This window comes from Ruminococcus sp. NATIVEDY160 (assembly GCF_045819885.1).
In the GTDB taxonomy this organism is placed as follows: domain Bacteria; phylum Bacillota; class Clostridia; order Oscillospirales; family Acutalibacteraceae; genus Ruminococcoides.
Genome location: NZ_CP162391.1, coordinates 1,206,427 through 1,321,769 on the forward strand (window position 1 = coordinate 1,206,427; position 115,343 = coordinate 1,321,769).

Annotated in this window: 103 protein-coding genes, 1 pseudogene and 1 riboswitch (2 of these 105 only partly in view); of the genes and pseudogenes, 58 read left to right on the plus strand and 46 right to left on the minus strand. The window is 44.6% G+C overall.

What is annotated here, in order from left to right; genetic code table 11:
* The 27 genes and pseudogenes from AB1I49_RS05935 to AB1I49_RS06065 form a co-directional block, all read left to right on the plus strand.
* Positions 1–775, plus strand: the 3' portion of a protein-coding gene (locus tag AB1I49_RS05935) for a P-loop NTPase family protein (RefSeq protein WP_407721610.1). The gene continues 287 nt to the left of window position 1, outside the view; the window shows 775 of its 1,062 coding nt (coding positions 288–1,062); the start codon falls outside the window, past its left edge; its stop codon occupies positions 773–775.
* 15 nt (positions 776–790) lie between these two features.
* Positions 791–2,029 (plus strand): TadA family conjugal transfer-associated ATPase, encoded by a 1,239-nt coding sequence (locus AB1I49_RS05940; RefSeq protein WP_407721611.1) that lies wholly within the window; start codon positions 791–793, stop codon positions 2,027–2,029.
* Between the two features lie 10 nt (positions 2,030–2,039).
* Positions 2,040–2,885, plus strand: a complete 846-nt coding sequence (locus AB1I49_RS05945; protein ID WP_407721612.1) for a type II secretion system F family protein — start codon at positions 2,040–2,042, stop codon at positions 2,883–2,885.
* A gap of 15 nt (positions 2,886–2,900) precedes the next feature.
* A complete protein-coding gene (locus AB1I49_RS05950; RefSeq protein ID WP_407721613.1) occupies positions 2,901–3,764 on the plus strand; it encodes a type II secretion system F family protein in 864 nt (287 codons plus the stop codon).
* A gap of 40 nt (positions 3,765–3,804) precedes the next feature.
* On the plus strand, positions 3,805–4,029 hold the full coding sequence (locus AB1I49_RS05955) for a hypothetical protein (RefSeq protein ID WP_407721614.1): 225 nt from the start codon (positions 3,805–3,807) through the stop codon (positions 4,027–4,029).
* Between the two features lie 138 nt (positions 4,030–4,167).
* Entirely contained in the window at positions 4,168–4,851 is a 684-nt protein-coding gene (locus AB1I49_RS05960; RefSeq protein WP_407721641.1) for a prepilin peptidase, read from the plus strand.
* A 10-nt stretch (positions 4,852–4,861) separates the two neighbouring features.
* Complete coding sequence (locus AB1I49_RS05965) at positions 4,862–6,178, plus strand: WG repeat-containing protein (RefSeq protein WP_407721615.1); 1,317 nt, start codon at positions 4,862–4,864, stop codon at positions 6,176–6,178.
* A 23-nt stretch (positions 6,179–6,201) separates the two neighbouring features.
* A complete protein-coding gene (locus tag AB1I49_RS05970) occupies positions 6,202–6,678 on the plus strand; it encodes a hypothetical protein (protein ID WP_407721616.1) in 477 nt (158 codons plus the stop codon).
* Entirely contained in the window at positions 6,675–7,349 is a 675-nt protein-coding gene (locus AB1I49_RS05975; RefSeq protein ID WP_407721617.1) for a hypothetical protein, read from the plus strand. Before AB1I49_RS05970 ends, AB1I49_RS05975 begins: the two co-directional genes overlap by 4 nt.
* Positions 7,350–7,371: 22 nt before the next feature.
* On the plus strand, positions 7,372–10,134 hold the full coding sequence (locus tag AB1I49_RS05980) for a hypothetical protein (protein WP_407720432.1): 2,763 nt from the start codon (positions 7,372–7,374) through the stop codon (positions 10,132–10,134).
* Between the two features lie 10 nt (positions 10,135–10,144).
* Positions 10,145–10,759, plus strand: coding sequence for a hypothetical protein (locus tag AB1I49_RS05985; RefSeq protein WP_407720433.1), 615 nt, complete (start codon positions 10,145–10,147; stop codon positions 10,757–10,759).
* Between the two features lie 15 nt (positions 10,760–10,774).
* On the plus strand, positions 10,775–12,376 hold the full coding sequence (locus AB1I49_RS05990) for a DUF6382 domain-containing protein (protein WP_407720434.1): 1,602 nt from the start codon (positions 10,775–10,777) through the stop codon (positions 12,374–12,376).
* Between the two features lie 16 nt (positions 12,377–12,392).
* Positions 12,393–13,163: a PP2C family protein-serine/threonine phosphatase gene (locus AB1I49_RS05995; protein WP_407720435.1), complete on the plus strand. Its 771-nt coding sequence runs from the start codon at positions 12,393–12,395 to the stop codon at positions 13,161–13,163.
* An 11-nt stretch (positions 13,164–13,174) separates the two neighbouring features.
* Positions 13,175–14,932, plus strand: coding sequence for a serine/threonine-protein kinase (locus AB1I49_RS06000; RefSeq protein ID WP_407720436.1), 1,758 nt, complete (start codon positions 13,175–13,177; stop codon positions 14,930–14,932).
* A gap of 4 nt (positions 14,933–14,936) precedes the next feature.
* The gene (locus AB1I49_RS06005) at positions 14,937–15,494 is read left to right on the plus strand and encodes a hypothetical protein (protein WP_407720437.1); all 558 of its coding nucleotides are present in this window, start codon (positions 14,937–14,939) and stop codon (positions 15,492–15,494) included.
* 12 nt (positions 15,495–15,506) lie between these two features.
* Positions 15,507–15,953, plus strand: a complete 447-nt coding sequence (locus AB1I49_RS06010) for a hypothetical protein (protein ID WP_407720438.1) — start codon at positions 15,507–15,509, stop codon at positions 15,951–15,953.
* Positions 15,946–24,807, plus strand: coding sequence for an Ig-like domain-containing protein (locus tag AB1I49_RS06015; RefSeq protein WP_407720439.1), 8,862 nt, complete (start codon positions 15,946–15,948; stop codon positions 24,805–24,807). Before AB1I49_RS06010 ends, AB1I49_RS06015 begins: the two co-directional genes overlap by 8 nt.
* A gap of 56 nt (positions 24,808–24,863) precedes the next feature.
* Positions 24,864–25,376, plus strand: a pseudogene (locus AB1I49_RS06020) (O-acetyl-ADP-ribose deacetylase).
* A gap of 335 nt (positions 25,377–25,711) precedes the next feature.
* Complete coding sequence (locus tag AB1I49_RS06025; RefSeq protein WP_407720440.1) at positions 25,712–27,211, plus strand: serine/threonine protein kinase; 1,500 nt, start codon at positions 25,712–25,714, stop codon at positions 27,209–27,211.
* 93 nt (positions 27,212–27,304) lie between these two features.
* Positions 27,305–27,757 carry a DUF1273 domain-containing protein gene (locus AB1I49_RS06030; RefSeq protein ID WP_407720441.1) on the plus strand — a complete coding sequence of 151 codons (453 nt, stop codon included), beginning with the start codon at positions 27,305–27,307 and terminating at the stop codon, positions 27,755–27,757.
* Positions 27,758–27,791: 34 nt separating this feature from the next.
* Positions 27,792–28,517, plus strand: coding sequence for an SGNH/GDSL hydrolase family protein (locus tag AB1I49_RS06035; RefSeq protein WP_407720442.1), 726 nt, complete (start codon positions 27,792–27,794; stop codon positions 28,515–28,517).
* Between the two features lie 48 nt (positions 28,518–28,565).
* On the plus strand, positions 28,566–29,885 hold the full coding sequence (locus AB1I49_RS06040; protein WP_407720443.1) for a TIGR02452 family protein: 1,320 nt from the start codon (positions 28,566–28,568) through the stop codon (positions 29,883–29,885).
* A 25-nt stretch (positions 29,886–29,910) separates the two neighbouring features.
* Positions 29,911–30,354 carry a GTP pyrophosphokinase gene (locus tag AB1I49_RS06045; protein ID WP_407720444.1) on the plus strand — a complete coding sequence of 148 codons (444 nt, stop codon included), beginning with the start codon at positions 29,911–29,913 and terminating at the stop codon, positions 30,352–30,354.
* A gap of 99 nt (positions 30,355–30,453) precedes the next feature.
* The gene (locus AB1I49_RS06050) at positions 30,454–30,915 is read left to right on the plus strand and encodes a hypothetical protein (protein WP_407720445.1); all 462 of its coding nucleotides are present in this window, start codon (positions 30,454–30,456) and stop codon (positions 30,913–30,915) included.
* A 75-nt stretch (positions 30,916–30,990) separates the two neighbouring features.
* Positions 30,991–32,577, plus strand: coding sequence for a TolB-like translocation protein (locus AB1I49_RS06055; protein ID WP_407720446.1), 1,587 nt, complete (start codon positions 30,991–30,993; stop codon positions 32,575–32,577).
* A 28-nt stretch (positions 32,578–32,605) separates the two neighbouring features.
* On the plus strand, positions 32,606–33,343 hold the full coding sequence (locus tag AB1I49_RS06060) for a hypothetical protein (RefSeq protein WP_407720447.1): 738 nt from the start codon (positions 32,606–32,608) through the stop codon (positions 33,341–33,343).
* A 23-nt stretch (positions 33,344–33,366) separates the two neighbouring features.
* Positions 33,367–34,089, plus strand: a complete 723-nt coding sequence (locus AB1I49_RS06065; RefSeq protein ID WP_407720448.1) for a hypothetical protein — start codon at positions 33,367–33,369, stop codon at positions 34,087–34,089.
* 135 nt (positions 34,090–34,224) lie between these two features.
* On the opposite strand, the gene AB1I49_RS06070 is transcribed toward AB1I49_RS06065, so the two are convergent.
* Both AB1I49_RS06070 and AB1I49_RS06075 read right to left on the minus strand, forming a co-directional pair.
* Positions 34,225–34,710 (minus strand): YolD-like family protein, encoded by a 486-nt coding sequence (locus tag AB1I49_RS06070; RefSeq protein ID WP_407720449.1) that lies wholly within the window; start codon positions 34,708–34,710, stop codon positions 34,225–34,227.
* Positions 34,707–35,027, minus strand: coding sequence for a hypothetical protein (locus tag AB1I49_RS06075; RefSeq protein WP_407720450.1), 321 nt, complete (start codon positions 35,025–35,027; stop codon positions 34,707–34,709). Before AB1I49_RS06075 ends, AB1I49_RS06070 begins: the two co-directional genes overlap by 4 nt.
* A 238-nt stretch (positions 35,028–35,265) precedes the next feature.
* On the opposite strand from AB1I49_RS06075, the gene AB1I49_RS06080 reads away from it, so the two are divergent.
* The 5 genes from AB1I49_RS06080 (at position 35,266) to AB1I49_RS06100 (ending at position 42,042) form a co-directional block, all read left to right on the plus strand.
* On the plus strand, positions 35,266–36,891 hold the full coding sequence (locus tag AB1I49_RS06080) for a recombinase family protein (RefSeq protein ID WP_407720451.1): 1,626 nt from the start codon (positions 35,266–35,268) through the stop codon (positions 36,889–36,891).
* 643 nt (positions 36,892–37,534) lie between these two features.
* Positions 37,535–38,248, plus strand: coding sequence for a hypothetical protein (locus AB1I49_RS06085; protein ID WP_186833097.1), 714 nt, complete (start codon positions 37,535–37,537; stop codon positions 38,246–38,248).
* 147 nt (positions 38,249–38,395) lie between these two features.
* Positions 38,396–39,568 (plus strand): glycerate kinase family protein, encoded by a 1,173-nt coding sequence (locus tag AB1I49_RS06090; RefSeq protein WP_407720452.1) that lies wholly within the window; start codon positions 38,396–38,398, stop codon positions 39,566–39,568.
* A 106-nt stretch (positions 39,569–39,674) separates the two neighbouring features.
* On the plus strand, positions 39,675–41,339 hold the full coding sequence (locus tag AB1I49_RS06095; protein WP_407721642.1) for a glycerophosphodiester phosphodiesterase family protein: 1,665 nt from the start codon (positions 39,675–39,677) through the stop codon (positions 41,337–41,339).
* A gap of 22 nt (positions 41,340–41,361) precedes the next feature.
* The gene (locus AB1I49_RS06100) at positions 41,362–42,042 is read left to right on the plus strand and encodes an AlkZ-related protein (protein WP_316611241.1); all 681 of its coding nucleotides are present in this window, start codon (positions 41,362–41,364) and stop codon (positions 42,040–42,042) included.
* A gap of 58 nt (positions 42,043–42,100) precedes the next feature.
* On the opposite strand, the gene AB1I49_RS06105 is transcribed toward AB1I49_RS06100, so the two are convergent.
* Positions 42,101–42,247 (minus strand): hypothetical protein, encoded by a 147-nt coding sequence (locus AB1I49_RS06105; RefSeq protein ID WP_186833094.1) that lies wholly within the window; start codon positions 42,245–42,247, stop codon positions 42,101–42,103.
* Between the two features lie 217 nt (positions 42,248–42,464).
* Positions 42,465–42,683 carry a hypothetical protein gene (locus tag AB1I49_RS06110; protein ID WP_186833093.1) on the minus strand — a complete coding sequence of 73 codons (219 nt, stop codon included), beginning with the start codon at positions 42,681–42,683 and terminating at the stop codon, positions 42,465–42,467.
* Positions 42,684–43,099: 416 nt separating this feature from the next.
* Between AB1I49_RS06110 and AB1I49_RS06115 the strand changes: the two genes are divergently transcribed.
* Complete coding sequence (locus tag AB1I49_RS06115) at positions 43,100–44,164, plus strand: ubiquitin-like domain-containing protein (protein WP_407720453.1); 1,065 nt, start codon at positions 43,100–43,102, stop codon at positions 44,162–44,164.
* 42 nt (positions 44,165–44,206) lie between these two features.
* Here AB1I49_RS06115 and AB1I49_RS06120 read toward each other — a convergent pair whose 3' ends face one another.
* The 3 genes from AB1I49_RS06120 to AB1I49_RS06130 all read right to left on the minus strand — a co-directional run bounded on the left by AB1I49_RS06120 (position 44,207) and on the right by AB1I49_RS06130 (position 49,987).
* Entirely contained in the window at positions 44,207–45,925 is a 1,719-nt protein-coding gene (locus tag AB1I49_RS06120; protein WP_407720454.1) for a phospho-sugar mutase, read from the minus strand.
* Positions 45,926–46,046: 121 nt separating this feature from the next.
* Positions 46,047–49,025 carry an acyltransferase gene (locus AB1I49_RS06125; protein WP_407720455.1) on the minus strand — a complete coding sequence of 993 codons (2,979 nt, stop codon included), beginning with the start codon at positions 49,023–49,025 and terminating at the stop codon, positions 46,047–46,049.
* 17 nt (positions 49,026–49,042) lie between these two features.
* Positions 49,043–49,987, minus strand: a complete 945-nt coding sequence (locus tag AB1I49_RS06130) for a glycosyltransferase family 2 protein (protein ID WP_316611247.1) — start codon at positions 49,985–49,987, stop codon at positions 49,043–49,045.
* Positions 49,988–50,172: 185 nt separating this feature from the next.
* Here AB1I49_RS06130 and pfkA point away from each other — a divergent pair, with 185 nt between their 5' ends.
* The 4 genes from pfkA to AB1I49_RS06150 all read left to right on the plus strand — a co-directional run bounded on the left by pfkA (position 50,173) and on the right by AB1I49_RS06150 (position 53,850).
* Positions 50,173–51,144 carry a 6-phosphofructokinase gene (gene pfkA, locus AB1I49_RS06135; RefSeq protein WP_186833088.1) on the plus strand — a complete coding sequence of 324 codons (972 nt, stop codon included), beginning with the start codon at positions 50,173–50,175 and terminating at the stop codon, positions 51,142–51,144.
* A 71-nt stretch (positions 51,145–51,215) separates the two neighbouring features.
* Positions 51,216–52,667 (plus strand): MORN repeat-containing protein, encoded by a 1,452-nt coding sequence (locus AB1I49_RS06140; protein WP_407720456.1) that lies wholly within the window; start codon positions 51,216–51,218, stop codon positions 52,665–52,667.
* Positions 52,668–52,670: 3 nt separating this feature from the next.
* Positions 52,671–53,462 (plus strand): mechanosensitive ion channel family protein, encoded by a 792-nt coding sequence (locus AB1I49_RS06145; protein ID WP_407720457.1) that lies wholly within the window; start codon positions 52,671–52,673, stop codon positions 53,460–53,462.
* A gap of 79 nt (positions 53,463–53,541) precedes the next feature.
* A complete protein-coding gene (locus tag AB1I49_RS06150) occupies positions 53,542–53,850 on the plus strand; it encodes a hypothetical protein (protein ID WP_186833085.1) in 309 nt (102 codons plus the stop codon).
* A gap of 32 nt (positions 53,851–53,882) precedes the next feature.
* Here AB1I49_RS06150 and sigE read toward each other — a convergent pair whose 3' ends face one another.
* A complete protein-coding gene (gene sigE, locus AB1I49_RS06155) occupies positions 53,883–54,578 on the minus strand; it encodes an RNA polymerase sporulation sigma factor SigE (protein ID WP_186833084.1) in 696 nt (231 codons plus the stop codon).
* Complete coding sequence (locus AB1I49_RS06160; protein ID WP_407720458.1) at positions 54,578–55,384, minus strand: sigma-E processing peptidase SpoIIGA; 807 nt, start codon at positions 55,382–55,384, stop codon at positions 54,578–54,580. The genes sigE and AB1I49_RS06160 overlap by 1 nt, the downstream gene beginning before the upstream one ends.
* A gap of 72 nt (positions 55,385–55,456) precedes the next feature.
* Between AB1I49_RS06160 and AB1I49_RS06165 the strand changes: the two genes are divergently transcribed.
* Positions 55,457–55,543, plus strand: a complete 87-nt coding sequence (locus tag AB1I49_RS06165) for a DUF3789 domain-containing protein (RefSeq protein WP_186833167.1) — start codon at positions 55,457–55,459, stop codon at positions 55,541–55,543.
* A gap of 79 nt (positions 55,544–55,622) precedes the next feature.
* Here AB1I49_RS06165 and AB1I49_RS06170 read toward each other — a convergent pair whose 3' ends face one another.
* Both AB1I49_RS06170 and AB1I49_RS06175 read right to left on the minus strand, forming a co-directional pair.
* Positions 55,623–56,054: a hypothetical protein gene (locus AB1I49_RS06170; RefSeq protein ID WP_407720459.1), complete on the minus strand. Its 432-nt coding sequence runs from the start codon at positions 56,052–56,054 to the stop codon at positions 55,623–55,625.
* A 132-nt stretch (positions 56,055–56,186) separates the two neighbouring features.
* Positions 56,187–56,576 carry a DUF5640 domain-containing protein gene (locus AB1I49_RS06175; RefSeq protein ID WP_407720460.1) on the minus strand — a complete coding sequence of 130 codons (390 nt, stop codon included), beginning with the start codon at positions 56,574–56,576 and terminating at the stop codon, positions 56,187–56,189.
* Positions 56,577–56,921: 345 nt separating this feature from the next.
* Here AB1I49_RS06175 and AB1I49_RS06180 point away from each other — a divergent pair, with 345 nt between their 5' ends.
* The 4 genes from AB1I49_RS06180 to AB1I49_RS06195 all read left to right on the plus strand — a co-directional run bounded on the left by AB1I49_RS06180 (position 56,922) and on the right by AB1I49_RS06195 (position 61,056).
* On the plus strand, positions 56,922–57,563 hold the full coding sequence (locus AB1I49_RS06180) for a C39 family peptidase (RefSeq protein WP_316609780.1): 642 nt from the start codon (positions 56,922–56,924) through the stop codon (positions 57,561–57,563).
* 258 nt (positions 57,564–57,821) lie between these two features.
* The gene (mgtE, locus tag AB1I49_RS06185; RefSeq protein WP_407720461.1) at positions 57,822–59,249 is read left to right on the plus strand and encodes a magnesium transporter; all 1,428 of its coding nucleotides are present in this window, start codon (positions 57,822–57,824) and stop codon (positions 59,247–59,249) included.
* Positions 59,250–59,290: 41 nt separating this feature from the next.
* Entirely contained in the window at positions 59,291–60,025 is a 735-nt protein-coding gene (nadE, locus tag AB1I49_RS06190; RefSeq protein WP_407720462.1) for an NAD(+) synthase, read from the plus strand.
* A 137-nt stretch (positions 60,026–60,162) separates the two neighbouring features.
* A complete protein-coding gene (locus tag AB1I49_RS06195) occupies positions 60,163–61,056 on the plus strand; it encodes a dockerin type I repeat-containing protein (RefSeq protein ID WP_316611253.1) in 894 nt (297 codons plus the stop codon).
* 37 nt (positions 61,057–61,093) lie between these two features.
* Here AB1I49_RS06195 and hemW read toward each other — a convergent pair whose 3' ends face one another.
* Positions 61,094–62,197, minus strand: a complete 1,104-nt coding sequence (hemW, locus tag AB1I49_RS06200) for a radical SAM family heme chaperone HemW (RefSeq protein WP_407720463.1) — start codon at positions 62,195–62,197, stop codon at positions 61,094–61,096.
* 259 nt (positions 62,198–62,456) lie between these two features.
* On the opposite strand from hemW, the gene AB1I49_RS06205 reads away from it, so the two are divergent.
* The 5 genes from AB1I49_RS06205 (at position 62,457) to AB1I49_RS06225 (ending at position 67,927) form a co-directional block, all read left to right on the plus strand.
* Positions 62,457–64,043 carry a peptide chain release factor 3 gene (locus tag AB1I49_RS06205; RefSeq protein ID WP_407720464.1) on the plus strand — a complete coding sequence of 529 codons (1,587 nt, stop codon included), beginning with the start codon at positions 62,457–62,459 and terminating at the stop codon, positions 64,041–64,043.
* Positions 64,043–65,407, plus strand: a complete 1,365-nt coding sequence (locus AB1I49_RS06210) for an aminotransferase class I/II-fold pyridoxal phosphate-dependent enzyme (protein WP_407720465.1) — start codon at positions 64,043–64,045, stop codon at positions 65,405–65,407. Before AB1I49_RS06205 ends, AB1I49_RS06210 begins: the two co-directional genes overlap by 1 nt.
* Positions 65,408–65,632: 225 nt before the next feature.
* The gene (scfA, locus tag AB1I49_RS06215) at positions 65,633–65,782 is read left to right on the plus strand and encodes a six-cysteine ranthipeptide SCIFF (RefSeq protein WP_216524039.1); all 150 of its coding nucleotides are present in this window, start codon (positions 65,633–65,635) and stop codon (positions 65,780–65,782) included.
* A 72-nt stretch (positions 65,783–65,854) separates the two neighbouring features.
* A complete protein-coding gene (gene scfB / locus AB1I49_RS06220; RefSeq protein ID WP_407720466.1) occupies positions 65,855–67,231 on the plus strand; it encodes a thioether cross-link-forming SCIFF peptide maturase in 1,377 nt (458 codons plus the stop codon).
* 12 nt (positions 67,232–67,243) lie between these two features.
* The gene (locus AB1I49_RS06225; protein ID WP_407720467.1) at positions 67,244–67,927 is read left to right on the plus strand and encodes a zinc ribbon domain-containing protein; all 684 of its coding nucleotides are present in this window, start codon (positions 67,244–67,246) and stop codon (positions 67,925–67,927) included.
* A gap of 53 nt (positions 67,928–67,980) precedes the next feature.
* Here AB1I49_RS06225 and AB1I49_RS06230 read toward each other — a convergent pair whose 3' ends face one another.
* From AB1I49_RS06230 to AB1I49_RS06250, 5 genes are all read right to left on the minus strand, one after another.
* On the minus strand, positions 67,981–68,823 hold the full coding sequence (locus AB1I49_RS06230; RefSeq protein ID WP_405318216.1) for a nucleoside recognition domain-containing protein: 843 nt from the start codon (positions 68,821–68,823) through the stop codon (positions 67,981–67,983).
* Entirely contained in the window at positions 68,801–69,727 is a 927-nt protein-coding gene (locus AB1I49_RS06235; RefSeq protein WP_405318215.1) for a recombinase family protein, read from the minus strand. The genes AB1I49_RS06230 and AB1I49_RS06235 overlap by 23 nt, the downstream gene beginning before the upstream one ends.
* A 92-nt stretch (positions 69,728–69,819) precedes the next feature.
* Complete coding sequence (gene eno, locus AB1I49_RS06240; protein ID WP_201426502.1) at positions 69,820–71,118, minus strand: phosphopyruvate hydratase; 1,299 nt, start codon at positions 71,116–71,118, stop codon at positions 69,820–69,822.
* A gap of 138 nt (positions 71,119–71,256) precedes the next feature.
* Positions 71,257–72,297 carry a FeoB small GTPase domain-containing protein gene (locus AB1I49_RS06245; RefSeq protein WP_201426501.1) on the minus strand — a complete coding sequence of 347 codons (1,041 nt, stop codon included), beginning with the start codon at positions 72,295–72,297 and terminating at the stop codon, positions 71,257–71,259.
* Positions 72,287–72,529 carry a FeoA family protein gene (locus AB1I49_RS06250; RefSeq protein WP_201426500.1) on the minus strand — a complete coding sequence of 81 codons (243 nt, stop codon included), beginning with the start codon at positions 72,527–72,529 and terminating at the stop codon, positions 72,287–72,289. The genes AB1I49_RS06245 and AB1I49_RS06250 overlap by 11 nt, the downstream gene beginning before the upstream one ends.
* Positions 72,530–72,642: 113 nt before the next feature.
* Here AB1I49_RS06250 and AB1I49_RS06255 point away from each other — a divergent pair, with 113 nt between their 5' ends.
* From AB1I49_RS06255 to AB1I49_RS06280, 6 genes are all read left to right on the plus strand, one after another.
* Complete coding sequence (locus tag AB1I49_RS06255; RefSeq protein WP_201426499.1) at positions 72,643–73,572, plus strand: DMT family transporter; 930 nt, start codon at positions 72,643–72,645, stop codon at positions 73,570–73,572.
* A gap of 35 nt (positions 73,573–73,607) precedes the next feature.
* Positions 73,608–73,740, plus strand: a riboswitch (cobalamin riboswitch).
* Positions 73,741–73,861: 121 nt separating this feature from the next.
* A complete protein-coding gene (locus AB1I49_RS06260; protein ID WP_407720468.1) occupies positions 73,862–74,824 on the plus strand; it encodes a dockerin type I domain-containing protein in 963 nt (320 codons plus the stop codon).
* Positions 74,821–75,954, plus strand: a complete 1,134-nt coding sequence (locus AB1I49_RS06265; protein ID WP_407720469.1) for a hypothetical protein — start codon at positions 74,821–74,823, stop codon at positions 75,952–75,954. Before AB1I49_RS06260 ends, AB1I49_RS06265 begins: the two co-directional genes overlap by 4 nt.
* 12 nt (positions 75,955–75,966) lie before the next feature.
* Positions 75,967–76,776, plus strand: coding sequence for a DUF4430 domain-containing protein (locus AB1I49_RS06270; protein WP_407720470.1), 810 nt, complete (start codon positions 75,967–75,969; stop codon positions 76,774–76,776).
* Positions 76,776–77,660 (plus strand): energy-coupling factor transporter transmembrane component T, encoded by an 885-nt coding sequence (locus AB1I49_RS06275; RefSeq protein ID WP_407720471.1) that lies wholly within the window; start codon positions 76,776–76,778, stop codon positions 77,658–77,660. Before AB1I49_RS06270 ends, AB1I49_RS06275 begins: the two co-directional genes overlap by 1 nt.
* On the plus strand, positions 77,633–80,200 hold the full coding sequence (locus tag AB1I49_RS06280) for an ATP-binding cassette domain-containing protein (protein ID WP_407720472.1): 2,568 nt from the start codon (positions 77,633–77,635) through the stop codon (positions 80,198–80,200). Before AB1I49_RS06275 ends, AB1I49_RS06280 begins: the two co-directional genes overlap by 28 nt.
* A 43-nt stretch (positions 80,201–80,243) precedes the next feature.
* Here AB1I49_RS06280 and AB1I49_RS06285 read toward each other — a convergent pair whose 3' ends face one another.
* On the minus strand, positions 80,244–81,116 hold the full coding sequence (locus tag AB1I49_RS06285) for a methionyl aminopeptidase (protein WP_316609240.1): 873 nt from the start codon (positions 81,114–81,116) through the stop codon (positions 80,244–80,246).
* Between the two features lie 158 nt (positions 81,117–81,274).
* On the opposite strand from AB1I49_RS06285, the gene AB1I49_RS06290 reads away from it, so the two are divergent.
* The 4 genes from AB1I49_RS06290 to AB1I49_RS06305 are packed head-to-tail and all read left to right on the plus strand — an operon-like array spanning position 81,275 to position 84,791.
* Positions 81,275–81,985: an N-acetylmuramoyl-L-alanine amidase gene (locus tag AB1I49_RS06290; protein ID WP_407720473.1), complete on the plus strand. Its 711-nt coding sequence runs from the start codon at positions 81,275–81,277 to the stop codon at positions 81,983–81,985.
* Between the two features lie 12 nt (positions 81,986–81,997).
* Positions 81,998–83,362 carry a DNA repair protein RadA gene (radA, locus tag AB1I49_RS06295; protein ID WP_407720474.1) on the plus strand — a complete coding sequence of 455 codons (1,365 nt, stop codon included), beginning with the start codon at positions 81,998–82,000 and terminating at the stop codon, positions 83,360–83,362.
* Entirely contained in the window at positions 83,359–84,006 is a 648-nt protein-coding gene (locus tag AB1I49_RS06300) for a DUF6873 family GME fold protein (RefSeq protein ID WP_407720475.1), read from the plus strand. Before radA ends, AB1I49_RS06300 begins: the two co-directional genes overlap by 4 nt.
* Positions 84,003–84,791, plus strand: coding sequence for a class I SAM-dependent methyltransferase (locus tag AB1I49_RS06305; protein WP_407720476.1), 789 nt, complete (start codon positions 84,003–84,005; stop codon positions 84,789–84,791). Before AB1I49_RS06300 ends, AB1I49_RS06305 begins: the two co-directional genes overlap by 4 nt.
* 22 nt (positions 84,792–84,813) lie before the next feature.
* Here the strand turns inward: AB1I49_RS06305 and AB1I49_RS06310 are convergent, their stop codons facing one another.
* The 3 genes from AB1I49_RS06310 to gdhA all read right to left on the minus strand — a co-directional run bounded on the left by AB1I49_RS06310 (position 84,814) and on the right by gdhA (position 88,538).
* Positions 84,814–85,794: a tyrosine recombinase XerC gene (locus AB1I49_RS06310; protein WP_316611607.1), complete on the minus strand. Its 981-nt coding sequence runs from the start codon at positions 85,792–85,794 to the stop codon at positions 84,814–84,816.
* Positions 85,795–85,969: 175 nt separating this feature from the next.
* On the minus strand, positions 85,970–87,040 hold the full coding sequence (locus AB1I49_RS06315; RefSeq protein ID WP_316609248.1) for a hypothetical protein: 1,071 nt from the start codon (positions 87,038–87,040) through the stop codon (positions 85,970–85,972).
* Between the two features lie 166 nt (positions 87,041–87,206).
* Complete coding sequence (gene gdhA, locus AB1I49_RS06320; RefSeq protein ID WP_316609249.1) at positions 87,207–88,538, minus strand: NADP-specific glutamate dehydrogenase; 1,332 nt, start codon at positions 88,536–88,538, stop codon at positions 87,207–87,209.
* Between the two features lie 416 nt (positions 88,539–88,954).
* Here gdhA and AB1I49_RS06325 point away from each other — a divergent pair, with 416 nt between their 5' ends.
* Positions 88,955–89,164 carry a helix-turn-helix domain-containing protein gene (locus tag AB1I49_RS06325; protein ID WP_316609250.1) on the plus strand — a complete coding sequence of 70 codons (210 nt, stop codon included), beginning with the start codon at positions 88,955–88,957 and terminating at the stop codon, positions 89,162–89,164.
* Positions 89,165–89,234: 70 nt separating this feature from the next.
* On the opposite strand, the gene AB1I49_RS06330 is transcribed toward AB1I49_RS06325, so the two are convergent.
* The 25 genes from AB1I49_RS06330 to mutS all read right to left on the minus strand — a co-directional run.
* Complete coding sequence (locus AB1I49_RS06330) at positions 89,235–90,515, minus strand: diaminopimelate decarboxylase (RefSeq protein ID WP_316609251.1); 1,281 nt, start codon at positions 90,513–90,515, stop codon at positions 89,235–89,237.
* 3 nt (positions 90,516–90,518) lie between these two features.
* Positions 90,519–91,118, minus strand: coding sequence for a ribosome biogenesis GTP-binding protein YihA/YsxC (gene yihA, locus AB1I49_RS06335; RefSeq protein ID WP_316609253.1), 600 nt, complete (start codon positions 91,116–91,118; stop codon positions 90,519–90,521).
* 9 nt (positions 91,119–91,127) lie between these two features.
* Positions 91,128–93,536: an endopeptidase La gene (gene lon, locus AB1I49_RS06340; protein ID WP_407720477.1), complete on the minus strand. Its 2,409-nt coding sequence runs from the start codon at positions 93,534–93,536 to the stop codon at positions 91,128–91,130.
* A 114-nt stretch (positions 93,537–93,650) separates the two neighbouring features.
* Complete coding sequence (gene clpX / locus AB1I49_RS06345) at positions 93,651–94,985, minus strand: ATP-dependent Clp protease ATP-binding subunit ClpX (RefSeq protein ID WP_316609257.1); 1,335 nt, start codon at positions 94,983–94,985, stop codon at positions 93,651–93,653.
* Between the two features lie 13 nt (positions 94,986–94,998).
* Positions 94,999–95,580 (minus strand): ATP-dependent Clp endopeptidase proteolytic subunit ClpP, encoded by a 582-nt coding sequence (clpP, locus tag AB1I49_RS06350; protein ID WP_316609258.1) that lies wholly within the window; start codon positions 95,578–95,580, stop codon positions 94,999–95,001.
* 54 nt (positions 95,581–95,634) lie between these two features.
* On the minus strand, positions 95,635–96,915 hold the full coding sequence (gene tig, locus AB1I49_RS06355) for a trigger factor (RefSeq protein WP_316609259.1): 1,281 nt from the start codon (positions 96,913–96,915) through the stop codon (positions 95,635–95,637).
* Positions 96,916–96,977: 62 nt separating this feature from the next.
* Positions 96,978–97,667: a metallophosphoesterase gene (locus AB1I49_RS06360; RefSeq protein WP_407720478.1), complete on the minus strand. Its 690-nt coding sequence runs from the start codon at positions 97,665–97,667 to the stop codon at positions 96,978–96,980.
* On the minus strand, positions 97,667–99,175 hold the full coding sequence (thrC, locus tag AB1I49_RS06365) for a threonine synthase (protein WP_316620284.1): 1,509 nt from the start codon (positions 99,173–99,175) through the stop codon (positions 97,667–97,669). Before thrC ends, AB1I49_RS06360 begins: the two co-directional genes overlap by 1 nt.
* A 53-nt stretch (positions 99,176–99,228) precedes the next feature.
* On the minus strand, positions 99,229–100,155 hold the full coding sequence (locus AB1I49_RS06370; RefSeq protein ID WP_407720479.1) for a dipeptidase: 927 nt from the start codon (positions 100,153–100,155) through the stop codon (positions 99,229–99,231).
* Positions 100,142–100,525: a YraN family protein gene (locus AB1I49_RS06375; RefSeq protein ID WP_216524068.1), complete on the minus strand. Its 384-nt coding sequence runs from the start codon at positions 100,523–100,525 to the stop codon at positions 100,142–100,144. The genes AB1I49_RS06370 and AB1I49_RS06375 overlap by 14 nt, the downstream gene beginning before the upstream one ends.
* The gene (locus AB1I49_RS06380; RefSeq protein WP_216524069.1) at positions 100,522–101,124 is read right to left on the minus strand and encodes a ribonuclease HII; all 603 of its coding nucleotides are present in this window, start codon (positions 101,122–101,124) and stop codon (positions 100,522–100,524) included. The genes AB1I49_RS06375 and AB1I49_RS06380 overlap by 4 nt, the downstream gene beginning before the upstream one ends.
* Positions 101,121–101,999: a ribosome biogenesis GTPase YlqF gene (gene ylqF, locus AB1I49_RS06385; RefSeq protein WP_407720480.1), complete on the minus strand. Its 879-nt coding sequence runs from the start codon at positions 101,997–101,999 to the stop codon at positions 101,121–101,123. Before ylqF ends, AB1I49_RS06380 begins: the two co-directional genes overlap by 4 nt.
* Before the next feature lie 63 nt (positions 102,000–102,062).
* Positions 102,063–102,803 (minus strand): signal peptidase I, encoded by a 741-nt coding sequence (lepB, locus tag AB1I49_RS06390; protein WP_316609267.1) that lies wholly within the window; start codon positions 102,801–102,803, stop codon positions 102,063–102,065.
* Between the two features lie 73 nt (positions 102,804–102,876).
* Positions 102,877–103,224, minus strand: coding sequence for a 50S ribosomal protein L19 (rplS, locus tag AB1I49_RS06395; protein WP_316609269.1), 348 nt, complete (start codon positions 103,222–103,224; stop codon positions 102,877–102,879).
* A 208-nt stretch (positions 103,225–103,432) separates the two neighbouring features.
* Positions 103,433–104,350 (minus strand): RluA family pseudouridine synthase, encoded by a 918-nt coding sequence (locus AB1I49_RS06400; RefSeq protein ID WP_407720481.1) that lies wholly within the window; start codon positions 104,348–104,350, stop codon positions 103,433–103,435.
* The gene (gene lspA, locus AB1I49_RS06405; protein WP_407720482.1) at positions 104,343–104,819 is read right to left on the minus strand and encodes a signal peptidase II; all 477 of its coding nucleotides are present in this window, start codon (positions 104,817–104,819) and stop codon (positions 104,343–104,345) included. Before lspA ends, AB1I49_RS06400 begins: the two co-directional genes overlap by 8 nt.
* A 71-nt stretch (positions 104,820–104,890) precedes the next feature.
* Positions 104,891–107,656, minus strand: a complete 2,766-nt coding sequence (gene ileS, locus AB1I49_RS06410) for an isoleucine--tRNA ligase (protein WP_407720483.1) — start codon at positions 107,654–107,656, stop codon at positions 104,891–104,893.
* A gap of 29 nt (positions 107,657–107,685) precedes the next feature.
* A complete protein-coding gene (locus tag AB1I49_RS06415) occupies positions 107,686–108,495 on the minus strand; it encodes a DivIVA domain-containing protein (protein WP_316611664.1) in 810 nt (269 codons plus the stop codon).
* Between the two features lie 12 nt (positions 108,496–108,507).
* Positions 108,508–109,254 (minus strand): YlmH family RNA-binding protein, encoded by a 747-nt coding sequence (locus tag AB1I49_RS06420; protein WP_316610659.1) that lies wholly within the window; start codon positions 109,252–109,254, stop codon positions 108,508–108,510.
* Positions 109,241–109,705 carry a cell division protein SepF gene (locus AB1I49_RS06425; protein WP_316610658.1) on the minus strand — a complete coding sequence of 155 codons (465 nt, stop codon included), beginning with the start codon at positions 109,703–109,705 and terminating at the stop codon, positions 109,241–109,243. The genes AB1I49_RS06420 and AB1I49_RS06425 overlap by 14 nt, the downstream gene beginning before the upstream one ends.
* Before the next feature lie 16 nt (positions 109,706–109,721).
* Positions 109,722–110,435, minus strand: coding sequence for a YggS family pyridoxal phosphate-dependent enzyme (locus tag AB1I49_RS06430; RefSeq protein ID WP_316610657.1), 714 nt, complete (start codon positions 110,433–110,435; stop codon positions 109,722–109,724).
* Positions 110,413–111,696, minus strand: a complete 1,284-nt coding sequence (locus AB1I49_RS06435; protein ID WP_316610656.1) for a biotin/lipoyl attachment domain-containing protein — start codon at positions 111,694–111,696, stop codon at positions 110,413–110,415. Before AB1I49_RS06435 ends, AB1I49_RS06430 begins: the two co-directional genes overlap by 23 nt.
* Complete coding sequence (miaA, locus tag AB1I49_RS06440) at positions 111,689–112,636, minus strand: tRNA (adenosine(37)-N6)-dimethylallyltransferase MiaA (protein ID WP_407720484.1); 948 nt, start codon at positions 112,634–112,636, stop codon at positions 111,689–111,691. The genes AB1I49_RS06435 and miaA overlap by 8 nt, the downstream gene beginning before the upstream one ends.
* A gap of 4 nt (positions 112,637–112,640) precedes the next feature.
* On the minus strand, positions 112,641–114,620 hold the full coding sequence (gene mutL / locus AB1I49_RS06445) for a DNA mismatch repair endonuclease MutL (RefSeq protein WP_407720485.1): 1,980 nt from the start codon (positions 114,618–114,620) through the stop codon (positions 112,641–112,643).
* Between the two features lie 16 nt (positions 114,621–114,636).
* On the minus strand, positions 114,637–115,343 hold the 3' portion of the coding sequence (gene mutS, locus AB1I49_RS06450) for a DNA mismatch repair protein MutS (RefSeq protein WP_407720486.1). Its footprint extends 1,882 nt past the window's final position; 707 of the gene's 2,589 nt are visible here — the last part of the coding sequence; its start codon lies off the right edge, out of view; the stop codon is at positions 114,637–114,639.

The window sequence follows — 115,343 nt, forward strand, 5'->3', positions numbered from 1 at the left end:
TGATTTAATATATAAACAAATATTAAGTATTTATTCTGAGAATACCGAGAACATAACCGGTCTGAGAATATCCGATGAAAACTGTAAACTGATTGCGTTTTGCTCTCCGTGTGGTGGTTCTGGAGTCACCTCAGTTGCTGCGGCGACAGCAATTCAACATGCTCTGAATGGGAAAAAAACGCTCTATCTTAATCTTGAAAAATATGGTTCAACTGATGCTGTTTTTCAATCCGATGGTCAGTTTGATATGAGTGATATCATTTTTTCTTTGAAAAGTAAGAAGACTAATTTGAGCATAAAACTGGAAAGCTGTGTTAAACAGGACAAGCATGGGGTGTATTTTTATTCTTCAGCTAAACAAGCTTTGGATATGTTAGAATTGCGCGAAGAAGAAATTATTAGATTAATAAACGAATTACAACTCACAGGTTCCTATGACTACATAATTGCAGATTTAGATTTCAACATGAATGATGGATTTATGAGTTTACTAAAGGTCTTTCATTCAATAATTATTATTGGAACCGGGAGCGAATTGTCAAATGCAAAAATATTTAGGCTTTATAATTCGTTGAGCATAAAAGAGAGTATGGATGATTCTCCAATTTTGGATCGAATGATACTACTTTACAATCAGTTTAGTAATAAAACTGACAGAATAATTAGCGGAATTGAAATGAAAAATATTGGAGGTATTCCTCGATTTGAACATGCAACGGATATTCAAGTTGTTGAGCAAATTGCAAAAATGGCTGTATTAAACAATATTGAATAGGTTTGGGGATGAACTATGACTTTTGAAAGAGAACAAGAAATTGTAGCGGAAATCAAAAAATATGTAACTGACAATCTTCCATTAAGTCAAATGAGTGACGAGGATCTTCAGGAACAAGTTGAGCATATAGTAGCTCAAAAACTGGCTAACGTTTACTGTTCGATTGATCAGAGGGTTTCAATTGTTCAGCAGGTTTATAGTTCTATCCGTGGCTTTGGGTTACTGGATACAATTATTTCTGATGATACTATAACTGAAGTTATGATAAACGGTCATGAAAACGTTTTTATTGAGCAGAACGGACGATTGTTTAAACTAGATAAACAATTCGAAAGCCAGAGAAGATTAGAAGATGTTATTCAAAGGATTGTTGGACTTGCTGGGCGTGAAGTCAATCAGGCAAATCCAATTTGTGATACAAGATTGCCGGATGGATCTCGCGTAAATGTAGTACTGCCTCCTATTTCATTATGTGGCCCAATTCTAACTATTCGTAAGTTCTCTAAGACACCCATGACGATTGAAAAGCTGATACAGTATGGATCGATTACTCAAGAGATAGCAGAAAAATTAGAAATATTAGTTAAGGCAAAATACAATATTTTTATAAGCGGTGGAACGGGTTCTGGAAAAACAACTTTTTTAAACGCATTGTCGAACTTTATTCCTAAAGATGAACGCATTATTACAATAGAAGACTCTGCCGAGCTACAGATAAAGAATATTGATAATTTAGTAAGCCTAGAAACAAGGAATGCAAATGCTTCCGGAGCGGGTCAAATAACAATTAGGGATTTGATTAAATCATCGTTGAGGATGAGACCTGAGAGAATAATTGTTGGTGAGTGTCGTGGTGGCGAAGCATTAGATATGCTCCAGGCAATGAATACGGGACATGATGGTTCGTTATCTACGGGTCATGCAAACTCGACGGAGGATATGCTTAGTAGACTGGAAACAATGGTGTTGCAGGGTGCAGCGGGACTACCTTTGGAAGCCATAAGACAGCAAATAGCTTCTGCGGTAGATATTATTATTCACTTGGCTAGGCTCAGAGATAAATCAAGAAAAACAGTAGAGATAACCGAAGTCGTTGGGTATGAAAACGGAACGATAAAACTCAATCCTCTGTATGTATTTGAGGAAGATAGTAATTCAACGATGGAAAAGGTTTCCGGTGGATTAAAAAGAACAAACAATAAAATGATAAATGATTTTAAACTGAGATTATCTGGTGTCTCAACTGAAATCTAAGGGGTTAATTATGTTTGATAAAAAAAATCAAAAGAAAATTAAATATCTTTCATCACCCATCAATACACCAATGTTAAACTATAATTGCTATTTCCCAACATTAATGGAGAAAATGTTATATTTTACAGTTTCTTTTATTGGGGGAGGTGCTGCTAGTTTAATTTTCTTTTCTGGTTTCTTTAAATCTGACGGGCAACCTACTGTGGCAACATATATTTGTGATGTCGTAATTTTTATAGTAGCAGGATTTATTGTATCTAGATTGTTGTACTCAACTTTCTTGGATAAAAGAAAAGAAAAACGCGATAAACAATTACGAAATCAATTTAGGGATCTTTTAGATTCATTATCTGCTTCTTTTTCTTCAGGTGTTAATTCTACCGATGCATTTAAGACGGTTTATGAAGATATGGTTCAACAGCATGGAGTCGACTCATACATAGCCATAGAAACTAGAGAAATCCTAGATGGTGTAAATCAGAATGTTAGCATATCGCAAATGTTGAAAAGCTTTTCTGAACGTAGTGGAAACGAAGACATAGAGAATTTTGCTAACGTATACGATATTGCACTACAAAAAGGATCGGATTTGAAAACTGTAATAAGGCGTACTCATGGCATTATTAGTGATCGAATTGAAGTAAATGATGAAATACAAACAAAACTTGCTTCAAATAAACTGCAACATACCGTAATGACTATTATGCCAATTGGAATTGTGGCAATTCTTCGATTAACAAATGAATCAATGGCAAATAGTTTTGCGACTCCTTTGGGCGTAGTAGTAAATATAATCGCTGTATTAATGTTTATTGGTTCATATATTCTTGGGCAGAAAATTTGTGATATTAAATAAGTTAAGGTGTGTTAAATGGCTCAGTTAGTTATTATGATAATTGCAACGTTTTTTCTGTTGCTTCTAATATTGGGAGCAATAAAGAGCAGAAATTACATAGAAATAGTTGATAGCTTTTCCGATTCGCCGATTAAGGAGTTATATGGAATAGGATTTGCTGTGACTGATATGAGAATTGTGTTTTTTAAGGATGCATTAGTTAATAGTCTTAGAAAAAAAACGACTCTGATCTATGGACAAAAGTATTCTGAGTATTATGCTCGTTCTGCATTTGCTAAAGCGATGACATTTACTGTTGTTTTCTTAGGAATATTGCCTGCATTGGGAGTTGTCATGGGCGATATTTGGTCAGTTTTTATGCTAGTAGTAGCTATAATAGCGACAGGATTTGCATGGAATTTTTGTGTTCTTTCCATCACAGATGAGACAAAAAAGAGACAAGAAATTTGTATGGCTGAATTTCCTGATATGGTAACTAAATTTGCGCTGTTAATTAATTCTGGTATGGTGCTAAGAGATGCATGGGATACAGTTGCAAATAGCAAAGATAATACATTGTATGAACTTATGCGTGAGTCATGTGAATCTATGAGAAATGGTACATCAGATATAGATGCAATTTATGAGTTTGGTTTGAAAACGAATAGCCCTGAGATTAGAAAATTCACAGCATCAATGATTCAAGGTATGTCGAAAGGTAATAATGAGCTTTCAGTTTTTCTTACAGAACAAGCACAAGAACTATTGTCACACAAAAGGCAGATGTTGCTTCAAAAAGGTGAAAAAGCCTCTGGTAAGCTATTGATTCCAATTGGAATCACATTTGTTGGAATAATTCTTATAATTGGTGTAGGTGCTATGCAGGCCATGTCGCTTTAGTGACAGCCGATACATAATAAATGAGAAAGGAGGAGGACATATGCTGTATTTAAACTATTTAGGTTTTCGTGCCAAAAACGCCTTTATTAGATTCATCAAGAAGGAAAATGGTGATACAAACTTTATTTCCATCATTATTATTCTTGCTATTGTTATGGTTGTTGCTGCAATTTTTATCGGTTTCAGAGAGCAGATTGTAAACTGGGTTACTACAACCTTTGGCCAAGCTTTTGGTGAGGTTCAGGATAAAGGTGGCAAGAAGTAAGATGAATTAGCAGATGATTTCTTAGCAAGTTCATTGTTGGTATTCGATTATGAAAAAACCTTATAGTATTATCTGGGTTTCAGTAATCTGTGCTGAGGTTAATCGGCACAGATTACTGAAAAAGGAGAGTAATCTGTGATGTTGATTAAAGTGTTATCTATTGCATTATTTGTACTATTATCATCAGTTACTATATATCTAACCTCGCTATATATTAAGATTAGATTAGCCAAAGAATTGAAAGATGAATCAGAAACAAAAATACTTGTTGGCAAGGAATTATATGCTTTGATGGGTATAAGTGCAGTTGTTAGTCTTGCTGCAGGATTGTTAATTTATGATAATACTACATCACTGTTAAGTTTTTATAAAATTATCTTTATTTATCTAACAACAAGTGTTATCGCAGTTACAGATGTTAAATTGAGAATTATCCCGAATATCATTACACTGATATTGTTGCTTGGTGGGGTGGTATTCCATTTAATAGATATTTTTATTCGTCAAGATAAAACCGGTATTGTTAGTCAAATACTAATTTATAATGTTATAGCATCAGTTATAGTGGTTATTATTTTATGGGTTCTTTCATTAGTGACACGCAACGGTATGGGCTTTGGAGATATCAAGTATTTAGGAGCACTTTGTTTTACCGGGGGCATTACATTATTGTTAGTTTCTCTGTCAGTTTCGTTAATTTGTAGTTTGGTTGTAGGTGTTACGTATGTTGCTAGAAAAAAGAAAAAAATGAAAGACACAATTCCATTTGGCCCATTCATTTTGTTAGGTGTAGTTGCATGTATTTTTACAGGTTTAATGTAAGGAGATTAGGATGAAAAAAATAGTTAGCATAATTGCTATAGTAACGTTATTAGCTGGTTGGTTAATGATTGCATGGAGCTTTCTGGGCACGGTGATTAGTTTCCATAGCAATGTATCCTTAGCAGAGCAAAGTATCAATGATGGGTTATACGAGCAGGGAGTGGAGTATTATAATAAAGCGCTATCTCTACGAGAAGATAAAGAACTATATAAACGAATTAAGGATACCTATTTGGACTTTTATAAGGAACAAAAAAACGATTATTCTTACAATAGATATTTGGAATCATTGGAAAAGTGCTGTAATGTTTTTGCATATGATGGAAACCTATGGGAAGAACTCGTAAGTAGATACTTTGAAGGAAAGAAATATAAAGAGGCTAATGAGGCGATAAAAAAGGCAGAAAAAAATAATGTTATTACAGAAAAGACATTAGAACTGAAAAAAGAAATTAGTCATATGTATCAGGTTTCATTTTTGAATGTTAAGGAGTACACAATAGGAAAAAACAATACATATTCAGTAACGGATGGCAACGTGTATTGGAATATGGATTTTTATGGAGAAACTCTTGGCTTGGAGTATAAATATGTTGGGCCGCTAGATGAAAGTGGGAAAGCTGTATTTATTGATAATGCAGGTAGTAATATCCGCGATTATCACGAGATAACAAGAATTAAACTGAAAACAAATATAGGAAAAAGCGGGTATTTTAATTCTGGAGTTGTACCGGTTGAAACTGACGGGCAGTGGATATATTTGGACGAAAATGGCAACGATGCTGAAATCGGAACGTTTGATTATGCTGCTTCCATGTGTGAAGGTACAGGGGCTGTGAAAAAACAAGATGTTTGGAGTATAGTTAATACATCGGGTGATGATTCAAATCGAGGAAAGTACAGTGTGATTGAATTAGACCAGTATGGCTGTCATACTGATGGTGATTATTATATTGGTGCAACAGATGGAGAATTTTCAGTTTATGATTTTAATGGCAATAAACTTGTCGGTTTAGATAATGTAGCTGATATTGATATAGGAGAGTTTGGTGATTTGTTTGCATATAAAGACAAAAAAACCGGGCTATGGGGCTATATGAACAAATCTGGCGAGTCTGTAATACAACCGAAGTATTCCAATGCAAAGGGCTTTTCGAACGGCTATGCTGCTGTTTGTAATAGCGAAGGTTTGTGGGGAATAATCGAAGAAGATGCGACAGAGGTTACAGATTACGAGTTTTATTATGTTGGATACTTTACTCCTGAATATACTTGTATGGTTTCCAGAACAGAGGGAGCTATGGGAGTTTTTTCATTTGCTTATTAAGTTAACGAAATTGAGGTGTCAAAATGGGTCTGAACGAGAGTTTTGAGACTATTAATTTAGATGAATGGTTTCCAGTCTTGATCACTTATGCAATCGTTTTAGCTATAAGTATTATTATTTGCAGGAAACTTATAAATAATTATAAAAAAATACCAGATAAGTGTGTAGATGCTAGATTAATTAAGACGTCTGATTATTTTGGCGATGGCGAAACGAATGATGGCTTACCTTCTACTGCTTCGTATACAATAGCAAAATATGAATATTATATCAATAACTGTCGGCATACAATAAAAACAAAATGTTTTGATTCTATCCCTAAAAATATTACTTTATATTATAAAAAAGGAAATAGTGATATTAGAGTTGAAAAGACTTTTTCATTACCTGACAAGTATAAAATACTTATGGGAGTATGGCTCATTCTAGGAGTGACTATAATTACAATCATTATATCGTGGGCGTTTGGTTTCGAAGTGATAAGGAAGATGTTTGAATGAAAACAATAAGATTAAGAACAAAAAGTAGAATGAAATACGATGAAACCGGAGAGGTTATGCTAGAATCTCTGATAGTTTACTTGGTGACTTTTACATTGTTATTTATGGTATTAGCACTTATTATGGTTAGCTATCAAAAGTTTACCATAAAAACTGTTGCCGCTGATGTTGCGGTTAAAGTTGCGCAAAACTTACGATATGGCGAAATTGAAATTGAAGATGGGAATTATACCAAAGAAAACATTAAATCAATGAAGGCTTATAGATATTTATTTGGTCAAGATAAAGAATTGATAAAAAGCATTGAGTCTATGGGCGAGAAATATACATACAACCGACTGATTAAGACAACATTTAAAAATGTTGTTACTGATGAAAACACGGATTTTTCCATTAAACTTGTTTCTGACGGGCCTGCACTTCGGCATATTACAGTTACTATAAAAGGTGATTATAAACTTCCATTTGATGATATTTTAGATTTTTTTAATCTAAAAAATATCACAGAATATGAAGCGGTTGAAAGCGCGGAGTGTGTTGACGTATTAGATTATGTGAACTATATCGATTTTTCGAAGAATACTGTTGATACACTTTATGGAGATTTAGGTGGATTAGGAAAACTGGTAGATAAGATCTGGGCACTAATTAACAGGTTTATAAATTATTAAGAGGAGATTGAGAGGGATAATTGTGAAAAGAAGGTTTGTGAAGTGTGCTAAAGGTGCGGTTTCCTTATTTCTTATTGTACTGTTATTGCCATTTACTCAGATAGCGACAATACTGGTAAGTGCACAACGGTATAATTCTTCCATAGGCTTGCTTGATGAAGTTATTGATTCGTCGTCATTGTCAACATTATCTGATTATGAGGGGTATATTCGTGAAAGATTCGGTTTGTTCGGTGTAGCCCAAAAAACTGAGTTGTCAACAAATTTTAATTCATACTTTGATTATAATCGTTCAGGATTATTGGAGAAAGCGTTTAGTGATAAACTAGCAGTTAATGTAACTGGTGACTTACCGTTGAATGACGATGACATTCTTTTGGCACAGATAAAGGAATATAATAAGCTTAATGCTCCTATTAATATGTTAAATGACGGACTTGATTTGAGTGAACTCATAAAAAAATTTGAGAAAAAATTTGATTTAAGTAATATTCTTGATATGGCAAATTCGGGAGTTGATATATGTAACGGAGCACTTGATTTTAATGAATCATATGAGAAACTACTTAAGCTTTCAGAGAAACTTGATAAGTTAAAAAGCACATATCAAGACAAGTATAGCGAATTCAATAAAGCTATTGGTGACATATATGAAAAAAGGGATGAGATTGCCAAACTTGAAAGTAAAGATAATACGCTGAGTGACGAGTTAACTGCATTAAAGCAGAAGCTGGAATCGCTTAATAAAGAAATAGAAGATAATAAAGACAATAATGACAAACTAAAAGAAATCCAAAAAAACATCGAAGAATTAAATAAACAAATCAAAGACAAGGAAAAGGAGATTTCTGATAATAAAAGTGAGAATAGCAAAAAAAACAGTGAAATTAAATCTTTGATTAATACATTTAATACTAAACGTGATGACTATGCTAACTCCCACACGGACTTGATTGTCAAGTTGGGAGAATATAAGAAAGAGATGAAGGCAGCGCTTGACAATATTAATGCTTTGATTAAAAGTACTGGCGATTTTGTAACATCAACTGAAAAAAGTGTAAGTGAATTGAACAAGGTTGATGCAGAAAATGACAACAAAAAAATAAAAAAAGAGTTGGAATCATATGAGAGCAAAGAAGCAGATGAAAGGTATTATGAATTGGTTTTTCAGCAATCGGATAATGATGATACTATTGCTTCCAATACTATAAACAAAGGTATTGCTGATGGATTTAAAAGTGCAAATACTGAAATATCAGAGCTCTGCACAGAGGCAGAACAAGCATTTGATGAAAAAGCAATTCAGGGTACAATTGATACATTAACTGCACAAAAAAGCACAGTTAGTTCACTTACCGCTGAGAGTGTAAAAAACAAAAAAGACGGAAGTGAATACTATACCGAAATTAATGTAGTGTTGAATCGTGAGCAATTAAAAAGACTTTATGATTATTTTGACGGTTTATCAGATAAAATCGGTGCGGATTTGTCTGATATGTGGGAAGGAATAAAGTCTTTCCTAGAATCTATATTCAAGGTGAAACTTGTTTATGATCCTGCATTGTGTTCTAAAATAGATACTAATTATTTTGCCAATCAGTTCGGAATAAAAATTGATAATCCTGCAACAAATCCGGTGGCTTCATTTATTCAGAGCGTAGGAAATTTTGTTACAGGTTTTGTGGATTTAGCAACAGGCCTTGCTTCATTTAACTTTGTGAAAGCGTGGAATGGAATAAAAAAAGTATTTACCAGCTTATATAACTTGATTAAGTCATTGATAGAGATTCCTGTACAAATAGTTTCAAATGTAGTTCAATATATAAAAGACCCATCAAAGATGTTGTTACCCTATTATTTTACAAAAACACTTCCTTGCAGAACAGACTATAAAACGGGCTCAAATATGACAGGGGCGTCATTCTCGAAGATAGAGTATGCAAATTATGGAGATAGTGGTGTCAATGGATTGCCGGTAATAGAAAGTGTTGTTTCTTTGTTTAATTTGGTTACAGGAGAAAAAGAAGCAAATGATAAAATGTTTTGCGGAGCAGAGTTAGAGTATTTATTGGCTGGATCAGAAAGTGAAATTGCTAATCAATCCACAGTTTTTGGTATGTTATATGTGATACGACTGCTATTGGATATTCCGGGCTGGTCAAAAGCGGCTGAATTACAAGCATTGGCATCAGGCCCTCACTATGGCATTATATTTGCTATATATTTGTTGTTAGAGCCTTTCCTTGATTGCGTTCTGTTAGTTAATGGTAGTCCAGTATCAATTTTAAAAGATGTTCCGTATCTTAGCGTTGCGGGAATGACAGAATTTATACCAAAAATTGTTTCGGTTGTTCCTACAGACAGTACAAGTAAAGCTAAAATGAAAGATAAATTTGCTCGGATTTGGAAAGGTACGGGCGAAGCAATGGATGATGCTGAATATTCTTATGATAAAGAAACAGTAGTTTCCGAAAAAGATAATACAGATAAAAAGAATCCTCTTGCTAAATATGGTAAGGATTTATTGAAACTAAATTATAAAGAATATCTTATGTTACTAATGCTGTTGTTTTCTAATCATGACAGTGAACTTAAACTATTTAAGAATATAATTCAAATGGAAACACAAGCATATAACACAAAAAACTTAAAAGGTGATTTTGATTTAAGAAAATCGTACACACAAATTAATTGTACGGTCACTGGTTCTGCGACGCCTTTGTTAGCTACTGCTTTTAGTGAATCAATATTTAAATTCAAAAGGCAGCAGTGTAGAGGATATTAATGGAGGAAATATGAGGACTCGTGAAGAAGGCTCAATTACAGTTGAAGCTACATTATGTGTTACGCTGTTTATGATTTTCGCGCTGTTTTTAACAACTTTGTTTTATACAGTTTACGTTCAAGAGGCGGTATCCCATTCTATTATTCAAACTGCTGATAGTCTTAGTCTCGAAGCTTATTCAATTAAAAAACTAGAGCCTGACGTCAACACTGGAGCAAAAGCAGCAATAACATCATTAGGCGTAAAACTGTTTTCACCCGGACAAGGAGATGAGCATTTTCGGACAGAACAACGTTGGTTTTCTGAAGATAGATTAGAAGAAAAATATGTTGAAGAACCGGAAATGTCAACGAAAAACCCAGATATAAGAAACATTGATTTATCTGAAATTATAAAAGATAGATTTATTGGATATTTAGCTAATGGTGACGAAGAGTACGCGGATCAGTTTCTGAAGAAAATGGGTGTTATAGATGGTTTGAGTGGAGTAAATTTCTCTGAATCAAAAGTCAAAAGTGGAAAACTGTATATCACAGCACGATATCAAGTGAAATATCTAGTTAATATTGGGGACTTAGGAAGACTCAATGTTTGTCAAGAGTATTGCTCAAAAATTTGGTTATAATTTGAGGTGCATAATATGAATAATATTCATATAGAAAATCAAGGTAGTTCAACCTATTTGGTCTATACCATCCAATCAAATGATATATTGGATACAATGAGTTTGGGCATGATTACAAATAATAGTATAAAAGGACTTGCTCCAACTATATTCACTCAGATGAACACAACAAAATATATAAAATATGAAATCACAGCAAAGTTGGCAGCCAGTAAGATGTTTATTGGTGCTGTCAACAAAAAGCGTTTAGTTGGAGTGTTCTCGGGAATAGTTGAGGCGTTATTGTCTGCAGAAGATTATATGATAGATGCAAACAGTATAGTTTTAGATTTAGATTATATCTTCGCTGATGTCAGTACATGTGAAACGATTCTGATTTGTTTGCCGATTGTATGCGAAAATACTGAAAGTGTAGATTTACGTACATTCTTTAAAAGAATAATGTTTAACATCCAATCTGATCAAACGGAGAATTGTGACTATGTGGCTAAAATATTAAACTACTTAAATGGAGTTTCTGCCTTTTCACTGTTAGAGTTTAAAAAAGTCCTTGATGATATTATTAGGAACGACTCTTCAACAAATAGGTATGATTCCACAACTCCAGTTAATCCGAGCGTAAGTCATATAAATAATAGACAATCTGGAGATGTCGCGGGTAGCTCTACTTCTGTGAGAAAGAATGTTCAGCAAACAACAACTGTTCAATCAGTTAACAATCAACCAATTGTTCCACCACAGAATAACCAGCAGATTACTATCTCTTCAATACCACAAGTTAAGAAAAAGAAACAAAACCAAAAGCCGATTGAGGTGCAACAAGCAGTAATAAATACTGATGAGAAGCCTATTTCGATGTTTTATCTTCTCCAGCATTATAATAAAGAGAATGCTGCAAAATATAAAGCGCAGAAAGCGGCTAAGAAAGCTAAGACAAAATCGAATGTTCAGACAAACATCCCAGTTTCAAAAAGTAGCACACAATCCAAACAAGCTACATCCTTTGGATTTGCTGTTCCAAGTCAGCAAAATCAGTCTTTTGCTATTCCAGGTCAACAAAATCAGTCCTTTGCAATCCCCGGTCAAGGAAGCGGTTCTTCTCAAACCGTGACTCCACCTCAAAAATATTCGTCTGCTACCACCCCTGTTAGCCAACAACCAATCAATCAACAGGTACAGCCAGTAAGCCAAGGATATAATCCGAACAGTAGTTACTCAGAGAGTCCTACGGATTTTGGCCCGACTACAGTGCTTGGAGGCAATTCGGATGGAGCAACGGCGGTTTTAAGTGATATTCCTGCTTATGGTGAAGAACACGTGAAACAACCGGTTTTGATTCGAGTTAGAAATAACGAAAGAATCCCGATTGACAAGCCGTATTTCAGAATTGGCAAAGAAAAGAGTTACGTGGATTACTTTATAGGCGATAACTCGTATATCAGTCGTGGACATGCGAGTATTATCACAAGATATGGTCGCTATTTTATAGTTGATAATAATTCACGAAATCATACTTATGTTAATGGACAGATTATTACTAGTAGCACAGAAGTTGAGCTTCAAAGTGGTTATACAATAAAATTGGCAAACGAGGAATTTGAATTTAAGTTGTTTTGAGGTTAATGGATAATATATGAATTTTATTATTGCTGCCGATACCGACATCGGCAATGTTAGACAGACTAATCAAGATAGCGTAGCTGTTCTTGTTGCGGACACCGGAAATGGTCCAATAGCATTTGGAATTATCTGTGATGGAATGGGCGGTTTGGCTAAAGGCGAACTTGCGAGTGCAACATTAATTAATGCGATGGTTGACTGGTTTAAGAATTCATTACCTCAACTGATATCCACAGATATTGATGATAGTGTTATACGAAAGCAGTGGACAGAAACAATTAGGTTATACAACGAAAAAATAAAAGATTATGGTGCGGAGAGAGGATTTAACCTTGGAACAACAATAGCTGCTATCCTTATTACTCAACAGAGATTCTATATAGTGAATGTTGGAGATTCAAGAGTATACGAGATTAGTAGTAATTCTGTTAAGCAATTGACAGAGGATCAAACAGTGGTTGCTCGTGAGTTGAAGTACGGAAGGATCACACCGGAACAGGCTAAAACAGATCCGCGCAAAAGCGTGTTATTGCAGTGTGTAGGTGCTTCACAAACAGTTAATCCGGAATTTTATTTTGGAACACCCATTCAAAACTCTGTATATATGATTTGCAGTGATGGCTTTAGACACGAGATTACTAATGACGAAATTCATAGATTCTTTTGCGCTGAAAATAATATCAGCGCAGAAATGATGAGTTCCAATATCCGACAGCTAATCGAAATAAATAAACAGCGCATGGAGAAGGATAATATTACCGCTGCGCTTATCAGGACATATTAAGGGGTGTTTCTATGCTGGAAATAGGACAGCTCGTTGACAATAAATACAGAATACTGGATATCGTCGGCAAGGGCGGTATGAGTGTAGTTTATCTGGCGCGTAACGAGAGGGCAAATAAATCTTGGGCAATTAAGGAAGTCCGCAAGGTTGGAGAAGAAAACCTTGAGGTGAAAAAGAACAGTTTAATTGCCGAGACGGAGATGCTAAAAAAATTATCGCATCCAAACCTACCCACAATTGTAGATGTTATCGAAACGCGAGATACTTATCTCGTTGTAATGGATTATATCGAAGGTAATGACCTTGCCGAAGTGCTTAAAGAGTATGGTGCTCAATCCCAAGAGAAGGTCGTCGATTGGGGATTGCAATTGTGTGACGTGCTTCAATATTTGCATACACGAGATAAACCGATTATCTATCGTGATTTGAAACCGGCAAATATTATGCTTGAACCGGAAACCAGAGACGGCAAGAATAAAATCATGCTGATTGACTTTGGTACGGCTCGTGAAGTTAAAATTGCAGATGCTAATGATACCATTAGCCTTGGAACAAAAGGTTATGCTGCACCGGAGCAATTTGGCTCCAACGCTAAAACAGATGCCCGAACAGATATATATTGTTTGGGTGCAACGCTTTATCACCTTATAACAAATCATAGTCCGGTTAATGAAGTGATGAAGCCAATTAGAGAAATCAATCCTTCACTATCACAAGGATTAGAAAGTATAATTCAGAAATGCACAGAATATGATCCGGATAAAAGATACCAATCTTGTGCAGAGCTTACATATGCTTTAGAACACTATAGAGAAATCGATGATGCTTATCGGAGAAAGCAGAAAAGAAAACTTACTCTCTTTATTGTGTCAGTTAGTATGATTATTGTTAGCCTTATAGTTTCGCTATTTGGATTCATCAGCGCTCAAAACAGGAAGTCTGAAGATATTGAAACATATCTTTCTGTTGCCAGTAATGAAACCAACACAAGAGAACAGAGACAAAAAGCGTACTATCAAGCTATATCGCTTGATCCAACTGATGAGAGATTTTATAGTGGGGTACTGGATTTGTTTCTTTCTACCGATGAAGCAGGAAATCCCGAACAAAATTCTCTTTCTATTGTAGAAATTACGGATTTGGATTCATTAACAGTTACTAATAATAAAGGTGTTCAGCCTCTATCTGAATTTCAATCCCGTAATAAAGCTGGTTATGAGAAGTTCTGTATGAACACCGGCATTAGTTGCTGGTATTATTATAAAAGCAGCACCAAGGCAGAATCAAAAGCTGCTGAGTGGTTTAAGCGTTATTTGGATTCTGTTGGCGACGTTGATTCCGAAGAAGTAAAATTTATCAATATTTACTATTCAATAGGACAATGCAAGAATGAGCAGAATGCGAGAAAAGCTGAACTTAAAACGAAATACGAGGAGCTTTGGAGTTTGCTTAATAATTTGTATTCGGTATGTGAACAATCAAGTGACGAAGAAGCAGTAGCACTTGGCTGCAAAGAGATAGTAACAGAAATTGATAAAAATTGCGTGTCATTCGCTGATCTTGAGTCTATTTCAGAGTCTACACTTATCGATAAGGTCGATGAGGTTAAGATACTGGTGGATAAAACATATATGAAGGCGGATAGCAGCATTAAGCAATTGATTGAAGGAGAGTTTACTTCCATAGATTCCAATGGTCAGAAAACCGATATCCCCGGTTATTTCTCATCGGTAAAAAGTCGGATAGAACGTAATCTTAGAGGTAGGTGATATTATGTTTTCTTATGATCAGTACAATATAATTTTTTTCATAGGTATAATGCTTGCCGGTTTTTTTCTTATTCTTTCCGTTGTTCTGTTCTTTGTGCTAAAAATACCGGCCGTTATCGGTTATTTGAGTGGTTCCACAGCCAAAAAAGAAATCGCAGAAATTGAGAGTGGAACAAAAAAAAGGACGCGAGTTCAGTCAAATGCTGATTCACCTAAAACAAAGGTTACCGAAAAAATGCCGGATACTGCAAAGATGGGAAAACCAGATGAAGAAACTAATATACGAGGAACAACAACAGCAAGTCTTTCTAAGGAGTTGTCCAATCATCAGTCGTCTAATAAGAAGTTTCAAGAAGAGCAAACAAGTGTTTTGGTCACAGATTCGGAGGCATCAGATATTCGTCAATCAGAGGGAACAATCGTTGCGGATACAGAATATGCTGAGCAAACATCTGTTTTGGATGAAGGGACATCTGTGTTGTATTCTAATATTGGAAAAGATGTGAACTTCAGTGTGCGAACAGAAATAGTGCTGTTTGTCAGCAATGAAGTCATTGCGTAAGGAGCAGTTAGCGTGAAAATTTCATTTAGGTTTTTAGCTATATCAATTATTTTTTTGTCAATAAGCGCCTTATCAATAGCTTTGATTCCTCTATATAGTATGATGGGGGATGAAAAGAGTGTATCCATATCCTACGTTGGTACAGCCTTACTTTGGATAGGAATTATTGGTGGGTATATTACGTTGTTTCTGTTCTACAGACAGTATAAACAGCTTAATGCAAAGGGGAGTATTGGTGCAATCACGTTTTTTAGAAACAGATATGCTTCCGTAGTCGATTTGATTCTGATTCTTGCTGTTGCGCTTGTTGTTGTTCTTTCACTGTTAAAGACAGGTACGGTGGGAATTTTCTCACTGTTGTTTGGAATAGTATTTCTGCTTTTGAATTTACACTGTATATTTAATGGCAGAGTTTATCATACACTATTATCAAAAAAGAGGAGCGGTAGAAATGGATAAGTCTGTAAAAACTTTTGCGTATCGATTCATTTCCATACTTTTGTCAGTTCTAATTGTGATTTCGGCCAGTTTAGTCGGATTGATTTCAACGAATGCTATATCATCAAATGAGATAAAGGCAGGAGATGGTGCGAGACTGTTTACGGTTATCACTTCCAACATTGATAAAGCATTTTGCTATTGGTGGAAGGACGAAACTGAAAATGGGTTTATTGCGGATGCAAACCCGAAAACAAACAATACAGAAATATTCTGGAATTTTTCTATTCCGGATTCAGCAACGCAAGTAACGATTACTACAGAAGATCACTGGAATGAAAATCCAGAAAGTGATAATGCTGATATCAAGTTGACTGATGCATTGACTATTGGAAGCAAGATGTCATCTCATCTTGTAATTAATCTTGCAAAATCAGAAAAGACACTCTCTGATTTTGTGAATACCAGTTTATCAATCAAGAAGCAAGATGAGCCTATAATTGTTAAAAAAGGTAATTCTGTTGATATTGCGAAATTTGAGGATTTCAAAATAGAAGGCTCTTTAGCGGATTATGTTGATAATGTTGCTGGTTATGAGGGCGATACACTTGTAGCCAATGTTTCAGCAAACAATACGATGTCTTACGCAACAGAATCATTGGGAAAACATACTATTGAATTCGCTGTTACTGATGCAATTGGAAATCTGGTAAAGGCAGATAATGATTACACAGTTTATAATAAGACCAATCGGGAAGAGTTATCCTTTGAAGGTAATACTTCCGTGTCAATGGTTTTTGGTGTTGCACAGAAGCCATTGGCTATTAAAGGTTTATCTGAAAATGATTCTGTCAGCTATACTTCTTCCAACCCAAATATAGCAGTCGTAGATAGCGATGGAATGATTGTGCCCGTTGGAGTAGGTAATACAACAATAACTGCGACTGTTGCCGAAACAGACAGCTATTTTGAGGCGTCTGCCGATTATGACGTTGAGGTTAGTGCTGGAAATGGTAACGACTATGTTGCGTTTGCGAAGAATGTGGATTTTGATACTCCGGAGAATATTGTATATGGAGAAACTTTTGAGAATCCCGTTAGCTTTAATTCTGCGGCCAATCCTGATGCAGTTGTAACGTATTCGTCCAGTGATGAAAGCATAGCAACAGTTGATTCAAACGGAACCGTATCAGCTGTTTCCGTTTCAAACACTGCAGCAATTATTACCGCTAAAGTAACTGGTTTATCTAATCTTACAGATGCAGAATTGCAGTATCAGCTTTTTGTAAATAAGGCTGAGTTAACTGTTCCGGACGAAGATATAAAATCCGAAACGGTTGATTTCAAACCTGAGTTAATGGTAGATTGCTCTGATAATTTTAAGCTTCCAATAACGGATTATGCTGCAAAGTATGAAATAACCTCTCAAAAAGCCTTGGACAAAAAAACAATCAAGGATGCTGCAACCATTGATAGCGATGGCGTCCTTAAGGTTAGCAGATCGGGTATCTTTGAAATAAAGGCAACTATTTCATCTGATAATTATAATGATAAAGAATTAGAATTCACCGTAACTGTAAGAAAAGCAGACCGAACTGATTTCAGTTATGAAGAAAACACAAGAAATCTTTTTGTTGGATGTTCATATGATATACCTGTACCTGCAAATCTGCTTGGAACAGAGTTTTCTATAGCTGAAACTGACAAGGATTACGCTAAACTCGAAGGTAATAAAATCGTTGCATTGAAGAAAAAAACAGACGGTGTGGTTGTAACTGCTTCTATTGCAGAGGATGATTGTTACAAGGCAGCGCAAACCAGCATCACGTTTATCCTTGATTATTTTACTCCGGCTGAGAATCCCCCCTATACTATTTCCGGAGAGACTTCGTCTACTTCAATTGAGTCAGCTTATGTTGGTGATGTAACAATTAAGCCCACCGGTGAATATAAGATTGCGTTATATAACGAAGACGCGTCGAATAACACAGAGCTTCAATTCTCAGACACAATTACATTAAGCAACAATATCAGCAATCCACGAATTGTACTCAAATCAAACAGTTCAGTTGAAGGATTAACAGGTGCTGTTTCAGATGTGATTGATACCGGTCTCTTCTTGGATAAAACAAAACCAACCGGTACAATCACTGCAAATGAGCTTGAGAAGAGCTTTAATGCATTATTACAGCTTATCACATTTGGTCTTTATACACCGTCACAAACATTCACGATTGAAGCTGAAGATAATGAATCGAATGCATTTGAATCCGGAAGAGACGGTGACTTCGGTGATGTTCGGATTGAGTATTATATTGATAAGGAAACTGTTGAGGGAGAAAGCAAAACCGCAGCTGATTTAGATGAGCTTGCGTCCGAAAAGTGGATAGAATATGAAGATACATTCACAGTTAAGGATATAAATGCAAGAACTGTTGTGTATGCAAAACTTACCGATCCCTTTGGAAACTATCAATATATATGCACAGAGGATATTGTGTTTGATACCGAACGCCCGCGTGTAACAGTATCATTTGATAACAATTCATTTAGCGAAGAGTACTACTTTAATGCGCCAAGAACAATGACGGTTGTAGTTGAAGATGACAACTTTGTTCCGAGCGATAATATGTTTGCTATTTCCGCAAAAGACTTTCAGGGAAAAGGAATCGAAACACCGAGCGTAAACTGGAACGGAAATACAGCGACGGTGAATTTTACTGTCGATGGCTTTTATGAATTTGATGTAACGGACAACTTAGTCGATCTTGCAGGAAATAAATGTTTGATTACATATGATGATAACACAAGACATGCGAACAAATTTGTTATAGATACTACAGCTCCCAAAGTTCTGGTAACATATAATAACAATAATGCGCAGGATAAATACTTTGACAATTTCAGAGAAGCGACAATTACTGTAGATGAGCCGAATTTTACTGCGAAAGAAAACATGATTGAGATTACAGCAGTAGATGCTGAAGTTCCTTCCGTAAAATGGGAGAAAAACGAAGCGAAAGTGGAGTTTTCCTCTGAGGGCGAGTTTACATTTGCAATCACTGATGGATTTGTTGATAAAGCCGGAAACAAGGCTGAGGTAACCTATAAAGATGGTACTGTTGCTGCTGAAGATTTTGTCATTGATAAAACAAAACCTGTAGTTGAGCTGTCTTTTGACAACAACGATTCTGACAACAGTTATTTTAACAGCGAGAGAATTGCGACTATTACTGTGACTGACAAACATTTCGTTCCGAGCGATGGGATGATTAAAGTAATAGCACAGTCTGCTACGCCTGATGAGGTAGAAGCTCCTGTTGTAAAGTGGAACGAAAACGGTAATATTGCTACTGTTGAATTCAAGGACAACGCTCATTATAAGTTAGAAATCACCAATGCTTTAGTTGATTTGGCGGGCAATGGTTTTGATGAAGTGAGTGTTGATAAAGGAACCGTCTATGCGTATGAGTTTACAGTAGATACGGTTGATCCTATTGCTGTTATCAAATATGATAACAACGATGTTAAAAACGACAAGTATTTCAATACAAACAGAACTGCTACAATTGAAGTTGATGATGTAAACTTTGAGGGAACTCCCGATATGCTTAAGATTACTGCCGAAAACGCAAAGGGAGAGATGCATACCCCGGAGCTTTCATGGGATGGTAATGTCGGAACGATTGAGTTTACAGAAGATGGTGTATATACAATAGAAGTAAACGAGAATAAATTCAAGGACAGCGCAAATAATATTTGTCATCTTGGATATCCTGATGGAACGGAGGCTCCGTTCGAATTCGTTATTGATAAAACAGCTCCTGTTGTGAGTGTAGAGATAACGAATACAGACAATGTCAACGGCGATTTTTACAATCAATCAAGAACGGCAAAAATTTTGGTAGAGGATGACAATTTTGTTGCTCTTGAAAAAATGATTTCTGTTTCTGCTAACGATGTCAACGGAGACGTAACTTCTGCACCAAGACCTGATTGCGGTGGCAAGAGTTTTGAGATAGTATTTGACGGTGACGCTAAGTACACTTTCTCACTTACAGAGGAATTTGTCGATAAGGCAGGAAACAATTTCACCATGGCAGAGGGCTCGGAGGAATTATATGAATTTACTGTTGATCAGTCTGCTCCGGAGTTCCTTGAAGTTGAGTATATTCATTCCAAAGACGGATTGAGCGGAACTTTCCAGAAATTGATTGAATTGTTTACCGGTAATACTGTATTCTTCCCTGATGAAGTGAAAGCAAAGATTACAGCAAAGGATAAGGATTCAGGCATCAATAGGATTGAGTATTCGGCGCCTGCTGTTGGAAATCAGATTGGTATCAAAGGCGTTGAAAAAAACACAACCGATAATTCAGTTGTTACAGAGGGATTTAGTGTTGAGTTTGTAATTCCTGCGGAATATATTGGTAAGGTCGATGCAACGGCGTATAATAATGCGGAATTGGCAACAACCACAGATGAAGGTGAAATTGCAGTAAGCAGCGAAAAACCATCTGTAAAACTAGAACTGATTAATGAGAAAGAAGATTATAGATTTTATAACGGTAAGCGTTACTACAATACAGATGCTAAGCTTCGTGTAACGGTTAGAGATGTTTTCTTTGATGCGCAAGGTCAGGTTAAAGATCAGCTCGCAATAAGAAACAACCTTACAATTACAGAAAAAACCGATAATGGTGAACCTGTTTTACTAACTATACCGAAAACATCTGATTGGAATAGAGTAGACGGAACTAACGAATATTATGCCGATTTTGTCATTTCATCCGAAGGTGAAAAGCGAATTGAAGCTTCATACATCAATAATGTTGGTAAAAAAGCAGAAGATGTATTTTTGGATAGTTTTGTTATTGACCATACTGTTCCAACGGCGATGATTTCTTACAACAACAACAACGTTGTAAATGGTAAGTATTTCTCTTCACCAAGAACTGCAACAATCTCTGTAAGCGATAACTATTTTGAGTTTACTGATTTGTCATTTGACCAGAGCAAAGATAACGTTGAGAAAATGTTTGAAATCTCCGCTGAAGATATCAATGGTAAGATAATAGACAATGCTTTACCAGAAGTAACAATCAGTGAGGACAAGCAGAGCGCAACCCTTTATTTTGAGAAAGATGCAAATTATAAAATATCTGCTGTGGCGGATAAGTTTGTGGATTTTTCAAATCAGCAGGTACAACTTTCCGAGGCTGACGGAACGGAAGCTGCGTTAGAATTTTGTGTAGATAAAACAGATTCTGAATTCCTTGAGGTTGAATATGTACATTCCGATGAAGGATTGACCGGTACATTCAAGAAACTGGTTGAATTATTTACGGGCAATACTGTTTATTTTCCGGACACAGTCACTGCAAAAATCACTGCAAAAGACAAAGTTTCCGGTATCAACAGAATTGATTATTCTGCTCCCGAGAGCGAAAAAGCAACTGAAAAAGATCTTATTGGAAGTATAATGCTAAAAACTGCTGAAAACAAAGATATAAGCGAAAGCTTTAGTGTATCATTTAATATTCCGGCAGAATTTAAAGGAAAGATTGCTGCAACAGCGTATAATAACGCGGAATTAACAACCAACAGTGATGAAGGAAATATTATTGTTAGTAAGAAAAAACCCGTAATTTCACTTCAGATAGTAGACACTAAAAAACCGGTCACTCACAATAGTATTGACTATTACAACGAGGATGTCACTATTAGAGTAAAGGTAGAAGATGTGTTTTTTGACGCCATTGGTGAGCGTGCAAATTCAAGCTCGACCAATTTAATTATCACAGAGGCAACAAACGATTCATATAAGAATTTAGATGTTAATTCCCTTGTGTGGACAAGAATAGGAGAGTCAAACGAGTACTATACAGATATAAAACTTGAGGTTGAAGGTACAAAGAGATTCTATGTTTCTTACAAGAATAATGTTGGCAAATCTGACAAAAAACAATTGGAAAATTTCGTTATCGATAAGACTGCTCCTGAAGTTTCCATTAAATTTGACAATAATAATGTAAGAAATGAAAAGTATTTCAATGCCAAGAGAACAACAACAGTAAAAGTTACTGATAAGTACTTTGTTGGATTGAATAATATGCTCTCCGTTACCGAGAAGAACAAAAACGGAGCAGTTCCGACTGTAAGCTATAAGTATTCTTGGGATGCTGCGAAGCAGAACGCCACAATCACATTTGAAAAGGATGCATTCTACACCTTCAACATTTCAAATGAATTTGTAGATCTTGCGGGCAATCGTCCTAATGTTCATTATGCTGATGGCACGAAAGCTCCAAACGATTTTGTTGTTGATGCTGCGGCACCAGATGAACTTGAAATACTGGTTCAGGGATTGGAAACACACGAAAGAATTGATGACATCAAAGTCAATAGTCAGCACAGTGATATTCCGAAGTATTATAATAAATCGGCCGAAGTAGTCATTTCCGCTAATGATGCACTTTTGAATCCGGAGGATCTAAAGCTCGAATATTCGGTTGTTCTTTCTGATGCTACAATTGATAAAAAAGCATACACAGGTTCGTTCAGTTTCTCACCTGACAGAACGTTCACTGTAACGGCATATGTTGAGGACAAGTCCGGAAATAAGACACAGATTCATTCCAACAAAATTATTTTGGATAAAACTGCACCCGACATTGACGGCATTTCTCCGGAAATAAAGCTTAACGTTAATTCAAATCAACCAAAGATAGACAAAAACAACGAAAAGCTTTATAACGGGAATGTTATAGTTGATTTTGTGATAACAGATCCGATTTTCAACAACAGTTGTTCTGGATTGAATCCTTCCGAACTCAAATATGAGGTGCTTAACAACGGACAGCGTTCACAATCAGGTGTATTGTCAGGCGCAGCTATTCAGTTTGATGGAAGATTACAGAAACTCTCCGGTTCAGTAACAGTTGAAGCAGATAAGAATAACAGTAACTTTGTTGAATTGCTTGTTTATGCAAAGGATAATTCTGAGAATCCTGCTCAAGATTCTGCAAAGATGCGAATTGATATAACCAATCCTACAATTGATGTTTCGTATTCAAATAATTCTCCTGACAGCAGTTACACTGAGTATTTCAATAATTCTCGTACTGCTACGATTCAAATTACAGAGCGCAACTTCAACGAGAACAAAGTAGTTGTTAAAGCTACAAAGGATGGTGCGGTATTTACTCCCGGATTGAGTTGGAGTCATTCCGGAACAGCAAACACAGACTCTTATATCCATACGGCAAGCATCGAGTATGCAGATGACGCGGATTATACTTTTGATATCACGTATACCGATGAAGCTGATAATCCGGCAAGTGCTGTGAATTATGGCAATTCTGTTGCTCCAACTAAATTTACGGTTGACAGAACAAATCCTGAGATTCAGATTTCTTATAATTACAATGAAGCTACAAACGGCAACTATTATAACCAGCACCGCGTTGCAACCATTACAGTAACTGAACATAATTTTGATGCGCAAAGGGTAACGTTCAGTTGTACAGCAAATGATAACGGTGCAACCGTAACTGCTCCTTCGCTCTCTGGATGGAGTGATTCGGGAGATATTCATACAGCCACTGTTTCCTTTGATAACGATGCGTTATTTGTAATGAATATTAGCCTTAATGATATGGCAGGGAATGCAGCAAATACGGTTGAGGAGCAAAGGTTCTATGTGGATACTAAAAAGCCCGATATTAAGCTGGATGGATTGGAGAAGAATTCAGCAAATAAGGGAGAAAAGATTAGCTTCACTCTTTCAACCTCCGATCACAATCTTAATGCCTCAACTTATGATATGAAATTTACAAGAATTGATATCAATGCCGGGGATGGGAAGAATGTGTTTAACTCGGATCATGAAGTGAGAACATCAACGGAGATTACGTATTCAGAAAGCAATCTCGTAAATGATGGTATTTACAGAATTACCTGTACAGCAACAGATATGGCAGGAAACAAAACATCGACATCAGAAATTGTCAATAACAAGGGAGATAAAATGGGTGAAGATGAAATACTCTTCTCTGTAAATCGTTCTGGATCAACATTTAGTATTAAGGACGATGTTCGTGAAATCATTGACAAGGGATATGTTCAGGAAATATCAGACGATATCGTTATTACTGAGATAAACCCGGATAAGGTTGACAAGTATGCAGTATCGCTTAAGGTCGGCAATGACCAGCCGAGAGCACTGAACGAAGGAGATAACTTTACTCGTCTGCTCGATGACAGCAAGCCTGACAAGTGGAAACTCTACACCTATACAATTAAAAAAGATAACTTTATCGATGAGGCAGCCTATAGTTTGGCGATTACGACAACCGATAAGGCAGATAACACTTCGTATAGTGAAACAAAGAATCCAGATTATTCTAAAGAACCGGATGCTAAAATCAACTTTGTTGTCGATAGAACAATTCCGCAGGTTGTTGTAAATAACCTCGAAGAAGGCGGTCATTATAATGTTGAGACACAGACAGTTGATATTGTCGCTAACGATGATAATCTGCTTCAAAATGTAGTAATCGTTCTCAACGGTGAAACTGTTAAGGAATACTCGGAAGAAGAATTAGCTGAAAACGGCGGCAGAATGACTCTTGATATTCCAAGTTCTGAGTCGTTACAAAACCTTAAAATTGAAGCTGTGGATGCTGCGGCAAATTCAACCGAGGATACCGAGGAAACAGAAGTTCACTTTAATAGTTTCCTGGTAACCACCAACTTATTCATCCAGTTTATCAATAATCCGGTGCTTGTCATTTCGTCAATTGCAGGTGTACTGTTGATTGCAGGCGGTATTGTGTTCTTAGTATTAAGAAAGAAAAAGAAGTCTGCAAAATAGCAAGTGTTCATGAAAAAATGCGTGATTTGAAATGAAAAGACATATGGAGGTCATTCATGATAAGGTTCATAAAAGGTGACATTACAAAAGTGAATGACGTTGACGCAATCGTAAACGCCGCCAACAAATCTTTGCTTGGTGGCTGAGGCGTTGACGGAGCTATTCACCGAGCTGCAGGAGTACGCTTAAAAATGGAATGTCTCAAGCTTCATGGCTGCGAAACAGGAGAAGCAAAAATAACCAGAGCATAAAAGTTACCGTGTCAGTATATTATCCATACGGTAGGACCTGTATGGAAAGGTGGAACTCATAATGAAGCAGAGTTGCTCGCGGCTTGTTATACTAATTCATTGAGATTAGCGCAGGTGCATGGGATTCGAATAATTGCTTTTCCATCTATTTCGACAGGTGTTTACGGTTATCCATTAACACAAGCAGCGATGACAGCAATTGAGGCTGTGAAGAATTATTTGTTTCATAATCCCGATAGTTTCGATTTGGTTGAGTGGGTTTTGTTTGATGACAAAACTTATGAAAGCTATTTATCTGCAAACGATAGATTCAAATAAAAACATTTATGGAATTGTGAAATTATAAAAGTAGCCATTCTACATTTGTGGAATGGCTATTTTCGTCTAGTATTATAATGGTGGAGGATTCATTTGTGAGAAATAATCTTGCATAAGAATCGAAAAAGTTATTACCGTATGTGACAATAAACATTGTATTCTCATTTGTTTTGCTCCGTTAGGAGATGCCGATGAAATATGGAATTATAGTTTTGCAAGGAACATTCAAATAAATTGTTTCCTTATAAATACTGTTGTATTATTCAAACACCGTTACTGATAGAAATAAATTCTGTTTTGGGTAAAACATTTACATTTAAATTCTATAAGAGGAAATGAAAGAAAGAGAAATGTGCAGTATAGGTAAAATTATTGACAACAAATATGAACTTAAACAATATATTAACAAGGGTGGAATGTCGGTTGTATATTTGGCAGTGAACATACACTTGGGTAATCGATGGGCAATAAAGGAAATCAAAAAAACAAACGAACAGTATAATCAGTTTTTTATTAACAGCTTGATTGCTGAAGCCGGATTAATGAAAGATTTAGATCACCCTGCCTTTCCCAGAATAGTTGATATTATAGATACTGATGAATATCTTTATCTGGTGATGGACTATATAGAAGGTCAGACCTTAGAACAAGTTCTTAATGAGTATGGACCGCAGGATGAAAAAACGGTTGCACGGTGGGCGATTGAACTGTGTGGAGCACTGTCATATTTACATAATCAGAATCCACCGATTATATACCGAGATATGAAGCCTTCAAATATAATTATAAAACCAAATGGAAGTTTGAAAATAATTGACTTTGGTACAGCTCGTGTATTTAACCCACAAAAAGCTAATGATACAGTTGCACTCGGAACAAGGGGGTTTGCTCCACCGGAACAGTATGCAGGGCGAACAGATGCACGTTCTGATATTTACGCTTTGGGAATGACAATGAAGTATTTGGTAACTGGAAATAATCCATGCCTTGAATACTCTTCAAATACATATGAAACAAAGCAGATTTCGGAATCAATGCAAGCTATTATTGACAAATGTACAGAAATAAATCCCGATAATCGCTATCGAAGCTGTGAAGAACTTGCAAATGATTTAGCTCGTGTGTGCAGTAATAGTAAAGTCAAAAAGACTAATACTCTGATTAAGATAATTATTCCAGTTGTTGCAGTAATTGTTGCTTTGGGAATTACAATTACTGTTATTGCTGTTAATAATGCCAATATTACGAAAAACACTCAAAGTGAAAACATGTCGACATCTGCATCTGCGACAATTGTATCTACTAACCATATTTATACAGTGCCGGACACAGTTGGAATGGGCTATGAAAAAGCATTATTGCTGCTAAAAGAATCAGGATTTACTGTTGAATCAGAAGAAGAATACAACGACAATATAGAATATGGACACGTTATTAGGCAAAGCGTTCAAGCTGGTGAGCAGTTTGAAAAGCCGCAAGTTATTGAGCTTATTGTAAGTAAAGGCAAAGAGAAAATAGATACCGATACATCAGAGGTTTCTTCTAATTCTAAAGTTTCTTCAGAAAGCGCTAATGAAAACGGAGAATATATAGATTATAATTCCGTCAATAGTAGTAAGGGTAATGAGGCTTCTAATGAAGAGGATTCTTTGAATAGTGGTAACTTAGAAAACAGTGATAATTCCAAAAATGATAGTGAATATTCAGATGTTATCTCACCGGAACAGAGTTTTAATGAACACGGAGGACAAGATGGTGGCGAAATTGACGGTGGAGGTGGTAATGCAGGTGGTAGTCATATCGGTGGTGATGGTGCTGACGCTGCTGCTCCGTAATAGTAATCATTTGTTTCTGATTATTACAACAGAGAACTTTATAACTATATAATTATTTAGAATGCAAAATGATTAGTTGTATATTGGTGACATATGTGTATCAAAAAGGCGTGCTGTGGCTTCGGTCATAGAGAAGTGTTTGAAAACATTACAGAGAAAGTAAATAAAGCTGTTTTAGTAGCGGTAGAACAAGGATGTGAAGTCTTCTATACGGGAGCTAAGGGGCGATTTGATGAGATGTTTTCATCCGCGGTTAGAAGACTAAAGAAGGGCTATCCAAACATAAAACTAATTTGCGTTAAACCGTATTTTTCTAAAGATATCAACGAGAATGGAGACTACCTTTATTCATTGTACGATGAAATAATTATCCCAACAGTGTTAGCAGACATTCATTATAAAAAGGTTATTACCCAAAGGAATCAATGGATGATAGATAGAAGTAACATCGTGATTGGATATTCGATTCGTGACGACGGTGGGGCAAATACAGCTATAAAAAATGCAAAGAAACAAGGAAAAACAGTATTATTGATAAAGAAATAAAGATAAATAATTGTTGTATATTTCGAGGTGTGTTATGAAAAGAGGGTTATTTAATTTTTTACCCAAAAAGCAGTTTTCTTTAGAAAACAAAAAAGTTTCTATTCTGGGAGATTCAATCAGCACACTCGTTGGTTGGAATCCAATGGGATATAATGTGTTTTATAAAGATGAAATTTGCTTTGAAGCGGATATATACAATTATTCTGATACATGGTGGGGGCAAGTAATTGATTATTTTCATTGCACTCTATTGGCTAATAATTCATGGTCAGGCAGTAGGGTAACTAAGCTTCCAAGTAGAACCGAGTTGTTTCCTTCAGGATGTAGCTCTGAAAGAATAAACGGACTTACAATTGGAAATGAAACGCCTGATATTGTATTTGTTGCGTTGGGGGACAACGATTGGGCAAATGGAGCAAAGCTATATAAATGCAGCGTACCGGAAGAAAGCTTTACAGATGCATATCAAATTATGCTAAATAAAATAAAAAGCGCTTATCCGAAAGCCAAAATATACTGTTTGAATCTTTTTACAACATTTATTCCCAATAGACCGACTTTTGTATTTCCAAAAATCTATCAAGGAAACAATATTGAAGATTACAATAGGATGATTGCTAAACTTGCCCAAAAGAATAAATGTCAATTAGTTGATATCTATTCAAAAAATATTAGCATTAGTACGATTGATGGGTCTCATCCAGATAAAGAAGGGATGGCTGTATTGGCACAAATTATAATTGGAGAAATAACCAAATAAAGGAATAATTTTATATCAGTCAAGTTAAATAAAGGAAAAAGGATTGTTATGCGAGAAGAATTATACGCTGCTATTACAGTCTTTTCAGATGTTTATTTGAAATGCAAAGTAAATATAGTGAAAGAGAATAGCGTGTTTTTTACTGACTTCAATTTTAAAATTGATATTATAAGCACTCACAATGATTATATACAATTTAAATTCTATGATGAATACATTAATAACGCTTTTTACAATAAGACACAGAAGCTAGTAGCTAGACGGCTTGGAATCCATTTAGATAAATCCCTTTTGCTCGAAAACGTGGTTTTGTTTGATGGAGAAACGACAGCTGTATTTATGGATTGCCTTATAATGATTTGCAAGTATCCGATTGACGTTGAAAGTTTCAAAAAAAGGATTGGGTTAGAACTAGTTGGAGGTCGCATACCCAATTTGGAAGTAATAAAGAATCAATTGAAAATAAATAATCGAGTTAACGAATTTACGGAGATGTTAGATTACTGCAACAGTAACATTAGATTGGCAAAGGTAACTAAGCAGCTGATGAATAATACCATAGTGTATGGGGAAGGTTTTGTGAGCAAAAAAGCACCTAAAAGACAAGGCGTTGTATATTTCGAAGAGAATCTAACACTATTATCAGCTGAAAGGTATTTAAATACAGGCAGAAGAATAGCGGTGTTGAATTTTGCTAATCCTGTTGAGCCAGGTGGCGGTGTTTGGAGAGGCGCCAATGCACAGGAGGAGTATCTTTGCCGCTCTACCAATCTTTACAAATCACTGACTTCAAAAAACGCTGAAAAATACTATGCCGATAACAACAAAATTCGCTCAGGTAACCAGTTCAACAGTATGTTTCTCGGAACAGATGAGATTATTTATTCACCAAGGGTCACAGTTCTAAAAACGGTAGGTGATTATATTGCGCAGTGTTTGATAGGTTATAAAGAGATTTACGCAGATGACAGCTTTGAAATAGACATTTTAACCTGCGCGGCTCCGTTTTTCAGCGGCTCGGGGTATATTCTTCCTAACGGAGATTTAAAGTATCTATTGATGAGAAGAATCAAAAATATTTTTGAAGTAGCCATCGAGAACGGCGTAGACGTTTTGGTGCTGGGCGCATTCGGCTGCGGTGCATTCCATAATCCGCCGGAGGTTGTTGCGAATGCATTTAGAGAGTGTTTATTGGAATCAAGATACATAAAATCGTTTGATGAAATAGTTTTTGCGGTTAAACGTGAATCTATGCCATCAACGAATATTGAGGTGTTTGAGCGACTTTTTTCCAATTTTCCTGCATGTAATGAATACGGGCATGAAAAGCAAATAAAAAAACAGTTGCGAGGTAATTCGCGTAGATAAGCCTGTAAAGGACAGAGGTGTAGATATGATATATACCCCACTAACTAAAAAAGCCCTAATTATATCATTTAATGCTCACAAAAATCAAATTGATAAGAGTGGTATGCCATATGTGTATCATCCATTTCATCTTGCGGAACAGATGAATGATGAGTACTCAACTTGTGTTGCTTTACTTCACGATGTTGTGGAAGATACAGATATAACTCTTGTTGATTTGATGAGTGAAGGGTTTCCTGACGAAGTTATAGATGCGCTATCTTTGATGACACATAACGATGACGTGCCATATTTGGATTATGTTAGAGCGTTAACGAATAATACTCTCGCAAGAAAAGTTAAGCTGGCGGATTTAGCCCATAATAGCGACTTAACTCGTTTAGATAAAGTAGAAGACAAGGATCTTGAAAGGGTAAAGAAATACAAACAAGCTATACTCATGCTTGAGATGGCAGAAAAGAAAGATTAGAAAGCCAGTGCTTTTCAAAACAAATATATATGAGCAATTTATATATGCACCCGTTTAAAGTGTTTCAAATTGTAAATCTCTATTTTCAGTATCTAATTATTGATTGATTTTCTGAACTCTGTAGATGATAGTATGATTAGTGGATATCAGCTGATATTTATTGATGACGATGATATCCCCGAATTAGCGGCTCCCGGTATCTCTCATATGGCACCGAGCTATTTGTGCTGGGTAAATGACGGCAAGCTTTGCAAAGGAAACATGTCGTTCTCCGGCTTTATGTATTTAGAGTGCCAAAATAAATATCTGTACGAGGGCGGTTTCACGGGTAAGGGCGTCGATTATATCAGACGAATCAACGGCGATTCGGAAGAAGTAGTGGCGGAAGGCGAAATCTGCACGATTACCGGTCAGGAATCATACGTTTGGAATGGCGTGAATTATTCAAATATGAGTGAATATGAAGCCGCAAAGAATAATGATTTTAATAAAGCCGAAGCGCAAAAGGTTGACAATCTGATAACATATTCCGAAATTTGCGCGCAAATCAGAGATTATTAAAACATACTGGTTCAAATTAATAATCCCAAAACAACTTACAATGTTTTGTGTCTTTGAATTACGAGGAGGATTAAAGTGTACATTAAATCACTGAAAAAAATATCTGTTATTCTATTTGCAACAGTTGTTTTTTGCTGTATTTTCATATTGTGTTCTTGCGGAAACAAAACTGATTCTTCGATAGAGGTTACAACAAATAATACGATTGAGCCTACCACTGTTAGTGAAGCCACCGATAGTAATGATGCTACAGAAAATAATAACGATGCTGCCTTTAAAGTCGGCAAATACTTGGTAAATATTGATAAGAAGATTATTTGCGCAAAGGATGATGGCCTTTATTATAAAGAAAGTCTGGAATCCGAAGGGAAAAAACTAAGCAACGAAAAAAATGTATACACTATCATGTCCGATGGTGAAACCGTTTTTTATGGCGAAGGATATGACATTGCTGATTCCAATCAGAGAAATACTCCCAAAAAAGTATATAAAACAACGATATCTCAAAACACTTCGGATTTATTATTTGAATCGGATGGTTATATTGAGCTGATTGGTATTCGGAATAATTGTATTTATTATCTTGACCAAAACGAATCAAATCAATCGGCTGTTATGAAATTCAATATTTCCGATAACAGCAAATCAAAACTCACGAAGGACTGGAACGGACAAATCATTTTTTCTTGCGTTCTTGGCAATAAATTATATGCTTATTTGAAGAATAACGATAACAGCAATGGTACGTTTAGGGCATATGATTTATCAACGGAGAAGTTTGAGGATATATACAACGGCATGATGACATATAGTATCTTCCATGATGAGAATCGCGTTGTATTTGATACGTTTTCAATTTCGGAAAACAGCGGAAACAAGAATGATAATCATGTCACATATACTGTCGAAAAAGACGGAACGGTAAAAAAATCGCCTGAAATAACGGAAGACTGCAGCTTTGAATATGCTACGTCAGACGGAAAATATGGCTTGTATTTCAGCACACCGAGCAGTGGAAAATTTGATTTATACACAATAGACTTAGAAAGCGGAGAGGTGTTTACCTCCGAGAACGACGCTGCAAGTTGTATCGGAAAAAATTATTTTGTGACCAGCGATTTGCTGCATCCCGAGAATATCTATTTTATGTATAGCCTTAGACTATATGACATGAACACGAAAACCGCGAAGAAACTCTCTCATGAAGAGTATGAAATTAATATCACAAAGCCAATGTGGATCATAGACGGCTGTGTTGTGGATTGGAATTTGAAGACATATAAAATATATGGAGAACAAGAAGAAACCGTAGCAGAAAACCAGACATCAAAAAATAGTGATGATAATTCTTTTAGTTACACCGAAGGAGTATTTTCATCTGACACAAGTCCCATTGTTTTAACAATTAAAGAGATATCTAATGGCAAGGTGGTTATGCATGGACAACAAGGCAGCCAGAATAAAGCTTATTTCCCGCATGCAGAAGGCAATCTGTATGACGGAAATAAAATGGATTTCGAAACTGTTGATAGTTGGGGCAGCCATTATACAGGACATCTGGAATTACACGAAGACAGCGTTGATTTATCGATGACGCTGACAAAAAAGTCAGTTTATGCAGAAAACACTATTGAATGTGATGTTACTTTATTTAAAGAGTGATATTCATACAGAAAGGTGATAAGTAAAAATGGGAAAACGAATCGGTATCGTTTCGATAATCAGCATTGTACTGTTAATATCCCTTGGTTCTTGCGGAAGTGAAACACAAACACCCGAACCGACTGCGCAAGCAACAGAACTGGTAACTACATCTCAAATGGTAACACAGCAGGTAACTACTGCCGAACCAACTACAGCCGAGCTAACTACCGAACAAATCACAGAGGAACCCTCAACTGTTGCAATAAGCTCAGAATGGAAAGATATGTATATCGATTACATCAGCAGCATTGATATAGGCGCTGGGATGGAAAAATTCGCTTTAATTGATGTGGATGGAAACGGCATACCGGAGTTATTTTATAGTTCAGGGTTCGAAATGGGCGGCGGTTCTATCAGCACCGTTTCTCAAGGTCAGATAAACACAATCAGAACAGGAAGCGGCGGCATCTTTTATTGGAACTCACGTGTTTCTTGTATCGTCGGCAGACAGGGTAGGTATGCGAAGAAAGTCTTTTATATCAGCGGAGGAACCTTACAGTGTGTATTCGATGGTGCCGAACGCGCACAGTCGATGGATTTTGACATGGATAACCCGAATGATTTTACATATTCCTACCGTTTGGATGAAAACAGCAACTACCAAGATGCTTCCTACGATGAATACAACAGTGCATTCTTAAACGCATTCCGTGAAAATGGAAAGGTACTTGTCAATTTTGAATACGACAGAGCCTCTGTTTTTGATGCGATAAACAATTATTAGAATTTGAAAAAGGAGCATGAAATATGAGAGAAAAAAGAATTGTTCCGTTATTCCTGTCAGCCCTGTTGTTATACGGAGTTGCCTTATGCGCATGCAGCGCGCAGAAAAACACGGACTCATCTTCAAAGATCGAAGTTACAACAGCAGTGCAAACTGTTACCGAGCAGAAAACAACAGTGGAAACAACTGCTGAAGAACCATCAACAGAAACAACGACCATCAAAGAACAAGAAACAGCAGCACCGGCAACGGAAACCGTTCAAAACGAGAGCTGGAAGCAAATCTATTCGGATTATGTCAATAGTATTTCAAATTCCGATTATTATGAATACGCATTGGTGTATGTAGATGAGGATGACACCCCCGAGCTGTATATGCACGGAAAACAGAGACCGATGAGCAGTGAATTGTGTTGGATATACAATGACGAGGTGTATTCTCAGAGGTTGATGATTGATGGATTTCTTTATTATGAAAGAGAAAACCTGTTTTTGAGTACCGGCATCCAATCAGGTGTTCAAGGAGATTTTGTTTACAAAATCAATGGCTCTGAAGCAACTCAAGTTTACAAAGGCACTGCGAGCAGATTGATTCAGGGACAGGAAAGATTCATATGGGACGGCGAAGATGTTTCCGAAGATGAGTACAATTCCTTGAGGGCAGAAGTATTTGAGTCTTCGAAGGTAAAAACTATAACGGGTTTTATGTCATTAGATGAATTTATATCAAACCTAGAACAAAAATAAATAGTTATAGTCAGATGTATATCGGTTTGTTTCTTAAACTATAGTTATTAAAAATACAAATAAACTAATACGTCCCCTTCGTTTTGCGAAGGGGACGATTGTGTTTCTGCCATAAACAACTATATTGGTTTATCATCAGTTTTCATATTCATCGAATTCAGGTGGAAATCCGCTGATATCAATAATCCTGTCGATTTGTAAATCAATCGTCGGGATTTTTTTATTTTCTATATCGTCCGAACCATATAGAATCATCTTCTTTGCAAAGGTGTCAATCTTCTTTACAATACCGATCCTTGTCAAGTATCGGCCACCCTCCTTTATCACATCAGGCTCAAAGTATGTAAACGAGAGCGTCGGGTGTCCTCCGTCTTGCAGTAGCAGCTCCACTAAATCCATTTTTCGGTTCAAAACTTCAAGCTCTGCCTCGGACAACTCTATCGGTTTGTAAGTCAATCGCGCTTCCTCGGTTACCATATCATCAAATCCGGTCAGCGCAGCGAAAGGGGCGAACTGCGCGGCTCGATCATATAAGGACATATGCTGACGTTTTGAGGATTGAAAGTGGGGGAGATGGATAATATCAGCATAAACGATTCGTGCATCCTGTTTGTCGTTCATTCCGCTTTATGACCTCCCACTTGACCATTGCGTTCTTTCGTTGTAGCACCTTCCATGAGGTTCATACCCTTGAGAACAACATTTTTTCCAAAGCGCCCTTGCAGATTAAGCATGGCTCTCTGTATATTTCTTTCTTTTTCCTCGCTTTTTTTCTCAGCCTCGCGTTGTTTTTGGACGGTTTCGTAATCAAAAAATAAACTTAGTTGCTCCGGTCCATCCGCCGGTATGTCACGTTCTCGTATCAGATTGCAGGCACAAACATTAACGCGCCGGATGAGAAGTTCAGGGTCAATTATTCGTGTAAAAAGCTCCATCATCGTTTGCATTATTTTTTTTGTGGAGTTCGTGTACTGGAGCTGTTCACAATACGCTATGGTGATATAAAGAATGAACCGTATGAAACCCAACGGCTTATAAGTATCTATAAAAACCAGAAAAAAGCAGATTGTTTCCCAATTGAACTATTCAATCGGACAGTTGATAGCATCACATTCGGATCGGACAATACAGTTATGATTGGGCTAACAAATTGTCAAATAATTAAGGAGGGAAGGCATGCCGCAAGTTGAGCAAAAGGTTGTCAGGGTAATTCAACCAAACCTTGAAAAAGGCACAGATAAACGAAAAAAGTATTCACAAAAGCGCGTTGCGGCTTATTGCCGAGTATCAACACAACAAGAAGAACAGATTAACAGCTACGAGGTTCAGACCAGGTATTATACGGAAAAAATCAATGCGGAACCAAAATGGAAACTTGTCCAGATCTTCGCCGATAGAGGTATATCCGGAACGAGTACAAAACACCGTGGTGAGTTCAACAAAATGATTCGTATGTGTAAGCGAGGTAGAATTGACATGATCATCACAAAATCTATCAGTCGCTTCGCCCGTAACACGGTTGATTGCCTAAAATATGTAAGACTGTTAAAGGACATCGATGTTGATGTGTACTTTGAAGAACAGGGCATTCATAGTATTGAAAAGGGCTCCGAGTTCTATATCACAGTCTATGGCTCAATCGCACAAAGCGAATCTGAAAACATCAGCGCTAACGTCCGATGGGGAAAAGAGCAAAGCGCCAGAGAGGGAAATGTAGCATTCCATTATAAAAACTTTCTCGGCTACCGTAAAGGGGAAGATGGTACGCCGGAAATTGTTCCGGAAGAAGCTGAAACAATCCGTTATATCTATGAACGCTTCCTAGCAGGTGACAGCCATCATACAATCATGAAAAAGCTGCAGGAAAGAGGAATTCGCACTCCGTCAGGTAAAGAGATATGGACATACGGGACGCTCCATTCAATTCTTACGAACGAGAAGTATATGGGAGACGCTATAATAAACAAGACGTTTACAGTTGACTGTATCTCCAAAAAGAAAAAAAGAAACGATGGAGAACGAGCCAAATACTATGTCGAAAACAATCACCCGGCAATTATAGATAGAGCAACTTTCGGTATGGTTCAGGAAGAACTAGCCCGTCGAAGTGGACTTCAAAAAGTTAAGCAAGTTGGCACAAAAACGGAGTTGGGAAAGTATTCATCAAAATACGCTCTCACAGAACTCCTTCTCTGCGGTGAATGCGGAACGCCTTATCGAAGGTGTACATGGACATCAGCCGGAAAAAAACGGATAGTATGGAGATGTATCAGCCGGCTGGACTATGGAAAGAAATATTGTCACAACTCACCGACAATAGGTGAGGAGGAACTTAAGCGTGCAGTTATGAATGCCATACAAACTGTTGCCATGAAAAACTCCAGTCTCCTTCAAACTTTGAAAACGCAAATTGCAATGAGTATAAAATGCGATCACGATGAAGATAAGGAACTTGAAATAAAGGTGAGACTCGAGGAGATAAATAATGAATTCCAAAAGGTAATGTCACTTGTATCTGTTGATGACGATAACAACGATATCATAGAGCAAAAGCTTACTGCGCTAATCATAGAGAAAGAGGCCCTAAATAAAGAACTTGAAGCTTATACGGCACATGATAAATCAAACTCGGAATCAAGAATAAGTGATATTATCAGACTTGCGGATATCCTTGAAAATCAGCCCCTTGCATTTGACGACGGACTGATTCGCCAAATGCTTCAATGTGTTGTGGTTCAAAGCAAGGATTGCATTAAAGTAATCTTCAACGACGGAACAGAGGTTGACCAGCCCGTACAGTAGTTATAAGGAAAACTGCCGATTCGATTCAGCAGTTTTCTTTTTTTGTTATTTAATTTGATTATGTCTTACCGTATCAAAAATGTAATGAGAATAACTGAAACAATTATTGATTACTGTTTTTTCGCAAGTTCAGTTCAGGACAAAGTTTTTTGAAAAATCATCTTTTTTGCTCATCCTTGACAATAAATAGGGCACCCTAAACGGGTGCCTTAATTATTGACTATATAAATCGGCGGGATTCGAAGGCGACCGAGCCCGCCGCAGGCGGGTAAAAATGTCCCGGTGGGACATTTTTAGGGAGAGCGCAGATGAAACTTGTGACGGTGATACACGCCGCAGCAAGCGGGGCAGGTATTAAAGTATAAACCAACCCTACGCCAGCCCAGCCAACGCTCTAATTTTATATTAGGGCGTTTCTTTTCGCATAAAACCGCCAAAAACCGCATGAATGCTGAATAATTGACGCTTCAAAAGTCTGTTTATTATTATCCGTTTTTCTCACTTTCTAAACACTTAAAAACTGTAAAACTACACAGAAAATAACAGTAAAACACCAAGGTGAATTTTCTTTTGCATATCCGGTTTGATTTGTTTCAGAAAGTATGTTATAATACGTAATAATAGAAAGAAGGAAGGTATGATTATGAAAAAGGTATTATCAATTTTAGCTGTTTGTATGGCGGCTTCGATGTCGCTCTCACTCTGCGCCTGCGGTCAGAACGCTTCTTCGGATTCAACGGCTACAACTGCGGCTTCAACTAAAGCAACGGTTGCGACTGCCGCTTCTACAAAAGCTGATTCAAAGCAGTCTGCCGTTTCCGCAAGCTCAACCGTAAATAACAGCGAGCAGAGCGAAACGACTTCTAACGGACAGACTGACGATTCCGAGCAGCAGAAAGCCATCCGGAAGGCGACCGAAAATGCTGCATCTCTTTATGGTGAAGGTGACTGGAGAGTAGCATCAATTCAAGAGACAGTCGACTCAAATGGTTCCCCCTGTTATCGTGTAGGACTTATCAATTATTCTAATTCACAATCTCCGACATATTATTTCTTGAGCAGCAGTACATTTTGTTATCCTGACACTTCAAATGAAGGAAATGGTTCTGAAAATCAGCAAGACGATTCCTCACAGCAGCATGCCATTCAAGGTGTAATATCCTTAGCAAATCAGATGTACGGTGAAGGTGATTGGAGAATCGCTTCCGTTATTGACGCAACTACACCGAGCGGCGAAGCATGCTGGTATATTGGCGCAATAAACTATTCCAAGTCACAATCTCCGACCTATTATTTTTACAGCAGCGATAGTTTTACATATGCCGATGAAGAGGTAAACGGATACTACAACAATTAAAAAAGATCAACTTATTGCTGTCGGATATTTTTATCCGGCAGCTTTTTCATAGTTATTTGTAATTCTGACAAAATTAATTACTTTATTTATACACAAAGCAAAAATATTATGATATAATGTATTTATATTTTAGCAGGAGAATAAATCATGAAAGATAAACGGTTAAAACTCTTATTCGCGTCAGATTCGTTCAAGGGCAGTCTGTCAAGCGCCGAAACCGCCGTTATCCTTGAAAAAGCTGCAAAGGAAGTTTATGGAAGCTGTGATTGCTCAAGCATTTCCGTTGCTGACGGCGGCGAAGGAACCGTTGAAGCGGTTGTATCCGCTGTAAACGGCAGAATAATTTCCGCGCCGGTCCACGACCCGTTGATGAAGCCGATAACCGGGTCGTACGGTGTGATCGACGGTAAAAAGGCGGTAATAGAGATGGCATCTGCATCAGGGTTACCGCTTGTGCCTGTACATCTTCGCAATCCTTTGACTACTACTACATTCGGCACAGGCGAACTGATTCTTCACGCAATCGACAGCGGATACACAGACATTTCCATAGCTATCGGCGGTTCCGCGACAAACGACGGCGGAATGGGCTGTATGCGTGCGCTCGGGGTTCGTTTTCTCGATTCCTTTGGCAACGAGCTCGAAGGCTTCGGCAGAGATCTGGAGAAGGTTTATGACATAGATACAAGCGGCATTGACAAGAGACTGCATGATTGCCGCGTTACCGTTATGTGCGATGTGAGAAATCCTCTCTGCGGTGATAACGGAGCGACGAATACCTTCGCGGAACAAAAAGGCGCTGATGAGCAAACTCGCAGACGGCTTGAATCAGGCATGCAAATTTACCGTGAAATAATAAAGCGGTGTACAGGGGTAGATTGTGACGCTGTCGAAGGAGCGGGAGCTGCGGGCGGTCTGGGAGCGGCGTTAATGGTTTTCTGCAACGGAGAAATGAGATCGGGAATCGATACCGTTCTTGACTTGATCGATTTTGACAGACGTCTTGAAGGCGTTGATCTGGTGGTAACCGGGGAAGGACGCGCCGATTGGCAAAGCGCATACGGAAAGGTTATGAGCGGAGTCGGCATGCGGGCAAAGAAAAACGGGATTCCCGCAGTCGGACTATGCGGTTCTCTTGGTAAAGGCGCTATGGATATTTGTTCTTTTGGCATTGACTCTCTTATGACAACAGTGAATGCTCCGATGACGCTTGATGATGCTCTGGACAACGCAGAAGCGCTGTACTATGAAGCAGCGGTCAGAATGTTCCGACTGATTCAGGTTGGAATGAGGATTGGCAGTACGCAAAACTATAAATGAAAAAGGTGAAACTCCTATGAAAAAACAAAGATTATTGCCTTACCGTCAGTCTGTCCCGTCGATATTATTATTTCAGATTATTTCTTCTCTTGCTCTGCAAATCTGGATGTCGTGCTTTTCGCTCATTTCCAGGCTGTTGATCAGAAGCACGGGACATGTTGCCGTTACGAGCGGAGATTTCTCATTTCTATTTACAACATGGCAGGGAATACTGCTTATTATCTTAGCGATAGTTAACCTGTTCCTGTTTGTAGCGGTTGACCTGAATGCTCTTGTGATTCTTTGCAACAGGCTTTTAACAGGAGAAAAACCGTCCGTATTATACTGTATTAAAGAAGGCTTTTTATCTCTGAAACGGTTTTTGAATCCGCCGGGCATACTGGTGGTTCTGTATGTTTCGCTGCTTTCTCCGATAATCGGATTTGAATTGGTGATTTCGCTGACAAGGGGCTTATATGTTCCAAAATTCATAAGCTCGGTTATCTGGTCAAATCCGCTGTTCTCAATCGGTGCCGTAATTCTGATTGCCGCTTTGTTTTTAGTCGGCGTGTTGTTTATCTTTATTTTACACGGAACCCTGATCGACGGAATGACGCTCAGAAAGTCAGGCAGCAATTCAATTAATCTTATAAGAAAGAACAAGAAAAAATTCTTTCCGGAAATTCTGAGATTTTTCCTTGTATTCCTCGCTGTTTTTGCGGCAGCTTTTGTTATTACGGCATTTATCATTTTTTTATCTTTGTTTTTGCAGATACCCGAAAGCGTTCTAATCCCGATTACCGTGTTTTCGCTGTCATTGATTTCATGCGTCATGCTGATGTTCATACTTATGACAATGCCGCTTTTGACGCTCAAGCTCACCTCGCTTTATCTTGATTTCAAAAGCGAAGGGGAGTGGCGCTATGAGGAAAGAGAAAACAGGAAATCTCCTATAGTTATCGTTACTGCAATAGTTCTTGTTTTGCTTGTTTGCCTGACGACGGTTTCGGTTTCCTGTTTCTATAAAGAACTATTTCCGGGTAAGGTTACAACAGGGTTTATTGCGCACCGTGCGGGCGGTTCTGAAGCTCCCGAAAATACCGCCGCCGGTCTAGATGTCGCTTACAAAATGGGCGCATCAGGCGGAGAAATTGATATTCAGAGAACATCGGACGGCAGTTACATTGTGCTTCACGACAATACATTTTCACGCGTTGCCGGGGTAGACAAGAAGCCGTCTGAGATGACACTGGAGGAGGTAAAGCAGCTTCGGGTCGACGGAGAACCCGTACCTACACTGGAGGATATGCTCGATGCCTCACACGGAAGGCTCACGCTATATGTTGAACTGAAAGGCGAGACCGCAGATAAGCAAATGGCTGACGAGGCGGTTAAGATAATAAAAGACAGAAATATGACGGACGAAACGGTAATCATATCGCTTAAATACGACCTGATAGATTACGTCGAGAGCACTTATCCGGAGATGAATACAGGTTTTCTTGCTTTTGCTTCCTTCGGCGATACTGCCGAGCTCAACTGCGACTATCTCGCACTCGAGGAAGAAACCGCGACCGTGGATACAATCAACAGCATTCATAATAACGGCAAGAAGGTTCTGGTATGGACGGTCAACGACGATGAGGATATCGAGGAGTTTATTCAAAGCGGAGCCGACGAGTTGATTACGGATAATTTGTCGGGTGCAAAGGAAATAATTGAGGAGCTTGACAATCAGACCCCAATGGAAAGGATAGTCTACGGCGTATTGGATATATTTGATTCCTTATAATTTTTTTCGCAGGTGATTTATCTTGAAGGATTTTATCATAAGCAGCAAGACAGATTTGATAAACGCAATCCATGAATTCGGTTTTTTGCCGTTCTTTGCAAATTCAATCGAAGGCTTTTCGATTGAGGAACATATTACACGGGATTGCTGGTACGACAGTGATGATGGCGTCTGGAGTGCTTGGGAGTGGAAGGGCCCGGTGATCCGTGAAACAGGCTGCGCTTACGGCAAATTCTTTGAAAAGAAGGCGTGCTATATCAGTCCCGAATGGTTTCCGGATTTTGCGAACTACCGCCGCGACGGTTACGACTTTGACGCCCGCTACGACGATGGTCTGGCAAATTACCGTGACAAGACTCTATATGAGCTGGTTGATTTCAATGCGCCGATAATCTCAAAGCGTCTCAAACAGCTCGGAAACTACAAAAAGGGCGGAAACAGGGGCTTTGATACCATTATCACGCGGCTGCAGGGTCAGTGTTATGTCATTATCAGCGATTTTGTTTACATGAAGGATAAGTTCGGCAAGCCATACGGATGGGGAGTTGCCGAGTACTCCACCCCTGAGCGTTTTATGGGCGGCAGCTTTACAGAAAGAGTTTATGAAAAACAGCCTCAGGAGTCCTGTGAAAAAATAATGGAGCATTTTTCAAAGCTTTTTCCGAACGAGGATCTGAAAAAGCTGAAAAAGTTTATTAGTTAATTAAGTCCTATTCAAACTACGAAAAAACGCTGCCGGACTGACTGTCCGACAGCGGTTTTTACTGTGCTTTTATCACTTTGTGTTCCGTCTGAGGCTTCTGTTCAACGAACATATCCTTATAGCCTTTTTTCAATCTTTTGCACTGCATACAGTAAACGGCTCTGCCGAGATTTACGCAGTCAGCGCAGGTCTTTTTGTTTTCCATATTCAAAACCTCCGTACAACTGAAAACAATGGTATTGTAACACGGAAAAATAGTTTGTAGAGTCTTTATTAGAAAATTACAAAACCGTTATCCGATAATTATTTTGTAATTTTCTTCTGTGAAATAATAGCAAAAATAGAAAAAGCGTCATAACAGTAGGGGCTGCCTTCCGTTATGGCGCTCTTTTGCACGTGCGGATCCTTATAACCCTGTGATGTTACTTAACAGTTTTTAAGTGGCGGATACCGGTACCGAGACAGTGAGGACACTGGATCTCGATCCTTTTATCACCGATAATCTCGTATCGGATAACACCGGTACCGACGCAAACATCACAGCGGTTCTTTTTACCTTTCTGGATCTTGGACGCCGCGTTCGCGTTTGATAAACCGATTTTTGCAAATGGGTTTATCACAGTGATTTTCTCTTCACTCATTCTAAAAATACCTTCCTTTTGTGAGTTACCTCACATATAGAATTATATCATGACGCGGCTTTTGTGTCAATTTTTATTTTGAAGCAAAAAAATAGGCGACTTGCAAATTAAGTCGAAAAGGCACAAAAAAATTAATAAAAATGAAATAAAACTCGCAATAATGGACAGCAAATAATGCAAAATCACAATGCTTTTTTGCACAAAAGAAAAATAAATAATTCATATTGAGAATAATGATTTAGTGATAACGAAACTTTTTGTGTACGATTAACAAACTTTTCAGAGCGATTGTCCCAAACAGTCGATTTGCTGTGCCTATTGACATAACTGCGGGATATATAATATAATTAAGCCAAAGCTTTATTAGGGGTTATGGATTGATGAGAAATAAACGCATATTTGCCGGAGTCATAATATTGATTGTCGTTTTGATTTCAGCAACCTCGTGTTCTTTTTTCGGCAAAGACGTTACGATAACCGTAAATGACAACGGAAACGCCGTTTCGGTCGACGGCAAGGATAATATGACTGTTGATGAAATACTCAAAAAAGCAGGTATCACACTGAGTACCCGCGACACGGTTGAACCGGAGTTATCAAAGAGATGGTCTGATGCCGGAGCAGGAGAGGTGACGGTAAAGCGTTATGCGAAGGTAACTGTAACTGACGGTACTTATACACAGCAGCCGGAGCTTGTCGGCGGTACGGTTGAGCAGGCGATTACTCAGGCTGGATTTGATATCAAACAATACGAGACCCCTGACAACATGAAGAGTTATTTGACAAACGGAATGACGATTACTCTTGTAAAGCATAAGGAGCCTGAAACTACCGCTGCACCGATTACAGCGGAGCCGACTACCCAAGCACCCGCAACTCAGTCGTCAGTTAACACGATAAAAGGTAATGACACCGACGGATATTATTATGTCGGCTCGAACGGCGAGGTCGATTACAATTACTGTGACGCAGTGACAGTAGACGGAGTGGACTGGAATGTGATTTGCGGTGTTGCGACGAAGGTCGTTTCCGAGTCCGACAAGACGCTTCATCTCGCCTGCAAGGACGTTGCAAGATGGACAAATTCATCAATGTCCAAGGAGGATAAGCTGAAGGTATGCTTCGATTCAATCAAGAGTGATTACCTCGAGGGTGTCCGTCATAATCCGCCGTACCGCGAGGACGACTGGCCGGTGGTTTGCGCGAACGATATTTTTGTTTACGGCAAGGGTGACTGCTACAGCTACGGAGCAGCCTTCGCCTATGTCGGCAGGGCAATCGGTTACACCGAGAGCTACGCTGTAAACAGCGGCGGCCACGGCTGGGCTGAAATAAACGGTCTTATATACGACCCCGAGTGGAGTATGCACAGCAATAAGAGCACGTATTTCGGACTTAGCTATGACGATAAGGTTGATGTGCCGTACGCTTCCGCAATCTCTGACGGAGCCGAATGGAAACGCAAAAAAATTTATTCATAAAAAAATCCCCTGACAATTGTCAGGGGAAAATTTTTGCTTATTTTACAGTCCGAGAAGCTGCTTTGAAGCCGCGACAATTTCGTCGCAAACAGCAATCGCGTTAACCTTATCTGTGCCGACTGCGGTGATGTAGAGCTTGATTTTGGGCTCTGTGCCGCTGGGACGGATAATAACGCCGTTATCGCCCTCGAGGTGAAGCGCAATAACATTCGAGGTGGGAAGAGTGAGCTGCTCAACTTCGCCTGTAACGAGGTCGGTTTCCTTCTTGAGCTGGTAGTCGCTAACCTTGACGACCTTGTATTTGCCGACAGAAGCGGGGAGATTCTCTCTTGTGGACGACATCAGATCAGCCATCTTCTGCATACCCTCAGCGCCCTCAAACTCAAACGCAAAGGTCTGATTGAGATAGTAACCAAATTCCTCGTAAAGACCGTCGATAACCTCAGCGAGAGATTTGCCCTGCTTCTTGTAGTAAGCGGTCATTTCGCAAATCAGCATGGAGGCAACGACAGCGTCCTTATCTCTTACATAAGTTCCCGAGAGGTAGCCGTAGCTTTCCTCAAAGCCGAAGAGGTAGCGGTTTTCTTCACCCTTCTTTTCGAGGTTGAGGATAACCTCGCCGATGTACTTAAAGCCTGTAAGAACGTTCTTGAGCTCGCAGTCATACTTTTCGCAGAGCTTGTTGATCAGCTTTGTAGAAACGATAGTCTTAACAACAACGGGCTTTTCGGGAAGAGTACCGTTAGCCTTCTTGCAGGAGAGAATATAGTTGGTCAGCATTACGCCGTCCTCGTTGCCTGTAATCAGGCGGTAGCTGCCGTCGTAATCCTTTACGGCGATACCTACACGGTCGGAGTCGGGGTCGGTGGCAAGAAGCAGATCGGGCTGCTTTTCTTCACAGAGTTCAAGACCCTTCTGCAGAGCTTCCTTGATTTCGGGGTTGGGGTAGGGGCAGGTAGTGAAGTTGCCGTCGGGCATCTCCTGTTCCTTGACGACGTTGATTTCCTTAACGCCGATTTTGCTCAGAACCTTTCTGACGAGCTTGTTGCCGGCGCCGTTGAGAGGAGTATAAACAACGCTGATATCCGCGTCCGCGCAGATGCCGGGGTTGACCTGCTGCTCGAGCACGCAGTCGAGATAAGAGTCATAAACGCTGTCGTCAACATATTCGATAAGACCTTTTTCAATCGCTTCGTCAAAGTCCATTGTCTTGACGTCGCTGAAGATATCGAGCTTTGTGATTTCGTCGTAAACTGCCTGAGCCGCGTTGTCGGTCATCTGGCAGCCGTCCTCGCCGTATGCCTTGTAGCCGTTATATTTTGCGGGGTTGTGGCTGGCTGTAACCATGATACCCGCCTGGCACTTGAAGTAGCGCACCAGATAGGAGAGAACGGGAGTGGGCTGCAGCTCGGTTGTAATGTAAGTTTTGATTCCGTTTGCGGCGAGTACCTTAGCGGCCTCTATCATGAAGAGGTCGGCTTTGATACGGCTGTCATGTGAAATAGCGACAGCACCCTTGCCGTACTTGTTGATAACATAGTTTGCAAGTCCCTGAGTGGCCTGACGGACAACATAGATGTTCATTCTGTTTGTTCCCACGCCGATAACGCCTCTCAGACCGGCTGTGCCGAATTTGAGGGCGGTGTAGAAGCGCTCGTAGATTTCCTTTTCGTTACCGCGAATGCTCTCGAGCTCAGCGATTAAATCCTGATCCTCAACGGCGTTTTTGCACCAGGATTCATATAATTTAGTAATCTCCATAGGATAATCCCCCTTTAAAAAGATAGTGGTATAATAGTATCCAATTTTATATAATCATAACATAAAACGGCGAAAAAAACAAGTTATTCTGCAACTTCTTTTCGCCGTTTTAAATCTTTATTTATTTTTTCTCAAGCTGATAGCTTACGTTGGTTTCCGTAACGGAATATCCCTTGCTTTTGAGCTCGGGAAGCAGAGTGTTGAAGTCCCATTTTGCCGATTTCGGAATGTAAATATACTTCGGAGTTTTATCGGGATTCATCTCGTAATACGTGCGCATTCTCGAGAGCGTGTTCTCACCCTGTTCGTTGCCCGTCCAAGCAGAGAAGGTTCCGTATGGGAAATCGTTCATTGCGAGGTAAGGCCATGTCTCAAAGCTCATAAAGAGAATGTTGCCGGGTTCTTTCATCTGAAGAGGAACCAGGTCGGTGTACATATTGTTGTAGTTTGCGACATTCGCGTCAGTGGTTACAATACCTGAGGCGGGACCCTGTTTGATTTCCGCGGTAAGCGCGTCCGGAGCGGAATCCCAGAATACGTGGCAAGTCTTTGCGGTGATCTGTGCTCCGCCCTGGAAGGCGATGATGATACCGACGAGAATATAGCTCAGCACCCGGGAAGCGGTCGTATAGGTGAGGTTATCGGGTGTTTCGCGCATTTCCTTTAGGAGCTGACCGAGGAAAACAAAGCTCGCCGCATTCGCGACAACCATGACAGATGCAATACAGTAAATCATCTGGTTCGAACCGTAGTGAATGCAGAAGGAGTAGATTAGTCCTGTCACAAACACAGCCGCGAAAAGCTCTCTCGGCTTCTTCTCAAGCAGGATATACGATGTGATGCCGATAAAGAGCATCGGAAGCATGATGTGGTTGTATGTCGTTGACGATATTCCGGGAAGCAGCATAATCAGCGAGATTCCCGTTGCAGCGCAGGAAAGACAGAGGTAGACCGCGCGGTGAAGCCTTCTCTTTCTGTCGAAAATCATAAACGCCAGCATAGCAAAGTAGCCGTAAAGTACATACTTGAAATGCGGAGTCATATTGAAAATCGACTGGAAGTAGGTTTCGACCTTTTTGCCGAAGGAAATCGGCGGGTGCTCGGGATCCTTGAGCATCTCGGGAATATTTGCGAAGATATCGCCGACGCCGGTTCTTGTGAGTGTGAAAATCAGGAAAATAATCGCCAGACCCGCAGTTCCTGCTGTAAAGAACAGGAAGGTGCGAAGTGAGAACATATCGCTTTTGAGCACAAAGCGCATTTCTTTATTTCTGATTGCGTAATGTACACCGACGCAGATGCCGTAAATCAGATAGCATACAATCAGATACGGGTTGCAGAGCACGGCTCCCGCGAATGCCAGACCGCTGAGGATCGGCAGCAGTTTTTTAGAGTAATCGGCGGTTGCCAGCAGTACTCCGGCGACGAGCAGAAGCTCAATTCCCATTGTGTTGTAGCTGAGCGCCATGATATTGTAGGGCGTGTAGATAAAGTAGAGCACGCAGCCGAAAACGCTGATGATTCCGTACTTTCTCAGTCTGGTGTAAATGAGTACCGCCGCGCCTGTGTGGAGAACAAGATAGAGCACTCTCGCGGCGATCATGATGCCGTCCGTGGAGCCCGTTATCATTCTGAATAGCGAAACAAAGGGAATGAGCAAAAAGCCCGAGAGCTGAGATACGTGCCATTCGTCGCTGAACAGCGCGTCGCCGAGTGAAAGACGGTGCGGTACGGTGAGGTAGAATGCCTCGTCGCTTCCGCCAAAACCGTAGCGGAGCTTCCAGATAGACAGGATCACGCCGAAGCACATCAGAACGATAAAGAGAATATCCTGCCATCTAATTAAGTTGCCGCCCTGAATCTGTTCCGCAACGACCTTCTTGAGGTACTCGTAAAGCCTGATAATCTGCTTTGCCAGCACGTCCAGAACGAATGAAAGCATCGCCGAGAACAGGAAGCACATTGGAACCGTGATAAGATAGTAGGGAACGCGGTCAACCATTATGGGAACATTCATTCTGAGGTTCTCATAAATCAGTGTGTCGAAAATGTAGGAGCACAGATAAATTCCGAGCGCAAGGTCAGATACGCGCCAGAGCGTGAGCTTTACACCGGGCTTCCAGTTATCTGTCTTGATTCTGCTGATAAGCAGGAAGAAAAGTACAGACAGCACAAACGGATAGAAGCCGTACCAGAAACCGTAAATGCCTGTTTTGAAGCCGCCGCCGTAGCTGCGGAACCAGTTGAATACGGTTGAAGCGAGCAGAGTGCCGACGAAGAGAGCCGCGGCAGCGCCTGTTTTGAGACGCAGACCGTATTCTCTGAGATAAGCGCCCACGAAATAATAGGTGAGAGGATAAAGTCCCATCCAGTAAGCGGGAACCAGCTTCTGGAATTCATCGCTGCCCGTGGGAGTGACCCACCATTCAGCGCTCTGAAAATTAAAGATATTGAGCATTGTGGGAAGAATTGTAAGGCAAACCATGGTGACGACCAAAATCTGCTTGTGTTTTTTGCTTCCCAGTTTATTGTATGCGAGATTGAGGAAGGGTGCGATAAGGAACATTCCGATATACATTTCAATATACCACGAATAATTCGCGCCCGTGAAATCGAGAATAGAGAAGAGGTAGTTAATGAAATTATACTTGCCCGACTGTGCGATCGCTTCGAACATCGCGCCGAAGTTAAAGCTGTAAAAAGCCTCTTTTGCGGCAGGTATCTCGTGAATAGATTTGAAAATCATGCAGGCAAAGGTCGCGAGGATAAAGACGATTACGGTTTTGCGTATACCCTTGTAGTAACCCTTCTGCAGCTCCTTTTTGCTCATAAGATAGCCCGTCAGAATCATGAAAAGCGGGACACAGACGCCGAAAAGCGTGCGCATTCCGACCGCAAGGAACATCAGCGGTCCGTGCAGTGAATCGCCGTTGCCTGTCGTGATGCTGTTGATTATACCCTCGATCGGGCCTAAGCCGCTGACAGGCTCGCTGTAAAAGCCGTTGTGCAGGAAAAAGTGTACGGATAAGACCGTGAATACGGCGACGATACGCAGGATATCCATCGAGCTGTTACGCCGCTCCAATTTTTTAATATTCATTCTTTAAGCTCCTTCTGTCAATCATCCAGATATTTCTCTACGATAAATCGCGGACGGTGCTTTGTCTCAAGATATATTTTACCGATATATTCGCCGATAATACCGATCGCCAGAAGCTGCAGACCTCCGAGAGCCCAGATAGAACAGAGAGTGCTTGCCCAGCCGCTTACCGCAGCGCCGACAAAGAAGCTGACAAGCGAGTAGATGACCATGATCATGCTTATGAGGAAGATGATAACGCCTGTCCATGTGATAATCCGAATGGGCTGTATGCTCAGAGAGGTAATACCTTCCCATGCGAGCGCAAGCATCTTTTTGAGGGGATACTTGCTTTCGCCGGCGAGTCTTTCAAAGCGCTCGTAGGTGACGATATCGGACTTGTAGCCGATCAGCGGAACCATGCCTCTGAGGAAGATGTTTGTTTCCTTGTACTGAGAGAACGCCTCAAGCGCGCGTTTGCTCATCAGGCGGAAGTCAGCGTGATTGAAGATTACCTTCGCGCCCATGCGGTTGAGGATTTTGTAGAACGCCTCAGCGGTAAAGCGCTTGAAGAAGGTGTCGGTCGCGCGCTTTGAACGAACGCCGTATACAACGTCGCAGCCGTCCTCGTACTTCGCGACCATTTCGTCAAATACCTCAATATCGTCCTGAAGGTCGGCGTCAATCGATATCACGGCTTCAGCTCTGTCCTTGAGCGTCATAAGACCGCAGAGAAGAGCGTTCTGGTGACCGCGGTTTCTGGAGAGCTTGATACCTTGGAAAATCGGGTTTTCGTTGTGAAGCTCCTCGATGATCTGCCAGGTTTTGTCCTTTGAGCCGTCGTCGATAAAGACTATTTTGCTGTCAAAGGTTATTTTATGCTGGGACATCATGGATTCGTATTTGCGGAGAAGCTTTTCTGCTGAATCGCGCAGAACCTCTTCCTCGTTATAACACGGAATAGCAAGATATAAGTTTGTCATTTTTTTACTCCTCACATAGTAATACATTATAATAATAGTATTTATTTTGCTAAATGTCAAGAAAACAAAAAACAAAGTGTCTTTTTTTGTAAGATTTTTTTCTAAATTTCGAAAATCCTCTTGTCAACAGAAACGGATTGTATTATAATAAGGAAAGAAATTAACCTTTAACGGAGGGAAAATATATGTCACAGCAGAAAGCTATTGCAGTATTAACCAGCGGCGGCGACGCTCCGGGTATGAACGCGGCGTTCAGAGCGGTTGTACGTACAGGCATCAATATGGGTATGAAGGTTTACGGTGTTTACCGCGGCTTCAACGGTTTGCTCAATCAGGATGTTGCCGAGATGAACCTTCGCTCGGTTTCCGAAATCATCGGCTACGGCGGCACAAAGCTCTATACCGCGAGAAGCGAGGAGTTCAAAACCCTCGAGGCTCAGCAGAGAGCGGCTGAATTCTGCCGCAGCCTCGGTATTTGCGGCGTTGTAGTAATCGGCGGCGACGGTTCTTTCCGCGGAGCGAGAGCTCTGACAAACGCGGGCATCAACTGCATCGGCGTTCCCGGTACTATCGATAACGATATCGCTTGCTCTGAGTACACGGTAGGTTTTGATACCGCCATGAATACGGCGCTTCAGATGGTTGACCGTATCCGCGACACCGCTCAGTCACATGACCGCTGCTCTATCGTTGAGGTAATGGGCAGACGCTGCGGCGACATTGCCCTTCAGACAGGTATCGCCACAGGCGCTACCGCGATCCTCGTCCCCGAGGTTAAGTACAACATCGAGCGCGATGTTATCACCAGAATCATCAACACTCAGAAAACCGGCAAGAAACACTTTATCGTCGTTGTTGCCGAGGGCGTCGGCGGCGTAAGAGATCTCGCAAAGTACATCGAGCAGAGACTCGACATCGAGGCGAGAGCTACAATTCTCGGACACGTTCAGCGCGGCGGTTCTCCGACACTCAGAGACAGAGTCGTTGCAAGCCAGATGGGTTATAAGGCGGTCGAGCTGCTCAAGAACAACATCGGCAACCGTGTTGTTGTAATGCGCGGCGGTAAGATCACAGACCTCGATATCAACGAGGCTCTCGATATGAAGCGCGTATTTGACACCGAGCTTTATAAGATCGCGATGACCATCTCTATCTGATCATTTCACAAACTCATGGGGCGAACTGAGTTCGCCCTTCATTTTTATATTTCCGGAAAGGAATTATGTATATGCTTTCAAGATTACAAAAGCTCTCGAAGGACATGATTCTGTATTCTGTCATTTTATCTGATTTTGAGAAGCCTGATTTTAAGAACGACGCTCTCGCGGGCGTTCGGGCTAACTATTTCAATTCAAATCATTGTGCTCAGAGTGATACAACCGAAATCGAGCTTGACGGCAGACAGCTTAGTCTGAGCTACTCCATGAAGGAAGGCGAGCCGATTTCATGGAAGATTACGAAGAACCATCAGCCGTACCAATCCGTGCGCCGAGGTTCGGCTTCGTCTTATTGCGTGATGACCTATAGCGACAACGGCGTTGTGTATAAGCGCGCTTATTTTGACAGCCGCCATATCTGGCAGCGCACAGATTATTTTCATCAGGAAAAAGAAAATCAGCTGCTTGCCTGTGTTTCTCCGCGTATGTCTGACGGCTTGCTCACTCTCAGGGTCGAGAAATTCGCTGAGGACGGAACCAGAACCCGCGCAACGCTTTATCCGTCCGAAAACCACGGAGGTATAAAATGCGCGGCGCTCGTTTACAGCAACGCGGGCATGCTGTGGTACGATGTCCGTTTCGCGCCGACCTCATTGTCAAGCGCGGATAATGTATCCGAGAAAAAAGGTTTCAGCTTTACCTCTGCAGACTTTTCCGCAGTGAGCGACGAGCCTCTTGATCTGGAGAACGCGGCGGCGTTGTCGGAGGAGGATATCGTTTCCGCTTCCGCCGAGGTGACAGAAAACATTCCTGAGGAAGAAAGACCTTACTCCGCTTACGATAGAATAGAGAGCATATTGCTTGAAGCTCAGAAAACCAATAAGAATATCTTCGGAGAAATTGTCAGCCACGCCGAGAATGAGCCTGCCGAAGAAGAGCTTGTCGAGGAAGAAGCAGAACCGCAAATTCAGGAAGAGCCTGCTGAGGAAGCCGCTGAAGAAATCGTCAATGAAGCCGCAGCTCCCGAGGAACCCGGGTATGAGGTCGCGCAGGAAGGCGAGTACGATATGGAAATCAAAACGCCCAACGGTGTTTATTCCTATTACGGTCAACTCGACGGTAACAATCAGCGTGTGGGAAGAGGCAGAACAACCGCACCCGACGGAACTCCTGTTTACGAGGGTGAATACAGCCTTGATAAACGCAGCGGATTCGGAGTCTGCTATTACAAGGACGGCAGTCCGAACTACGTCGGCAGCTGGGAGAACGGCAGACGCAGCGGACGCGGCGTCGGTTTCCGCCAGAGCGACGGCACCATTCATGTCGGAAAATGGACTGAAAACAAGCCCAACGGCTCAGGCGCGCGTTTTGACAGCGACGGAAACTTTCTTGATGTTTGCGGCTATGAAAACGGTGTGCGCAACGGAACGGGCATTTCCTTTGATGAGGAAGGCAGAATTCTGATCCGCCAATGGGAAAACGGCGAGCTTATTTCCGAGCGCGTCATTTCCGACGAGGAATAGCTTATGAATCAGATTTTTGATTTTTTCAAAGACCATGCCTTTCTGTCAAAGCTTCTGATCTTTCTGATAATTATTGCCGTCGGTGTAATCGCGGTCAAGCTGATACTTATTCCTGTCAAAAAAATCCTGCTCAAAGCAAAGATAGATCACACGGTAAAGACCTTCACCTTTTCTTTTGTCAAGATCGCGCTGTATACGATAGTCGTGCTTATCGCGCTGACGAATGTCGGCGTAGAGATCAACTCGATTATTACCGCAATCGGCGCCGCGACTGTAGCGGCGAGCCTTGCGCTCCAGAACACGCTGAGCAATTTTGTCAGCGGAGTTATTTTGCTTATGACAAAGCCGTTTACGGCGGGAGATCTGATAGAGTTCGGAAACTTTGAGGGATATGTCGAGAGTATCCGCATTTTTTTCACAACCATTCGGACGTTCGACAATAAAATGGTAAAGATTCCGAATTCCAAGCTGACTGCCGACAGCGTTGTCAATTGCTCTATCGGCGAGCTGCGCAGGGTGAAGAACGTCTTTTCCGTCAGCTACGATGACAATATTACAAAGGTCAGGAGCGTTATTCTCGATGTTGTTTCCAAGAATGACCTGATACTTACTGACCCTGAGCCGAAGGTGTATGTTTCCAACCATCTCGACAGCGGAATTGAAATAACCGTGTTTACATGGGGAAAACAGGAAAACTACTTTTCGATTTTATTCTATATGGAAGAACAGGTCAAAAACGCGTTTGACAAAAACAACATCAATATCCCGTATCCGCATGTTGTTGTCAAAAAATAACATAATAAAAATTGAATTCCTGCAAATAATAATGGTGTCGCGATTTGCGGCACCATTTTTTATCAGAGGATGAATAGCTATGAAAAAGATTTTTGCCATTGCTTTTGCGGCGATCATTACCGCGTCTGCCATGACAGGCTGCGGCTGCAATATGGCCAATAACGCCGCGTCCACTGTGTCCCGTACAGCGTCCGACGCTGTATCGGGCGCGGGCAGAATTGTCGACGATGTGGGCAGCGGTGCGTCAAACGCGGTAAGCGACGTTGTTGGCAATACAAACGGCAATGTCAGCGATGACGACGGCGTTATCGGAAACGAAACTCAGGCTGCCACCGAGAACGCGACCGACGACACTGAAATGACTACAATGGACGACTCGGCAATGTAAATAAAGCGGTGGACAGCCACCGCTTTTTACTTTTATACCGCCTTTTCAAGCTCAGTTCTCAGCTGACGAATGATTTTCTTTTCGAGCCGCGAAATATATGACTGCGAAATGCCAAGCTTGTCGGCAACCTGCTTCTGAGTATGCTCCTTCTGACCGTTCAGTCCGAAACGCAGCTCCATTATTCGGCATTCGCGCGGATTGAGCCGCGATACTGCCTCGAGAACAAGGTTGTGCTCAAGCTCGCTTTCGAGATTATTGTTTACCTCGTCGGGATCGCTGCCCAGAATATCGCAGAGCAGCAGCTCATTGCCGTCGTAATCTGTATTAAGCGGCTCGTCGATCGAAACCTCGTTTTTGAGCTGAGAGGATTTTCGCAGAAACATAAGTATTTCGTTTTCAATGCACCGCGAGGCGTAGGTCGCGAGCTTGATGTTCTTTTCGGGAGAAAACGTGTTGACCGCTTTGATAAGTCCGATTGTTCCTATGGAAATCAGATCCTCCGCGCCAGCAGCAGGCGATTCGAATTTTTTCGCGATATAGACCACCAGACGCAGATTATGTACGATCAATATTTCGCGTGCCTTGCATTCTCCTTCGGAGATCCGCTTCATAACCTCAGTTTCTTCCGCGCGGCTCAGAGGCGGGGGAAGGGTTTCGCTTCCGTTGATATAAAACAATTCGTTTTCGCTTAAGAGCAGCATTCTTATCTTCCAAATAATACGCAGCATCAGATTACCTCACTTTCAGTCAGTTCATACGGCACAAGCGCCTTGATTTCGCCATTCAGCACATTTTCGCAAACGCCGAGATACACATCTTGCTCCGACTCCTTTCCGTCGATTTTCAGAGAGCTTAGGCGATAGCCTCTGATAAAGCCCTTGCCGCCGAGACTCTCAAACGGGATCACTCTCATTTTATCATTGCAAAGGTGCAAATCGCGTAGAATTGAGTCTTCGGCAATGATAACATAATCGCCCGAAAACGGTTCCTTAACGTTGCATCCTGTATCAACCGCGGCTAAAAAAGAAGTTGCGTCATTATTCAGCTCAATTTCTATCTGACAGATTTTTTTTCCGCATACACCCTTCGTCAGTCTTTTTATCAGTTTCATAATATAATAAGAAACAAGAGATAGAATAATCAGCAGAAAAGGGGATATATTAAAGTATACGGTATCGTTATAAATCTCCATATCCGCGGGATGAAACGTATTATAGACAAATATCATTACACCGCAAAAGGTAAACGACAGGGCAAAATAGACCGCCGCACGCCTGATAAATGTTTTTGTACCCGAAAAACCGAAGGCTATGAGAATGATCAGCGCGGCAAACAGCAAATCCGAGAGAAAATTAAGTCCGAAAGGCATTGGCGGGAGCAGGGCTGCAAGGCTGAATACTCCGCCCGCAAGACTCCCGAAAATGATTCTGAGCAGCTTTGCCCTGATATTCAGCAGCTTTTGCGTGCAAAGTATAAGAAAGAAGTCGACAAAGATGTTTACCGTTATTAGAACGTCGATATACACGGTTTTCATTTGATTCACCACCGTGTTAATTATCGCATATAAAGGTAATAAACATTGTCATTTTAGGTCAGGAGGTCAAAAATGCTTTTAGGCATCATCATTGGCACCTTCGTCGGGGCATTCTTGGGCGTCAGTCTGATGTGCCTGCTGTTCTACAGCCGGGGGTAAAGGAAAAAGGGACTGTGTGCTCACAGTCCCTTATTTCTGCAATAAAAAAGCGAAGCCCTGATGAGCTTCGCTTAATTCATTAATCTGTGCCTACATAACTCGGGTCGCCGTGGATCACGATCTCGCCTTCACCCGGAATCTCGGGGTAATCGGGGTCATTGTTTGCATTGTTATCCGCGCTCGACTGTGAGTTTGAGTTCGAGTTCGAGGCTTCACCGCTGTTCTCGTCGGCATTTGACTGAGCGTCTGAATGATAAGCCTCATTCTCGTTATTGTAGCTTTGCTCTGCCGAAGAATTGTAGTTGTTTGCCTGAGAATCAGCGCTGCCCGCAGTTGTTGGAACGGTTGTCTTGGGCAGAGTACCTTTCGCGGTAGTCGGCTGTACAGCGGTGCTCGAGGGCGCGGTAGTCGTCTCACTGTTTTTATCTCCTTCACCACATCCCGCGAACAGCGAAATTGAGAGAGCTGCCATTGCCGCGACGGCAAATATGGTTATAATTCTTTGTTTCATAATATCAACTCCTTGCTAAAGCTAACGCCTTTATTATAGGTTCCGGGAATAGTTTTGTCAATAACAGGCAACGTTTTTTCCGTTAATTATCATGCTGCTTTCACATGATAATCACATGGAAAACCATATGAATTACCTTTTGTTATATACGATTTCCTCGCCGTAGGAATCCTCAACAATAAACTGGTTGTTTTCAACACGGTAAGGGCGTTTCACGGGTGCAGTGCTTCCTTCAAAGGTTTCGTAGTAAATGCCGTCCTTGATTGAGTATGTCAGATTCATAACTTTGCCTGCCGCGTTATATGTTCCTGTTCCGTCGGGGTTGAAGGTATAAACATATTCATCTCCGTAGAGATTAAGAGACCAGCTGCCTACGATGCTCTGATCCGCGTTTGCCGCAGCGCTTTCCGACTGAGCGGTTGTCGTCTGGTCAGAGTTTGTTTTGCCTTTGCATGAACAAAAGCTAATTGCGGTTACAAAGGCGGCAAGAATAATCACGGATGTGGTTAAGAATTTTTTCATTAATATCGTTCCTTTCGAAATCATACTAAGTATATTGTATCACAAAGCTGAGTGTTTGTCTTTATCATTATAAAAATTTTTTTATTTTTTGTCAAATTCTTTCGTTTGTCTCGTGACACGCGGCGTTTATTATGGTAAAATATATAAAACAATAATAAAAAGGTATGTGGGATAATGAGTTTTGACAGGAAGAAACGCCAGCTAATAATTTTATCCGTTTTATTTGCGATTATTTTGCTTTTGATTATGATTTGTATTATAATCTCATTTAATAAATGCTCGTCTGACTCAGCCGATACAGCGGATACTGCCGCCTCGAGCGAGCCTGTAGTGCAGACGACAACTATGCCTGAGAAGTATATTATCGACGAAAATGTCAAGGTTATCAAGCAGGACGATCTTAAGGCAGGCTGCGAGACCTACGCCTGCACAATGCTGCTCAATATGCTCGGCTTTGATCTGGACGAACATACCATAGCCGACAATTATCTTAATTGTCAATTCGTGTATATGGGCGAAGAAGAGGGCGGCGAAAATTACGGCCCCGATCTGTACAGCGCTTTTGCAGGTACAGCCTACGGCGGTTGGGGAGTTTACGCTCCGTCAATGGCAAAAAGCATGAACAATTATCTGAAAGACCGGAAGTCAAACCTGAAGGCGTATAATATGGAGAACGTACCGCTTGAGGACTTGATTGATGAATATGTTTCAAAGGGTGTTCCCGTTATGGTATGGGCGACAACCGATATGGACGAGCCCTACGTATTTACCACATGGATCGTAAATTATGTCGACGAGAACGCGCGCACAAAACTGGGCGATACATTTTCATGGTACATGCACGAGCATTGCCTTGTTCTTATAGGCTATGACAGCGACAGTTATTACTTTGCCGATTCCACCGCAGGAAAGATATCTGTTTTCAAAAAAGACCTTGTTAAAAAGCGTTATGAGCAAATGGGTCAGCAGAGCATAGTTGTCAAATAGGTCGGTTGACTTTATATGTATATTGTGCTATAATCAATAAGTAAAAATTCAAAAAAAAGAGGTGATTAAAGTGACAAGCAGCGATAGTCATGGGTCGGGCAGAAGCGAAATTTCATTCAGTATCTATCACACGGACGCTTTCCTGTTCGTCGCTTTATTACACTGATTATTGATTTTTCAGCCTCTGTGCGGCCTGCGCGCAGAGGTTTTCTGTTTGTCCGTTTCTATTGTTAATTTCAAAAGAACGGGGGTCAAACAATGGCAAATGAAATAAACAACAAGACAGTTGAGACGATGCTGACAGAGCGTCCCGACTACGAAAACGAAATTATCCGCATTATACGCGGAAGCTACTCGCCTAAAACCGCTCAGGGAATGCTTGAGGACTATCACGGCAGCGATGTAGCGCAGGTTATGGAGAACCTCAATTCTCAGGAACGGAAGAAGCTGTACCGTATCTGTTCCGCCGAAATGCTCGCTGACGCGCTCGAGCACCTTGAGGAGGATGACGCGGGAGCATACTTGAACGAGATGGATCTCAAAAAGGCGTCCGCAGTCGTATCCATGCTCGAAACAGACTCCGCGGCGAATATTCTCAGAGAAATCCAGAAGGAGAAGCGCTCGCTGATCATCGATTCGCTTTCTCCGGAAATACGCAGCGATATCCGGTTGATCGCGTCCTTTGACGAGGACGAAATCGGCAGCCGCATGACGACGAACTGCGTTGTTATCCTTGATACACTCACAGTACCTCAGGCGATGAACGAGCTTATCAGTCAGGCTGAGGAGAACGACAATATCTCAACCATTTTCGTAACTGACGAAACAGGCGAGTTCAGCGGAGCGATCGACCTGAGAGATTTGATCACGGCGCGCAGGAATGATACTCTTGATTCGATTACCGTCACTTCCTTCCCGTACCTTTACGCGCAGGAAACGATCGACGATTGTATTGAACAGCTCAAGAACTATTCCGAGGCGTCTATCCCCGTACTCGACAACAACAACCGTTTTCTCGGCGTTATCACCGCGCAGAACGTCATTGAGGTAATTGATGACGAGATGGGCGAGGACTACGCAAAGCTCGGTGGTCTGACCGCAGAAGAGGATTTGCACGAGCCTCTTTTTCAGAGTATAAAAAAGCGTTTGCCGTGGCTGCTTGCTCTGCTCGGTCTGGGTATTATAGTATCAACCGTTGTCGGCGCTTTTGAAAAAGTAGTCGCGCAGCTTACAATGATCATGGCTTTCCAGTCGCTTATTCTCGACATGGCAGGTAACGTAGGTACCCAGTCGCTTGCCGTCACGATCCGCGTTCTCATGGACGAAGACCTCAGTGTAGGACAGAAATTCAAGCTCGTCGCGAAGGAAACAAGGGTCGGTTTTTCAAACGGTATTATTCTCGGCGCGATATCAATACTGTTTGTCGGTTTGTATATCATGCTCTTCAAGGGAAAGGATATCCTCTTTGCTTTTTCCGTATCGGGGTGTATCGGACTTGCGTTGCTTATCGCTATGGCGGTTTCGAGCGCGGTCGGCACACTGATTCCGATATTTTTCAAAAAAATCAAGATAGACCCTGCTGTAGCATCGGGCCCGCTGATTACCACTATCAACGACCTTGTAGCTGTAGTGACCTACTACGGACTGAGCTGGGTATTTCTTATAAATTTCTTACAGCTTTCATAATTTAACAAATTTGGAACATATTAATCAACGGGAGGCGTTCGATGTTTGACGCAGCATTAGTAAAAAAAGATTGTATTGAATGGATACGCAAGTTCTTTGAAGAAAACGGCCCGGGCTGTAACGCGGTCGTAGGCATTTCCGGCGGCAAGGACAGCTCGATTGTCGCGGCGTTATGTGTTGAGGCGCTCGGCAAGGAAAGAGTTATCGGCGTTCTTATGCCCAACGGCGTACAGGTTGATATCGATATGGCGCAGCTTCTTGTCAACCACCTCGGCATCAAGCATTATGTGATCAACGTAAAGGACGCTGTTGACGGAGTTAAAAACTCACTTCCGTTTGAGGCTTCGGCGCAAACTCTCACAAATATTCCGCCGAGGATCCGCATGACTACGCTTTACGCTGTTGCCCAGAGTCATAACGGACGTGTTGCCAATACCTGCAATCTGTCTGAGGACTGGGTCGGATACTCCACACGCTACGGCGATCAGGCGGGAGATTTCAGCCCGTGCTCGTTCCTCACAGTTGATGAAATGAAGCAGATAGGCAGACTCTGCGGACTTCCCGACGTTTTGATTGACAAGGTGCCGATTGACGGACTTTGCGGCAAAACCGACGAGGACAACCTCGGCTTTACCTACGCGGTGCTCGATCGCTACATCAGAACAGGTGAGATCGACGACGAGAATATCAAGAAAAACATTGATGACCGTCACCGCAGGAACCTCTTTAAGCTCAGCTATATGCCTTGCTTCCACACAGAAAAATACTTTGAATAACAGAAAGAGCGGTTTAACCGCTTTTTCTTTTTTAAATAAAAAAACCGTGACTATTTTGGCAATGTTCTCCAAACGGTGAATTGTAAATAATCTGAGAATAAGATATAATTATCTCAGAAAAATGAAAGGCTGATTCTATGGTAATTAAAAAGATAACATCAATAATCCTTGCCGCGTCGACATTCGCAACCTTTGCTCTTGCAGGCGCAACGGTTGAGGCGTCAACCGAAGATCCCACCATTAAGCACGTGGGCAAAACAACTCAGCAGGACGGAATACTGACCGCCTACAACTACAATGTTCCCTCGAACTCAAAGGCTTCCGTAAAAGTCTATAAATCCGACAAGGATAAAACAACAATTAAGTTCGCTGATTTTTTCAATCATCCTCAGACCTTTAACCTCGGCAAAAAAGAATTCAAAACCGAGACTTGGCTCAAATTGGGCGCAGGCGGCATCGGCGGAAGCGCGCCGTACATCGACCTGAGCAACAGCGCCGGCAAATACGAATGCGTAAAAATCAAGCTCTCGGATTTTTCGAGCTATTTCAATACAAACGGCACGCACACTGAAAAAATTTCCGATTACGGCAACCATAAGTACACCTTCAAGGAGGAAGCTGCGGACGCGAACGGCAACCGCTTTTCTTCCGCTCTGCTTATTTACAGCGGCGGTGCTATCAACCACGTCGTACCCGACAAGGACGGTATGGTTCAGATCTATATTTCGACCAAGCCCGGCGTTCCTGTTAAATACACTACGTCATTCTGTTACGAATTACATCAGGACGGAAGCGTTCGCTACGGCGGAGGCGGCGGCAGCTCAGGAAGCTATATCGGCGGTCTTACAATTGGTGACTGTGACCAATCCGGCTATATGGATATTTCCGACGCTACCGCGGTTCAGAGATATTCCGCAAAGATGGAGGATTTCAACAAAGCCCAGATCCGCTGCGGCGACCTCAACGGCGACGGAGTTGTTAACATTATGGACGCCACATTAATCCAGAAAGCAATTGCAAACCTTGACTAATATCAAACGGCTGCTTCGGTTGAAGCAGCCGTTGTTTTTATACCAGCAATTCCGAAATAACAGCGTTTGATACAAGAAATCCCTTAGGAGTGAAGCAAGCCCGCTTTGAATCCAGCTCCATAAATCCCGCCCTTGCGAAATTTCCGATTTTTTTCATTTGCAAAGGGGAGAGGCGATGTTGATATCTTTTTTCAAACTCCCCAAAAACCAGTCCGCTTTTCAGCCTTAGCGAGAGCATGATATATTCTTCTTCATCGCCGCCTTCTCCGTCCTGAATAATTATATTTTCTTCAAAAGCCTTCAAATCCCGTCCGTAACAGAACCGCCTGCCGTTCAGAAAGGAATGCGCCGAAGGCCCGATGCCGATATATTCGCCGCATTTCCAGTAAGCTGAGTTGTGGCGGCTTTCATAGCCCGGAATGGCAAAATTTGAGATTTCGTACTGCTTATAACCGAGCTTATCAAGATAATCTACGGCGAACAGATAAAGCTGAGCCTGTTTGTCGTCGTCTGCGAGGTCGAGCTGATCCTGAATGTCAAAAAACCTTGTGCCTTCCTCGATTTTCAGCAGGTAAGACGAGATATGCTTTACACCGCATTTGGCACAAAAGTCAATCGATTCCTTCAGACTGTCGATATCCTGATAGGGAATGCCCATCATTAAGTCGAGCGACACGTTATCTATTCCTGCAGCCTTTGCTCGTTGTGTGGTAACGAGCGCGTCTTTGGCGGTGTGGATTCTGCCAAGCGCTTTCAGCTCGCGTTCAACCGCTGTCTGGAACCCGACGGAAACCCGGTTAAAGCCCGCAAGTCTGAGCTTTTCAAAATCAAGCGTCTTGCCTGTGTCGGGGTTAACTTCAACGGTAATCTCGGCTTCGGGCTCTACGGTGAAGCAGTCCTTAACACTATAAAGGACATCGGACAGCCTGTCCGCGCCGAGTACACTCGGAGTGCCGCCGCCAAAATAAACTGTAGCGACGTTTTTATCGGTCTGACCGCTCCAGTATTTGATTTTTTCTTTCAGAATACGCATGTAATTATCATAATCCGTTTCAGATGCTCTTCCGCTGAAAAAATCGCAGTAAGGGCATTTGCTCTTGCAGAAGGGAATATGAATGTAAATACCGATTGACTCAGACATAATAAGCCTCTTTTCGGGATAAAATTTTTGAGACAGGAGCATTGCTGCCCCTGCCTCAAAAGTTGGAAGGTATATGAAAAGATAGGAATAATCATTGGTATACTCTTATATTACAATAATTTAACTTTTTTGTCAAGATTTTGTAGCGAAATAATTCAAAAAAATTTTTTTGACATAAATCCCGTAATTATTGTTGACATAAGGCGCATGAAAATTGTAAAATAATAAAGTTGTAGAAAATTCCGAAAGGATTGAATTTATGAGCTCATACAGAGATGAAATCACAAAACGAAGAACCTTCGCGATTATCTCTCACCCTGACGCGGGTAAAACCACACTGACCGAAAAGCTCCTTCTGTACGGAGGCGCTATTAATCTCGCGGGCTCTGTAAAGGGCAAGAGAACGGCAAAGCACGCAGTTTCCGACTGGATGGAAATCGAGAAGCAGAGAGGTATTTCAGTTACCTCGTCGGTTCTCCAGTTCAAATACGACGGCTATTGCATTAATATCCTCGACACCCCCGGACACGAGGATTTCTCCGAGGACACCTACCGCACGCTCATGGCGGCGGATTCCGCGGTAATGGTCATCGACGGCTCAAAGGGCGTTGAGAAGCAGACGATAAAGCTCTTTAAGGTCTGCGTTATGCGCAATATACCGATTATCACCTTTATTAATAAAATGGACAGAGACGCCAAGAATCCATTTGATTTGCTCGAGGATATTGAGAATGTTCTCGGTATCAATACCTATCCTGTCAACTGGCCTATCGGCTCGGGAAAGGAATTCAAGGGCGTTTACGACCGCAATACCGAAAAGATTCTATGCTTCACCGCGAACAACGGTCAGAAGGAAGTAGAGAAAACCGAGCTTGCTCTCGACGACCCCGCGATTGACGACACACTGGGACAGTATCTCAAGGCAGATTTGTTTGACGAGATTGAACTTCTCGACGGTGCCGGCGACGAATTCAACCTCGAAGCTGTCCGCGACGGCAAGCTGACTCCCGTATTCTTCGGCTCGGCTCTGACAAACTTCGGCGTTGAGCCGTTTCTTGAACAGTTCCTTAAGCTCACCACATCTCCGCTTTCAAGAGAAACCGTAAGCGAGAAGGTTGACCCGATGAGCGAGGATTTCTCTGCCTTTGTATTCAAGATTCAGGCAAACATGAACAAGGCGCACCGCGACAGAATCGCCTTCATGCGTATATGCAGCGGCAAGTTCGAGAAGAACATGGAGGTGTTCCATGTTCAGGGCAACAAGAAAATGCGTCTGTCACAGCCTCAGCAGATCATGGCGCAGGAGCGTGAGATTGTCGAAGAGGCTTACGCGGGCGATATTATCGGCGTTTTTGACCCGGGTATTTTCTCGATCGGCGATACGATCTGTTCCGCGAACCACAAGGTGCAGTTCAAGGGCATACCCACATTTGCGCCCGAGCACTTTATGCGCGTCCGTCAGAAGGACACCATGAAGAGAAAGCAGTTTATCAAGGGTACAAGTCAGATTGCGCAGGAAGGCGCTATCCAGATCTTCCAGGAGCTAGACGCCGGTATGGAAGAGGTAATCGTCGGCGTTGTCGGTGTGCTCCAGTTTGATGTTCTCAAGTACCGCCTTGAGAACGAGTACAACGTCGACATCATCATGGAGAGCCTGCCTTATGAGTATATCCGCTGGATTGTGAATGACGATATCGACCCCAAAACTCTCGACCTCGCCTCGGATACAAAGCGGATCCAGGATTTGAAGGGCAACCGTCTTCTGCTCTTTACAAGCTACTGGAGTATCGACTGGGCGCTCGACCACAACAAGGGACTTGAACTCAGAGAATTCGGTACCAACTGATGAAGGACGAAATCTTAGTCTATACTGAGGGCTGCGCATATCCGTTCCATATGCCCGGGCATAAGCGAAATATCCGCGACGGAGTCTTTCCGTATCAGCTCGATTTGACCGAGATAGACGGCTTTGATAATCTTCATCACCCCGAAGGTCTGATAAAGAAAATCGAGGATACGGCCGCACGGATTTATCACGCGAATCGCGCGTTTCTGCTCGTGAACGGAGCGACCTGCGGAATATTATCGGCCGTTAAGGCGGTATCGAACCGCGGCGACAAGGTGATTATCGCACGAAACTGCCATACTTCTGTTTATCATGCCGCTGAGCTGCTGGGCTTAAGACCTGAATTTCTCATGCCTGAGTCCGCAACGAATGATATATACGGCTGTGTTGACCCGTCAGCGCTTGAACAACAGCTTGTCGATAACCCCGACGCAAAGCTCGTCATTATTACCTCACCGACATACGAGGGAATTTGTTCAGACCTTGAAGCCATTGCACGTATTTGCCGTTCTCACGGAACGCGGCTGATTGTCGATGAAGCACACGGAGCGCATTTTCCGTTTCATTCAGCTTTTCCGAAAGGAGCGATGGACTGCGGCGCCGATATTTCCGTTGTCAGCCTGCACAAGACGATGCCCGCGATGACACAGACGGCGCTTTTACTGACAAGCGACGGTTCGTTGATTCAGCCGCTTCAATCCGCGCTGTCAATCTTTCAGACGAGCAGCCCGTCATATGTTCTTATGAGCAGCATTGAAGCTTGTCTGACCTCAAGCCGGGATTTTGATTCATATATCAGGAGATTACGCGATTTTGAAGATGCTATGCTTGATCTGAAGCATCTCAGCTTGCTGTTCAGAGGAAAGCAGGCTTTTGATTACGACACAGGCAAGCTGGTGATCTCAACTCAGAATGCCGACATAAGCGGCATTGAGCTTGCGGACATTCTCAGAAAACGTTATTATATTGAAGTCGAGATGGCGGCTCACGGCTACATTATCGCAATGACCTCTGTTTGCGACACAGACGACGGTTTTGAGCGGCTGAAAAACGCGCTGATTGAGATCGACAGAGAATGTAACCCAACAATCGGCAATGACCTGCAAATCTCGTTTGGACTCCCCGAAAGGCGGCTCTATCCGTTTGAGACAGGAAAGACAAAATCCGTAGTTTTCAGTGAAGCAGAGGGTCTTGTCAGCGCCGAGGATATCTTTGCGTATCCGCCAGGGATTCCGATTATTGTAAAGGGCGAGGTGCTTTCAGCGGAAATAATCACGCTTATCACGCGCCTTCACAGCAAAGGCGTCAATATCATTTCAAGTGAAAATTCATATCCCGATTCCATATTGGTTGCAGATTTGTAATTGACAAAACACGCGCTATATGGTAAGATTTATTTAGGGCACCTCTAAAAATATAGAGTTGTGCAGAGGTGCGGATATTTTATAGTAGATTATTGTCAAAACGACGAAGTCATACTGACGTATAACGAGGAGCTTTGGCAGGAATATGCTGTGAAAGATTTGTGTCTATGGGCAGCTTGATGTTTTTAGAGGTGCCCTATAGATTGATAAAGGAGTTTGATAACTATGAAAAGAATTAAAACTATTGAAACTCGCGATCTTAAGAAGAGCGTAAAGACCGGCGGCTGCGGCGAATGCCAGACCTCCTGCCAGTCCGCTTGCAAAACCTCCTGCGGCGTTGCTAACCAGCAGTGCGAGAAGTGCAGCGAGAAATAATTTTAATTTCAAATGAAGGATTTACGCCGTTACATCTTTTAGTAACGGCTTTCCTTTTGTCAGGAGAATTTTATGATTCATCAATACAAACTTAACGGATACAATATCGTACTCGACGTTTACAGCGGCAGCGTTCATCTCGTTGACGACCTCGCATATGACGTGATCGAGATGTTTGAAAACAGCAGCCGCGAGGAAATCGTTTCCGCCATGCTCGAAAAGTACGCGGACGACGCTGAAATAAATGAAGCTGAAATCAACGACTGCCTTGACGATGTTCAGGAGCTGAAGGACATGGGCAAGCTCTTTACGTCCGACCAATACGAGAACCTCGCCTTTGACTTCAAAAAGCGAAACACTGTAATCAAGGCACTCTGTCTGCATATCGCTCACACCTGTAACCTCAACTGCGAGTACTGCTTTGCATCTCAGGGAAAGTACCACGGCGAGCGCGCGCTGATGTCGCTTGAGGTGGGCAAGAGAGCGATTGATTTCTTGATTGAGAACTCCGGCAGCAGGGTAAACCTCGAGGTTGACTTCTTCGGCGGCGAGCCTTTGATGAACTTTGAAGTTGTCAAGGAAATAGTCGCCTACGCCAGAAGCATCGAAAAGCAGCACAACAAGAATTTCCGCTTTACACTTACCACAAACGGCATGCTCGTTGATGACGACGTTATCGAGTTTGCCAACAAGGAGTGCCACAACGTTGTTCTCAGTCTTGACGGCAGAAAGGAGATTCATGACAACCTCCGCAAAACAATCAACGGCAAGGGCAGCTACGACGTAATTGTTCCTAAATTTCAGGAGTTCGTCAAGCGCCGCGGAAACAAAGGCTATTACGTTCGCGGCACATTCACTCACAATAATACAGACTTCACAAACGACATTTTCCATATGGCTGACCTCGGCTTCACAGAGCTTTCGATGGAGCCTGTTGTATGCGCGCCGAGCGACCCGTACGCCTTGACATATGATGATTTGCCCGTTCTCTTTGAACAGTATGAAATCCTCGCAAAAGAGATGATCAAGCGCGAAAAAGAGGGCAGACCGATTACCTTCTATCATTACATGATCGATCTCACAGGCGGTCCGTGCATCTACAAGCGCGTTTCGGGCTGTGGTTCGGGAACAGAGTACATGGCAGTCACGCCTTGGGGTGACCTATATCCATGTCACCAGTTTGTCGGCGACGAGAAATACAGGCTCGGCGACATCTGGAACGGAGTTGACAACAAAGAGATTCAGGACGAGTTCAAGCTTTGCAACGCCTACGCCCGACCCGACTGTAAGGATTGCTGGGCAAGACTCTATTGCAGCGGCGGCTGTGCGGCAAATGCCTATCACGCGACGGGTTCGATCAACGGAATATACAAATACGGCTGCGAGCTGTTCAAAAAGCGCATGGAGTGCGCGATTATGATGAAAGCGGCTTTGGCTGACAACGATTGACGGAGAAACATTATGACCAGAGATTTATGCTATTTTTATCCATGTCCGCTCAATGCAGTTTACGGAGCTTTTGTACAGACAGCGGCGCAGAAATTCGGCAAGGACTGCAAGCAGACGCCGATGGTATCAATCAGCTTCGGACTGAATTTTTCGATTAAGTACAATATGAACGGCGGCGCGTGCACAATTCATTTTATGCCTTATCAAAACGGCACGGCGATCAATATCAGATATTCCGTCGTACAGCTTATGGGAGCAAGGTACAAGAAGCACGCTCAGGATTTGACCCTGTACGCCAATAATATTCTCAGAGCAAACGCGCAGCCTGCGAATATTAACGTGCAGGAGTTTTTGAACTACGCGGCAACTCAGACCAGAGCTCAGTCACCAATGGTTCAGCCTGCTCAAAATGCTCAGGCGATGCCACAGCAGACTCCTCCTCAGTATCAACCTCAGGCGGCTCCTCAGGCAGCGTATCGTCAGCCTGTTCAGCAGTATCCGTCGCCGCAGAGACCTGCACAGGGTGTTAAGTTCTGTACTAACTGCGGAAAGCAGCTTCCTGCGGACGCGCGGTTCTGCACTAACTGCGGCAAAGAAATCGCCGTTTCGGCACCTGCACCCGCTTGTCCGAACTGCGGAAAGCCCTTGCAGGCAGATGAAAAATTCTGCGTCAGATGCGGAACAAAAATTAATTAACAGAATAAACAAACGCGGAGATGTCACAGAAGACATCTCCGCATATTTTTTTGTCAGAACAGCTTTGCTGTATTTGCAATTACGGCGCAGATGATTACTCCCATCAACGTTGGAAGTAACATTGACGTCAGCGTCCATCTCAGGCTTCCTGTTTCTTTCTTTATCGTCAGACAGGTTGTGGAGCAGGGGAAATGTAATACCGTCATAACCATCATACAAACCGCAGTTGTTACCGTCCAGCCGTTTGCCGAAAAAAGCCGCAGCAGCTCAGGATAACCCGAGTAATCCATCAGCGTGCCGCTTGCCATATACGACATGATTATTATCGGAATCACCGTTTCGTTTGCGGGAAATCCGAGAATAAATGCCATTACTATTACTCCGTCCAGTCCTATGAACCGCCCGAAGGGGTCGAGAAAGTCCGTGCAGTATTGAAGTATTGAGCAGTCTCCGATTCTGATATTTGCCGTCAGCCAGATCACGGCGCCCGCGGGTGCTGCGACGATCACTGCTCTGCCAAGTACAAAAAGCGTCCTGTCAAGCAGCGAACGCACTATTGTTTTTAATATCTGCGGCTTGCGGTACGGCGGCAGTTCAAGCGCAAAGCCCGACGGTGCGCCTTTAGCGACAGTTAAGGACAGCAGCTTCGACACAGCAAGCGTCAGCAAAACGCAGACAAGCAGTATCAGCAGCAAAATCAGCGCGACCTCGATTGAGCTCAGAAATCCGAACGCGCTGCCAGCAAAGAACATCATTATCATCGCGATTAGTATCGGGAATCTTCCGTTGCAGGGCATAAAGTTGTTTGTCAATACAGCAATCAGTCTTTCCTTCGGATTTTCGATGATCCGACAGCCTGTGACACCGCAGGCATTACAGCCGATGCCCATTGCCATGCTTGGGCTGAGAGAGCGAGTTTTGAGCCTGAATGAAGGTTTCCCTGTCGATAATCGCTTCATGCGTACCCTCGACTCTTATCCAATCACCCGATGGGTTTATCAGCGAGGTTTTAAGCTTGAATGATGGCTTGACTGTCTTGTGCTGCACCGTGTTGCCGATATACACCTCATTTCGGATTATTTTTCTGACTGTAGATGACGTCCAGCCGCGGTTTTTGAAGCTTGTATAATTTCTGATATCCAGTCCGTATTTCTGACAGCGGTAGACAAGAGGACAGAGAGTTTTTGATTCATTGAGAAATTCCGCGATACTTCGAGTGGTACAGCCGTTTGCCGCAAGACTGAAAATCGCCCTGACTGCCTCAAAAACCGCGTGATCTATTATCAGGCGACCTTTATCGTCAGGTGACTTTTCGTAGCCGTACGGGGCGAAATTACCGATATAAACGCCGTCTTTCATACGGGCGTACAGAGAAGAACGTATTTTTCGCGAAATATCGCGTGCGTACATCTCGTTGACTACGTGTCGGAACGGTGCGATATCATCGTTCGGGCTTGCCGAATCATAACCGTCGCTGACCGCGATGTATCTCACGCCTTTTCCCGGGAAATAGATTTCCGTATACTCTCCCGCAGCGATATAATTACGTCCGAGTCTTGACAAATCCTTAGTCAGTACAAGATTAATCCTTTTCTGTTCAATGTCCTTTATCATGCGCTTGAATGCGGGACGCTCAAAGTTTGTGCCGCTGAAGCCGTCGTCGATGTATTCGTCCTCGATTTCAAAGCCGTGCTCCTTTGAGTACGCCTTGAGGATCCTGCGCTGAGCGCTGATTCCGACGCTCTCGCTTTGACCGTCGTCCTTTGAGAGACGCATATAAAGCGCCGCTTTGTATTTCATAAAACCACCTCTCTACAGCATATGAAGGAGAGAGGCAAAAAATAAGGCTTGAAGCCGTGTGACTTCAAGCCTTGAAATTATTCAGCGAAAAATTATCTCTTTACGTTGAAAGCGCCCATCTGGGGATACTGAGCTGCATCGCCGAGTTCCTCTTCGATTCTGAGGAGCTGATTGTACTTCGCAACACGCTCGGAACGGCTGGGAGCGCCGGTCTTGATCTGGCAGGTGTTGAGAGCAACAGCGAGGTCAGCGATTGTGGTGTCAGCTGTCTCACCGGAACGGTGTGAGGAGATAGCTGTGTAGCCGGCCTTGTGAGCCATCTTGATAGCCTCAAGAGTCTCGGAAACGGAACCGATCTGGTTGAGCTTGATGAGGATAGAGTTAGCGCAGCCGTTAGCAATACCCTTGGAAAGTCTCTCGGTGTTGGTAACAAAGAGGTCGTCGCCTACGAGCTGAACCTTGTCGCCGAGACGCTCTGTGAGCTTCTTCCAGCCTTCCCAGTCCTCTTCGTCGAGAGCGTCCTCGATGGAGATGATCGGGTACTTCTCGCAGAGAGCTGCCCAGTGATCGATAAGTGTATCGGAGGTGAACTCAAGACCGGACTTGGGCTGCTTGTAGAAGCCAACGCCCTTTTCGCTCTTCCACTCGGAAGAAGCAGCGTCCATAGCGATCATGAAGTCCTTGCCGGGCTCGTAGCCTGCAGCCTTAACAGCCTCGAGAATGGTCTCGATGGTCTCGTCATCGGAGGAGAGGTTGGGAGCAAAGCCGCCCTCGTCGCCGACGGAGGTAGCAAGACCCTTAGCCTTGAGGATCTTAGCGAGGTTGTGGAATACTTCAGCACACCATCTGAGGGCTTCCTTGAAGCTGGGAGCGCCTACGGGCATGATCATGAATTCCTGGGTGTCAACGGTGTTGGTAGCGTGAGCGCCGCCGTTGAGAATGTTCATCATGGGAACGGGGAGCTTTGTGCCCTGAACGCCGCCGAGGAACTTGTAGAGGGGCAGCTCGAGAGCGGTAGCAGCAGCTCTGGAGGTAGCGATGGAAACAGCCAGAATAGCGTTAGCGCCGAGCTTTGACTTATCCTTTGTGCCGTCAAGGTCAATCATTGCCTTATCAACAGCATAGATATCTGAAGCGTCCATGCCGATGATTGCAGGAGCGATTACGTTGTTGATGTTATCAACAGCCTTCTGAACACCTTTGCCAAGGTATCTGCCTTTGTCGCCGTCACGAAGCTCAAGAGCCTCGAACTCACCTGTGGAAGCGCCGCTGGGAGCAGTGCCTCTTGCAACGGTACCGTCAGCAAGTGTAACCTCTGCCTCTACGGTAGGATTGCCTCTGGAGTCAAGAATTTCTCTGCCGACAACGTTTTCGATTGATAAGTAGTTCATAAAATACTTCCTCTCATCTTAAATTTACAGACCGAGGGAAAACTCCTTCAAGTCCATATTTATTGGTTTAGCACTGTTCGTACTAACTATATGTAGTATAGCACAGCACGCTTTTTATTGTCAAGTGGATATTGGTAATTATCGACAAAAAAGGCTTAAATATCGCCAATCAGACACCAAGCACATGCTCAGGCTCTGTTTGCCGTTTGCGCCGCAGCGCGAGAAGAATTTGTCGAGGTTAAAGGCAATGCGCGGAAGGTATCCGGAATCCTCGATTATTGAAAATAAAGGGAAGAAAATCGCCATCGGGGGCAGCATTACCGAAACCACCCAGCTCAGCGTTGTGTACACTCCATCAATCAGAATTCCGCTCAAAAATTCAGACACGTGAATGCAGTCAGATAGCTCATACAGTCTTTCCTTGATAAACGCGAACAGCGCGCTCAGCCATTCGCTGGGATAGTTTGCGCCGACCGCCGTAATCCAGAACAGCAGCGCAAACAAGGCGAGCATAATCGGGATTCCTGTTGATTTTGAGGTCAGTATTTTGTCAAGCCTGCCGCTGCGTTTTGTATTATTTCGGTAGGAAACGCATTTATCACAGATCTCCTTGCTTTTTTTTGAGAGCAAGAGCGCGTTGTTCAGCAGAAACGTATCGGTATTCATCTCGTCTTGACTGAAAGACGGTTTTTCGCAGATATTCAGCACGGTTTGTTTTAATTCGTCTAAGCCCGCCTTTTTCACGGCGCAGGTTTTCAGCACGGGAATACCGAGCTCCTTTGATAATTTTTCCGTATTGATAACAGTGCCGTTTCGCCGGGCTTCGTCGTTCATATTAAGACAAAGAACTGCATTGCGCTGCAGCTGTAATATCTCTAATACATAGCTCAGGTTCCGCTCGAGAACATTTGAGTCAGCGACAATTATCACGCAGTCGGGTTTCTTTTCGCTCAGATACTTTCGCGATACGCTTTCTTCCTTTGAAAAGCCCCTCATTGAGTATGTGCCGGGCAGGTCGGTTACGCTGAACAGGTTATCGCGGTATTTGAACATACCCGTGCACAGCTCGACGGTTTTTCCCGTCCAGTTGCCGGTGTGCTGCTTCAATCCCGTCAGCGCGTTGAAAACAGTGCTTTTTCCGACGTTCGGATTACCCGCAAGCGCAATTTCATATGTCATCTTCACACCTCACCAATATCAGTCTGCTGTCCTTTCGGCGCAGAGCAATCAGGGTATGCTTAACCGAATAGGCGACAGGGTCGCCGAAGGGAGCGATGAACACGGGAGTTATTTCGCTTCCCTCGACAATGCCTAAGTCGTTTATTCTCTGTGTCATCTTACCGGCGCAAAACTCAGCGACAACAGCCGTTTTATTTATCTGTAAATCACATAGTCTTATTAATTCATTCATTCTATCACCGCTTTTACATTTCATTGTATGCGCAGCCGCATTGTTTGTGAGAAAGCCGCTTGCATTTGACTTTTTGATATGATAAAATATCACTTGTGCGAAGGAGTATGGAAATGAACAAAACGAACAACATAAAAAGCAGCTTTTATCTCTCTCTGACCGCGATAATCTGGGGCGTTGCCTTTGTCTTTCAGTCTATGGGCAACAACTACATGGAGCCGTTCACCTTTAACTCGGCGCGTAACTTTCTCGGCTTCCTTGTACTGATTCCGATCGTGCTTATCAAGCTCAGGAAGCCCGAGATTTTTTCGGGCAGGAACGAGAGCTTCAAGATCGACAAAAAAATCACAGTTATCGGCGGCGTTTGCTGCGGTCTTGCGCTTGCCGCCGCGGGAATGTTCCAGCAGTACGGTGTAAAGTACACAACCGTCGGCAAGGCGGGATTTATCACAACGCTCTATATAATCCTCACGCCGATTTTCGGACTTTTGCTCGGAAAGAAATGCCATTTCACGGTCTGGATAGGCGCTGTGGGTGCGGTTGTCGGGCTCTATATGCTCTGCATAACGGAGAGCCTGAGCTTTTCCCCGGGCGATATACTCGTGCTTATCTGCGCGGTTCTCTTTGCCGTGCATATTCTGCTGGTCGATTATTTCTCGCCGAAAACCGACGGAGTTCTGCTCTCGTGCATACAGTTTTTTGTCTGCGCGGTAGTCTGCGGCGCGATAGCCCTGATAATCGAGCATCCGTCGTGGGAGCAGATTACTCAGGGCGCGATTCCGATTTTGTACACAGGTATCATGTCGAGCGGCGTTGCCTATACGCTGCAGGTCATCGGTCAGAAGAACTTTAACCCGACTATAGCCGCTATGATTATGAGCATGGAGTCGGTGATTTCCGCGCTTGCGAGCTACTTTGCCTACAGTATGGGCTGGCTCGAGCAGGATCAGAGTATGACCGTCATTCAGATACTCGGCTGCGTTATCATGTTTTGCTCGGTAATTTTTGTGCAGCTGCCGTTTGATAAGCTGCACAAGCATTGACGGCACGGCGTTTGTATGATATACTGTTAACAATTAAAAGATACAGGCTTTGCGTTTTTTCGCGCTGCGAAATGTAATAGAGAATACGGTGAGAATCCGTAGCAACTGTCATTACTGTGTTTGGATTGATCCATAAGTCAGATCGCTGCCGCATTGCCTTGGACTTGCATTCTTGGACAAGAAGAAGCGCAGCCACCCTGACCGTGATTTCACGGCTCTTTGTGTTGTGCTTTTCTGAGTATATCGGAAAAGCATTTTTGCTTTCCCAAAAATTTTTGGAGGAACCAATATGAAAAAAATAACCAAAAACATTATCGCGACAGCTCTGGCAGCTATGACGGCGGTATCGGCTGCAAGCGTTTCTTTCAGCGCGTCAGCCGCGACCGACAAAATCCGCCTGATCGTAAAGAATGAAACCTATTCTGTTTCCGAGGGAGCAGCCTGGGAAGGTATTCTTTATGACAAGACAGTCGATATTTCCGAGGGCAAAGACGCTCTTTCGACCGTTACAGCCGCGCTGAATGCGGATAATGTTCAGCTCACCGTAAACGATACCCAGTGGGGTTCGTATATCGCTGCCGTAAACGGTATTGCCGAGAACGACGCCGCACAGTACAGCGGCTGGATGGGTGTACAGAACGACTGGGTAGTCAACAACAACCTCGCTTACATCTTCCTCAGAGACGGCGACACCTTCGAGCTTACATATTCTGTAAAAATCGGTTCGGATATCGGTGCTGACTGGAACAATCCCACAACAGCCCTTAAGGCTCTCAGCATTGACGGTCCGGCTCTTAACGAGGAATTTACTCCCTCAAATACCGACTACACCGTTACGATCGGTAACGAAACAAAAAATGTTTTTGTACTTCCTACAGCCGAGAACAAGAACTATCAGGTGAGAACGTATATTAATGAGTACGTTCCCGAGAGCGTCGGCTACAGAAAAACCGACGAGATCGAGGTTAAGGCAGGCGACACACTCTATATCGGCGTCGGCAATGCCGCTTGGCCGGGCTCATATCCCGAGGAAACCGTTTATAAGGTTCACGTAATGGCTGAGGACGCACAGCTCGGCGACGTAAACTTTGACGGCAAGGTTGATATTACAGACGCAACTCTCATTCAGAAGGCGAGCATTGACCTCGTGAGCTTCTCAGAGTTACAGAACAAGCTCGCTGAATACAACGGCGACGGAAGAGTTTCCGTACTTGATACGACCGCTATCCAGCGTATGATTGCTTCCAGATGAAAAAGCTGATTTGTTTTGTGCTTGCGCTTGCGCTGCTGTGTCCGATTACCGCTTTTGCATCAGGCAGCAAGACCGACGCGATATATCAGGCTACAGAAGAGCAGCTTCTCAGCTGTCCTGTGCCGCAGGTAGGTTCAATCGGCGGCGAGTGGCTTGTTATCGGGCTTGCACGCGCTGGAATCCTGCCCGATGAAACGGCGGAAGGATATTATCGCAACGTTGTTGATTATATTAACGAAAAGGGCAGCGCTAAGCTGGACCGAAATAAATCAACCGAAAACTCGCGCCTTATATTAGCTTTGACAGCTATAGGCAAGAATCCCGAGAATGTGAACGGATATAACCTGCTGCAGCCTCTTGCGGACTTTAATTTTGTAAAAAAGCAGGGTATTAACGGCCCTGTCTGGGCGTTGATCGCGCTTGACAGCCTGCAATATGAAATACCCGAAACGACCTCAAAAGAGCAAACTACCCGTGAGAAGCTGTTCGATTATATACTGGAAAAGCAGCTTCCGGCAGGCGGCTGGGCTATCGGTGAGCAGGGCGCCGATCCTGATATGACGGGAATGGCGATACAGGCTCTCGCTCCGTATTATAAAAAAAATGAAGCTGTAAAATGCGCAGTTGATAAGGCATTGGGATACTATTCCGCAATCCAGCGTGATGACGGCGGACTTTCGGAAGCTACCGACTCTCCCGAAAGCTGCGCGCAGATGATAACCGCTCTGTCAGCCCTCGGCATTGACCCCGAAACCGACGGGAAATTTATCAAGAGCGGCAACAGCATTGTTGACTGTCTGCTTCGCTTTTCGCTCGAAAACGGCTTTGCGCATAATATCGGCGGTGAATACAATCAGATGTCGACCGAACAGGCGTTTTACGCAATGACCGCCGCGAACAGACTCCGCGAAGGCAAATCATCACTTTATGATATGTGCGATCTGCTGACAGAGTACGATCTGAATCTTGACGGCACGGTCGATATCACAGACGCGACCTTGGCTCAGAAAGCTATTGCCGAGCTTGAAACGCTCAATCTCAGGCAGCTCAAAATCGCAGGTGCGGACAGTCAAGGCGAAATAAAGGTCACATTTGTCACCGAAACTCAACGCTACATCGCTTCACATTAAGGCGGGATTATTATGATACCCTTCATCAAAAAATATAAATTCTTTATCATCACAGCCGCAGCAATCGTTGCGGCTTTAGTGATTGCTTTTGCGGCGGGAAACAGTATTAACGAGGACGCGGCTGCGCCTGACGAAGCACCGACCTTTTCGGCAGACGCAACCTCGGCGACAGGTCCTATCACACGCAAAAGCACTCAGTCGTCGACGGCTGAGAATACGACCGCCAAGGATTCCGATGACACGACCTCAGCAGCGACAACAGCTCCGACGACCGCTGAGGCTTCCACCCGACAGCAGACGACCGCCGGAAACTCAGCCGCGGAGCCTGTTGAGCCGACGACGGACAAATACAAGACCGACCCTGTGCCGACGGACAAGCCTCAGCCCGTTGAGCCGCAGGAGCAGACAACGCAGGACAATACTCTCAGGTGCACGCTGTCGATTTCCTGCGCGACTATTCTCGATAATATGGATAAGCTCGACGAGGAATATCATGAGCTTGTGCCTTCAGACGGCTGGATATTAAAACCCGAGCAATTTGAGTTTTCGGAGGGCGAATCGGTCTTTGATTTGCTCGTCAGAGCATGCAAGGATAAGAAAATCCACCTTGACCACAGCTTTACGCCGGCATACAATTCAGCTTATATCAAGGCTATCGGCAACCTGTATGAATTCGACTGCGGCGACCAGTCAGGCTGGGTTTACGGAGTAAACGGATGGGCGCCTAACTACGGCTGTTCTCGTTACGTGCTGAAAAACGGCGACACGGTTGAATTCCGCTACACCTGTCAGCTCGGACATGACTTGAAGTGGAGCAACTGATGAAGGATTCCTTTTGTAAGATACACCCGATAGCGGGACTTTTATATTTCGCGGCGGTGATTTCATTCTCGATGTTTATTATGAATCCCGTATGCCTGATTGTTTCGCTCTTGTGTGCGCTGACAAACGCCATACAGCTCAACGGCCGCAAGACAGTGTTCTTTGCTCTGAAATTTATCCTGCCGACCGCCTTGCTCCTTGCGCTCATAAACCCGATTGTCAACCACGCCGGAGTGACAATACTCGGTTATCTTCCGTGGGATAATCCGCTGACGCTTGAAGCGATCATTTACGGCGCTGCCTCAGCGGTGATGCTCAGCAGCGTAATATTCTGGTTCTCATCATTCAACACAGTTATGACAGGAGATAAGCTGGTTTATCTTTTCAGTAGAATCGCGCCGTCGCTCGGACTTGTGCTTTCCATGGCGTTTCGCTTTGTTCCGCGTTTTACAGAGCAGTTCCGCGAGGTCAGAACAGCTCAGAAGCTGTTGGGAAAAGAGAAAAACGGCTTTGTTGAAAAGACAAAAACCGCTGTAAGAGTTATCTCAGTCATGCTCTCACACTCGCTTGAAGGTTCTATAGAAACCGCCGACTCAATGAAGGCGAGAGGGTACGGGCTGAAGGGCAGGACTGCGTATTCAAGTTATCGCTTCAATAAGCGCGACGGTATCTGTCTTGCGTTGATTTGTGTGTTTACCGCTGCTTTAATTGTATTGAGAGTACTCGGAGTCGCAAAATACCGCTATTTTCCGTCTGTAAAGGGCGAGTTAATGGGAATAGATTCTATAATTTTTTATTTTATATACTTTGCATTAATGATAATGCCGTTTACTGTCAACATGGGGGAGGGAATCCGTTGGAAGCGTTTACAATCCGCAATCTGAGCTTTGCCTATCCCGAAACAGAAGTTGACGTGCTTAAGGACATTAACTTTTCCGTTATTGAAGGCGAATTTCTGACCGTTTGCGGAGCTTCGGGCAGCGGAAAAAGTACCCTTCTTCGTTTGCTCAAGCCATCTCTTGCACCGCACGGCAGGCTATCGGGCGAAATCAGATTTCATGAAATCGGCATTAATGAGCTTTCTCAAAGACAGGAGTGCAAAAAAATAGGCTTTGTTCAGCAGTCGCCTGATAATCAAATCGTCACTGACAAGGTCTGGCACGAGCTTGCGTTCGGGCTGGAAAGTCTTGGGCTGAAAAATGAAGAAATACGCCGAAGAGTTGCGGAAACAGCGTCGTTTTTCGGGATTGAACAATACTTTGAGAGCGACGTGACAACTCTTTCGGGCGGTCAGAAGCAGCTTCTGAATCTCGCGTCAGTGATGGCAATGCAGCCCGAGGTGCTGATTCTTGACGAGCCAACCAGTCAGCTCGACCCGATAGCCGCGAGCGATTTCATAGCCTGCCTTCACAGAATAAATAAAGAGCTCGGAGTTACGGTTATCATTTCAGAGCACCGAACCGAGGAACTCCTGCCGATAAGCGACAGAGTGCTTATCCTGGATGACGGTGCCGTTCTTTCGCTCGACACTCCGCTTCACACAGGTGAAAATCTGAGCAGCTGCGATGACAGGCTTTTCGCGCTTTTGCCGTCAGCCATGCGTATCTGGCGCGCTGTAGATACTTCGTCAGACTGTCCGGTCACGGTTGCACAGGGCAGGGAATGGCTGAGAAGCTGCGTCAGCACACATGATACATATCCTCTTTATCCCGAAATAATTCCGCCCTGCGGCGATGCTGTAATCAGTCTGAAAAACATATGGTTCCGCTACAAAAAGGACAGTCCTGACGTTCTGAAAAACCTGTCCTTTCACGTCCGCAAGGGTGAGTTCACCGCTATCCTCGGCGGCAACGGCGCAGGAAAATCTACGCTCTTATCTGTCGTTAACGGCACGCTAATGCCGTACAGCGGAAAGATAAATACAAATAAACTTCGAATCGCGACTCTTCCGCAGAACCCTCAGCTGCTTCTCAGCGGCAACACGGTTATCGATTCTCTTAAGGAGATAGACGACTCGCCGGAGCGGCTTAATCAGGTTATTTCCTTGTGCGAACTGGAAGAACTGCTTGAGCGCCATCCTTTTGATTTATCGGGCGGCGAAACACAGCGCGCGGCACTCGCAAAGCTATTACTTGCAAGCCCCGATATTATCCTGCTCGATGAACCGACGAAGGGGATAGACAGCGGCTTCAAGGAACGTTTTGCCGCAATTATCAATACTCTATTATCGTTTGGCACAACCGTTGTTATGGTCAGCCACGACGTGGAGTTCTGCGCGAAATATCCTCATCGCTGTTTGATGCTGTTCAACGGTGAGCTTGTCGCTGAGGGTTCGCCGAGGGAATTCTTCTCAACAAACAGCTTCTACGTCACCTCGTCGCGCAGAATGTCAAAGGGAATCCTTGAAAACACCGTTACAACCGAGGATATAATTTACTGCTGCACGGGTGAGAAGCCAAAAATTCTCTCTGGCATAAATAATGATTTTCATTACACAGAAAAGCCACCCGAAAACCCTGAGCAGAAGCCGAAAATGCCCGTTTGGAAAAAGCTGACGGCTTTGATTGGCTGTCTTTCGCTTATATTCGGAATTCTGGTCAATATCGAAATTATCAAGCTTTCTCTGCCGTTTTGGGCAAACTGTCTGCTTGTTGCAGTACCGCTTGTAATCTTAATGATTTCGCTGAGCGAGCTGACTCACAGGCCGCTTGAAGAAGTCAGGAGCAGCAGGCTTTCAAAGCGCACAATCGTTTCGACCGTGATGATACTGCTCGCGATACCGGTCACTATTTTTATCGGAACGACCTATCTGAAGGACGAGAAATTTCTGTTTATCTCACTGATTGTTCTGTTGGAATGTATGCTGCCGTTTTTTCTCATCTTCGAGGGCAGAAAACCGCAGCCGCGTGAGCTTGTGATAATCGCCGTGATGTGTGCGATCGTAATCGCGGGTCGTTCGGCGTTCGCACCGTTTCCGCAGATAAAACCTGTTTTGGCGCTTGTCATTATCTCAGGCGTTGCGTTCGGCACGGAGTCGGGATTTATGGTAGGCGCGGTAACGATGCTGGTGTCGAATATTTACTTTGGTCAGGGCGCGTGGACGCCTTGGCAGATGTTCGCGGCAGGCATAATCGGCTTTATTGCGGGAATTCTCTTTCAAAAGGGCTTTCTTCGCCGCAGCCGTGGTGCGCTCTGCGTGTTCGGATTCATTGTGACTGTAATGATTTACGGGCTGATTATGAACTTTTCGACGATTATCCTGACACGCGTGCCGATAACATGGGAATCAATCATTTCGTTTTACACTCAGGGCTTGCCGTTTGACTTAATACACGCCTTTTCCACCGCTGTAATACTGTTTTTTGCCGCTGAACCGATGCTTGCTAAGCTCGACAGGGTGAAAACGAAATACGGTTTATATTGAAATGAAAATGAAAAAGCGCCGCATATAAGCGACGCTTTTTCTATTAATATGATATTATTTCGTAACCGTCCTCGGTGACGAGAACCTGGATCTCCCACTGCGCGGAGGGAGTGCCGTCCTTTGTGTAAATCGTCCAGCCGTTCTCCTCGTCGGTGTAAATCGCGGGCTTGCCCATGTTTATCATCGGCTCAATAGTGAAAATCATTCCGGGCACCATAAGCATCTCGGTACCTTTTTCGCTGACGTAGCTGACCCACGGATCCTCGTGAAACTCTAGACCAATACCGTGACCGCCGACCTCTCTGACGACTGAGTAGCCCTTGCTCTTTACAAAATCATTGACAGCCTGACCCATATCTCCGAGGAAGTTCCACGGCTTTACTTCCTTTAAGCCCTCGCTGAGTGCCTGCTTCGCGGCTTCTACGAGCGCTTTCTTTTCAGCGCTGACCTCTCCGATACAGAACATTCTCGATGAATCGGAATAGTAGCCGTTGAGATTGGTGGAGCAGTCGACGTTAACTATATCTCCGTCCTTGAGAATAATGTCCTCGGACGGAATACCGTGGCAGACCTCGTCGTTTATCGAGGTACAAACGCTTTTTGGAAAACCCTGATAGTCAAGAGGTGCCGGAATACCGCCCATTTTGGTGGTGATATCGTATACCCAGCGGTCGATTTCAGCTGTAGAAATTCCAGCCTTGATGTGCTCGGCAACGTAGTCCAGTACAGCAATATTTATTTTAGCGCTTTCCTTGATTTTTTCAATCTGCTCAGCGGTCTTGATGATGCTGTGGTCGGGTACAATATGACCCTCAGCTTCGATCTCCTCAATGCGCTCGTCAAAATCTATGTGGCACTTCTTGTATTTCCTGCCGCTTCCGCACCAGCATTCGTCGTTTCTTCCGGGTTTCTTCATAGCCATACTCCTTACACTTTATTATACCAGATAATTATACCACTTTACGCGCTGTACGACAAGACAAATTTGTATTTTTGTTGCCAAGAACGGTCAAATGCGGTATAATGGTTATATCGTCAATCCCTCTGCGCATATTTTATTGCAGAGGTGGTTTTGTGAATATTAAAAGATTTGCCGCGGTTTTTCTGATTGTGTTTTTTCTCTCGGTTTTTATCGCGCTGATGGTTACCTCAACCGCGCGTATCACCCTGCGCACAGCGGCTATGCCTCAGAAATCGATGCCACATATCGTGATTGACGCAGGTCACGGAGGTGAGGACGGCGGCGCTGTCAGCGGCGACGGTGTACCGGAAAAGGAAATAAACCTCGCCATTGCCAAGGACACGGACGACTTGCTGACGTTTTTCGGATTTGATACCGAGATGACACGAACCGACGACGGCGACCTTTCGACTGAGGGAGATAACACAAAACAGCGCAAGAACAGCGACATGAAGAAAAGACTGGAAATATTCAACGCCTCGGCTGACAATACGGTAATCAGTATTCATCAGAACAAGTTTTCCGATACTTCGTCACACGGCACACAGGTTTTTTACTCGCCGAACAACGAGAAAAGCCTGCTGCTTGCTGATGCGATCAAGTTTTCGGTGAAATCCCAGCTGCAGCCCGACAACGAACGGCTCAGTAAACCCGCGGGCAGCGGTATATACTTACTGAAAAACACTACTCAGCCGGCGGTTATTGTTGAGTGCGGCTTTTTATCAAACAGGGAAGAGTGCGAAAAGCTCAAGACCGAGGAATATCAGCGACAAATGTCGTTCGCTGTCACTACAGGCTTTCTCGATTACTATAACACCAATTAGGATGTGAAATATATGGCAAAAATAAAAAGCGTTTACATTTGCTCGGAATGCGGCTATGAGACCCCGAAATGGGTCGGAAAATGCCCGTCCTGCGGCGAATGGAATACGATGAATGAAGAAATCAAGGACACCGCTAAAGCCGCTCCTGCGGTCAGAACGCGCACTTCAATGACATATGCGCAGCCGTATTCAATCCGCGAGATTTCAACAGACGACGAGCACCGCTATGATACAGGCTGTCACGAGCTCAACCGCGTACTCGGCGGCGGTATCGTCAAGGGAAGTCTGATTCTCCTGGGCGGCGACCCGGGTATCGGTAAATCAACGGTGCTCATGCAGATATGCCAGTTTCTCGGCGACACGCTGAAAATTCTCTATGTATCCGGCGAGGAATCAAAGCGTCAGCTGAAGCTGCGCGCGATCCGCCTCGAGGTGGACTCTCCTAATCTCTTTATCATGACCGAAACCGACGTTGAGGTTGTATGTGAGCAGATCAAGAATATCAAGCCCGACCTTGTTATGATAGACTCTATCCAGACCATGAACCTCTCTGAGTTAAGCTCCTCGCCGGGCAGCGTCACTCAGGTGAGGGAATGTACCAATATCCTCATGCGAACCGCTAAATCGCTCGATATCCCGATGTTTGTTGTCGGACATGTCAACAAGGAAGGTTCAATAGCAGGCCCGAAGGTGCTTGAGCACATCGTAGACACCGTACTTCACTTTGAGGGCGACAAGCAGATGAGCTGCAGGATATTGCGCGCGGTCAAAAACCGCTACGGCTCCACAAATGAAATCGGCGTTTTTGAAATGACCGACAAGGGCTTAAAAGAAGTAGAAAACCCGTCTGTAATGCTGCTTTCGGGCAGACCGAGCAAGGTGTCGGGTACCTGCGTAACCTGTACGATCGAAGGCTCGCGTCCGATTCTCGCTGAAACACAGGGTCTTGCCACACAGTCGGGTTACGGCAACGCGCGCAGAATGGCAACAGGCTACGATTACAACCGCCTTTCCATGATACTCGCGGTGCTCGAAAAACGCTCGGGCTACTTTTTCTCAAACAGCGATACATATATCAATATTGTCGGAGGTCTGAGAGTGGACGAGCCTGCGATTGATTTGTCGATTGCGATGGCTCTTGTCAGCAGTCTGAAGGACGAGCCTTTATATGAAAAAGCCGTTGTGTTCGGTGAAATCGGACTCGCGGGTGAAATCCGTTCCGTTTCTCAGGCACAGATGCGCGTCAATGAGGCTGTGCGGCTCGGCTTTGACAGAATCATTCTGCCTTTCCACAACCTAAAGGGCGTTCAGTGCGATGACGCAAAGCTGATCGGCGTTAAGAATATCAGAGAAGCGTACGAGGCAATAACCCAATGACTGTTATCATGAGCGGAGAGTATTCCGAGCTTGTCAGTGCGATGGAAGAACGAGGAAATAATGTGATTCCGACAAAATGCGTTTCGTGTTTTCATCAGCCGGAGCAGTTCCATGCGGATATGCAGGTTCTCAGAATCCGCGACAGGATATTTACGCTTGATAAGTGCCGCTGGAAGCCTTCGCGGGATTACCCGAACAATGTGCTGCTAAACTGTCTTTTTCTCGGAAATAGGCTATACGGAAAGCTTTCGGCAAATGACGAAACGGTCTTGGAATACTGTAATGAACATGGCATTGAGCTTGTAAACGTGAATCAGGGCTATACGCGCTGTTCAACGCTCGTTGTAAACGACAACGCGGTCATTACCGCTGATCTGTCTATAGAAAAAGCGATGAAACAGAATGGGGTAGAAGTGCTGCGGATTTCTCCGGGACAAATCAGACTTGAGGGCTTTGATTACGGTTTTATCGGCGGCTGTTCGGGAAGAATCGGCAATACAATATTCTTTTTTGGAAATATAAAGATGCATTCGGATTATTCCGGAATAAAAGATTATATAATGCAACATAATTCTAAAATAGAAATATTATGTGATAATATGCCGTTGACGGATATCGGCGGCTTTGTGGAGGTGGAAAGATGAAGCTCAGCTATATTGACAGCGGAAACGAGTTTGATTTCGGCCGAACCTCTGATAATTACGCAAAGTACCGCGATATTTATCCTCAGAGCATGTACGAAAAACTGATTGCATTTGGAATAGGCAAGAGAGGTCAGCGAATTCTCGATTTAGGCAGCGGAACGGCGATTCTGCCTGTAAATATGTACCACACGGGCGCAGAGTTTACGGCGACGGATATCTCGGAAAACCAAATCGCTTACGGAAGGAAAAACGCGTCGGACAGGGGAATGGAGAATATTGATTTCCGCGTATGCTCTGCTGAGGACACGGGCTTTGAGGATAATAGCTTTGACGTTATAACCGCGATGCAGTGCTTTCAGTATTTTGACAAAGAAAAAGCGACTGCCGAAATCCGCAGAGTTCTGAAACCCGACGGAAGGTTCTGCAAGATTTTTATGGACTGGCTGCCGTATCAGGACAGAGTGATTTATGAGTTGGAGCAGCTTGTGCTGAAATACAATCCATCGTGGAACGGCTGTGGTTTCGGCGAGTTCCGCTACAACTATCCCGATTGGGCTGAAAATAAGTTTGAAATAGAAACGATTCATTCCTATAACGCGACTCTGACGTTTACAAAAGAAGCATGGATCGAACGAGTAAAGACATGCCGCGGAGTCGGCGCGAGTCTGCCGCAGGAAAAAATAGCAGAGTTTGAGAACAAATACCGTAAGCTGCTGGATAAGTACGAAGAACCGCTGAAATTAAAGCACCAGATCCATATTGAAATATACAGAGTAAAAAAATAAAGGGGAGATGCAGAGCATCTCCTCAATCTTTTTTGCGGTTGATTTTTGAAAGCGGATTCAGATCAGCCGCGTTTTTCATTTGTTCAGAGCTGAGGTGGGTGTATATCTCAGTCGTTGCGAGGTTTTCGTGACCGAGAACCTCTTTGAGTACGCGAACGTCAACACCGCCGTGCTGATACATCAGGGTAGCGGCAGTATGGCGCAGCTTATGGCAGGAATATCCCTGAGCGCTCAGCCCGATTTTTTCAAGATATTTATAGACCATAGCCTGAATGGTTTTTACTGACATACGGTTGTTGTTGCGGCTGATAAACAGAGCGGTTTTGTCCTTTACACCGTCGACGGGACGAACCTTCATGTAATCCTTGATTGCGTTGATACACGCGGAATTGAGATAGACAACACGTTCTTTGTTGCCCTTACCGAGCACGCGCATGGTGTTGTCGGTGCGGATATCCGTATAATTCAAGCCCGCCATCTCAGATACACGGAGCCCGCAGTTAAGAAACAAAGTCAGAATCGCATAGTCGCGTTCTTTATGTTCACCCTCAACAGCATTCAATAGTTCGATGCTTTGTTCGAGCGAGAGATACTTGGGGAGAGCCTTCTTTTTTTTAGGGGTTTCAAGCTCGTCGATAGGATTCCGGGAGAGATAATGCTCTTTTTTTGAAATGTAATTGAAAAAACCTCTCAGACTCGAAACCTTGCGGGAACGGGCTGCAGCCTTATTGCCGCGCTCTCGCTGGAGATAGTTCATGTATTCATAAGCGTCGTTCAGTGTGACGGACTCGAGCAGCTCAATGCCGATATCGTCGATTTTGATTTGCTCAAAATCCATATCGTCAGGCACGAGCTTACGGGCTCGCTTTAAATAGCGAAAGAAAGTCCGCAGGTCGATAAAATACTCGTCGACAGTCTTGACGGATTTCTGACGGACGGTCTGGAGATAGTAAAGATATTTTTTTAGAATCGGAAACGCTTCATCCTGGAATCGTACAGACATTTTAATCACCAAAAGCAATTATATCATAAAAAGAGAGAGGGATAATTCCTTATCGGAATAATTATACAAAATGAATATTTTGTATAATTGAGGGGAGTATCAAATAAAGGAAACCGCCGGAATAAGCCGTTTTCAGCTATTTCAGCCGATTTCCTTTAATTAGTCATTTCTGTGATCAATACGGTTCCATCATACGCATTCCGTACAAATCTTCTTCGATCTCAAGCATCTGGCTGCCTTCCTGATTTAATGCATCTATGCAGCGGTACAGCTTATGATAATACTCAACTGCCTGATTCCAGCGTTCGGTTTGCTTTTCGTTTAGCTCTGATTTGTGTACGCCGTAGCGTTCAGTGAGAATCGTTCCGAGATATTCCGTGAACTTCGCTGAGCTGTAAATATTCAAGTGCTGAACATTATAATATTCCGAAGCCGGATAACTCATTGTGATTTCGTCGCGTTCAAAGTTTATAAAATCAAAGCCATAGCTGTTGATGATTTTGCCCGCGCGGTTAGCCATGCAAAAGCTCTCGTAGTCATTCTGGCGCACCAGATGCGGCGCACGGATAAACAATACATTTTTGATATCGTTGTCGTTCAGGTATTCCAGTAACACTCTGAGCTTATTGTCGCTGTCCTCGGTAAGCGGCAGCTCACTGTCGTCGGAAATCAGCTTATCGTTTAAATAAGAGCCGTCTTCCCTACACGAACCTGTGTTCGATTTATAGCCTTTCAATAGCGTGTAGCCGCGTATATGCTGTTGAACCAATGCTCCTAAAAACTTGATTCCTCCGGGGTATTCGCTCCACGAGCTGTGGTACTTGATAAACGGCAGATAATATTCTGCTTCGTCGGCAGTTTCAAGGCTCTTTATGTACTCGATTTTGTTTTGGTTGAGCGGTACGTTGTCTATATAATTGCGGATACTGCCCTCTTTTGTTTCGTTTCTGTCGTCGGGATAAAGAAACGGATTTATCTCCATGACAATCAGCTGAGGGTTCTGCGTGCGCTTTATCTCCTTGATCTGAGTGATCGCCGCACCTGCCGTCGCGGAAGCGCTCGCATAAGGAAAGCTTGTAAATCCGAACTTCTCATATGCCAAGCCGGGCGAAAAATCCGAATACGCTTCGCTGGCTCCTGTGAAAACAACGTCAAGGGTATTTTCTTCCTCGAGATAATACCCGTCAATTCTCAGGCGGTTGTGGTCAAGATGACAGAGCACATACTCCTGCAGGACGTACAGCACAGCCGTTGCCGCCAAACAAAATGATGCAATTTTTATCGTTCTTAAAAGATACTTATTCATATGTATCATTATAATAACAGAAAAAGAAAAAGTCAATAGACAAAACGGCAGCCGAACAAGCGTCCGACTGCCGTTTTTTATGGGAAAAGATATTAGGAAAACTAGATTAGCAAACACCCTGCTGAATCATGGAATCAGCAACCTTTACGAAGCCAGCGATGTTAGCGCCAATAACGAAGTTATCCTCGTAACCGTACTTCTTGGCAGCCTCGGAAATGTTCTTGTAGATGGTCTCCATGATGTTCTTGAGCTTAGCGTCAACCTCTTCGAAGGTCCAGGAAAGTCTCTGGGAGTTCTGGCTCATTTCGAGAGCGGAGGTAGCTACGCCGCCGGCGTTTGCAGCCTTACCGGGAGCAAAGAGAAGTCCTGCTTCCTGGATAAGCTTTGTAGCCTCAAGAGTGGTGGGCATGTTAGCGCCTTCTGCAACTGCGAAGCAGCCGTTTGCGATAAGTCTCTTGGCGTCCTCTTCGTTGAGCTCGTTCTGGGTAGCGCAAGGAAGTGCAACGTCGCACTTGATTGACCAGTCGAACTTGCCTTCGGTGTATACAGCGTTGGGTCTGTAGTTCTTGTACTCGGAGAGTCTGCCTCTTCTGACCTGCTTGATTTCTTTAACAGCGTCGAGGTCGATACCCTCTTCGTCGTATACCCAACCGGTGGAATCGGAAAGTGTAACAACCTTAGCGCCGAGCTGAGTAGCCTTCTCGGTAGCATAGGTAGCAACGTTACCGGAACCGGAGATGCAGACGGTAGCGCCGTTCAGGCTCTTGCCGTGATCCTTGAGCATAGCGTCGGTGAGATAAAGCAGACCGTAGCCTGTAGCCTCTGTACGGGCAAGTGAACCGCCCCAGTTGAGACCCTTACCGGTGAGAACGCCTTCGTATACGTTCTTGAGTCTCTTGTACTGACCGAACATGTAGCCGATCTCGCGAGCGCCTGTACCGATGTCACCTGCGGGAACGTCTGTGTCAGCGCCGATGTGTCTGAAGAGCTCTGTCATGAAGCTCTGGCAGAAACGCATAACCTCGTTATCGCTCTTGCCCTTGGGGTCGAAGTCGGAGCCGCCCTTGCCGCCGCCGATAGGAAGACCTGTGAGTGAGTTCTTGAAAATCTGCTCAAAGCCGAGGAATTTAATAACGCCGAGGTTTACAGAGGGATGAAGTCTGAGACCGCCCTTGTACGGACCGATAGCGCTGTTGAACTGTACGCGGAAGCCGCGGTTAACCTGAACCTTGCCGTTGTCGTCAACCCAGGGTACTCTGAACATGATAACTCTCTCGGGCTCGGTGATTCTCTCGAGAATGCCGTTCTCCTCGTACTGGGGGTTCTGCTCGAATACGGGCTCCAGAGATGTGAGTACTTCGGTAGCCGCCTGGATAAACTCAGGCTCGTTTGAGTTCTTTGCTTTCAGCTTTTCAAGCTGCTCGCTTACATAAGACATATTAAGTCCTCCTTGAAATGATATACAAATTATAAACATACATAAGCGTGTTAAAAGAAAAAGTTTGCAAGAGCTGAAAACTTTTCTTTCAACAACGTTACTATAATACACTATTTCATTAAATAATGCAAGAGGTTTTTGCAAGTTTTTTTCTATAAATTTCATATTTTCCGCGTTTTTTACGTTTTTCACAGCTGTTTTGCAGGATTATACCCCCTTATAACAGCATAATATATAGTTTTTATTCATTTTAACGTGCAGGAATCCGAAATTCCACATTCAGATTTCGTTTTGTATAATTCAAGCTTCGGCTTTCCACACACTTATGCACATAAATTTTAGTTGCAAACGGACATATTAACGTGTTATAATTATGTTGATACTATATTATTACTATTTGTATAAAGGAGATTGTCATGGATTACTGCAAACGGTTAAAGGAACTTCGGTTCGAAAACGGCTATACTCAGGAACAGATCGCTTTTATTCTTCACACACGGCAGGAACAGTACAGCAAATACGAGAGCGGAAAACGCGAGCTTCCGATTAAGCATCTGATTACCCTCTGCTGTCTTTACCGCGTATCTGCCGACTATGTGCTCGGAATCGAAAGATTTGTCAAATAACCTCTCTTCCCTATTCCGCGCAAAAAAAGCCACCCGTTTTTCAACGAGTGGCTTTTGAAATAACCGATTTTTACTTTGTCAAATCCTTGAACTCCGAGAAGTCAAAGGTCGCGAAATAATCCTTTGGTTCCTCAGCGCGTCTGATGAGCTTGTGGCTGCCGTCCTCTTTGAGAAGAACCTCAGCGGAACGTAGCTTTCCGTTATAATTATAGCCCATCGAGAAGCCGTGAGCGCCGGCGTCGTGGATATAAATTATATCGCCGATCTCAATTTCAGGCAGCATTCTGTCGATAGCGAACTTGTCGTTGTTCTCGCACAGACCGCCTGTAACGTCGTATTTGTGGTCACAGGGAGCGTTTTCCTTGCCAAGTACGGTGATGTGGTGATACGAGCCGTACATCGCGGGACGCATGAGGTTTGCGGCACAGGCGTCCAGACCGATATATTCCTTGTAAATATGCTTTTCGTGAATAGCTGTCGCGACAAGCGCGCCGAAAGGTGCGAGCATATATCTGCCGAGCTCGGTGTAGATTTCAACGTCGTTCATACCCGCTGGTACGAGGATTTCCTCATATTTCTTTCGAACGCCGTCACCGATGATCGCGATATCGTTCTTCGGTTCCTCTGGCTTGTAGTCAACTCCTACGCCGCCCGAGAGGTTTACGAACTTGATATGTACGCCTGTCTTTTTCTGCAGACGTACGGCAAGCTCAAAGAGAATGCCTGCAAGCTCGGGATAGTAGCCGTTTGAAACAGTGTTTGAAGCGAGAAACGCGTGAATACCGAACTCCACTGCCCCGGCCTCCTTGAGCTCGAGAAACGCCTTCTCCATCTGCTCCTCTGTCATTCCGTACTTGGAATCGCCGGGAGTGTCCATAACCTGAACCTTGTCCTCGCTGTCAGCCATACGGAACACGCCGCCGGGATTGTAACGGCAGCAGATTGTCTTGGGAACTCCGCAGACCTTCTTGATAAACTCAACATGGGTGTAGTCGTCAAGGTTGATCATCGCGCCGAGGTCGTATGCTTTTTTCATGTCCTCGGCAGGAGTTACGTTTGAGCTGAACATGATGTTCTTGCCCGTGATGCCGCAGGATTCACAGAGCATAAGCTCGGTGTAGGACGAACAGTCCATGCCGCAGCCCTCTTCCTGCAGAATCTTCATCAGGTAGGGATTCGGTGTCGCCTTTACCGCGAAGAATTCCTTATAGCCCTTGTTCCAGCTGAAAGCCTTGTTCAACGCGCGTGCATTTTCGCGGATTCCGCGCTCGTCGTAAATGTGAAACGGCGTCGGTACGTCCTTAATGATGTCCTTTGCCTGTTCCAGAGTGATAAACGGTTTCTTTTCCATTCCTTATTCTTCCTCCTCAAAACCCTCAATATACGCTTCGATGACTTCCTTGACGTCATCCATGCCGTCGCCGTTAACGGCTGAAAACGGCAGCAGTTCCACTCCCTCATAGTCTTGCAGCTCGTCCATTACTTCCTCAATCCGCTTTTCATAAGCGGTTTTTTTGAGCTTGTCCTTTTTGGTGAGGACAATGACAAACGGAGCGTTGCACTGATACAGGAAGTTTAGCATATCATAGTCGTCCTTGGTGGGCTTGTGCCTGATATCGATAATCTGGATAATCAGTGCGATTTTGCGCTGTGACGAAAGATATCCCTCGACTAAGCCCGCCCAGCGTTCCTTTTCAGCCTTTGATACCTTGGCGTAGCCGTATCCGGGCAGGTCGACAAAGCGGCAGTTTCTCAGCCTGTAGAAGTTGATTGTCGCCGTCTTGCCGGGCTGTGCGCTGACTCTCGCAAGAGCCTTTCTCTGCACCAGCTTGTTGATCAGTGAGCTTTTGCCGACGTTGGAGTGACCCGAAAACACAATCTCGGGGATATCCGACTGCGGAAGCTGCTTTACTGTTCCCGCGGCAAACTCAAAACTTACTTCGTTAAAATTCATAGGCGCTCCTTACTGCGTCATTCTTGCCACAGGGGCGTTTGCTGATGGTGAAGGCAGACGCGTCTTGTTCCACTCACGCTCGCTGACCTTTATCGGGTCAATCACCGCAATTGACAGCACGTCCTTGAGGCTTTCAACGGGAATGAAGTTGATATTCTCCTTAACAGCGTCGTCGAATTCCTCGATATCAGGCTCGTTGAGCTTCGGTATAATAACGGTGGTTATACCGTGCTTGTACGCCGCCATACTCTTTTCCTTCAGGCCGCCGATCGGCAGCACCTTGCCTCTGAGGGTGATTTCACCCGTCATTGCTACGTCGTGTCTAACTGCCTTTGAGGACAGCACGGAGTAGATCGCCGTAGCCATAGTGATACCCGCGGACGGGCCGTCCTTCGGGACAGCGCCTTCGGGAGCGTGAATATGAATATCCTTATTCTTATAGAATTCAGAATCAATTCCGAGAACGTCGGCGTGACTGCGAATGCAGTTGATGGCGATTTTCGCGGATTCCTTCATTACGTCGCCCAAGGAGCCTGTCAGCTCGAGCTTGCCCGTACCGTCCATGATAGCGACCTCGATCGGGAGCAGCTCGCCTCCGACGGAAGTCCACGCAAGACCGTTGACAATGCCGATTTCGTCCTTTTTGCTGACGGTGTCGGGCAGATATTTCTTGTTGCCGAGGAGCGTCTCGATTTCCTTTTCGTCGATTTTAAATGTTTCAACGCCGTCCTCGAGCTTCTTTACCGCGCATTTGCGGAGAATCGAAGCGATCGTGCGCTCGAGAGTACGCACGCCAGATTCCCTTGTATAGAAATCAATCAGATAGTAGATACCCTTCTTTGTGAACTTGACCTCAGCTGCGGTGAAGCCGCAAAGATCGAGCTGCTTCGGAATAAGGTGCTTTTTCGCGATATGGAACTTCTCCTCGCGGGTGTAGCTGTTTATCTCGATGATTTCCATTCTGTCCCTGAGCGGCGCGGGAATGGCTCCGAGGTCGTTCGCTGTGGTGATAAACATAACGTTTGAGAGATCAAACGGTATATCGATATAGTGGTCGACGAACTTGTTGTTCTGTTCAATGTCTAGCACCTCGAGCAATGCCGAGGTCGGGTCGCCTTTGTAATCGCTGGCGAGCTTGTCCACCTCGTCGAGAATCAATACGGGATTGTTTGAGCCTGCCGACTGAACAGCGGAGATTATTCTGCCGGGGATTGAGCCGATATATGTACGGCGGTGACCGCGGATCTCAGCCTCGTCCCTGACGCCGCCGAGAGCGATACGCTGGGAATTTCTGCCGATTGCTTTGGCGATAGACTTGGCGATCGAGGTCTTGCCTACGCCGGGCGGTCCCACAAAGCAGATAACCTGTCCCTTCTGTTTATCGCTGAGCTTCTTTACGGCAAGCTGCTCAATAATTCTGGTTTTTATCTTTTCAAGACCGTAGTGGGTCCTGTCAAGCTCTTTTCTCAGCTTGGGAATGACGATCTTATCCTTGGTCGATTTGTTCCACGGAAGGTCAAGCACAGTGTCAAGATAAGTGCGGATAACAGAGGCTTCCTGGCTGCCGAAGGGCATTTTCATCAGCTTGCGGCATTCCTTGAGCAGAACGTCAGCCGATTTCTCGTCGAGCTTGAGTTCCTCGATGCGTTCCGCGTATTCCTCAGCGTCCTCGGAAGGGTTATCGTCCTCGCCGAGTTCTTCTTCAATAACGCGCTTTTGTTCGCGCAGGAAGAAGTCACGCTGACTCTCGTCAATGCGCATGCGAGCCTTGCGGTTTATTTCGTCCTCTAATCTGAGAATGTAGTTCTCGTTTATCAGCACGTCGAGAACGTCCTTAAGACGTTCAACCGGAGATCGGATTTCGAGGATTTCCTGCTTGACCTGATAGTCGAGCGCCATATTGGCGGCTATGTAATCCGCAAGCTCTCCGGCACGCTTGCAGAGCGCGACCTTAAAAATGATGTCTGAGGGAATCTGCGGAGAAATATCAATGTACTCTTCAAATTCTTTTTTAACGGCGCGCATCAACGCCGTATCAAAATCGTCGTGATCCATAATCGGCTCGGGAATCGGCTGAACCTCAGCCATAAGTCCGCTCGGGTCATGAACCGGTGCGACGATTTTTGCCCTGAACTTGCCCTCGATGACGATTCGCGTCACGTTTTCGGGCTGCTTGAGAACCTGGACAATCTTTGCGATTACTCCGGTTGTATATACGTCGATCAGCTTCGGATCGTTATTTGTCGCGTCAATCTGAGTCGACAGAAAAATCATCTGATCGCGCTTCATCGCTTTGTTTATCGCGGTGATGCTTTTCTGACGGCCAACGTCAAAATGAATCAGAGCTTTCGGAAAAACAACAAGCCCTCTTAAAGGCAGCACAGGTACAATCATTGTGTCTTTATTATCTGCAGCCATATTGTTTCCTTTCTGTTTCAAAATTAGTCAAAAAGAGGGCAAAACCGCAAAGCAGCCTAAGCTGCGCGGTATTTGCCCAAAAAGCAGTAACAACCTACCGCTTAAAATATTTTATCACGATGCCGAGCTGCGCTTTGAGCGCTTTTCTCTTCTCGGCAGCTTGACGGGGAAAGATGCTTTTTCTTTTCTGCGTGTAATCTGCGGCTGCGCACCGTCGGTCACAACGCCCTTTGTGATGATGATTTTCTCGATCGTATCGTCAGACGGAGTCTCAAACATCAGATCCTTTAGAATACCTTCCATGATACCTCTGAGTCCTCTCGCGCCCGTGCGCTGGTCAAAAGCCTTCTGAGCGATAGCTTCAAGCGCTTCGTCCTCAAAGTAAAGCTCAACTCCGTCGAGCTCAAAGAGTTTCTTGTACTGCTGAACGATCGAGTTCTTTGGAACGGTCAGAATCTTTACAAGCGCCTCGGTATTGAGTCCGCTGAGCGCCGTAATAACGGGAAGTCTGCCAATCAGCTCGGGAATAATACCGAATTTAACGAGGTCATGAGCGACAACGTCCTTCATCCAGTCTGACTCGTCAAGCTCCTTGCGGGACTTAATATCAGAGCCGAAGCCGATAACGGAGCTGCCCTGACGTTTCTCGACGATCTTCTCCAGTCCGTCAAAAGCGCCGCCGCAGATAAAGAGGATATTCTTGGTATCGATTTGCAAGAACTCCTGCTGCGGGTGCTTTCTGCCGCCGTGAGGCGGTACGTTGGCGACAGTGCCCTCTACAATCTTGAGAAGAGCCTGCTGAACGCCTTCGCCGCTTACGTCGCGGGTGATTGAAGGATTCTCGGACTTGCGGGCGATCTTGTCGATCTCGTCGATATAGATAATTCCGCGTTCCGCTCGTTCGATGTCATAGTCAGCCGCCTGAATCAGCTTTAAGAGGATATTCTCAACGTCCTCGCCGACATATCCGGCTTCGGTGAGAGTTGTGGCGTCAGCGATTGCGAAGGGTACGTCAAGCGCGCGCGCAAGAGTCTGCGCGAGAAGTGTCTTGCCGACGCCTGTCGGGCCGAGCAGAAGAACATTGCTCTTTGCGAAGTCGACCGAATCGTCGCCCGCAAACGCTCTCTTGTAGTGGTTATAAACCGCGACGCTCAGAGTTACCTTAGCGTCCTCCTGACCGATGACATACTCATCGAGAATCGCTTTGATTTCCTTTGGCTTTAAAAGCTCGGCAAAATCCTCATCGGACAACTGCGGCGCAGACGGCTTGTAATAATCGTGGTCGCGGTCACGCTCAACCTCGCCCGACTGCTCAATGATATTCATGCAAAGCTCGACACAGCGGTCGCAGATATATGCGCCGCTGCCCGCGATAAGCCTTGAAACCATATCCTGCGGCTTTCCGCAGAATGAACAGTAGATTTCCTTGTCGTTGTTTTTATTCGCCATGGATTATCTCACCTTATCTTTTATCAATAACCTTGTCAATCAGTCCGTATTCAAGAGCTTCCTGAGCGGTCATGAAGTTGTCGCGCTCGGTGTCGTTCTTGATGATGTCAAGGGGCTTTCCGGTGTTTTCGGAAAGAATTCTGTTCAGACGAGCCTTGGTGTCGAGCATATATCTGGTATGGATCTCCATATCTGTTGCCTGACCCTTATAGCCGCCGAGAGGCTGGTGAATCATGATGGTGGAATTGGGAAGCGCGAGACGCTTGCCCTTTGTGCCTGCCGAGAGCAGGAACGCACCCATGCTCGCCGCCATACCCATGCAGATCGTGGAAACGTCGCACTTGATATACTGCATAGTATCGTAAATCGCCAGACCGTCGGTAACACTGCCGCCCGGGCTGTTGATATAAAGGCTGATGTCCTTTGTGGGATCCTGGCTCTCAAGGAACAGAAGCTGAGCTACAACAACGCTTGCGGTCGCGGTATTGACCTCGTCGTGGAGCATAATGATTCTGTCGTTGAGAAGTCTGGAATATATGTCGTAGGAACGCTCGCCACGGTTAGTTTGTTCTACTACGTAAGGTACTAATGGCATAATATCAAAACCTTTCTAACTTATTGTTTAGCAGGTTATCTGATAATATTCAAATTATTTAATAACCGCACTGTTCTTTACAAGATCGAGAGCCTTCTGAACCTTGATGTCCTCGGAGAGTGAATCAGCGGGTACGGAAGCCTTAGCCTGCTCAACCTCAACCTTGTAAGTCTCGGCCATCTTGCTGTATTCGTCCTCGAGGTCAGCCTCGGTTACTTCGAGGTTCTCCTGCTTTGCGATAGCTTCGAGAACAAGTCTGAGCTTGACTCTCTTCTCGGCCTCGTCCATGTACATATTCTTGAGAGCGGCCATATCCATGCCCATGTACTGCATGTACATCTTGGGATCCATGCCCTGTGAACGCAGACGCATCTCAAAATCTCTTACCATGTCGTTAGCCTGGTTGTCGTACATCTGCTCGGGAATGTCGCCCTGAGCAAGCTCGATAAGCTTCTCGGAGATCTGGTTGTCAACGTCCTTCTCTGCCTCGTCCTTAAGACGGGCAGCGATTGTCTCCTTGAGCTCATCTCTGTACTCTGCAACGGTCTCCTTCTCGGAAACGTCCTTTACAAACTCGTCGTCAACCTCGGGAAGCTCCTTCTCCTTGAGCTCGTGAAGCTTGATCTTGAACTCAGCTTCCTTTCCCTTGAGCTCCTCAGCCTGATAGTCCTCGGGGAAGTTAACATTGATGGAGAACTCCTCGCCTGCCTCGTGACCGACAACCTGCTCCTCAAAACCGGGAATGAAGTTGCCCGAGCCGAGTGAAAGACTGTACTTCTCAGCCTTGCCGCCCTCGAAAGCAACGCCGTCAACGAAGCCCTCGAAGTCGATTACAGCGGTGTCGCCGTTCTGGGCGGCTCTGCCCTCTACGGTGACCATTCTGGAGTTGCGGTCGCGAACCTTGTCGATTTCCTCGTCGATAAGCTCCTCGGTGACCTCAGTGGACTTCTTCTCGATCTCAAAGCCCTTGTAGCCCTCAACCTCGAGAGTGGGCTTAACGATGATGTCGGTCTTGAAGGTAAAGCCTTCCTTGCCTGCTTCAACAGCCTCGAGCTTCTCTACTGCAACGATCTCAAGGTTCTGCTCCTTGGCAGCTTCATACAGAGCGTCGGGATAGCAGTCCTGCATAGCGTCGTCGTAGAATACCTCTGTGCCGTACATCTTTTCGATAATATGTCTGGGAGCCTTACCCTTTCTGAATCCGGGGATATTGATGCTCTTAACCTGCTTCTTGTATACCTTGTTGATAGCCTTTTCAAAGGTCTCGCCGTCTACGGTGACAACGAGCTCATATGAATTGGCAGCTTCCTTCTTTGTAAATTCCTTCAGTGCCATTTTGAATTCCTCCATTTTTTAAATATCGTCTTATTATAACACAATTATTTCTATAAATCAAGTTATCTGACTAAAACCGGCATGAAACCTATTCTGTCACCCGAAATAAGTCTGAAATCAACACCCTTGTATTCGCCCTCATACGCCAAACGGAAGCCGCCTTTGCCGTGGATATGGCCGTAGTAGCATTTCTTTATGCCGTACTCTATCAGAACGTCCATGATCTCCGGACACTCCACTCCGCGGTAATACGGCGGATAGTGCAGGAAAACGACAGGCTCTTTGCCTGTTTTCACTGCGGCGTCGATCGACATTTTCAGTCTGCCGACCTCGCGGTTGAGCACCTTGATATCCTCGGGGGTGTCGTTTTCAAGGAACCACCCTCTTGTGCCGCAGACGGCAAAGTCGCCGCAGACGTAGGCGTTATTGAAGAGAATGGAAATGGTACTCAGCTCTTTTTCGGCAAGATACTTATCCATTTTGCTCTTTGTCGCCCACCAATAGTCGTGGTTTCCCTTCAAAAAGAGCTTTTTGCCCGGTAAATCGTCAATAAACTTAAAGTCGGTGTAGGTATCCTCGAGCTTCATTGCCCAGGAAATATCGCCCGCGACAACGACGGTGTCGTCGTCAGTAACCAGACTGCGCCAGTTTTCCGCAAGGCGTGAAACGTAGTCGTTCCAGCCCGCGAAAACGTCCATTGGCTTATCCTCTCCGAGCGAGAGGTGCAGATCTCCGATAACGTACAGTGACATCAGTCGATTGAGAGAGCCTTGAGAACATAGGCGGGCATCTCGTTCGCTTCGGTAACGTCGGAGAAGCGTGCCTTCTTGTCCTTGAGGTTCGCAAGAGGCGCGGGTACGGGCATGCCTGTCAGCTCATTGAGCTTATCTACCATATCAAACTCGTTGACGGGCAGAATGCCGTCGGGAGATACCGCCTCAAGAACCGAGCGCGAGAACTTGTAGGGGCTCGCGGTTGAAGCGATGATCGACGGAGTGGTGTCGCCTGTCTTTGCAACATACTGCTCGTAGACATTTACGGCAACGGCGGTGTGAGTATCGCAGAGGTAGTTATCCTCCTTGAAGAGGCGGTTGATGGTAGCCTGAGTCTGACCGTCGTCGCAGAAGCCGCCGAAGAACTTCTCCTGCATTAGAGCCTTGACCTCGTCGGTAACCTCGTACCTGCCCTCGGTCTTGAGAGCGTTCATCCATGCTCTTGTGGTTTCGTCGCTGTCGCCGGAGAGCTTGTAGAGCAGACGCTCAAGGTTGCTGGAAACGAGAATATCCATTGAAGGAGACATTGTTGTATAGAAGTGTCTGTTCTTATCGTATACACCGGTGTTGATGAAGTCGGTGAGAACGTTGTTTGAGTTGGAGGCGCAGATGAATTTGTTGATCGGGAGTCCCATCAGGCTGGCGTAGTAGGAAGCGAGGATATTGCCGAAGTTGCCTGTGGGAACTACAACGTTGATCTTGTCGCCGAACGCGATCTTGCCGTCGTTGACGAGGTCGCAGTAAGCGGAGATATAGTAAACGATCTGCGGAAGAAGTCTGCCCCAGTTGATGGAGTTTGCGGACGAGAAAAGCATGTTGTTCTCGGCGAGCTTCTCTGAGATCTCGGGAGTAGTGAAGATTTTCTTTACGCCTGTCTGAGCGTCGTCGAAGTTGCCCTTGATAGCGCAGACCTTGACATTCGCGCCTTCCTGGGTGTTCATCTGGTGCTTCTGCATGGGACTTACGCCGTTTACGGGATAGAACACAATGATCTTGGTGTGTTCAACGTCCTTGAAGCCCTCGAGAGCGGCCTTGCCCGTGTCGCCCGAGGTGGCAACGAGAATAACAGCATCCTTGCCGTCGTATGTCTTTTTCAGGGATTTTGTGAGCAGGTGCGGCAGGATCTGGAGCGCCATATCCTTGAAGGCGCAGGTGGGACCGTGCCAAAGCTCAAGAATATTGAGAGGTCTGCCGTTAAGCTTTGTGTAAGCGATCGGAGCGGGATTTGAACCGCCGAATTTCTCCTCGGTGTAAGCCTTCTCAACGCAGTCGGCGATTTCGTCGGCTGTGAAGTCGGTCAGAAAATCGGAGAATACCTTTTTAGCTCTGCCTCTGTAATCTTCCTTGAGCAGCGCCTTGAAGGTCGCTTCGTCGTATTTCGGGAACTCCTGCGGTACAAAAAGACCGCCGTCCTTTGAAATACCCTGTGAGATTGCCTGTGCGGCCTCTACCTTTTCAGCCGCGTTTTGGGTGCTGTTATACAACATTTCAATCTTCCTTTCAAAAGAGCTTTAAACAACAATTTATTTTACTACATATTTCAGCGATTGTCAAAGTTTTCGAAGAAATTAAGCGCATTCCGATGAAAAATCTTTTTTATCAGCGCTTCCTTGTAATTTCTTTTGCACATAATATCATATATCTTGTCATAAACACTGCTGTCGGAGAAGTCATTCGGCAGTGTGCCGCCGTCAAAATCGCTTCCAAAGCAGACTGTATCCTCTCCGCCGAGCGAGAGAAAATGCTCGGTGTGTCTTATAATATCCTCTATGCAAGCCTTTTCCGGCTCGTTGTTGAGAAACGCGTTATGGAAATTTATCCCGACCAAGCCGCCGCGTTCCTTGATTATCATAAACTGTTCGTCGGTCAGATTTCTCCTGTGCGGCGTAACGGAGTACGCGTTTGAGTGTGAAGCGACAAACGGCATTTTTGCAATTTCCGCTACATCATAAAACAGCTTCTGCGACGCGTGCGAAACGTCGGCGATAATATGATACTTCTCCATTTCGCGGACGGCGGCTCTTCCGAACCCGCTCAGACCATGCCCGTCCTTTACGTCAGCGCCGTCGCCTATCTGATTTGCGGCGTTCCACGTCAGTGTCATCATGCGCACTCCGCAGTCGGCAAGAAGTCTGACGTTTTCGAGCTTAACATTCAGAGCCAGACCGTTTTCGACTGTAAAAAAGGCGGTGTTCGAATATTTTCGGAAGCTGTCCAAGGGTTGATGCGGTTTGATTATTTTGATACCCTGTTCTTTGCATTCCCTTTGCAGACGTTTGTGCGCCATCAAAAACAGCGCTTCTGCTTCATCTCCCGGACAGGAATCGGGAATCCAGATCGCGTAGCATTGCAGCTTGTGTGACTCAGGGTCGCGGTTGGGCTTTGCCTCTGCCCTGCTGCTTCCAAAGGAGATATTTTCCGTCACGGACTTGTAAAGCGTGTCGCAGTGTAAATCAATAATATCCATTGTCACTCTCCGGAATAAAGGCGTTGTCAAAGTAGTTTATCTGTATCAGCTTGAGGGTGTCCCTGTTTACATAAACCTCGCAGACATCGAAGCGGTACTGGCAGTCGAGATCGTTCTCGTAAATGTACGCAAGTGATGTCCTGTAGATTTTCTCCTGCTTTTTGGTGTCAACCGCCTCAAACGGCCTTGTCAGCGGATTCTCGTGGCGGGTTTTTACCTCGACAAAGGCTACCGTGCCTTTCTTTTCCGCGATAATATCAATTTCGCCGAAGCGCTTTCTATAATTCCTTGAGAGAATTTTGTATCTGTGCTTTTTCAGGTAATTAACGGCGTATTCCTCGCCGATATCGCCAATAGTCTTTGTTTTCATTTTTTCAGAATGTTTCCTAAAAAGCTGATGCGGTGGTACGGACAAGGGCCGTACTGACGGATAGCGTCGCGGTGCATGGCTGTGCCGTAGCCCTTGTGCTTGTCAAAGCCGTACTGCGGATATTCCTTTGCATACTCATATAGCAGTCTGTCCCTTGATACCTTCGCGAGAATCGACGCGCACGCGATTGACATAGACCTCGCGTCGCCCTTGACGATACACTCCGCGTCTATGCTCAGATCGGGTATTTTGTTGCCGTCAATCATTGCGTAGTCCGCTTTAACGGAAAGGCCTTCAACGGCGCGCTTCATCGCGAGCATTGTGGCGTTGAGAATGTTGATTTCCTCGATCTCCTCGACGCTCGAGTACGCTATACAGTATGAAACCGCGGTCGACTTTATGACCTCAAACAACGCCTCGCGCTTTTTCTCGCTTAGCTTCTTTGAGTCGTTCACGCCGTCGATCACAACGCCCTCGGGAAGTATTACGGCAGCAGCGCAAACGGGACCCGCAAGCGGGCCTCTGCCTGCCTCGTCCACTCCGCAAACAGCGCTGTAACCCTTATTAATCGCATTCTGTTCAAATTCAAGCCAGTTCATTTCAATTCTCCGTTCGGCATTTCAACCGTGATTCTGCCGAGCTTTGCAGCTCTGAATTCGTCGAGCAGCATGATCGCGGCTCTTTCGGTGTCGATTTCTCCGCCGGATACGAGCATGCCGCGCTTCTTGCCGATCATACTCAGCAGCTCGTAGGAATCTGTGTTGTCCAAATCAAGCTTCTCGAGCTTGAAGCGGCTGATAAAATCCGCGGGCTTAAGCTGTTTGAGAAAGTCGAGCAGTCTTACGGCGAGCAGCTCGATATCGATTACCTGATCCTTGACAGCTCCCGTAAACGCCAGATGCTCGCCGACGAGCTTGTCGTCAAACTTAGGCCATAATACACCCGGTGTGTCGAGCATTTCGAGGTTGTTGCTTATCGTGAACCACTGGTTGCCTCGGGTAACGCCGGGTCTGTCCTCAACCTTCGCGCGGTTCTGCTTTGAAATACGGTTGATAAACGAGGATTTTCCTACGTTCGGAATACCGACGATCATGATTCTCATTGTGGGGTTCTTCATGCCCTTTGATTTCAGACGGTCGATTTTCTCTTTCATAACCGTATTGACAGCCTGAGGGAATTTATTCAGTCCCGTACCGCTCTTGCAGTCGACGGCGATTGCCGTAATACCCTGAGAGGCGTAGTGGTCGATCCACATTTTTGTAGCGGTGCGGTTCGCCATGTCGCACTTGTTCATAAGAATAACCCTCGGCTTGTTCTGAATGAGCTTGTCGAGGTCTGGGTTTCGGCTGCTTACGGGAATTCTCGCGTCAATGATTTCCGCGACGGCGTCAACGAGCCTGAGGTTAGCCTGTATCTGCCGCTTGGTTTTGGTCATGTGCCCGGGAAACCACTGTATTGTCTGCATATCACTCATATTATCCTCTTTCTATAAAACAAAGCCTATTTCCTTTTGAAAGAAATAGGCCTTAAAATCTGATTAATAAAGATATCCGAAATGGTCGAACGGGAAGGCTACAACCTGCGCTTTACCGATGACGTCCTTGACATCGATCAGACCGATCTCGGTGCTGCGGCTGTCAAGCGATACCTGTCTGTTATCACCCATTACGAAAATCTTTCCCTCGGGAATGACGGACGGGATCACATTGTTGCCGTAGTTGCCGGAGAAGGTGGTTCCCTTGATATACGGCTCGGAAATCTCAATGCCGTCAACGATGATTTTCTCGTTTTCGTAATCAAGCTCAAGGGTCTGACCCTCTGTTGCGATAACGCGCTTGATGATGGGCTTCTTGTACTCCGCGCCGTGTGAGATAACAACGATATCATTGTCGCGCGGTGTGTATAACAGGTTAGTAACTATTACCTTATCCTTGGTCTGGAGGGTGTCGCACATCGACGTACCCTCAACGTCAACCAGACGGAAAACAAAGGTAAGTACAATAACCACGATCGCAATCGCGAAGATAATGCAGCGAATCCAGTCATAAACGCCCGCCATCATGCCGTCTGCTTTGGCTGTGACGAAGCCCTTCTGACCGTTCTCTTCCGAGGTTGCCTTGTAATCAGCCTGCTCGGTAGCGTACTCCGCAGCCTTGTAGAACTTGTCGTAGCTCGGATGCGGCTTGCTGTTCGCATACATTTCGGGGTTAATATCAATTGAAAGGTCTATGTCGGAAGGCAGCTTTGAGCCTTCCTTGTTCAACGGTGTGTCGCTCAATCCTATCACCTACTTAATGCAAATTAAGGAAAAAGGGAACTTAAGCAAGTTCCCTTTAACTATTATTCGAGAATTACTTACGAATCTGTTCCTTAACCTTTGCGGCCTTACCTACTCTGTCACGGAGATAATAGAGCTTGCTTCTGCGAACCTTACCGTAACGGACAACCTTGATGTCCTTTACGTTCGGGGAATGGAGCGGGAATACTCTCTCAACGCCAACGCCGTAAGCTACGCGTCTGACGGTAAATGTCTCGGCTACGCCGCTGCCTCTCTTGGCAATGACAGTGCCCTCGAACATCTGGATTCTCTCTCTGTTGCCCTCGCGAATGTTCACTGATACTCTGATGGTATCACCGATGCCGAATTCAGGAGTGGATTCCTTCACTGATTCAGCCGCAATTGTTTTTAATGCGTCCATATTTCATCCTCCTAATTATTTACCCGATATTCATACCCTTCCATGGCAGCGGACTATCAGTTTCAAAATGACGGCTTGCGCCGTTATCTGACCACGTCGTCGGGAAACGACGGAACCAAATGTATCAGGTTTGGCATAGACTTTTCCAAACCTACTCGGTTATTATATCATAGATAGAATTATAATGCAAGCACTTTTTGGAAAAAGTTTATGCGGATATGTTTCTCAGTTTTGTTAAAAAATTCTTAAAGTACTCGGGAAGCTCTGAGTCAAACTCCATATACTCTCCTGTTGCCGGATGTACAAACCCGATTTTCTTCGCGTGAAGGCACTGTCCCTCAAACGCCACCTTCTCGTTTTTGACACCGTACACCAAATCGCCCGCCACAGGATGACCCAAGGACGCCATGTGGACGCGGATCTGGTGGGTTCTGCCTGTTTCGAGAACACAGCGGATATGAGTATAGCCCTTGTATCTGGCGATCACGCTGTAATGGGTCACGGCTTCTTTGCTGTTTTTCTGAGTAATGCACATCTTCTTACGGTCGTTGGGGTTTCTGCCGATAGGTGCGTTTACAGTGCCCTCGTCTTCCCTGACGCTGCCCCATACTACGGCCTCGTATTCTCTTGTAAATGAGTGCTCCTTGATCTGTCCGGAGAGGAACTTGTGGGACTCGTCGTTCTTTGCGACAATCAGAAGTCCGCTCGTATCCTTGTCGATACGGTGGACAATACCCGGGCGGAGAACTCCGTTGATACCTGATAGACTGTCGCCGCAGTGGTACAGCAGGGCGTTTACGAGAGTGCCGTCGTAGTTGCCTGCGGCAGGGTGAACGACCATGCCCTTCGGCTTGTTTACGACGAGCAAATCGTTATCCTCATAAACGATATCGAGCGGAATATTTTTAGCCTTCGCCTCGTACGGTACAGGATCGGGTATACAAACCTTAATCTCGTCGCCTGTTTTGAGCTTCTGCTTCTTGTTGGCTCTCTCACCGTTCAGACTGACACCGCCGCTTTCAATCAGTCCGACAGCCGCGCTTCTGGAAACACCGATATCCGCGTCTGCAATGAACTTATCGAGCCTTACACCGCTTTCGGAACAAATCAGCGTATGCTCAGTCATTTAACTTATCCTTGTCTGACTTGAAGGCTTTCGAGAAGAAGAAAATGTAAATCACAAGCAGTATTACGCCGATCGTGATGCAGTAGTCCGCGAAGTTGCAGACGGGCGGAAAGAAGGAAATGCTCAGATAGTCGATAACGTAGCCGTAGATAATGCGGTCAATCAGGTTGCCGATACCGCCGCCTATGATCAAGCCCGCACAGATGTAGAAGAACTTGCCCGACGGACGTTTTTTGAACATATAGAAAATGATAACAGCGATCATTACCGAGGTGAGCGCGATGAAAACCCAGCGCATATCCTTGAACATTCCGAAGGCGACGCCGCGGTTTTCGACGTAAACGAGCTTAAACAGGCCGTCGATAACGCTCACTTCACCCACGGGCTTGAGTCCCGTATTCACAAAGTACTTGATGATCTGGTCAGCGGCGACAATCAGAGCGCCGATTGCAAGTGCGATAAAAGGCATATATACCTCCAAATTCCAAAGTATAATCAAAAATCGGTGCAACCGCAATCACACCGATTTTGTAATTATTGTTATCTTAATGTTTCGCAGCAGTGAGCGCAGAGCGTGGGATGCTCGGCGTCAGCGCCTACGGATTTTCTGATTGCCCAGCAGCGTTCGCACTTCTCACCCTCCGCTTTTTCGGCGGTGATTTCGAGCTCGGCGCCGTTATCGGCAATAACGACCTCGGATACGATGAACGCGTCGGCAAGCTCGGGTTCGGCCTGCTTGAGGAATTCAAGGGTCTCTCCGCCCGCGCTGAGAGTGACCTTAGCTTCGAGCGAGCTCTTGATCGTCTTTTCCTTGATCATCGGCTCAAGAGTCTTTTTAACGTCGTCTCTGAGCTCGTGAATGCGGTTCCAGAACTCCATGAAGCTGTCGTCAACGTCTACCGCGACCTTCTCGGGCATCTCGTTGTAGATAACGTGAGAAGCCTCGTCGGCAGCGGAGTGCGGCATAAACTTCCAGATTTCGTCGGAGGTGTACGCAAGGATCGGAGCGATCATTCTTGTCATTGCGTTGAGGATAAGGTACATAGCTGTCTGAGCGGCTCTTCTGCGCGGAGAATCAGCCTTCTCTGTATACAGTCTGTCCTTGAGAACGTCAAGATAGAAGTTTGACATATCTACAACGCAGAAGTTGTGAATGCTGTGATATACAATGTGGAACTCGTACTTGTCGTATGCTTCCCTGACCTTGTCAATAAGGCTGTTGAGCTTTGCGAGAGCCCACTTGTCAATCGGAAGCAGAGTATCGAAGTCCGCCATATCTGTATCGGGATTAAAGTCAAACAGATTGCCGAGGATATATCTCGCGGTATTTCTCACCTTTCTGTAAGCCTCGGAGCGCTGCTTGAGGATATCGAAGGAGATGTTGACGTCGGACTGGTAGTCGCAGGAAGCGACCCAGAGTCTTAATACGTCGGCGCCGTACTGTTTGATAACCTCCTGAGGGCTGATGCCGTTGCCGAGCGACTTACTCATCTTTCTCTTTTCCATATCGAGAATCATGCCGTGAGTCAGAACGGTCTTGTAAGGAGCAGTACCCATTGTTGCAACGGAGGTGAGCAGCGAGGACTGGAACCAGCCTCTGTACTGGTCGTTACCCTCGAGATAGAGGTCTGCGGGGAACTTGAGGTAGCCGCGGCGTCTTACAACGGCGGTATGTGAGGAACCGCTGTCGAACCAGACGTCCATGATATCCTTTTCCTTGTCAAACGAGGTGCAGCCGCACTTTGCGCACTTGGTGCCTTCAGGCAGCATCCCGGAAGCGTCGTGGTCAAACCACGCGTTGGAGCCTTCCTTAGCAAATACATCGGCAACCGCAAGCATAGCGGTCTTGTCGATCAAGGGCTCGCCGCAATCTCTGCAGTAGAAAATCGGGATCGGAACGCCCCATTTTCTCTGACGTGAGATACACCAGTCTTTTCTCTCTCTTACCATTGAGGTAATTCTGTCCTTGCCCCATGAGGGGATCCACTCGACCTCGTTGATAGCCTTTACAGCGTCGTCCTTGAAGTCGTCAACGGAGCAGAACCACTGGTCTGTCGCTCTGAACAGAATCGGTGATTTACATCTCCAGCAGTGCGGATACTGGTGAATGATTTTCTTGAGCGCAAACAGAGAACCGGTCGCGTCAAGGTGAATAGCGATCTTCTTGTTCGCTTCGTCTGTTGTAAGACCTGCAAACTGACCTGCTTCCTCAGTGAGAACGCCGTCCCCGTTTACGGGACAGATTACGGGAATTTCGGGATAGTTGCGGCAGACATTGTAGTCGTCAACACCGTGACCGGGCGCGGTGTGAACGCAGCCTGTACCGCTTTCGAGAGTTACGTGCTCGCCGACAATGAGGAGCGACTCGCGGTCAAGGAACGGGTGCTGAGTTTTCATGTACTCGAGCTCGCTGCCCTTGATTGCAGCGACGACCTGATAGTCTGTAATGCCTGCTTCTTCCATAGCGGAACGGTAAAGCTCTGTAGCCATTACATAATACTCATCGCCGCTCTGGATTACGGAATACTCAAATCTGGGACCGACGCAGATGGCGACGTTGGCAGGGAGCGTCCAAGTGGTCGTTGTCCAGATCACGAAGGATACCTTTGCGGGGTCGATGCCCATAGCGGCGAATTTACCCAAGTCGTCGGTAACTCTGAACTTAACGTAGATAGAGTGGCAGGGATCCTCGGCGTACTCGATCTCGGCTTCGGCGAGAGCGGTCTTGCACTCGGGGCACCAGTAAACGGGCTTTAAGCCGCGGTAGATGTAGCCCTTGTCAGCCATCTCGGCAAATACCTTGATCTGCTCAGCCTCGAATTCGTGCTTGAGGGTGATATAAGGATTGTCCCATTCGCCGATAGCGCCTAAGCGCTTGAACTGCTCTCTCTGGTCGTTTATATAACCTGTAACGAACTCCTCGCAGAGCTTGCGCAGCTCAACCACGGATATATCCGCGGAGCTTCCGATACCTGCCTTCTGTCTTGCCTTGAGCTCGGTGGGAAGGCCGTGGGTATCCCAGCCGGGAACGAACGGAGCCTTGAAGCCCGCCATATTCTTGTAGCGGACGATGAAATCCTTCAAGATTTTGTTGAGCGCGTGGCCGAGGTGAATATCGCCGTTCGCGTAAGGAGGTCCGTCGTGAAGCACAAAGAGGGGCTTGCCCTCGTTACGCTCCATGAGCTTGTCATATAATTTCTCGTCCTCCCAATTCTTGAGGGTAACAGGCTCGCTCTTGGGCAGACCCGCACGCATCGGAAAATCGGTTTTCGGAAGATTAAGTGTAGCGTTATAATCCTGGGACATTGTAGTTATCTCTCCAATTTAATAATTTATCAGTCGGCTGAAACGTCGTAGTTATCGCCGAACTTGAGGTGAGCAAATTTGCTCGGGCGCTTTGCAGCAACCTTTGTGCCGTCGCTGAAATCGGCTTCACCCTGGGCGGGAGCCTGTCTTACGGGGCGCTGCTGCTGTCTTCTGGCGGGCTGTCTGAACTGCTGAGGCTGAGAAACTGTCTCTTCACCCTGCTCATCATATGCAGGCTCGTCGTAGCTCTGCTGTGAATAGTCCTGAGCGTAATTCTCCTGAGCGTAGTTGTCCTGACGGAAATCCGCAGGATTGAAGGTGGGCTGAGGCTCTACGGGAGCGGTGGGATATTTCTCGTCAAGCTCCTTGGTGGTCTTGTCGAGATCCTCTGATGTGGGAAGGTCATCGATAGTCTTGATGTGGCTTCTGTAAAGCTCAATGAGCTCGGCTCTGAGATTAACTGCGTCAGCCTGGAGCTGGAGATAATTCTCCTTCTCGAGAGCGGTCTGGTTGTTTGCCTCAACGGAGATCGCATTTGCCTTCTCCTCTGCCTCGCGGATAATTCTCGCTGCCTTCTCTCTCGCCTCTTTGATGCAGGCGTCGGACATCTTCTGTGAAGTAAGCAGAGCGTTTCTTACGGTCTCCTCGTCTGCTCTGTACTCCTCAAGACGGGTAGCGAGTCTGTCGATTTTATGTACAAGATTGGTTTTTTCCTTTTTCAGCTGTTCAAAGGACGCGATTATCTCATCGATAAATGCGTCAACATCTTCGGCTCTGTAGCCGCCGCTGAGAGTAGCTTTTCTGAAGCTGACATTCTTGATTTCATCAATAGTAAGCATGTTCTGAACTCCTTATCTGTAGTGAATAATTGATAATCTGGTCCGGTGTTTCTTTGTTTCCCCTAATACACCGTTTATTTTATATTTACCCTTGCCCCGTATACTCAGGCTGTCGCCGCTTTCAATCGCCTTGCTAACATTGTCGCAGGGCAGAAAGTTAAGGCTGACGTTTCCCGAGCAGATAAGCTGCTTGGTCTTTTCGCGCGATAAACCCGTTACTGCAGCCACAACAGCGTCAAGTCTGAGTGACGCCACGACATAGGACTGCTCGTCAAAGCCTCTGCCCTTGGGCAGAGTATCGGGATCCGCTTCTTTAATCTTTACGCCCGCGCTGCCGATTTTGAACAGCTGCGAGGTGATGTATGAGCTTATCTCCGACTTGACAAAGACTACGCATCTTCCGTCCTCGACCAAAATATCTCCGACGGTGTCGCGCTCGATTCCGAGCGACATCAAAGCTCCCAGGAAATCCCTGTGAGTGAGCTTGTCCGCTTTTCGGAAGGTGATTTCCAGCGCGGTAACGGGAAAGTCCTCGATTTCATCATAGAAATACAGCCCGAGAACCTTTCGTTCGCTGTCCTCGTATCCGCCGTAAAAGCGGTAGGTCAAAAAGCCCGAGGAGTCAAGGTATCGCTTGGCGACCGCCTGCTTCCGCTCGCTCAGGAACGGAAAGAAGTACGGCTTCTGTCTTTGCTGACAGAGGTACACGCCGTCGTCAAGCTGAGATAAAAACAGCTTGTCGTTATCAGAAGTATACACCGCTGTTTTCTAACTCGTCGAGCAGATCGTCGCCTGTGAGGTCAACGTTGCTCGGGATAATAATATATGTATTTGAAGCAACTCTTTTGATTTTGCCGTTGTTGGCATAAGCGACGCCGCTGAGGAAGTCAAGAATTCTTCTTGCCATATCCTTGTTGGTGTCCTCAAGATTGAGTACAACTGTGTGAGTTTTGATCAGCTCGTCCGCAATCGCGCGTGTTTCTTCTCCGAAGCGCTCAGGCTTGAAGATACCAACCTGCAGCTTGGCTGTTGCGTTGATGTTAACAACCTTATTTCTGCCTGATGTTACTGTGGAAGCTCTTTCACGCTCTCTGGGAGCCTCTTCCTCGTAATCATCTTCGCCCTCGTCGGCGTAGCCGTACTCGTCGTACTCGTATTCGTCGTCGGGAGCGTCCCACATACGCTTGAACTTGTCTACTATTCCTGCCATTTCTATTTCCTCCTAATTATGTATAGTTTCTTGCGCCGAAAAGCGCCGATCCTATTCTAACCATAGTTGCGCCCGCAAGGATCGCCTCGCGGTAATCGTCAGACATACCCATTGAAAGAATATGCATATTTATATTATCTAATTTTTTTTGCGATATGTCAATAAATAAGTTGTGCATTTTATTAAAATATTCAGAAATTTTATGTTTATTATCACAAATTGGCGGAATTGTCATCAAACCTTGTACAGAAATTCCATCAAATCCCGCGATTTGGGCGAGCAATTCCTCGAGGTTTTCCTCAAAAACGCCCGATTTGTTCTCTTCCCTGCCGATATTGACCTCGACGAGAATGTTCGTCGTGATATTTCTTTTCAGTGACTGCGCGGCAATTTCCTTTGCGAGCTTCACTGAGTCGACCGACTGGATCAGATCGACCTTGCCGACGATCTGCCGAACCTTGTTTGTCTGCAAATGACCGATGAACTGCAGCGAACAGTTGTCAAGATCGTAGTCCTCGTATTTTGAGAGCAGCTCCTGTACCCTGTTCTCGCCGATATGGTCAAGTCCGAGAGAAATCGCATGGTTTATCGTAGCGGCGTCTACGGTCTTGGTTGCCGCGAGAAAGGTGATATCCTCTCTCTTTTTTCCGACCTTCTGAGCCGCCTCGGCGATATCCTCGTTTATTTTTTTGTAATTATATTCTACATCAGTGAATGACCTTGCCGTCATACAAATCGTCTCCTTTCACGATTACCTTGTCATAAAGTGAAATTGTGCTGCCGTTTAAGAGAATGCCTTCCTCGGGGCTGGGGTCGCAGATTACATAATCCTCGTCCGCGTAGAGAATAGAGATCTGCTTGAACTGAACCTCGCTGCCGTAGAGAACGTATACGCCCTGAACCTTCTTTTCTTCCTTGTGCGGATTGTCGTTGTCGTCGTATGTGGTCTTTGTTACGAAGTCGTCGTGAATAGCGCGCTTGCTTACACGCAGACCCGTGTATGTACCCATTCCGATTTCGATAGGCTCCTGTCTTGCCTCGAGAATACCGTCGTCCATGTAGTCGCAGCGGAGAATAACAAGGGCGTTTCCGTCCTTCTCTGGCTGCGAGACCTTGTAAATCTCGGCGGGAATCGCTTCCGACGAAGCTTCCGAGAACAGCACCGTTACCGCACTGTCCCAGATATTCAGGCTCGCTGCCTGGTCGGAATTTACCTCGCAGGCTACGTACCACTTTACGTTGCCGATAACCTTTCCGGCGGTATTGTCGGGAACTGAGCCTTTTTTTGCGTTATTCAGATCGTCAAGGGTCAGCTTGTCGATATCGTCGTAGCTGAAGGTCTTTTCATAGCCGTCGCAGAACTCGGTGAAATATCCCGCCTTTGTCGTCTTAATCGAACCCTTGCTGTTTCCTGCGCTGTTATTGAGAGTGCTTATCTGCTCGGAAAGAGAGGCGATTTCCTCGTTGAAGTTTTCGATCTTTCCGGTGTAGAGCATGCGCTGGTTGATATAGGTCAGAAGAGTATCCGCGTCGGTCGCGGTCTTGCTGATATTTCCGTTGTTTGTATCGTCGAGATAGTTGATCAGCTTGTTCTTGATATTGTTGTTGATAATATCAATGTTCATCGTACCCGAGATCGTATTCTTCTGGATATACTCGAGCGATTCCTTCTTTTTCTGGAGCGCTTCTGCGGTGCTGTGGGCAAGCGCGTCCTCAGCGTTCGCGTACACCTTTGCTATTTCTCCGTTAGCGTTAACAGCCTCGCCGTTCGCGACTGAGTACGAAAGCACGCCCTGAGCGGTGTTTTCAATCAGGTTCTCATCGCGGATGATGAACGCATTGGAATAGATTTTGTCGGTTACTGTGGTCTGCACCGCGTTTTCGGTGGGATACATGTCAAAATTCGCGCTGATTAACAGATACGCAACGTATACAACCGCAAGCAAGGTGAGCGCCGCGACAAGTATGCGTTTGAACAGTAGCTTATCCATATAACCTTCCTTTTATAATTTGAACGGCTTTATCGAGAAGCGCCTCAAAGTTCGGCTCTTCGTCTACATACAGCCAATTGATTTCCTTATCTCGTTTGAACCAGGTGAGCTGGCGTTTTGCGTAGCGTCTGGTTTCGCGTTTCAGCTTTTCTATACATTCCTCAAGGCTCTGTTCGCCTTCAAAGTACGGCATAAGCTCCTTGTAGCCTATTGCCTTTACAGAGGTCTGACTGAGCTCTGAACCGAGCACCTGACGCGCTTCCTCGAGCAGTCCGTTCCGGAGCATCAGGTCGACCCTGAGGTTGATCCTTTCATACAGCTTTTCACGGTCGAGAAAGCCCAGACCTATCTTTATCGCGTCATAGGGTGATTCTTCAAGCCTTGACATCTCGTTTTGTTCGGTAATGGTTTTGCCCGTGGTGTAAAAGAACTCAATTGCGCGGATAATGCGCTTTGGGTTTCTGCCTTCCTTAAGCCGCTCATATGACGGCGGGTCAATCGCGCTGAGCTTTTGCAGCAGCGAATCGATTCCCTCTTCCTCATACTTCTGCCAAAGCTCGCGGCTTAGCTTTTCATCGCGTTCCTCTTCGCTGAATTTGATATTCCGGAGCAGAGAGTCGACGTATAAGCCCGTACCGCCTGCCAGTATCGGGAGCTTCCCTCTCGAGGAAATATCCGTGATACATCGCTTCGCGTCGTCTGTGAACATCGCGACGGAGTAGCTTTTGTCGGGCGGCAGGAAATCCATCAGGTGGTGCGGAATTCCCTGCATTTCGGCTTTGTCGGGCTTTGCTGTGGCGATTTGCATGCCCTGATATATCTGCATGGAGTCGGCGGAGATAACCTCGCCGTCAAAGATTTTGGCAAGCTCGACCGCAAGACGTGTCTTGCCCGAGGCGGTCGGCCCGACTACGGAGATGATTTTCTGTTTTTCACTCAAAATATCACGCCCTGCCAAATTGTCTTTCAATCTCGCTTTTTTTCATAACAATACAGATGGGTCTGCCGTGCGGACAGTACCTTATCTGCGGATTTTCCTCAAGAGTCTTTACGATATCGATAAGCTCCTGAGCGGAGTTCTTGTGACCTGCCTTGATCGCGCTGCGGCAGGCGACGTTGTGATAGAACCAGTCCATCTTTTCGGTAAAGATGTCATTCTTGCCCATCGAGATGTAGTCAGCCATCTCAGTGATACAGTCTGCGACCTCAGCGGCTTCAATGTACTGCGGAGCGCTGCGGACAAGAAGCGTGCTGTTTCCGAAGTCCTCGACCTCGAACGAGCAGTCTGAGAACATATCAAGATGATTTATCGCAGCGTCGTACTCGCTCTTTCCGAGGGTTACGGTGATCGGCGTTAGCAAAAGCTGTGCCGACGAACCTGCCTTCTCAGCCTTGAGCTTCTCGTAAATGATCCTCTCGTGAGCCGCGTGCTTGTCGATAAGCAGCATTTCATATTGGTTCTTTTCAACGATGATATATGTATCAAAAAGCTCGCCGACGTATTTCAGCTCGTCCTTCTGCTGCTCATACAGAACAACAGGCTCGCTGTTGGGCTTCTCTGTAACGACGATTTCCTCAGCCTTCGGTTTCGGCTTTGGTGTGTCGGGCTTCTGAATCAGCGGCAAAGCCTGATTCTGTGGCTTTGAGTAGCTTTCCTCGCGCTTTGTGTTTTTAACAGCCTGCTTTGAATACACATCAAACGGATTTTTATTGTCAGTTAAATGCAGATCGTCAAGCGGCTGCAGCTTGGGTTTGGGATTCGGTTTGGAGAATTCGATATCACTGAACGGATTGAATTCGTCCTTCGGCTTAATCTGCGGCTGTACCTTCGGCGGCCCGGGCTTTCTGAAAACCGCCTGAGCGTTATTGAAGGTGCTGCTGCGGCGTATCTCATGGAGAGCCGAATCGTCCTTGAAATGCGCCTGCTTTCTGTCGTCGTGCTTGAGCAGAGCGGACTTTGCGGCATGGTAAACCGCGTCGAAAACAGGACGCTCGTTTATGAAACGCACCTCGATTTTTGAGGGGTGAACGTTGACGTCGATCGCTTCAAACGGCAAGGAGAGATTGAGCACGCAGGACGGAAACTTTCCGACCATAATCGAGCCCTTGAACGCCTCCTCTAAAGCCGCCATAGCCGTGCGCGACTTGACATATCTGCCGTTTATGAAGAAGTTCTGCATATTGCGGTTAGGACGGGAGTTGACGGGCTTTGAAACATAACCCGAAACAGTGATGCCGTCGAGCTGATAGTCAACGGGAATCAGGCTTGTCGCGAATTCCCTGCCGAACACCGCGTAGATTGCCGAGAGCAGCTTGCCGTCGCCGAAGGTTTTCAGCGCCTGTTTGCCGTCGCGGACAAAGGTGAATGCTATCTCGGGGTGCGAGAGCGCGGTCTTGTCAACAATATTCGAAACAGTGTTGCCCTCGGAAACGTCCTTTTTGAGAAACTTAGCGCGCGCGGGTATGTTATAGAACAAGTCCCTGATAACAAAGGTCGTGCCGACAGGACAGCCCGCGTCGTCAAAGGACTTTTCCTCGCCGCCCTCGATAATGTACGAGGTACCGGTGTCCTCCTTCGCGCTTTTTGTAATCAGCTGCAAACGGGAGACCGCGCTGATTGATGCGAGAGCCTCGCCGCGGAATCCGAGAGTCGCTATGTGGTCAAGGTCGTCCTGTTCTCTGACCTTGCTGGTGGCATGACGGAGAAAGGCGAGCTTTACGTCCTCGCGCAGAAATCCGCAGCCGTCGTCGGTGACACGCATAAAGGTAGTGCCGCCGTTTTTGATCTCGACGGTAATGTGCTTCGCACCGGCGTCAATCGCGTTTTCGACGAGCTCCTTGATTACGGACGCGGGTCTTTCAACGACCTCACCCGCCGCAATCAGCTCGGCTACGTGCTTATCGAGCACATTAATAACTCCCAATGCAGTCACCTCCGTTCTATATCATGTTCTTTAATTCGTAAAGTAAATTCATCGCCTCTATAGGCGTAAGTGTGTTCAGGTCGACCGACTTTAGCTTGTCGATAACGGGACTTGAAGCAACTCCCATAAGCGAAAGCTGAGTGTCCTCGTTTACGTTGACCTTCTCGATAATGGTTTCAGCCTTGCCGCTCTCGAGGTCGGCGAGGATTTCCTTTGCGCGGTTGATGATCGTGTTTGGTACGCCCGCGAGCTTTGCTACCTCAATGCCGTAGCTGTCGTCAGCGCCGCCGGGAACAATCCTGCGCAGGAAGGTTATGTCGTCGCCGCGTTTCTTGACGGCAATGCTGTAGTTTTTGACGCCGTCGAGAAGCTGCTCCATAACGCTGAGCTCGTGATAGTGAGTTGCGAAGAGCGTTTTGGCGCCGAGCTTTTTCTTGTCGGCGCAGTACTCGAGAACCGCTCTCGCGATGCTCATGCCGTCAAAGGTCGAGGTGCCGCGTCCGATCTCGTCGAGAATCAGAAGGCTCTTTGAAGTCGCGTTCTTTACGATGTTGGCGACCTCATTCATCTCAACCATAAATGTCGATTGTCCCGATGCGAGGTCGTCTGACGCGCCCACACGGGTGAAAATGCTGTCGACAATGCCGATCTTTGCAGATGACGCGGGCACGAAGCTGCCCATCTGAGCCATAAGGACAATCAGCGCGATCTGCCGCATGTAGG

Bases quoted from the DNA above. Each gene is read 5' to 3' on its own strand.
- AB1I49_RS06125 (WP_407720455.1), bottom strand. From the start codon at position 49,025: ATGAATATTAAAAAATTGGAGCGGCGTAACAGCTCGATGGATATCCTG.
- rplS (WP_316609269.1), bottom strand. From the start codon at position 103,224: ATGGACGCATTAAAAACAATTGCGGCTGAATCAGTGAAGGAATCCACT.
- AB1I49_RS06195 (WP_316611253.1), top strand. From the start codon at position 60,163: ATGGTAATTAAAAAGATAACATCAATAATCCTTGCCGCGTCGACATTC.
- AB1I49_RS06380 (WP_216524069.1), bottom strand. From the start codon at position 101,124: ATGAACTGGCTTGAATTTGAACAGAATGCGATTAATAAGGGTTACAGC.
- radA (WP_407720474.1), top strand. From the start codon at position 81,998: ATGGCAAAAATAAAAAGCGTTTACATTTGCTCGGAATGCGGCTATGAG.
- ileS (WP_407720483.1), bottom strand. From the start codon at position 107,656: ATGTCCCAGGATTATAACGCTACACTTAATCTTCCGAAAACCGATTTT.
- AB1I49_RS06435 (WP_316610656.1), bottom strand. From the start codon at position 111,696: ATGGATAAGCTACTGTTCAAACGCATACTTGTCGCGGCGCTCACCTTG.
- AB1I49_RS06325 (WP_316609250.1), top strand. From the start codon at position 88,955: ATGGATTACTGCAAACGGTTAAAGGAACTTCGGTTCGAAAACGGCTAT.
- AB1I49_RS06370 (WP_407720479.1), bottom strand. From the start codon at position 100,155: ATGGATATTATTGATTTACACTGCGACACGCTTTACAAGTCCGTGACG.
- AB1I49_RS06090 (WP_407720452.1), top strand. From the start codon at position 38,396: ATGAAAGATAAACGGTTAAAACTCTTATTCGCGTCAGATTCGTTCAAG.
- AB1I49_RS06205 (WP_407720464.1), top strand. From the start codon at position 62,457: ATGAGCTCATACAGAGATGAAATCACAAAACGAAGAACCTTCGCGATT.
- AB1I49_RS05945 (WP_407721612.1), top strand. From the start codon at position 2,040: ATGTTTGATAAAAAAAATCAAAAGAAAATTAAATATCTTTCATCACCC.
- eno (WP_201426502.1), bottom strand. From the start codon at position 71,118: ATGAACTACTTATCAATCGAAAACGTTGTCGGCAGAGAAATTCTTGAC.
- tig (WP_316609259.1), bottom strand. From the start codon at position 96,915: ATGGCACTGAAGGAATTTACAAAGAAGGAAGCTGCCAATTCATATGAG.
- AB1I49_RS06225 (WP_407720467.1), top strand. From the start codon at position 67,244: ATGACCAGAGATTTATGCTATTTTTATCCATGTCCGCTCAATGCAGTT.
- AB1I49_RS06025 (WP_407720440.1), top strand. From the start codon at position 25,712: ATGAAAGAAAGAGAAATGTGCAGTATAGGTAAAATTATTGACAACAAA.
- AB1I49_RS06160 (WP_407720458.1), bottom strand. From the start codon at position 55,384: ATGAAAACCGTGTATATCGACGTTCTAATAACGGTAAACATCTTTGTC.
- AB1I49_RS06210 (WP_407720465.1), top strand. From the start codon at position 64,043: ATGAAGGACGAAATCTTAGTCTATACTGAGGGCTGCGCATATCCGTTC.
- lspA (WP_407720482.1), bottom strand. From the start codon at position 104,819: ATGCCTTTTATCGCACTTGCAATCGGCGCTCTGATTGTCGCCGCTGAC.
- AB1I49_RS06175 (WP_407720460.1), bottom strand. From the start codon at position 56,576: ATGAAAAAATTCTTAACCACATCCGTGATTATTCTTGCCGCCTTTGTA.
- AB1I49_RS06400 (WP_407720481.1), bottom strand. From the start codon at position 104,350: ATGACTGAGCATACGCTGATTTGTTCCGAAAGCGGTGTAAGGCTCGAT.
- AB1I49_RS06265 (WP_407720469.1), top strand. From the start codon at position 74,821: ATGAAAAAGCTGATTTGTTTTGTGCTTGCGCTTGCGCTGCTGTGTCCG.
- AB1I49_RS06060 (WP_407720447.1), top strand. From the start codon at position 32,606: ATGGGAAAACGAATCGGTATCGTTTCGATAATCAGCATTGTACTGTTA.
- AB1I49_RS05970 (WP_407721616.1), top strand. From the start codon at position 6,202: ATGGGTCTGAACGAGAGTTTTGAGACTATTAATTTAGATGAATGGTTT.
- AB1I49_RS06260 (WP_407720468.1), top strand. From the start codon at position 73,862: ATGAAAAAAATAACCAAAAACATTATCGCGACAGCTCTGGCAGCTATG.
- AB1I49_RS06285 (WP_316609240.1), bottom strand. From the start codon at position 81,116: ATGAAGAAACCCGGAAGAAACGACGAATGCTGGTGCGGAAGCGGCAGG.
- AB1I49_RS06105 (WP_186833094.1), bottom strand. From the start codon at position 42,247: ATGGAAAACAAAAAGACCTGCGCTGACTGCGTAAATCTCGGCAGAGCC.
- nadE (WP_407720462.1), top strand. From the start codon at position 59,291: ATGTTTGACGCAGCATTAGTAAAAAAAGATTGTATTGAATGGATACGC.
- hemW (WP_407720463.1), bottom strand. From the start codon at position 62,197: ATGTCTGAGTCAATCGGTATTTACATTCATATTCCCTTCTGCAAGAGC.
- AB1I49_RS06130 (WP_316611247.1), bottom strand. From the start codon at position 49,987: ATGACAAACTTATATCTTGCTATTCCGTGTTATAACGAGGAAGAGGTT.
- AB1I49_RS06035 (WP_407720442.1), top strand. From the start codon at position 27,792: ATGAAAAGAGGGTTATTTAATTTTTTACCCAAAAAGCAGTTTTCTTTA.
- AB1I49_RS06045 (WP_407720444.1), top strand. From the start codon at position 29,911: ATGATATATACCCCACTAACTAAAAAAGCCCTAATTATATCATTTAAT.
- AB1I49_RS06310 (WP_316611607.1), bottom strand. From the start codon at position 85,794: ATGTCTGTACGATTCCAGGATGAAGCGTTTCCGATTCTAAAAAAATAT.
- AB1I49_RS06085 (WP_186833097.1), top strand. From the start codon at position 37,535: ATGAAAAAGGTATTATCAATTTTAGCTGTTTGTATGGCGGCTTCGATG.
- AB1I49_RS06360 (WP_407720478.1), bottom strand. From the start codon at position 97,667: ATGTCACTGTACGTTATCGGAGATCTGCACCTCTCGCTCGGAGAGGAT.
- scfA (WP_216524039.1), top strand. From the start codon at position 65,633: ATGAAAAGAATTAAAACTATTGAAACTCGCGATCTTAAGAAGAGCGTA.
- AB1I49_RS06070 (WP_407720449.1), bottom strand. From the start codon at position 34,710: ATGAACGACAAACAGGATGCACGAATCGTTTATGCTGATATTATCCAT.
- sigE (WP_186833084.1), bottom strand. From the start codon at position 54,578: ATGCTGCGTATTATTTGGAAGATAAGAATGCTGCTCTTAAGCGAAAAC.
- AB1I49_RS06375 (WP_216524068.1), bottom strand. From the start codon at position 100,525: ATGAAAACAAAGACTATTGGCGATATCGGCGAGGAATACGCCGTTAAT.
- AB1I49_RS06255 (WP_201426499.1), top strand. From the start codon at position 72,643: ATGAACAAAACGAACAACATAAAAAGCAGCTTTTATCTCTCTCTGACC.
- AB1I49_RS06300 (WP_407720475.1), top strand. From the start codon at position 83,359: ATGACTGTTATCATGAGCGGAGAGTATTCCGAGCTTGTCAGTGCGATG.
- AB1I49_RS06275 (WP_407720471.1), top strand. From the start codon at position 76,776: ATGAAGGATTCCTTTTGTAAGATACACCCGATAGCGGGACTTTTATAT.
- AB1I49_RS05975 (WP_407721617.1), top strand. From the start codon at position 6,675: ATGAAAACAATAAGATTAAGAACAAAAAGTAGAATGAAATACGATGAA.
- AB1I49_RS05940 (WP_407721611.1), top strand. From the start codon at position 791: ATGACTTTTGAAAGAGAACAAGAAATTGTAGCGGAAATCAAAAAATAT.
- AB1I49_RS06120 (WP_407720454.1), bottom strand. From the start codon at position 45,925: ATGGAGATTACTAAATTATATGAATCCTGGTGCAAAAACGCCGTTGAG.
- AB1I49_RS06245 (WP_201426501.1), bottom strand. From the start codon at position 72,297: ATGACATATGAAATTGCGCTTGCGGGTAATCCGAACGTCGGAAAAAGC.
- clpX (WP_316609257.1), bottom strand. From the start codon at position 94,985: ATGGCGAATAAAAACAACGACAAGGAAATCTACTGTTCATTCTGCGGA.
- clpP (WP_316609258.1), bottom strand. From the start codon at position 95,580: ATGCCATTAGTACCTTACGTAGTAGAACAAACTAACCGTGGCGAGCGT.
- AB1I49_RS06180 (WP_316609780.1), top strand. From the start codon at position 56,922: ATGCCTGAGAAGTATATTATCGACGAAAATGTCAAGGTTATCAAGCAG.
- AB1I49_RS05955 (WP_407721614.1), top strand. From the start codon at position 3,805: ATGCTGTATTTAAACTATTTAGGTTTTCGTGCCAAAAACGCCTTTATT.
- AB1I49_RS05995 (WP_407720435.1), top strand. From the start codon at position 12,393: ATGAATTTTATTATTGCTGCCGATACCGACATCGGCAATGTTAGACAG.
- AB1I49_RS06110 (WP_186833093.1), bottom strand. From the start codon at position 42,683: ATGAGTGAAGAGAAAATCACTGTGATAAACCCATTTGCAAAAATCGGT.
- pfkA (WP_186833088.1), top strand. From the start codon at position 50,173: ATGTCACAGCAGAAAGCTATTGCAGTATTAACCAGCGGCGGCGACGCT.
- AB1I49_RS06270 (WP_407720470.1), top strand. From the start codon at position 75,967: ATGATACCCTTCATCAAAAAATATAAATTCTTTATCATCACAGCCGCA.
- AB1I49_RS06015 (WP_407720439.1), top strand. From the start codon at position 15,946: ATGGATAAGTCTGTAAAAACTTTTGCGTATCGATTCATTTCCATACTT.
- ylqF (WP_407720480.1), bottom strand. From the start codon at position 101,999: ATGAGTGATATGCAGACAATACAGTGGTTTCCCGGGCACATGACCAAA.
- AB1I49_RS06330 (WP_316609251.1), bottom strand. From the start codon at position 90,515: ATGGAAAAGAAACCGTTTATCACTCTGGAACAGGCAAAGGACATCATT.
- AB1I49_RS05965 (WP_407721615.1), top strand. From the start codon at position 4,862: ATGAAAAAAATAGTTAGCATAATTGCTATAGTAACGTTATTAGCTGGT.
- AB1I49_RS05990 (WP_407720434.1), top strand. From the start codon at position 10,775: ATGAATAATATTCATATAGAAAATCAAGGTAGTTCAACCTATTTGGTC.
- AB1I49_RS06095 (WP_407721642.1), top strand. From the start codon at position 39,675: ATGTCGTGCTTTTCGCTCATTTCCAGGCTGTTGATCAGAAGCACGGGA.
- thrC (WP_316620284.1), bottom strand. From the start codon at position 99,175: ATGTTGTATAACAGCACCCAAAACGCGGCTGAAAAGGTAGAGGCCGCA.
- AB1I49_RS06430 (WP_316610657.1), bottom strand. From the start codon at position 110,435: ATGACGGCAAGGTCATTCACTGATGTAGAATATAATTACAAAAAAATA.
- AB1I49_RS06005 (WP_407720437.1), top strand. From the start codon at position 14,937: ATGTTTTCTTATGATCAGTACAATATAATTTTTTTCATAGGTATAATG.
- mgtE (WP_407720461.1), top strand. From the start codon at position 57,822: ATGGCAAATGAAATAAACAACAAGACAGTTGAGACGATGCTGACAGAG.
- AB1I49_RS06170 (WP_407720459.1), bottom strand. From the start codon at position 56,054: ATGAAACAAAGAATTATAACCATATTTGCCGTCGCGGCAATGGCAGCT.
- AB1I49_RS06150 (WP_186833085.1), top strand. From the start codon at position 53,542: ATGAAAAAGATTTTTGCCATTGCTTTTGCGGCGATCATTACCGCGTCT.
- gdhA (WP_316609249.1), bottom strand. From the start codon at position 88,538: ATGTCTTATGTAAGCGAGCAGCTTGAAAAGCTGAAAGCAAAGAACTCA.
- AB1I49_RS06250 (WP_201426500.1), bottom strand. From the start codon at position 72,529: ATGAATGAATTAATAAGACTATGTGATTTACAGATAAATAAAACGGCT.
- AB1I49_RS05960 (WP_407721641.1), top strand. From the start codon at position 4,168: ATGTTGATTAAAGTGTTATCTATTGCATTATTTGTACTATTATCATCA.
- lon (WP_407720477.1), bottom strand. From the start codon at position 93,536: ATGGCTGCAGATAATAAAGACACAATGATTGTACCTGTGCTGCCTTTA.
- scfB (WP_407720466.1), top strand. From the start codon at position 65,855: ATGATTCATCAATACAAACTTAACGGATACAATATCGTACTCGACGTT.
- AB1I49_RS06165 (WP_186833167.1), top strand. From the start codon at position 55,457: ATGCTTTTAGGCATCATCATTGGCACCTTCGTCGGGGCATTCTTGGGC.
- AB1I49_RS06305 (WP_407720476.1), top strand. From the start codon at position 84,003: ATGAAGCTCAGCTATATTGACAGCGGAAACGAGTTTGATTTCGGCCGA.
- AB1I49_RS06080 (WP_407720451.1), top strand. From the start codon at position 35,266: ATGCCGCAAGTTGAGCAAAAGGTTGTCAGGGTAATTCAACCAAACCTT.
- AB1I49_RS06000 (WP_407720436.1), top strand. From the start codon at position 13,175: ATGCTGGAAATAGGACAGCTCGTTGACAATAAATACAGAATACTGGAT.
- AB1I49_RS06145 (WP_407720457.1), top strand. From the start codon at position 52,671: ATGAATCAGATTTTTGATTTTTTCAAAGACCATGCCTTTCTGTCAAAG.
- AB1I49_RS06040 (WP_407720443.1), top strand. From the start codon at position 28,566: ATGCGAGAAGAATTATACGCTGCTATTACAGTCTTTTCAGATGTTTAT.
- AB1I49_RS06425 (WP_316610658.1), bottom strand. From the start codon at position 109,705: ATGGCAGGAATAGTAGACAAGTTCAAGCGTATGTGGGACGCTCCCGAC.
- AB1I49_RS06415 (WP_316611664.1), bottom strand. From the start codon at position 108,495: ATGCTTACTATTGATGAAATCAAGAATGTCAGCTTCAGAAAAGCTACT.
- yihA (WP_316609253.1), bottom strand. From the start codon at position 91,118: ATGAATTTTAACGAAGTAAGTTTTGAGTTTGCCGCGGGAACAGTAAAG.
- AB1I49_RS05985 (WP_407720433.1), top strand. From the start codon at position 10,145: ATGAGGACTCGTGAAGAAGGCTCAATTACAGTTGAAGCTACATTATGT.
- AB1I49_RS06140 (WP_407720456.1), top strand. From the start codon at position 51,216: ATGCTTTCAAGATTACAAAAGCTCTCGAAGGACATGATTCTGTATTCT.
- AB1I49_RS06065 (WP_407720448.1), top strand. From the start codon at position 33,367: ATGAGAGAAAAAAGAATTGTTCCGTTATTCCTGTCAGCCCTGTTGTTA.
- AB1I49_RS05950 (WP_407721613.1), top strand. From the start codon at position 2,901: ATGGCTCAGTTAGTTATTATGATAATTGCAACGTTTTTTCTGTTGCTT.
- AB1I49_RS06235 (WP_405318215.1), bottom strand. From the start codon at position 69,727: ATGAAATACAAAGCGGCGCTTTATATGCGTCTCTCAAAGGACGACGGT.
- AB1I49_RS06030 (WP_407720441.1), top strand. From the start codon at position 27,305: ATGTGTATCAAAAAGGCGTGCTGTGGCTTCGGTCATAGAGAAGTGTTT.
- AB1I49_RS06230 (WP_405318216.1), bottom strand. From the start codon at position 68,823: ATGGCAATGGGCATCGGCTGTAATGCCTGCGGTGTCACAGGCTGTCGG.
- AB1I49_RS06075 (WP_407720450.1), bottom strand. From the start codon at position 35,027: ATGATGGAGCTTTTTACACGAATAATTGACCCTGAACTTCTCATCCGG.